This window comes from Pseudomonas sp. NY15354 (assembly GCF_048068075.1).
Lineage (GTDB): Bacteria > Pseudomonadota > Gammaproteobacteria > Pseudomonadales > Pseudomonadaceae > Aquipseudomonas > Aquipseudomonas guariconensis_C.
In genome coordinates this window covers 228,019-341,840 of record NZ_JBLUPV010000002.1, presented here as the reverse complement: position 1 = coordinate 341,840, position 113,822 = coordinate 228,019, and the positions used below count along the sequence as shown (strand labels likewise).

The window sequence follows — 113,822 nt, the reverse complement described above, 5'->3', positions numbered from 1 at the left end:
AGGAGGTGCTAGGATACTGATCCGGTTGCCTGGCGACCATGCCTGTCGCCGTTCTGGCCCGCGGGCCTGACGACAAAATATTGCGCATGAACCAGCCGGATTCAAAATAGTCTGTTCTGCGTTTAGAGAATTCCCGATGCGCCGCTGATGGCCCATCGCTACCCTGAGATAGCCGTCTTCCATGTTTGGTTCCAACGACGACAAAAAAGCGCCGGCAGAGGCTGGTGAAAAGAAAGGCCTGTTCAGCTGGTTTCGCAAGAAGCCGCAGCAACCTGTCGCCGAACAGCCGCAAGCCCCTGAGCCGCAGGCCGCAGAGCCGGTCGCGCCGCCGGCCCCCGTCGAGCAGCCTGAGGCTGCTCCGGTCGAGCCCGTAGCCCCTGTCATCGCAGCACCAGCTCCTGAGCCGGTCGCTTCCGAGCCGTTGCAGGCCCCGCAGCCTGAGCCGGTCGCGTCCATGCCGCTGCAGGCGCCCACCCCGGAGCCTGTCGCGTCCACGCCTGTCCAGGCTGTACCGCCAGTGGTGGCGCCTGTGGCACCGGTGAGCAATCTGGTGCTGCCGGTTGCCGAAGAGCCCGTGGCCTTGGTGCCGGACCTGGAGCCCAAGGCCCCGCCGGTCATTCCTGAGCGCCCGGCGGTCGAACCGGCTCCGGTGCCCGCACCCGAGGCGCCCAACGCGCTCGTCGAGCCAGCACCGGCACCACGTGAGCCCGAGCCTGAGCCGGTCAGCGCGCCCGCCCCGGTTGTCGCTGAAGCCGCCAAACCCGGCTTCTTCGCCCGTCTCAAGCAAGGCCTGTCCAAGACCAGCGCCAGCATTGGCGAAGGCATGGCCAGCCTGTTCCTGGGCAAGAAGGCCATCGATGACGACCTGCTCGACGAGATCGAGACGCGCCTGCTGACCGCCGATGTCGGCGTCGAGGCCACCTCGGTCATCGTCCAGAACCTGACGCAGAAGGTCGCCCGCAAACAGCTGGCCGATGCCGATGCGTTGTACAAGTCGCTGCAGGAAGAACTGGCCGCCCTGCTGCGCCCAGTCGAGCAGCCGCTGCAGATCCAGTCCCAGAACAAGCCGTACGTGATCCTCGTCGTAGGCGTCAACGGCGCCGGCAAGACCACCACCATCGGCAAGCTGGCCAAGAAGCTGCAGCTCGAAGGCAAGAAGGTCATGCTGGCCGCTGGCGACACCTTCCGCGCCGCGGCGGTGGAGCAATTGCAGGTGTGGGGTGAGCGCAACCAGATCCCGGTCATCGCCCAGCACACCGGTGCCGATTCCGCATCGGTGATTTTCGATGCCGTGCAGGCCGCCAAGGCCCGTGGTGTCGATGTGCTGATCGCCGATACCGCCGGTCGCCTGCACACCAAGGACAACCTGATGGAAGAGCTCAAGAAGGTCCGTCGGGTGATCGGCAAGCTCGATGCAGAGGCGCCCCACGAGGTGCTGCTGGTGCTCGATGCCGGTACCGGCCAGAACGCCATCAGCCAGGCCAAGTACTTCAACCAGAGCGTCGAGCTGACAGGCCTTGCCCTGACCAAGCTGGACGGCACCGCCAAGGGTGGGGTGATCTTCGCCCTGGCCAAGCAATTCAACCTGCCGATCCGCTTCATCGGTGTCGGCGAGGGCATCGACGATCTGCGCACCTTCGAGGCCGAGCCGTTCGTCAAAGCCCTGTTCGCCGAGCGGGAGCACCCATGATCCGATTCGAACAGGTTGCCAAGCGCTATCCCAACGGCCATGTGGGCTTGCATGAGCTGAGCTTCCGGGCGCGCCGGGGCGAGTTCCTGTTCGTCACCGGGCACTCGGGCGCAGGCAAGAGCACCTTGCTGCGCCTGCTGCTGGCCATGGAGCGTCCGACCAGCGGTAAGCTGCTGCTGGCCGGGCAGGACCTGGGACAGATCAGCAATGCGCAGATTCCGTTCCTGCGCCGGCAGATCGGCGTGGTGTTCCAGAACCACCAGCTGCTGTTCGATCGCACGGTCTTCAACAACATCGCGTTGCCGCTGCAGATCCTCGGCTTGTCCAAGCCTGAGATCGCCAAGCGCGTGGACTCGGCCCTGGAGCGTGTGTCGCTGAGCGACAAGGGCGATCTGTTCCCAGCTGACCTGTCCACGGGCCAGCAGCAGCGCGTGGGGATCGCCCGCGCCATCGTTCACCAGCCGGCCTTGCTGCTGGCCGACGAACCGACCGGTAACCTGGACCCGCGCCTGGCCGCGGAAATCATGGGCGTGTTCGAGGACATCAACCGCCTGGGGACCACCGTATTGATTGCCAGTCACGACTTGGCGCTGATCGCGCGCATGCGGCACCGCATGCTGACCCTGCAGCGCGGTCGTCTGATCGGCGATGGGGAGGCCGGGCAATGAGCACTACACGTACGCCGAAGGTATCCGAGCGCGTCGCGCCGAAGGCTGCCGATCCACAGCCGTCCAAGCAGCGCGGCGGTCACGACGACGACGGCCCGGACTTTCGCAGCCTGCTGCACGCCTGGCTGGAGAGCCACCGCGCCAGTCTGGTCGACAGCCTGCGCCGCCTGGGCAAGCAGCCGATTGGCAGCTTCTTCACCTGCCTGGTGATGGCCGTGGCCCTGAGCATGCCCATGGGCCTGTCGCTGCTGCTCAAGAATGTCGAGAAGCTTGGAGGCTCCTGGCAGCGCGCCGCGCAGATCTCTCTGTACCTCAAGCTCGATGCCGGCAGCCGTGAAGGCGAAGCCCTGCGCGACGAAATCAAAGGCATGCCGGGCGTGGCCGACGCCCAGTACGTCAGCCGCGAGCAGGCGTTGGAAGAGTTCCAGCAGCAGTCCGGCCTGGGCGAGGCCCTGCGCGAGCTGCCGGACAACCCATTGCCTGGCGTGGTGGTGGTGACCCCGACAGAGGTCGACAAGCCGGCCTTGGAGGCCTTGCGCCAACGTCTGTCGGAATTGCCGCGGGTCGAAGTGGCACAACTGGACCTGGTATGGGTCGAGCGCTTGGCGGCGATCCTCAAGCTGGGTGACCGGTTCGTCTTCGGCTTGGCCGTTCTGCTGATTTCGGCGCTGCTGTTAGTAATCGGTAACACAATTCGTCTACATATCGAGAACCGGCGTATCGAGATCGAAGTGATCAAGCTGGTCGGCGGCACCGACAGCTATGTGCGTCGGCCCTTCCTCTACATGGGCGCGCTCTACGGCCTGGGTGCCGGTGTGCTGGCGTGGGGGATCCTGGCCTTCTCGCTGGACTGGCTCAACGACGCGGTCGTCGACCTTTCCGGGCTGTACGGGAGCGACTTCGCCCTGGCAGGTGTGCCAGGGGCGGATGGACTTTCGCTCTTGATCGGTGCTGTACTGTTGGGGTATATCGGTGCGTGGATCGCGGTCGCTCGTCACCTGAACGAGCTGGCACCACGATAATGTTTTTGCGCCAGCATTGACTTTTTTACCATTCTGGGAACTTGTTTCGTGGTTTCCGGTCAATGTTGGCAGTGCCCACAAGGCGCGAGTTTAGTAAGTCGGAGGTTCTTGAATGACCAATTCGTTGCAACCTGCATATGCCCTGGTTCCTGGTGCAAACCTGGAAGCCTATGTGCACACGGTCAACAGCATTCCCCTGCTGACGGCCGAGCAGGAGCGTGAACTGGCTGAGCGTCTCTACTACGAGCAGGATCTCGAGGCCGCTCGGCAAATGGTGATGGCCCACCTGCGTTTCGTCGTACATATCGCCCGTAGCTATGCAGGCTATGGGTTGGCCCAGGCTGACCTGATTCAGGAAGGCAACGTAGGCCTGATGAAGGCGGTAAAGCGTTTCAACCCGGAAATGGGCGTGCGTCTGGTGTCCTTCGCGGTGCACTGGATCAAGGCCGAAATCCATGAGTTCATCCTGCGCAACTGGCGCATCGTCAAGGTGGCTACCACCAAGGCCCAGCGCAAGCTGTTCTTCAACCTGCGCAGCCAGAAGAAGCGTCTGGCCTGGTTGAACAATGAAGAAGTTCATCGCGTGGCCGAAAGCCTGGGCGTCGAACCCCGTGAAGTACGCGAGATGGAAAGCCGGCTGAGTGGCCAGGACATGGCCTTCGACCCGGCCGCCGAGGCCGATGACGACAGCGCCTTCCAATCGCCTGCGCACTATCTGGAAGACCATCGCTACGACCCGGCGGTGCAACTGGAAGACGCGGACTGGAGTGACAACTCCACCAACAACCTGCATGTTGCCTTGCAGGGGCTCGATGAGCGCAGCCGCGACATTCTCTACCAGCGTTGGCTGGCCGAGGAAAAAGCGACCCTGCACGAGTTGGCGGACAAGTACAGCGTTTCGGCAGAGCGGATTCGCCAGCTGGAAAAGAACGCAATGAACAAGGTCAAGGCGTTGATCACGATCTGATCAAGATCTGGCCGTACTCGAAAAGCCGCTTGCCTTTGGGCAAGCGGCTTTTCTTTTGGCTTTTGTAGAAGTGGGCTCGTCGCGATGGGCCGTCGCGGCCCGCGAAATCAAGGGCGCAGTTGCATCAGGTAGCTCGGCCCACCCAATTGGCTCATCTGCCGGCGAATCCACCCGGCGCGGCTGGCCACATAGGCGCTGGGCCGGCTGGCGCTCCATTTCAACGGGCTGGGCAGTACAGCGGCCAGTTGAGCGGCCTGCTGGCGAGAAAGGCGGCTGGCATCGACACCAAAGTGATAGCGGGCAGCGGCCTGTGCGCCGAACACCCCCTTACCCCATTCGGCGCTGTTCAAATAGACCTCGAGAATCCGTTCCTTCGACCAGAACAGCTCGATCAACCCAGTGAACCAGGCCTCCAGGCCCTTGCGCAGCCAACTGCGACCGGACCAGAGGAACAGGTTCTTGGCGACCTGCTGAGTCAGGGTACTGGCCCCCCGGATCTTGCCTCCGCGTTCGTTGTAGGCCAGGGCAGCCTGTATCGCTGGCAGGTCGAAGCCCCAATGGCTGGCGAACTTCTGGTCTTCGCCGGCGATCACCGCCACTTTGAGATCGTCGGAGATCCGCTCCCAAGGCGTCCATTCACGCTGAAGATCGATCGGCTCGCCGTTGACCCAGGATTGCACCTTGCGCTCGACCATCAGCGCCGTGCCCGGTGGCGGGATCCAGCGCAGGGCCAGCACCACGACGATGCTGCCGGCAGCGAACCAGAGCAGGGCGCGGGCGAGGCGACGGATAAGGGATGACAACATGGTGATGGCTTGGCCGGACCGTTGGAACGGGCCATTATACAGACCCCTTTCGAGGAGTCGTCCCATGCTTCGCAGCTTCCTGATGCTCGCCGCTTTCTTCGGTTTCACCGGCGTCGGTCTGGGCGCCTTCGCCGCCCACGGTCTGAAGAATCGGCTGACGGCCGACTACCTGGCGATCTTCCATACCGGTGTGACCTATCAGCTGGTGCATGCCCTGGCGCTGCTGGGTGTCGCGCTGTTGTCGGTGCACCTGCCAGGTCGGTTGATCGGTTGGGCCGGTGGTCTGTTCGCCGTGGGGATCGTGCTGTTCTCCGGTAGTTTGTACGTGCTGACCCTCAGTGGCCTGGGCAAGCTCGGCATCATCACGCCCATCGGCGGGCTGTGCTTTCTGGCCGGTTGGCTGTGCCTGGGCCTGGCGGCATGGCGCCTGAGCTGACCAAGTGGTCCACAATCGCGACTAATGGCGTCGGCTGGCCTTGGGTTGAAGTGCGGATCAGGGCTAGAATGCCGACCCCCAAAGCACAATGGTGGCCGTGCGCATGCGCATTCAACTGAACGGTGAACCTTACGAATTGCCCGATGGCGAGAGCGTCGCGGCCCTACTGGGTCGGCTGGAGCTCGCTGGTCGCCGGGTGGCGGTGGAACTGAACCTGGATATCGTCCCGCGTAGCCAGCACGAAAGCACGCAGCTCAGTGAAGGCGACCAGGTCGAAGTGGTCCATGCCATCGGTGGCGGCTGATCCGCCCGGTGATTCACCTGCAAGTCCCGCAACCTTTTCCCGAGGATCCACGATGAGCAACGTTCGTAGCGACAAGCCCTTCACCCTGGCCGGGCGCACTTTCCAGTCGCGCCTGCTGGTTGGCACCGGCAAATACCGTGACATGGAAGAGACCCGCCTGGCCATCGAGGCCTCGGGTGCCGAAATCGTCACCGTCGCCGTGCGCCGGACCAACATCGGCCAGAACCCGGGCGAGCCGAACCTGCTCGACGTGCTGCCTCCAGATCGCTACACCATCCTGCCGAACACCGCCGGTTGCTATGACGCGGTCGAAGCCGTGCGCACCTGCCGACTGGCCCGTGAACTGCTCGACGGCCATAACTTGGTCAAGCTGGAAGTCCTGGCTGACCAGAAAACCCTGTTCCCGAACGTGATCGAGACCCTCAAGGCCGCCGAAGTGCTGGTCAAGGACGGTTTCGACGTGATGGTCTACACCAGCGACGACCCGATCATCGCCCGCCAACTGGCCGAAGCCGGCTGCATCGCGGTGATGCCACTGGCAGGTCTGATCGGCACTGGCCTGGGTATCTGCAACCCCTACAACCTGCAGATCATCCTGGAAGAGTCCAAAGTGCCGGTTCTGGTCGATGCAGGCGTGGGTACAGCTTCCGACGCCACCATCGCCATGGAAATGGGGTGCGAGGCGGTGCTGATGAACTCGGCCATCGCCCATGCCCAGCAGCCGGTGCTGATGGCAGAAGCCATGAAGCACGCGATCGTCGCCGGTCGCATGGCCTACCTGGCCGGGCGCATGCCGAAGAAACTCTATGCCAGCGCCTCGTCGCCGCTGGAAGGTCTGATCAAGTAAGAGCCTCTGATGACTGAATCGCAAGAAACGCCGATCACCACCGACGGCGAAGCGCGTCCCCACCGCCGCATCAAGAGCTTCGTGATGCGCGCCGGGCGCATGACCGAAGGCCAGCAACGTGGTCTGGAGCAGGGCGGTCCGCTGTTCATCCTGCCCCTGGCCGACAGCCCGGTGGACTACGACCAGGTGTTCGGGCGCTCGGCGCCGCGCACCCTGGAGATCGGTTTCGGCATGGGCCATTCCCTGCTGGAAATGGCCGCAGCCTCGCCAGAGTTGGACTTCATCGGTGTCGAAGTGCACCGTCCCGGTGTCGGCGCGCTGCTCAATGGCGTGCTGACCCAGGGCCTGAAGAATCTGCGGGTGTATGACTGTGATGCCATTGAAGTGCTCAACCGCTGCGTAGCCGACAACAGCCTCGACCGCCTGATGCTGTTCTTCCCCGATCCATGGCACAAGGCACGCCACCACAAGCGCCGCATCGTCCAGCCGGAGTTCGCTGAGCTGGTGCGTCGCAAGCTCAAGGTAGGCGGCGTGTTCCATATGGCCACCGACTGGGAACCCTATGCCGAGCACATGCTGGAGGTGATGAGCGTCGCCCCGGGCTACCGCAACCAGGCAGCCGACGGCACCTATGTACCGCGCCCAGAGGAACGTCCGATCACCAAGTTCGAACGCCGTGGCGAGCGACTGGGGCATGGGGTGTGGGATTTGAAGTTCGAGAAGGTCGACTGACTCGGGGTTTGAGTCGTGAATGCCTGCAGAACTGCAGGCGCAAAAAAACCGCCTTTAGAAGGGCGGTTTTTTTATTTGCAGGTTCATGGTTGAGAGCCATTGCCCTGCGGTATTTCATTGGATGCTCTCGCGTGCTCAAAAATCTTAGGGGCTGCTTGGGAGTGCGTCAATCCAATGGTCACATTCAGCCTGTCATCCCCGCCGATCAGCCACTACGCCGATCAACACCAGCACCACCAGTAGCACCGGCGCCAGGGCATAGTTGTTGAACTGGGCCAAGCCCTTCACCACCCAAGGCGTTGCGTAGATCAGTGCCGCGCCGCTGCCGATCATCACCAGCAAGGCCATGAAAGGTACGCGCAGGGCGCCGGCGAGACCGCCCAGGCGTTGTTCCACCCAGCCTTTGATGTCGGTGCCGAACAGCACCAGCAGGCAGCCCACCAACGCCAGGGAAATCTCCGACAGGTTGCTGCGGCTCCAGCGGGAGACGGTCGCGAGCAGGTCAAGTACCAAATCCATGGGTCATCCTTAGGTCAAGAAATACTGCAACAGGTCATTGAGGAACAACTGGCCCCGTGGTGTGGCCACCAACCGATCCGGTTCGACCTGCAAAAGGCCTTTTCGTTCTGCCTCGCGCCGGGCCTCTGCCAACTGCAACAGGGGCAAGCCGGTACGCTGGGTGAACAGTTCGGCTTCCACGCCCTGGGTCAGGCGCAGGGCGTTCATCAGGAACTCGAACGGCAGCTCCTGCGCCGGCAGCAGCTTTTCGCCGGCCTTGAACGGCTTGGCGAGGTTCAGGTAGTCCTTTGGCGCGCGGGTCTTCCACGTTCGCAGGATGCGGCCGTCGGCAAAGGTCAGTTTGCCATGGGCCCCGGCGCCGATGCCGATGAAGTCGCCGAAGCGCCAATAGTTGAGGTTGTGGCGGGCGGCGCGCCCCGGCTGCGCATACGCCGAGACTTCATACTGCTGGAAGCCGTTTGCCGCCATCAGGGCCTGGCCAGCCTCCTGGATGTCCCAGAGGATGTCGTCTTCGGGCAGCTCCGGCGGCTGGTTCCAGAACACCGTGTTCGGCTCTACCGTCAGCTGGTACCAGGACAAGTGTGTCGGCGCCAACGCGATGGCCTGGCGCAAGTCGGCCAAGGCATCGTCCAGGGACTGATCAGGCAGGCCGTGCATCAGGTCCATGTTGAAGTTGTCGAAACCGGCGGCGCGTGCCATGTCTGCTGCGCGGATCGCCTCGTCGCCGTTGTGGATGCGTCCCAGGGCCTGGAGTTTCGCAGGCTGGAAGCTCTGTACGCCGATGGACAGGCGATTGATGCCAGTTTGCCGGTACGCCTTGAATTTCTCCTGCTCGAAGGTCCCGGGATTGGCCTCCAGGGTGATCTCGATGTCGGAGGCGAACGGGATGCGCTGTTCCACGCCGCGTAGCAAGCGCCCCAGGGCGTTGGCACTGAACAGGCTTGGGGTGCCGCCGCCGAAGAAGATCGAGCTGATGGGGCGCCCCTGTACCGCGGCCATTTCCTGGTCGAGGTCGGTCAGCAGGGCATCGACGTAGGCGTCTTCCGGCAGTTCAGGGCCGGCAGCGTGGGAGTTGAAGTCGCAATAAGGGCATTTGCGCACGCACCATGGGATATGGATATACAACGCCAGGGGCGGGAGCGTAACGAAACCCGCCGCGTCGGGCTGACGCGGCTGGGTGGACAGCGTTTCGGTCATGCCAGGCCCAGACGTTGGCGCAGCAGGGCCATGGCGCGGGCGCGGTGGCTGAGCTGGTTTTTTTCGACAGGACTGAGGTCGGCGCTGGAGCACTTGCGCTCAGGGACCCAGAACAGTGGGTCATAGCCAAACCCATGTTCACCGCTGGCCTCGAACAGGATGCTGCCATGCCACAGCCCTTCGCACAGGATCGGCAGCGGGTCATCGGCGTGACGCACCAGGGCCAGCACGCAGACGAACTGCGCGCCGCGCTCTTGGGCGGGCACATCCTGAAGCGCTTCGAGCAGCTTGGCGTTATTCGCCGCATCGCCCTTGCCGTCGGCGTAGCGCGCCGAGTAGATGCCCGGTGCGCCGCCGAGGAAGTCCACCGCCAGGCCCGAATCGTCGGCCAGTGCCGGCAGGCCGGAGATGCGTGAGGCGTTACGTGCCTTGAGGATGGCGTTCTCGACGAACGACAGGCCGGTCTCTTCCGGCTCGACCTGGCTGAACTCGCCGATCGAACGCAGTTGCACGGATTCACCGAGCATTGCCTGGAGTTCCTTGAGTTTGCCGGCGTTATGGCTGGCCAATACGAGTTGCTGGAAATTCATCATTCGCCTGGGAACACTTCCTGGTTGAAGCTGAGTTTGTGGCTGACACCGCCGGTCTCGACATTCAGGTCGAAGGTCAGGGTTTCTGCCTGGTCGATCTTGAACTGGGCGATGTAGTACACCGCGCCCTGGTCGTTGATCTGCTTGAACGACAACGGGCTGCTGCGCCCGGTGAGGTCTTTGACGGTGCCACTGACCACGGCCATGCCTGGCTTGCCGGCCTTGAGCACGGCGATGTTGAGCACACCCTGATTCTTGCTGCGGGTCAGGCCCGTGGCTGCGGCCACATCCGGCTGCAGCATGCTCGAGGTGAAGGCGCTGTAGTGGACCGTGACGTCGCCGAAGACTTCCTTGCGCTCCGGCCTGGCGGGGTCTGCAGCCAGTACTGGCAAGGCCAGGCATAGGCTGATCAAAAAAAGTCCAAGGCGACGCATGGTGCGATCCTCCAGTGAGGGGGCTAGAAGTCAGACCGCGACCCGATGTTCCTGCAGGCCCCGGCTGCTGACGCGATAGATACCGATTTCTCCTAGAAGATTAGGCCAAAGCCGGCCTGCCCACCCGTTACGGTGCAGACGGTCTACCGCCAGGCGATCGATCACCTTGGCCCGACGCTCGTGGCACAGGTCCTCGAAGTCGGCGAAGGTGCAGAAGTGGATGTTCGGCGTGTTGTACCAGGTGTACGGCATGAAGTCCGAGACGGGCATATGGCCCTTGGTCGCCAGGTACCAACGGCATCGCCAGTGGCCGAAGTTCGGGAAGGTGATGATGCACTCACGGCCCACGCGCAGCATTTCGTCGAGGATGCGGTCGGGGTACTCCACGGCCTGCAGGGCCTGGGTCATGACCACCACGTCGAAGCTGTTGCTGGCGAAGTTGCCCAGGCCTTTGTCCAGGTCCTGCTCGATGACGTTGACACCCTTGGCCACGCAGGCGGCGATGTTGTCGGCGTCGATCTCCAGCCCGTAGCCGGTGACGTTCTTGCGATCGCGCAACGAGGCCAGCAGCTCGCCGCTGCCGCAGCCCAGGTCGAGTACCCGGCTGCCGGCGGGGATCCAGTCGTGGATGATTTCCAGGTCGGCTCTCATGCTGTCCTCAGATGGCGATGCGGTTCATGTAGTTCGCGAAACCTTGCATGTAGCGAGGCGTGGGGATCAGGAAGGCATCGTGCCCATAAGGAGAGTCGATCTCCAGATAGCAGACGTTCTTGCGCGCCGCCATCAGGGCATCGACGATTTCCCGAGAGCGCGCTGGCGAGAACCGCCAGTCGGTGGTGAACGACATGATGCAGTAGTCCGCCGTGACATGCTCCAGCGTCGCCGCCAGGTCACCTCCGTGAGTGGCGGCCGGATCGAAGTAGTCCAGCGCCTTGGTCATCAGCAGGTAGGTGTTGGCATCGAAGCGCCCGGAGAACTCTTCACCCTGATAGCGCAGGTAGCTCTCGACCTGGAACTCGACGCTGTGGAAGTCGTAGTTGAGCTTGTCGCTCTTGAGCTCGCGGCCGAATTTCTCGCCCATGGAGTCGTCGGACAGGTAGGTGATGTGGCCGACCATGCGTGCCAGCATCAGGCCACGCTTGGGCACCACGCCTTTGTCCTGGAACGAGCCGCCGTGGAACTCGGGGTCGGTGAGGATGGCCTGGCGGGCGACTTCGTTGAACGCGATGTTCTGTGCCGAGAGCTTGGGTGCCGAGGCGACGTCCACACAGTGGCGAACGCGCTCAGGGTAGCTGATGGTCCATTGCAGGGCCTGCATGCCGCCCAGGCTGCCGCCGACCACCGCCGCCCACTGCTGGATGCCGAGGCGGTCGGCGAACCGCGCCTGGCTGTGCACCCAGTCTTCGACGGTCAGTACCGGGAAGTCGGCGCCATAGGGCTTGCCGGTGGCAGGGTTGATGCTGCTCGGGCCCGTGCTGCCGTTGCAGCCGCCGAGGTTGTTCAGGCTGACCACGAAGAAACGATTGGTATCGATCGGCTTACCGGGGCCGATGCAGCTGTCCCACCAGCCGGGTTTTCGATCGGTGGGGGCGTGATAGCCTGCGGCATGATGATGGCCGGACAGCGCATGGCAGATCAGCACGGCATTGCTGGCGGTGCTGTTGAGGGTGCCATAGGTCTCGTAGATCAGCTCGTAGCTGGCCAGCGAACGGCCACAGGCCAACGCCAGCGGTTCATCGAACCGGGCAATTTGCGGTGTTACCAGACCAACGGAATCTTCGGGAAAGACAGTGGACATCGACCCTGCTCACGCTTGACGGAGGCGTAAGTCTAAAGAGCGCTATCCCCAGCGGCAAGCAAAGGCTTGCCGCTGGAAACGCCGGGGTCAGATCATGCGCCAGAGGATCTCGGGCATGTAGACGCGCATGGCCAGTTCAGGCATGGCGTAGGACTGGATCACCTGGATCGCCAGGAAGGCGAAGATCGGCGAAATATCCAGCCCGCCGAGGTTGGGGATGAGCTTGCGAAACGGCGCCAGCACCGGCTCGCTGATCTGGTAGGCCAGCTCTGCGGCGGGGTTGTGGCTGTTGGGCGCGACCCACGAGACGATCACCATGACGATCATCGCCACCCAGAAAATCTTCAGGAACAGCGAGGTCACGCCGATGATCGCCCAGATCACCACCTGCAGCGGGCTGTAGTTTTCGGGGACGAACATCATCACGAAGGCCATCAGCAGCGCCTGGATGGCGACCGACAGCAGCAGGGATGAGGTGTCCAGGCCGCCAATGCTGGGAATGATACGGCGCAGCGGCTTGAGCAGCGGTTGGGTGGCGCGCACCGCGAACTGGCTCAGTGGGTTGTAGAAGTCGGCCTTGACCAGTTGCAGCACGAAGCGCAGCAGGACGATCACCAGGTACAGGCTGACCAGGGTTTGCACCACGAAAATCATGGCGCCGGACAGTGCATTCATCGACAGCTCCTTATTTGCCCAATTGCTCGGCCAGCTCGGCGGAACGTTTTGCCGCGGCCTCCAGAGCCTGTTCGACGATGGCTTCGAAGCCATTGCCCTGGAACGACTTGATCGCCGCTTCCGTGGTGCCGGCCGGCGAGGTCACGCGGCGGCGCAGCTCGGCGGCGTCCACGTCGCTGGAGACGGCCATGCGCGCAGCGCCCAGGGCGGTCTGCAAGGTCAACTGCGAGGCGGTCTCACGTGGCAGACCAAGTTTCTCGCCGGCGGCGGTCATGGCTTCGATCAGCAGGAAGAAGTAGGCCGGGCCACTGCCGGAGACGGCGGTGACGGCATCCAGTTGCTGCTCCTGGTCCAGCCACAGGGCGGTGCCTACGGCGCGCAGCAGTTGCTCGGCCTGTTGGCGTTGCTCGGCCGATACCTCGGCAGTGGCATACAGGCCGCTGGCGCCTTCGCGCAGCAGGGCCGGGGTATTGGGCATGCAGCGAACCACCGGGCGTGGGCCGAGCCAGGCTTGCAGGCTGGCGCAAGTGATGCCGGCGGCGATGGAGACGATCAGTTGACCAGGCGCCAGATTAGGCTGCAGAGCTTGGCACACGGCCTTCATCACCTGCGGCTTGACCGACAGGACGATCACATCCGCACCGGCGATGGCCTGGGCGTTGTCTTCGAAGGCTTCGATGCCGTGCTCGGCCTGGATCTTGGCCCGGGTCTCGGCGCCCGGGTCGCTGGCGCGGATCTGCGCGGCGTCCAGACCCTGGGCACGCAGGCCGCCGATCAGGCTGGCGGCCATGTTGCCGGCGCCGATAAAGGCAATACGTGTCTTGCTCATGTCAGGTCCTTGAAGGAAAGAGTGAGTAAAGCATGGAATCAGGGGCGTCCGTAGTCGCGGGCACCGAACAGGGCGGTACCGATGCGGACCCAGGTCGCTCCCTGTGCAATGGCAGCTTCCAGGTCATGGCTCATGCCCATGGACAAGGTGTCCAGGCCTAGCCCCAGGCCCTCCTGCAACTGGCGCAGGGTGGCGAAGGCCGCTTCCTGGGCGACACGGTCCTCGGTGGGTTCGGGAATCGCCATCAAGCCGCGCAGACGCAGGCCTGGCAGGCCGGCAATGGCGCTGGCCAGGGCTGGCACATCGGCTGGCAGGCAGCCGGACTTGCTGTCCTCGCCGCTGACGTTCACCTGCAGGCAGACATTCAGCGGTGCCAGGCCGGCAGGGCGTTGCTCGGACAGGCGTTGGGCGATCTTCAGACGGTCCACGGAGTGTACCCAGTCGAAATGTTCGGCGATTGCACGGGTCTTGTTCGACTGGATGGGGCCGATGAAGTGCCAGGTCAAGGGCAGGTCGCGTAATTCTTCCTGCTTGGCCAGCGCTTCCTGGAGGTAGTTCTCGCCAACGTGGAGCACGCCGGCGGCGTGGGCTTCGCGCACGGCATTGGCGGGTTTGGTCTTGCTCACAGCCAGCAGCTGGATGCTGGCGGGATCGCGTCCGGCAGCCTTGGCCGCGCTGTCGATGCGAGCGGCGAGGGCGGACAGGTTGTCTGCTATGGTGGACATGGAATCGATGCCGACGGCTCAGTGGTCTGCGGCATTCTACCTGCTTGATGGCCTTTGGGGAGTCTCATGGATGTGACCGACCTGTTGGCCCGGGCCGTGGCTGCGGGCGCTTGCGACCTGCACCTGGCGTCGGGCGAAGTGCCGGTGCTGCGCCTGGATGGCGCGCTGCAGCGGCTGGATCTGCCACCTTTGGCGGCTGCGACCTTGAGCGAAGGGTTTGCGCCCATGCTCGATGAGGCTCAGCGCCGGCAGTGGGCGCTGGGCGATGAGCTGGATATCGCCTTGACGCTGCCAGGCGCCGTGCGCGCCCGGGCAAATCTGTATCGCCAGCACCACGGGCCGGGGGTAAGCCTGCGGTTGCTGCCGTCTCGTGCTCCCAGCCTGGATGAGCTGGACCTGCGGGAAGTGTTTCAAGCTATTGCCCAGTGGCGCGATGGCCTTGTGCTAGTCGGAGGTCCGACCGGCAGCGGCAAGTCATCGACCCTGGCGGCCCTGATCGATCAGCTCAATCGAACGCAGGCGCTGCACATCATCACCCTCGAAGACCCCATCGAAGTTATCCACAGCGGCCAGCGTAGCCTGGTCAACCAGCGCGAGATCGGCCGCGACTGCCGCGATTTTGCCCAGGGTCTGCGCAGTGCATTGCGCCAGGACCCGGATGTGATCGTGATCGGCGAGCTGCGTGATCTGGAAACCATCCGCCTGGCCCTGCGCGCTGCGGAAACCGGACATCTGGTTCTGGCGACGGTGCATACCCGCTCGGCGGTGAACAGCATCGACCGCCTGGTGGAGGTGTTCGCCCCGGAGGAAAAGGCTTTGGTGCGGGGCATGCTGGCGGAGTCGCTGCGCATGGTGGTGGTGCAGACATTGGTCGAGCGAATGGGTGGCGGGCGTGTGGCGGCCAGGGAAGTACTGGTGGCGACGCCTGCCGTGCGTAACCTGATCCGGGAAGGTCGCATGGCGCAGTTGCATTCGGTGATGCAGACCGGTGCGACGGCGGGGATGAAGACGATGGAGATGGCGATGCAGCGGCTGCAGGGGGCAGGGGTGATCGCGTCAGGTTGAGTTTGAATCTGGTGGCCCATTCGCGGGTAAACCCGCTCCCACAGGTTCTGTGCTGCTCAAGCGCTGGCGCGGTCCTTGTGGGGTTTAACCGCGAATGGGCTGCGCAGCAGCCCCGGCGATGTCAGGCGGTTCGCACGGGTTGGACCCCACCGCTGGACAGCTCAGCGCTTGGCCAGGGCCAGGGTCTGCTGCTCTTTGGGCAGCACGCGTTTGGCGACCACGTAATGCTTCTGCCAGTACGGCTTGCTCAGAGTGTCGATGCTCACCCGCTTGCCGGTGCGCGGCGCGTGGATGAAGCGATCATTGCCCAAGTAGATGGCTACATGGTTGACCCGGCGGCTCTTGATGTTGAAGAAGATCAGGTCGCCCGGCTTGAGGTCGCTCTTTGCAACTTTGACACCATGCCCTTGGGCCATGGCGTTGGAGGTGCGCGGCAGGTCGACGTCGGCTACATCGGTGAAGGCATACTTGACCAGGCCGCTGCAGTCGAAGCCCTTGCTCGGGCTGCTGCCGCCCCAGCGATAGGGCGTGCCCAGTACATTCACTGCGCGGCTGAGTACATTACTGCTCTGCTTGGCCGACATGGCCACGACGGGCAGGTTGCTCGAGGCCTTGGCGGCATTGCTCGGGCGGGCGCGCAAGGTGCTGTACTTGACCGGCGCGTGTTTCACCGAGGCGTTGGTGGTATAGCCGGTGAACCCATTGGGAAGACGTTGCTCACGATTGGTGGCGTGGGCGGCCAGGGGCAACAATAGGCAGAGGGTCAGCCATGTCTTGAACAAAGGCGGCATAGTTGAAGCTCTTTTTAGGTATGTGTTGGCTGTGGCGCGCAACTCTATAACAGCTTCGGGTGGTTTTTTGCTCCGTTGGTCGATTGCGCGGGTACCATACGTCGGCTTCCCGCGGAAAAGTCACATTTTCCGTTAGAAAATTTTTTGCTAACCCACGGAGGACAAGCATGAACGGTTATCAACAGGGTGAGCTGCACGACACCCACAGCAAGGTCCTTGGCTACCTCTTGTGGATCTTCGGCTTCACCGGCTCTCACCGCTTCTACTACGGCAAACCCATCACCGGCACGATCTGGTTCTTCACCCTGGGCCTGCTCGGTATCGGCTGGTTGATCGACCTGTTCCTGATTCCGTCGATGGACCGCGAGGCGGACATGCGCTTCCAGTCCGGACGGGTGGACTACAACCTGGCCTGGATCTTCCTGACGTTCCTCGGGATCTTCGGCGTACACCGGCTGTACCTGGGCAAATGGATCAGCGCTTTGATCTACCTGCTCACCGGTGGCCTGTTCCTGATCGGCGTGCTGTACGACTTCTGGACCCTCAACAGCCAGATTTCCCAAGTCAACGCCCAGCGCCGCTGACAGAAAAAAGGCCTTGTCGCATCGAGCGGCAAGGCCTTTTTCGTTACTGGCGGGTCTGGCGCTGTTGGAGCAGCAGGTTGCTGAACCCAGCCCCGGCCAATTGCTTCTGGGCCACCGTCAGTTGCTCACGGTTGCTGAACGGGCCGACCAGGACGCGGTACCAGGTTTCATCTTTCACCGTCCCGGACTCCACCTTGACCGCTTGGCCGAGCAGGATGATCTGCGCGCGAACCTTGTCGGCATCGGCCTGCTTGCGGAACGAGCCCGCCTGGAGGAAGAAGGTGGTGGTCGCCGCGGGCTTGATCACCGGTGGCGCAGGCGGAGGTGTCTGCCCCAGCAGGGCTGCCTGGGCGCGGGCGGTATCGATCTTCGCCGCCTCCGCGGGTGTCACCGGCTTGACCGGCGGCACTGGCTGGGCTGGCACCGGTGGGGTTTTCTCCGGTACGGCCTCCGGTGGCACGATGACTTCCGACTCCGGCAGCAAGGTGTAGAAGTCGTACTTCGGCTTGACCGGCTGCTGCGTTGTCGGGGCAGTGGTCTTGCTGGCTTCGGCGACCTTGGCGGGTTTTTGCTGCTCAGGCTTGGCGCGCTTGATGTCTTCGCTACCCGGCTCGAGCTTCATCAGGAAGACGACGAAAGCGCCTACGGTCAGGCCGACCGCCAGCCAGATCCAACCCGGAATCGGCTGCTTGGCCGGTGCCTGGTTGCGGCTGGCGCCACGCTTGGGGGCGGGTTTTTTCTTGGCAGCCAACTTACATGCGCTCCAGGGTTTCCAGGCCGAGCAGTTCCAGGCCTTGCTTGAGCGTGCGGCCGGTCAGGGCGGCCAGGCGCAGGCGGCTTTGCTGCTGTTCGGCGGTTTCGGCCGCGAGGATCGGGCAGTTCTCGTAGAAGCTGGAGAACAGACCGGCGATGTCGTACAGATAGCTGCACAGCACGTGTGGGGTGCCTTTGTCGGCGACGTTGTTGAGTACTTCGCCGAACTGCGCCAGGCGTGCGGCCAGATCCTGCTCATGGGCCGCCTGCAGGACGATGCTGCCCTCGACTTCGTCGAAGCCCTTGCCCAGCTTGCGGAACACGCTGGCCACGCGGGTGTAGGCATACAGCAGATAGGGCGCGGTGTTGCCGTCGAAGTTGAGCATCAGCTCGAAGTTGAAGCTGTAGTCGCTGGTGCGGTGCTTGGACAGGTCGGCGTACTTCACCGCACCGATGCCGACCACTTCACCAATGTGGCGCAGCTCGTCTTCGGACAGGCTCGGGTTCTTGTCCTTGACCAAGGCATAGGCACGCTCCTTGGCCTCGGTGAGCAGGTCGATCAGTTTGACGGTGCCGCCGTCACGGGTCTTGAACGGACGACCGTCAGCGCCGTTCATGGTGCCGAACCCCATGTGTTCCATCTGCATCGGGTGGCCGACGAAACCTGCGCGGCGCGCCACTTCGAACACTTGGTTGAAGTGCAGAGCCTGGCGCTGGTCGACGAAGTACAGGGCACGGTCGGCCTGGAGCACGTTGCTGCGGTAGCGCACGGCGGCAAGGTCGGTGGTGGCGTAGAGGTAGCCGCCATCGGCCTTCTGTACGATCACCGGCAGCGGCTCGCCTTCGGCGTTCTTGAATTCCTCGAGGAACACGCACTGGGCGCCTTGGTCCTCGACCAGCAGGCCCTTGGCTTTCAGGTCGGCGACCACGTTGGCCAGGTCGCCGTTGTAGGCGCTCTCGCCCATTACGTCGGCCATGGTCAGCTTGACGTTGAGCAGCTCGTAGGTCTTCTGGCAGTGGGACAGTGAGATGTCCTTGAAACGGGTCCACAGCGCCATGCACTCAGGGTCGCCGGCTTGCAGCTTGACCACCAGGCCGCGGGCGCGGGTGGCGAAGTCCTCGGACTCGTCGAAGCGCTTCTTCGCCGCGCGGTAGAAGTTTTCGAGGTCAGACAACTCGTCGCTGGTGATCGGGTTCTCTTCCAGGTAGGCCAGCAGCATGCCGAACTGGGTGCCCCAGTCGCCCACGTGGTTCTGGCGGATCACCTGGTCACCGAGAAACTCCAGCACGCGTGCGACGCTGTCGCCGATGATGGTCGAGCGCAGGTGGCCGACGTGCATCTCCTTGGCGAGGTTCGGTGCCGACATGTCGATCACGACTTTTTCGCGGGGGCCGGACTTGCGCACGCCCAAGTGATCGTCCGCCAGGGCGGCGTCCAGGCGGTTGGCCAGGGCCTGGGTGTTCTGGAAGAAATTCAAAAAGCCTGGGCCTGCGATTTCGACCTTGGTGATGTCGGCGCTGGCCGGCAGGGCATCGATGAGTTTTTCAGCCAGGTCGCGTGGCTTCATGCCGGCTGGCTTGGCCAGCATCATGGCGATGTTGCTGGCGAAGTCGCCGTGGGTCTTGTCCCGGGCGTTTTCCACCTGGATCGCCGGCGTCAGCCCTTCAGGCAGCACGCCGTCGGTGACGAGTTGGGTGAGGGCTTGCTGGATGAGCTGGCGAATGGTGTCTTTCATGGCGTTCTCTTTTCGACCGCAAGCGCGGTGGGGCGCTTCGATGCGCAGGTGGAAAAACTGGGCATTATCCGTTCCCGGGGGCGTATTGCCAACCTTTGAGCGGCAAGCTGAGCGCTTCGAGCTGCAAGAAAGAGCGCGATAGTGCGCGCTCTGCCTTTGCTTGTAGCGTGCAGCTTCGCGCTCAATACAGGTCGACCGGATCCACATCCAGCGACCAGCGCACCTGACGTCCGGATGGCATGTGCTCCAACACTAGCAACCAGGCGCTGATCAGTCGATGCAAGGGCGCCCGGGCATTGGCCTGGAGCAATAATTGCGCGCGGAAACGTCCCGCGCGACGCTCCATGGGCGCAGGTACCGGGCCGAGCAGCTCGATACCCTGCAAATTGTGTTCGGCCAGCAACCGCTCGGCGGCGCTGCAGGCTTCATCCAGAAAACCCTCGGCCTGGCCTGGCTTGTGCGCCTCGGCGCGCAGCAGGGCGAGGTGGGAGAACGGCGGCAGGCCGGCCGCGCGCCGTTCGCTCAGGGCCTGCTCGGCGAAGGCGAAGTAGCCTTGCTCGGTCAGTTGCACCAGCAGCGGATGCTCGGCCAGGTGAGTCTGTATGATCACCTTGCCGGGCTCCTCGGCACGCCCCGCGCGGCCCGCGACCTGAACGATCAGCTGCGCCATGCGTTCGCTGGCGCGGAAGTCGCCGGAGAACAGGCCGCCATCGGCGTCGAGGATGGCCACCAGCGTCACCCGGGGGAAGTGATGACCTTTGGCTAGCATCTGGGTGCCGACCAAAATGCTGGGCTGTCCACGCTGGATGGTGGTGAACAGGTTGTGCATCGCATCCTTGCGCGATGTACTGTCGCGGTCGACCCGCAGGATGGGGTACTCCGGGAACAGTACTTTCAGGCGCTCCTCGGCGCGCTCGGTGCCCGCGCCTACCGGGCGCAGGTCGACATGGGCGCACTGCGGACACTGGTGGGGCAGGCGTTCGTCGTAGCCGCAATGATGACAGCGCAGCACGCCGGAGCGCTGGTGCACTGTCATGCGGGCATCGCAGCGTGGGCATTCGGACAGCCAGCCGCAATCATGGCACAGCAGTGTCGGCGCGAAGCCGCGTCGGTTGAGGAACACCAGTACCTGCTGGCCCGCCTCAAGGGTCTGGCGGATGGCCTGCTGCAACGGGCCGCTGATGCCGCTGTCCAGAGGCAGGCTGCGCACGTCCAGGCGCAGATAGCGTGGCGGGCGGGCGCCGCCGGCGCGTTGATTCATGCGCAGCAGGCCGTAGCGACCGCTGTGGGCGTTGTGCAGGCTTTCCAGCGAGGGCGTGGCCGAGCCCAGCAAGATAGGGATGTTTTCCTGGTGGGCGCGGACCACGGCCAGGTCCCGGGCGTGGTAGCGCAGGCCTTCCTGCTGTTTATAGGAGCCGTCGTGCTCCTCATCGATGATGATCAGCCCAGGATTCTTCATCGGCGTGAACAGTGCCGAGCGGGTGCCGATGATGATGTCGGCCTCGCCGTCGCGGGCGGCGAGCCAGGCGTCCAGGCGTTCGCGATCGCCGACCGCCGAATGCAGCAAGGCGATGCGGGCGTTGAAGCGTTGCTCGAAGCGCGCCAGGGTCTGGGGGCCAAGGTTGATCTCCGGAATCAGGATCAGCGCCTGTTTGCCGGCCTCGAGGGTTTCGCGGATCAACTGCAGGTAGACCTCGGTCTTGCCGCTGCCGGTCACCCCCGCCAGCAAGAACGCATGGAAGGCGCCAAAGCCCGAACGCACGGCGTCGAATGCGGCCAGTTGTTCTTCGTTCAGCGGCAGTTCCGGCTGTGCCAGCCAGTGCTCATGACGTGGCGCGGGCAGATGGCGGCGGACCTCTACCTGAACCAGCTCCTTGGCCAACAGCAGGTCGAGGCTGTCCTTGCTCAGGCCCAACTTGGCCAGCACGCTATGGGCGACGCCGTGAGGATGCTGGGCCAGAGCCTTGAGGGCGTCACGCTGGCGCGGCGCGCGTGCGATGCGCGGATCCTCCAGGCGGGCGCCGGGGGCGACATGCCAAAACCGCTCTTGGCGCATCTCGGCCGGCTCGCCTTGGCGCAGCAGCGTGGGGAGGGCCCAGTTCAAGGTGTCGCCCAGGCTGTGCTGGTAGTACTGCGCGGTCCACAGGCACAGCTTGAACAGTGCTGGCGGCAGCGGTGAAACCGGGTCGAGCAGGGCGCTGGCGGGCTTGAGCTTGTCGGCAGGTACTTCGCTCTTGTCACAGACCTCCACCAGCACGCCGATCATCTCCCGGCGGCCGAACGGCACGCGGATGCGCATGCCGGGCGTCAGGGACTGGCGGGCCATGCTCGCTGGCGCCCTGTAGTCGAACAGGCGACGCAAAGGCGAGGGCAGGGCAAGGCGCAGGATGACGTCGGACACGCGGGAGGTCTCTGGATGGGAGGTTCGCAAATCCCGCGAGACTAGCAGACGACGGTCGGTGCTCGCGACAACTTGCGCTGGCGCCTTGCTCTGGTATTATTCGCCGCCTAATTACGTGCGGTATTCAACAATTGGTGTTGGGTGGCGGCACGCAGCTCGAGGAAGTGACCATGAAAGCAGATATTCATCCGAACTACGAAGTAGTTGCAGTCACCTGCAGCTGCGGCAACAAATTCGAAACCCGTTCGACCCTGGCCAAGCCGCTGGCGATCGACGTGTGCTCCCAGTGCCACCCGTTCTACACTGGTAAGCAGAAAGTTCTGGACACCGGTGGTCGCGTACAGAAGTTCGCCGATCGCTTCGGTATGTTCGGTACCAAGAAGTAATCATGCGCATGGCGAATCCTTCGGGTTTCGCGCTGCTGCAAAAAAAGGCGCCCCTTGTGGGCGCTTTTTTTGTGGGCGCGATCTGGCATTTTCCCGCGCTGGCCTTCTGCCCATTGCCCGACAAGCCACAGCAGGTGGCAGTGCGTCAGGTGGTCGATGGCGACACCTTGCGTCTGAGTGACGGGCGCAGCGTTCGGATGATCGGTATCAATGCGCCGGAAATCGGCCGCAAAGGCCGCACCAGCGAGCCCTATGCCGAAGCCGCCAAGCAGCGTTTGCAGGCGTTGGTCAAAGCCAGCGACGGGCGGGTCGGGCTGGTGCTGGGAGTGGAGGCCAAGGACAAGTACGGTCGCACCTTGGCGCATATCTACGGGCGGGATGGCAACAATCTTGAGGCCACGATGCTCAGCGAGGGCCTGGGATATCGCGTCGCTGTTGCACCCAACGTCAAGCTTTCCCGCTGTCAGCAACAGGCCGAGCAGGTGGCCAGGGCGGCGCGGGCCGGGCTGTGGCGACAGTCGCCGGTCCTGCGTGAGGGGGATGTGCGGCAGTCAGGCTTTGCCGTCATAAGCGGTAAAGTCCAGGCGATCGAGCGCAATCGTGGTGGCGTGTGGCTGGATCTGGGCAATGCGGTGGTACTTCGGATCCCCGCTCGTCTGCAGCGCAACTTCCCCACGAGCTTCTTCGATAACCTCAAGGGACGCCAGGTCGAGGCGCGTGGTTGGGTGCTGGATCGTTCCCGCAAGGGTGGTCTGAAGCCCGGGCAGCGACGCTGGGTGTTGCCATTGACCGATCCAAGCATGCTCGAACGGGTTTCAGGGTAAATAGTTGTAGACATTTCGCTATTGGATTGTACACACTTGATGGCGTATGCCCCCGTGGGTTATAGCGTAAAGTCGTAGGCTAAAGGCCTTGACACAAGTGACCGGGCAGTCTTGTAGCCCCCCGGCTCTTTGCGTATCCTCGGCGGTCCGTCAGAACAGTAAACAAGCGGAATGCCCACCATGTCAGACCTGAAAACCGCCGCTCTCGAATACCACGCTCAGCCTCGTCCGGGGAAACTGAGCGTCGAACTCACCAAGCCGACCGCCACCGCTCGTGACCTGGCCCTGGCCTACAGCCCGGGCGTCGCCGAGCCTGTACGTGAGATCGGCCGTGACCCAGAGCTGGCCTACAAGTACACCGGCAAAGGCAACCTGGTCGCGGTGATTTCCGATGGTACCGCCATCCTTGGCCTGGGTGATCTGGGCCCACTGGCCTCCAAGCCGGTCATGGAAGGCAAGGGTGTTCTGTTCAAGCGTTTCGCTGGCATCGACGTATTCGACATCGAAGTCGACTCCGAAAGCCCGCAAGCCTTCATCGACACCGTCAAGCGTATTTCCATCACCTTCGGTGGTATCAACCTGGAAGACATCAAGGCGCCTGAGTGCTTTGAGATCGAACGCACCCTGATCGAGCAGTGCGACATCCCGGTCTTCCACGATGACCAGCACGGCACCGCGATCGTCACCGCCGCCGGCATGATCAACGCCCTGGAAATCGCCGGTAAGAAACTCGACGAAGCCAAGATCGTCTGCCTGGGCGCTGGCGCTGCCGCCATCTCCTGCATGAAGCTGCTGGTCAGCATGGGTGCCAAGGTCGAGAACATCTTCATGATCGACCGTACCGGCGTGATCCACGCAGGTCGTGATGATCTGAACCAGTACAAGGCCCAGTTCGCGCACGCTACCGACAAGCGCACCCTGGCTGACGCCCTGGAAGGTGCCGACGTGTTCGTGGGTCTGTCCGGCCCGAACCTGCTGAGCCCGGAAGGCCTGAAGTCCATGGCCGCCAATCCGATCGTGTTCGCCTGCTCGAACCCGGACCCGGAAATCTCGCCAGAGCTGGCTCACGCCACCCGCAGCGACGTGATCATGGCCACCGGTCGTTCCGACTACCCGAACCAGGTCAACAACGTGCTGGGCTTCCCGTTCATCTTCCGTGGTGCCCTGGACGTTCGCGCCAAGCGCATCAACGAAGAAATGAAGATCGCCGCCGCCATCGCCCTGAAGGACCTGGCCAAGCTGCCGGTACCGCAGGAAGTCTGCGATGCCTACGGCGTACAGGCGCTGGAATTCGGCCGTGAGTACATCATTCCGAAGCCGATGGACCCACGCCTGATCACCGTCGTCTCCGACGCCGTGGCCAAGGCCGCCATCGAATCCGGCGTCGCTACCCTGCCGTATCCGAAGCACTACCCACTGCAGAACGTGAACGACGTGTTCAACGGTTAATGCAGAACGCAAAAAAGAACCGGCTCATATGAGCCGGTTTTTTTTGCTTCGAGTTTCGAGCGGTAAGCGACAAGGTGTTCGATGTGATCTGTAGGGGCGCGCCAGGGAGAGCTGGCGCGCCCTTTTTGTTGCTTGTCGCTTGTAACGTGCTGCTTAGAACAGATCCATCGGCGCTGCCTCATCGGCCGGCAGCGGGCTGCCTGGTGCTGCGCCATTGCCCAGCTCGTCTACCGAAGGCGGAGAATCCTCGGCCTTGAACAGCTCGAAATAGGCATTCGGCGTGCTTGGCGTTGCAGCGCGGCCGCTGATCGGGTCGACCCTCAGGCTGAGGATGCCTTCCGGTTCGGCCGGGGCGTGCTCGGGTTTGCCCTTGAGCGCTGCGCCCATGAAGTTCATCCAGATCGGCAGCGCCGCGGTGCCGCCATATTCACGTCGGCCCAGGGTTTCCGGCTGGTCGAAGCCAACCCAGACCGTCGTTACATAGTCAGCGTTGTAGCCGGTGAACCAGGCGTCCTTGGATTCGTTGGTGGTGCCGGTCTTGCCCGCCAGGTCGCCACGGCCCAGCGCCAGGGCGCGGCGGCCGGTGCCGCGTTTGATCACATCCTGCAGCATGCTGGTCAGGATGTAGGTGGTGCGGCCATCGACGATGCGTTCGGCCACGACCGGTGCCTGTGGCGCGGGCGCCACCTGACCGAGTGCCGAAGGCGCTTCGCCCGGCAGCGGTTGGGTGCTGATCGGCTGCTCCGGCGCGGCGATGCCGGCCTGGTCCTGCTCGCCTTGAGGTACCTGTGCCGGATTGGCGGTGAACAGGGTCTCGCCATTGCGGCTCTCGATGCGCTCGATCAGGTAGGGGCTGATCTTGTAGCCGCCGTTGGCGAAGGTGCTCCAACCCGTCGCGATCTCCATGGGGGTGAGGGTCGCGGTGCCCAACGCCAAGGAGAGGTTCGGCGGCAGGTCCTGCTTGTTGAAGCCGAACTTGGCGATGTAGTCGATGGTCTTGCCCACGCCCATCGATTGCAGCAGGCGGATCGAGACCAGGTTGCGCGACTTGTACAGCGCCTCGCGCATGCGGATCGGGCCGAGGAACGTGTTGGTGTCGTTCTTCGGACGCCAGACCTTGTCCAGATACTCGTCGACGAACACGATCGGGGCGTCGTTGACCAGGCTGGCGGCGGTATAGCCGCTGTCCAGCGCGGCGCTGTAGACGAAGGGCTTGAAGCTAGAACCTGGCTGGCGCTTGGCCTGCATGGCGCGGTTGTAGTTGCTCTGCTCGAACGAGAAACCGCCGACCAAGGCGCGGATGGCGCCGTTGTAAGGGTCGAGGGTCACCAATGCGCTCTGCGCACCGGGCACCTGGCTGAACTTGAGCTTGCCGTCTTCCAGGCGCTGCACGCGGATCAGGTCACCGACCTGGGCCACGTCGGCCGGCGATTGCGGGGCGCGGCCCTGGGAATTGCTATTGAGGAATGGGCGGGCCCACTTCATGGTGTCCCAGGCCACGTGCTCTTCTTCGCCGCTGCGAGTCAGCACTTTCAGGCCGCTCTTGTCGACCTGGGTGACGATGGCAGGCTCCAGGCCCCCGAGGGTGCGCTGCTTGCTCAGTTCCTGCAGCCAGGCGGCGTGGGTCTTGCCTGGGAAGCGCGACTCCGGACCGCGATAGCCGTGGCGCTCGTCATAATCGGACAACCCATTGAGCACGGCCTTGTTGGCCATTTCCTGCATGTCGCTCGGCACTGTGGTGGTCACGCGGAAGCCTTCGGTATAGGCGTCGCTGCCATAGCGGCCGACCATTTCGGCGCGGGCCATCTCGGCGATATAGGGCGCATTCACCTCTGGTGTCGGAACGTGGTAGCTGGCATTGAGCGGCTCGGCCAGGGCGGCTTCGTAGCTGGCTTGGTCGATCTTGCCCAGCTTGTACATGCGGCCCAGGATCCAGTCACGACGCTCCTTGGCGCGCACCGGGTTGGCCAGCGGGTTGAAGCGCGACGGCGCCTTGGGCAGGCCGGCGATCATGGCCATCTGGGCCAGGCTAATGTCGCGGATCGACTTGCCGTAGTACACCTGCGCGGCGGCCTCGATGCCGTAGGCGCGGTTGCCCAGGTAGATCTTGTTGACGTACAGCTCGAGGATCTCGTCCTTGGTCAGCTCGCGTTCGATCTGCAGCGCCAGGAGGATTTCGTTGGTCTTGCGCGAGAAGCTGCGCTCGCTGGTGAGGAAGAAGTTCTTCGCCACCTGCATGGTGATTGTGCTGCCGCCGGTCTGGATGTGACCAGACTTCACCAGCTGGGTCGCGGCGCGCATCAGGCTGCTCGGGTCGACCCCATAGTGGTTGAGGAAATTGTCATCCTCGGCTGAGAGAAGCGCCTGGATGAACTGTGGGGGAATATCCGCGAAACGGATAGGCGAGCGGCGCATTTCGCCGAATTCCGCAATGAGCTTGCCGTCGCTGCTGTACACCCTCAAGGGGATCTGCAACTGGATGCTTCTGAGGGACTCGACCGAGGGGAGGCTGGGGCTAAGATACAGAAACGCACCGCTCACACCGAGTACGAGCGCGCAGATGACTGCGACGAAAGACCACCAGAAGAACTTCAGCAGACGTATCAAGGCTTTTGGGTGTCCAGGTTGGGAGTGGATTGCACGCGGTCCGGCGGACAGGAAAAAACGCTGGGCATTATAAGCATTTTTCGCTTTGCCGGGGCGACCGGCCGGCCTGGACGGTCGGCTCCTGTAGGGCGGCACTGTGACGATCTTTCAGGGAAGAACCATGCTTGGACGTTTCGGCAGGGATGCCGGTTCACTGCTGGGGGTGGAAATCGCCTCCGGTTCCGTTCGACTCCTTCAATTGCAGCGGCGCCAGGGGCGTCACGCGGTCTCGGCCTGGGCTGTGGAGCCTTTCGAGGCGCCAGCAGGCCATTGGTCGGCACATCCTGCCGTGGTGGCCAAGGCCTTGCAGCGGGCCTGGCAGCGTAGCGGCTGTCGCCAGCGCCAGGCGGCCGTAGCGCTCCCGGGCTCTGAGGTGATCTGCAAAGTGCACCGGCTGCCGGCGGGGTTGTGCGACAGCGAGATGGAGGCGCAGTTGCTGGCTGAGGCCGAGCGCCTGTTTCCGTTTCCATTGCAGGACCTCGCGCTGGACTTTCAGTTGCTCGAGGCGGTCCCTGGTCAGGCCGATGAGGTGAGCGTGCTGGTGGGCGCGTGTCGCCAGCGCCTGTTGGAGCCGCTGGAGCAGGTGTTCGACCGCGCCGGCTTGCAGGTTATGACGGTCGAGGTCGACAGCCTGGCTTTGGCCCGCACTCTTGCGCCCGATCGACTTGGCGCCGTGGCGGTGCTGCAGATCGAGGCCGCCTGCGCCACTGTGCATACCTGGCCAGCGCCTTTCATGCCCCAGCGCTTGGAGCTGCGCTTTGTGCCAGAGCAGAGCCAGGCGCAGCGCCTCGAGCGCATCGGTCATTGGCTGCGCAGCGCGCTGCCGGGGACATCGATCGAGTGCATGCGGGTCGTGTTGAGTGATGGGATGGGTGATGGCTGGATGGAGGGGCTGGCGCAGCAATTGATGATGCCCTGTGAATCACTCTGGCCTTTCGCCGGACTGGAGGTAGCTGGCCTGGCCTCGGGCGACGTGCTGTCGAGCATGGCGTTGGCGTATGGGCTGGCACTGGGAGGGCTCCAGTGATGCTACAACTGAACCTGCTTCCCTGGCGCGAACGGCAGCGCCTCGCGGCTGTTCGACGCTTCAAGCTGGGGGTGCTCGCCAGTGTCCTGTTCGCCTTCTGCGGTGTGATGTTGCTGGATCATCTGGCCCGTCAGCGCCTGCAGAACCAGGCCTTCGCCATCGCGCAAAGCCAGGGCGCGTTGCAAGAGCGGCAGGCGGAGCTGGCGCGTATCGAGGGGTTGCGCGAGCAGCGCGAGGCGATACAGGCGCAATCTTCGGCCCTGGCCCGCTTGAGGGCTGATCAGGGGCTGCCCTTGGAGGTGTTCGCTGAGTTCGAGCGGGCCTTGCCCGAGGGGTTGAACCTGAGCGAGCTGAGCCTGCAGGACAATCGCTTGGAAGTGCTCGGGCTGGCCGCGTCCCCCGCCGTCCTGGCGCAGCTCATGCGCGAACTCGAGCGCTCTGCCGTACTGCAGGGGCTGGAGCTGAAACGGCTTCGCAATCTGCCGGCAGGGGAGGAGTTCCTGTTGGTGGCCAATGTGTCGGTCACGTGGTCATGACGTGGCCCGAGGTGATCGACTGGCGGGAGTGGGGCGTTCGCTCACGGGGTTTTATCGCGCTGATCCTGGTCGGGGTGATCGCGCTGGTGCTGCTTGTCGGGTGGTTCGGGCTGCTTGAGGATCGATTTCGCGTCTATCGGGCGGGCAAGGCCCAGGAGCAATCATTGAGTCAGGCGCTATTGGACCACGCGCAGTCGCTCAGCCTGCACGAGCCTGCCAGGCAGGCGCTGGACGATGCCATGCAGCAGTTGCGCGATGCGCGTTGGCGCCTGGCTGCGGGTGTGAACATGAGTGATCTGCTCGACGAGTTGACCAGCTCAGGCCATGCCCACGGGTTGGTGTTCGAGCAGTTCGATGTGGAGCCCGCGCGGGCCGAGACCGGCTATCAGGTGGTGCCGCTGCGGGTTCAGGTCCTGGGACGCTATGGCGCTCTGCGGTTATGGCTGGAGGAGTGGTTCGGCCAGGTTCGCCTCCTGCGGGCGACGAGCCTGCGGCTTGTTGGCTTGCCTGAGCGGCCAGGTCTGTTGCGCTTGCAGGTCCAGGTCGCCTCGTATCACCCGGGTGAGGATCTGGCGCCGCCGGCTTCGCTTGCCCATGACCCGGCACGTCCGGCGGCGCTTGCACCGAGTGTTGACCTGTTCGCCGCCTGGTCGGCGAACGCGGCCGTCACAGGCTTGGCTGGCGTTCCCCTCGGGCAGTTGGAGATGGTCGGTAGTCTCTCGCAGGCAGGGCGTCATCAGGCTCTGCTGTGGTCGGCAGGGCACTTGTATCGGGTAAGCCCAGGGGATCGCCTGGGGCGCAATGAAGGCGTCGTGGTACGGGTCGAGCGGCACCAGCTCGAGGTGCGCGAGCGGGTGTTCGTCGCGGGGACGTGGCACGAGCGGTCGGCCTATCTAGTCATGAGAAAGCGGGTGAACAACGAGGTCATGGATGACGCTGAACAATCTGAAGATCGGCCTGGTGACGGTGATGCTGTCGAGCCAGGCCGCGACAGCGATGCCCTATCGGGGCGAGCCGCTGTCCCTGAACTTCCAGGACATCGAAGTGCGAGCCGCACTGCAGGTGCTGGCCGATCATGCAGGCATCAACCTGGTGGCCAGCGACACGGTACAAGGCAGCCTTACCTTGCGCCTGGAGGACGTGCCCTGGGACCAGGCCTTGGACCTGGTATTGCGCAGCAAAGGGCTGGCCCGGCGCGAGGAGGGCAACGTGCTTGTGGTCGCGCCGGTAGCGGAGCTGGCGGAGCAGTTTCGCGAAGCGCGTTCTGGCCAGGCGCTGGATGCGCAATTACAACCCATGCGGCGTGAGCTGCTGCCGATCCATCACGCCAAGGCGGCGGACATGGCCGAGTTGCTGTTGGCCGCGCTCGCCGACGAGGGCATTCTCACCGGGCGCGGTAGCCTGAGTGTCGACCCGCGCACCAATACCTTGGTGGCGTACCAGCCGGCTGATCGCCTTGCCGAGTTGCGGCGGCTGGTGGGGCAACTGGACGTGCCGGTACGCCAGGTGTTGATCGAGGCGAGGATCGTCGAGGCCAACGTCGACTACGAAAAAAGCCTGGGCGTGCGCTGGGGTTCGCCGCTGCAGGGCGATACCGCCCGTCTGGGCGAGGACCTGTTCGTCGACCTGGGCGTGGAGCGGGCGACGTCCGGCATCGGGCTCGGCGTGCTGCGTGGTGGGACGCTGCTGGACCTGGAACTCAGTGCCATGGAAAAGAGCGGCAATGGCGAGATCATCTCTCAGCCCAAGGTGGTCACGGCTGACAAGGAGACCGCGCGGATCATCAAGGGAACCGAAGTGCCTTACCAGGAAACCAGCAAAAGTGGCGCGACCTCCATCTCGTTTCGTGAGGCGTCGCTGTCGCTCGAGGTGACGCCGCAGATCACGCCCGATGGCAAGGTCGTGATGGCTGTGAGGGTGACCAAGGACGAGCCTGATTACGTCAATGCACTGAACAACGTCCCGCCCATCCGCAAGAACGAGGTCAATGCCAAGGTGCGGGTGGCGGACGGTGAGACGATCGTCATCGGTGGCGTCTACTCGACCACGCAAAACAATGTGGTCGACAAGGTGCCATTTTTAGGCGATCTGCCGTATGTTGGCAGGCTGTTTCGACGCGATGTATTACAAGAGAAAAAATCCGAGCTGCTGGTCTTCCTGACTCCGCGTATCATGAGTGACCAGGCGATTGCTGTGAGTCGTTGATTCTGTGCGAAATTTGATACTTGTGGGACCCATGGGCGCTGGTAAAAGCACCATCGGACGCCTATTGGCCAAAGAGCTGCGCCTGCTGTTCAAGGATTCCGACAAGGAAATCGAGCTGCGAACCGGCGCCAACATCCCGTGGATCTTCGATAAGGAAGGCGAGCCGGGTTTTCGTGACCGTGAGCAGGCCATGATCGCCGAGCTCAGCGTCCTCGATGGCGTGGTCCTGGCGACCGGCGGCGGCGCGGTGATGCGCGAAGCCAATCGCAGGGCGCTGCGCGAGGGCGGGCGAGTGATCTACCTGCACGCCTCGGTGGAGCAGCAGGTCGGGCGCACCGCGCGCGACCGCAATCGCCCACTGCTGCGCACCGCCAACCCGGAAGCGACCCTGCGCGCCCTGCTGGAAGCCCGCGACCCGCTCTACCGTGAGATCGCAGACCTGGTGGTGGAAACCGACGAACGGCCGCCGCGCATGGTGGTGCTCGACATCCTCGAGCGCTTGCAGAAGTTGCCGCCCCGGTAAGCCGGGACTATTCTCGGCGACCAACGCCGAGGCGGGTTGAACGTTACCGCGCGGGGTCGCCTGGACGATGCCGCGCCCTAGCACATTGTGGGGATACATGCAGACATTAAAGGTCGACCTGGGCGAACGCAGCTACCCGATCTACATTGGCGAAGGCCTGTTGGACCAGCCTGAACTGCTGGCGCCGCACATTGCCGGGCGGCAGGTCGCCATCGTCTCGAACGAAACCGTCGCGCCCCTGTATCTCGAACGTCTGAGTCGCACCCTCGGTGCCTACTCGGTGTTGCCTGTGGTGTTGCCCGATGGCGAGGCCCACAAGAACTGGGAAACCCTGCAACTGATCTTCGATGCGCTGCTCACCGCCCGGCACGACCGCCGGACCACCGTGGTGGCCCTGGGCGGTGGCGTCATCGGCGACATGGCCGGTTTCGCCGCAGCCTGCTATCAGCGCGGCGTCGACTTCATTCAGGTGCCGACCACCTTGTTGTCCCAGGTCGACTCATCGGTGGGCGGCAAGACCGGTATCAATCACCCCTTGGGCAAGAACATGGTCGGTGCGTTCTATCAGCCCAACGCCGTGCTGATCGACACCGCCAGCCTCAAGACCCTGCCTGCACGCGAGCTGTCGGCGGGCCTGGCCGAGGTCATCAAGTACGGCCTGATCTGCGACGAGCCGTTCCTGACCTGGCTCGAAGCCCACATCCATGCCCTGCGCGAACTGGAGCCCGTCGAGCTCACCGAAGCCATCCGCCGCTCCTGCGCGGCCAAAGCCGCGGTGGTCGGGGCCGATGAGCGCGAATCCGGCGTGCGGGCCACCCTGAACCTCGGTCATACCTTCGGCCATGCCATCGAGACCCACATGGGTTATGGCGTCTGGCTGCATGGCGAGGCCGTGGCAGCCGGAACCGTCATGGCGCTGGAAATGTCCATGCGCCTGGGCTGGATCGACCAGCCTGCGCGAGATCGCGGCATCCGTCTGCTGCAGGCGGCCGGTTTGCCGGTGGTGCCTCCTCAGGAGATGACCCCTGAGCATTTCATGGAACACATGGCGGTCGACAAGAAGGTCCTCGACGGTCGCTTGCGCCTGGTGCTGCTGCGCCAGATGGGCGAGGCCGTAGTGACCGACGACTATCCGAAAGAGATTCTTCAGGCCACGTTGGCAGCGGATTACCGCGCAATCGTGGCCCAGCTTTGAGGTTGTGACAGCGCAATGACCAGTTTGCATGCCGATGAGGCGTTTCTCGACCACTACCAGTTGAGCCACGATCCGTTCGCGCCACGCGTGCCCGGTTTCAAGTTCTTTCCCGCCCAGCGCAAACCGGTGCTGGGCCAACTGCATCATCTGGCGCGCTACAGCCAGCTGATGCTGGTGGTCACAGGCCCTGTGGGCAGCGGCAAGACCCTGCTGCGCCAGGCCTTGGTGGCCAGTACCAACAAGCAGTCGGTGCAGAGCGTGGTGGTTTCCGCCCGCGGTGCGGGCGATGCCGCCAGCGTGCTGGCCCAAGTGGCCCAGTCGCTGAATGTGGCCAATGCCGAAGTGCAGACCATCCTCGCCCAGGTCGTGCAGCTGGCGCTGACCGGGCAGGAAGTCTATTTGCTGGTCGACGATGCGGAACAACTCGACGAGTCGGCACTCCAAGCGTTGCTGGAGCTGGCGGCAGGTGTGCCTGAGGGGCGTCCTCACGTGTTCCTGTTCGGCGAGCCGTCACTGATCGCCGCACTGGAAGGGCTCGATGCCGACGGGGAGCGATTCCATGTCATCGAGCTTGCGCCTTACAGCGAGGAAGAGACCCGCGAGTACCTGGAGCAGCGCCTGGATGGCGCCGGCCGGGGCATCGAGGTGTTCACCCGTGAACAGATCGTCGACATCCATGAAAACTCCGACGGCTGGCCTGGGAACATCAACCAGGTCGCCCGCGATACCTTGATCGAAGCCATGATCGCCAGCCGCAGTACGGTGAAGCGACCATCCATGGGGTTCAATATGCCTAAGAAACATGTGCTCGCGCTGTCCGCTGTCGTCGTGGTCGCGGTTGCCGCGGCGGTCCTGATGCCCAAGAAGGGCGGTGACAAGCCTGCCGAAGCGCCTGCCGCCCAGGCCCAACTGCCCTTGGGTGAAGGCCAGCCAGCCAACGCCCAGTCCAACAATGGTGGCCCGGCCATAGAGTTCTCCGGCTCCTCGCAGCCCATGCCGCTGCCGCTGGTTGGCCAGTCGCAGCCGGTGATGCGCGAACCCCTGGCCCAGGCGGCCGGCATGGGTGATGGCGAAGAAGGCGGCCCGGCTGGCAACACTGCGCTGCAGCCGGCCAACCCACCGACCGTGACCACCATCGCGCCGCCGCAAGGTGCCACTGCTGGCCCGGCCCCAACGCCAGCGCAGCCCATTAATACCGCGCCGACCCAGAGCGTCGCCACCGCCCCAGCACAGCCAGTAGCGCCGACGCCTAAACCTGTCGCAACCCAGGCGGCCAAGCCGGTTGCGCCTGCCAAGCCGGCGCCGGCGCCAACCCAGGTCGCCACTGCCAAGCCGGCAGCCAAGCCTGCCGCTGGCGGTGCGGGCAACAGCGGTTGGTACAGCGGCCAGAAACCGGGCAACTACGTGGTACAGATCTTCGGCACCAGCTCCGAGGCCTCGGCCCAGTCCTTCGTCAAGGCCCAGGGTGGCGACTATCGCTACTTCAAGAAGACCCTGCAGGGTAAACCCCTGTACGTGGTGACCTACGGTAACTTCGCCAGCCGCGATGCAGCGGTTGCGGCAATCAAGAACTTGCCAGCCAAGGTCCAGGCTGGTAAACCTTGGCCACGTACCGTCGGCAGCGTCCAACAAGAGCTGGCCACGGCCCGCTGATACCTTCCGGGCGGCATCACCCCGCTGCCCAGTTGCCTGAGTTTCGATAAGCCTGCTGCGCCTGAGCGCGGCAGGCTTTTCTGTCCCGGACTGCCGGCCACAAGCCCTCTCTTGCAGTCATGGCTGAAACGCTTCAGACTCGAGCCAAGCCGTTACCACGGCGCATGGCGCAAAAACATTCAAAAATGCGACATAAGTTTTCAGTGATGCGTCATGAAAATTTGTGGGCGTTGCTGTCCCTGTGCAACAATGGTTTCCCATTGCCCACCGCAAAAAGCTGGCATTCGATCGGCGTGGATGGTAAGTGGTTGTACTAAAAAGAGATTTGCCTTGGTTGAGAGGCGAACCTGGTGAGAAAGTGTCTATGAAAACAGGTCTGTACCATCCCGAAGAATTCAAGGACAACTGTGGTTTCGGCCTGATCGCCCATATGACGGGCGAGCCGAGCCACCATCTTCTGCAAACCGCCATGCAGGCCTTGACCTGCATGACCCACCGCGGCGGGATCAACGCCGACGGCAAGACCGGCGACGGTTGCGGCCTGCTCATGCAGAAGCCCGATCAATTCCTGCGTGCCGTGGCCCAGGAACACTTTGGCGTCGAGCTGCCCAAGCAGTACGCCGTCGGCATGGTGTTCTTCAATCAGGACCCGGTGAAGGCCGAAGCGGCCCGCGCCAACATGGATCGCGAGATCGTCAATGCCGGCCTGAAGCTGGTCGGCTGGCGCAAGGTCCCGATCGACACCAGCGTCCTTGGCCGTCTGGCCTTGGAGCGCCTGCCACAGATCGAGCAGGTGTTCATCGGTGGTGAAGGCCTGAGCGACCAGGAATTCGCGATCAAGCTGTTCAGTGCCCGTCGCCGTTCGTCCGTGGCCAACGCCCACGACGCCGACCACTACATCTGCAGCTTCTCGCACAAGACCATCATCTACAAAGGCCTGATGATGCCGGCGGATCTTTCCGCCTTCTATCCAGACCTGGGTGATGAGCGCCTGAAAACCGCGATCTGCGTGTTCCACCAGCGCTTCTCCACCAATACCCTGCCGAAGTGGCCGCTGGCGCAGCCCTTCCGCTTCCTCGCCCACAACGGCGAGATCAACACCATCACTGGCAACCGCAACTGGGCCATCGCCCGTCGCACCAAGTTCGCCAACGACCTGATCCCCGATCTCGAAGAGCTCGGCCCGCTGGTCAACCGTGTGGGCTCCGACTCCTCGAGCATGGACAACATGCTCGAGCTGATGGTCACCGGCGGCATCGACCTCTTCCGCGGTGTGCGCATGCTGGTGCCGCCGGCCTGGCAGAACGTCGAGACCATGGACGCCGATCTGCGCGCGTTCTACGAGTACAACTCCATGCACATGGAGCCGTGGGACGGCCCGGCCGGTATCGTCATGACCGAAGGTCGCCACGCGGTCTGCCTGCTCGACCGCAACGGCCTGCGTCCGGCGCGCTGGGTGACCACCAAGAACGGCTACATCACCCTGGCATCGGAAATCGGCGTCTGGGACTACAAGCCCGAGGACGTGCTGGCCAAGGGGCGCGTAGGCCCAGGCCAGATCTTCGCCGTGGACACCGAGACCGGCCAGATCCTCGACACCGACGCCATCGACAACCGTCTCAAGTCGCGCCACCCCTACAAGCGCTGGCTGCGTCAGCACGCCCTGCGCATCCAGGCGACCCTGACCGACGACCAAGGCGTGGCCAGCTACGACGCTGACCAGCTCAAGCAATACATGAAGATGTTCCAGGTCACCTTCGAGGAGCGTGACCAGGTGCTGCGTCCGCTCGGTGAGCAGGGCCAGGAAGCGGTCGGCTCGATGGGTGACGACACGCCGATGGCGGTGCTGTCCCAGCGCGTGCGTTCGCCGTACGACTTCTTCCGCCAGCAGTTCGCCCAGGTGACCAACCCGCCGATCGACCCGCTGCGCGAAGCGATCGTCATGTCCCTGGAAATCTGCCTGGGTGCCGAGCGCAACATCTTCCAGGAGTCCCCCGAGCACGCTTCGCGGGTGATCCTCAGCTCCCCGGTCATCTCGCCCGCCAAGTGGCGTTCGCTGATGAACCTGGAGCGCGAAGGCTTCGACCGCCAACTGATCGACCTCAACTATGAAGAGAGCGTCGGCCTGGAAGCGGCCATCCGCAATATCGCCGACCAGGCCGAGGAAGCGGTGCGCAGCGGCAAGACCCAGCTGGTGCTGAGCGATCGCTACATCGCCCCGGGCAAGCTGCCGGTGCATGCCTCCCTGGCCGTCGGCGCGGTACACCACCGCCTGACCGAACAGGGCCTGCGCTGCGACAGCAACATCCTGGTGGAAACCGCCACCGCCCGCGACCCGCACCACTTCGCCGTGCTGCTGGGCTTCGGTGCCTCGGCTGTCTACCCATACCTGTCCTACGAAGTGCTGGCCGACCTGATTCGTACCGGCGAGGTGCTGGGCGACCTGGACGAAGTGTTCAAGTACTACCGCAAAGGCATCTCCAAGGGCCTGCTGAAGATCCTGTCTAAGATGGGCATCTCCACCATCGCCTCCTACCGCGGTGCCCAGCTGTTCGAAGCCGTGGGCCTGGCCGAGGAAGTGGTCGGTCTGAGCTTCAAGGGCGTGGCCAGCCGCATCAAGGGCGCGCGCTTCGTGGACCTTGAGAACGACCAGAAGCTGCTGGCAGCCGAAGCCTGGAGCGCGCGCAAGCCGATCCAGCAAGGTGGCCTGCTCAAGTTCGTCCACGGCGGCGAGTACCACGCCTACAACCCGGATGTGGTCAACACCCTGCAGGCGGCGGTGCAAAAAGGCGACTACGCCAAGTTCAAGGAGTACACCACGCTGGTCGACCAGCGTCCGGTGTCGATGATCCGCGACCTGCTCAAGGTCAAACTGGCCGACCAGCCGTTGGCGCTGGAGCAGATCGAGCCGCTGGAGGACATCCTCAAGCGCTTCGACTCCGCGGGTATCTCCCTCGGCGCCCTGTCGCCGGAAGCCCACGAGGCCCTGGCCGAGGCGATGAACCGCCTGGGCGCGCGCTCCAACTCCGGCGAGGGCGGCGAAGACCCGGCCCGCTACGGCACCATCAAGAGCTCGAAGATCAAGCAGGTGGCCACCGGCCGCTTCGGCGTCACCCCGGAATACCTGGTCAACGCCGAAGTGCTGCAGATCAAAGTCGCCCAGGGCGCCAAGCCCGGTGAGGGCGGCCAGCTGCCGGGCGGCAAGGTCAACGGCTTGATCGCGCGCCTGCGTTATGCAGTGCCGGGCGTGACCCTGATTTCGCCGCCGCCGCACCATGACATCTATTCGATCGAAGACTTGGCCCAGCTGATCTACGACCTCAAGCAGGTCAACCCGCAGGCGCTGGTATCGGTCAAGCTGGTGGCCGAAGCCGGCGTGGGCACCATCGCTGCTGGCGTGGCCAAGGCCTATGCGGACCTGATCACCATCTCCGGCTACGACGGTGGCACCGGCGCCTCGCCGCTGACCTCCATCAAGTACGCGGGCGCACCGTGGGAGCTGGGCCTGGCCGAAACCCACCAGACCCTGCGCGGCAACGACCTGCGTGGCAAGGTGCGGGTGCAGACCGACGGCGGCCTGAAGACCGGCCTGGACGTGATCAAGGCCGCTATCCTCGGCGCCGAGAGTTTCGGCTTCGGCACCGCGCCGATGATCGCCCTGGGTTGCAAGTATCTGCGTATCTGCCACCTGAACAACTGCGCCACCGGCGTTGCCACCCAGAACGACAAGCTGCGCAAGGACCATTACATCGGTACCGTCGACATGGTGGTGAACTTCTTCACCTTCGTCGCCGAGGAAACCCGTGAGTGGCTGGCCAAACTGGGCGTGCGCAGCCTGGGCGAACTGATCGGCCGTACCGATCTGCTCGACATCCTGCCAGGCGACACCGAGCGCCAGCAGTACTTGGACCTGTCACCGCTGCTGGGTAGCTCGCACATCCCGGCCGACAAGCCGCAGTTCTGCGAAGTCGACAAGAACCCGCCGTTCGACAAGGGCGAGCTGGCCGAGAAGATGGTCGAGATGGCCCTGCCAGCGATCCGTGATCTGTCTGGTGGCGAGTTCAGCCTGGACATCTGCAACTGCGACCGTTCCATCGGCGCGCGCATCTCCGGCGAGATCGCCCGCTTGCACGGCAACCAGGGCATGGCCGGTGCGCCGATCACCTTCCGCTTCAAGGGCACTGCGGGCCAGAGCTTCGGCGTGTGGAACGCCGGTGGCTTGAACCTGCACCTGGAAGGTGACGCCAACGACTACGTGGGCAAGGGCATGACCGGTGGCAAGCTGACCATCGTGCCGCCTGCCGGCAGCCCGTTCGAAACCCAGCACAGCGCCATCGTTGGCAACACCTGCCTGTACGGCGCCACTGGCGGCAAGTTGTTCGCCGCCGGCACTGCGGGCGAGCGCTTCGCTGTGCGTAACTCCGGCGCCCACGCTGTGGTCGAGGGTACCGGCGATCACTGCTGTGAATACATGACCGGCGGCTTTGTCTGCGTCCTGGGCAAGACCGGTTACAACTTCGGTTCTGGCATGACTGGCGGCTTCGCCTATGTGCTCGATATGGACAACACTTTCGTCGACAAACTCAACCACGAGCTGGTGGAAATCCAGCGCATCAGTGGCGAGGCGATGGAGGCTTATCGCAGCCACCTGGCGCGGGTCCTTGGCGAGTACGTGGAAGAGACCGGCAGCGAGTGGGGGCGCGAGCTCTCGGAGAACCTGGACGACTACGTGCGTCGCTTCTGGTTGGTCAAGCCCAAGGCTGCCAACCTCAAGCAACTGCTGTCCAGCACCCGTGCCAACCCGCAGTAAAAGCAGCTGCAAGTGGCGAGCCTCGAGTCGCAACGTGAAGCGGTTCGAGGTTTGCCCGGCTTAAGTGATCGTCTTGCGGCTTGCAGCTCGTAGCTTGCAGCTGCTGTTAAGAGGTTTTGAAAAATGGCTGAACGTCTGAACAATGACTTCCAGTTCATCGAAGTGGGCCGCAAGGACCCGAAGAAGAAGCTGCTGCGCCAGCGCAAGAAGGAGTTCGTCGAAATCTACGAACCCTTCAAGCCCCAGCAGTCGGTGGAACAGGCACACCGCTGCCTGGGTTGCGGCAACCCGTATTGCGAGTGGAAGTGCCCGGTGCACAACTTCATCCCCAACTGGCTGAAGCTGGTCTCCGAAGGCAATATTCTGGCGGCGGCAGAACTGTCGCACCAAACCAACACCCTGCCGGAAGTGTGCGGCCGTGTGTGCCCGCAGGATCGCCTGTGCGAGGGTGCCTGCACCCTCAACGACGGTTTTGGCGCGGTGACCATCGGCTCGGTGGAGAAGTACATCACCGACACCGCCTTCGCCATGGGCTGGCGCCCGGACATGTCCAAGGTCAAGCCGACTGGCAAGCGTGTCGCGGTCATCGGTGCAGGCCCCGCGGGCCTGGGCTGCGCCGATGTGCTGGTGCGCGCGGGCGTGACGCCGGTGGTATTCGATCGCAACCCTGAAATCGGTGGCCTGCTGACCTTCGGCATCCCCGAGTTCAAGCTGGAAAAGACCGTGCTGAGCAATCGCCGCGAAGTCTTCACCGGCATGGGCATCGAGTTCCGCCTGAACACCGAGGTGGGCAAGGACATCACCATGGAACAGCTGCTCGCCGAGTACGATGCAGTGTTCATGGGCATGGGCACCTACACCTACATGAAGGGCGGTTTCCCAGGCGAGGACCTGCCGGGCGTACACGATGCGCTGGACTTCCTGATCGCCAACGTCAACCGCAACCTGGGCTTCGAGAAGTCGCCGGAAGACTTCGTCGACATGCAAGGCAAGAAGGTGGTGGTGCTCGGCGGTGGCGACACCGCGATGGACTGCAACCGTACCTCGATCCGCCACGGCGCCAAATCGGTGACCTGCGCCTATCGCCGCGACGAGGCCAACATGCCGGGTTCGCGCCGCGAGGTGAAGAACGCCAAGGAAGAGGGCGTGAAGTTCCTCTACAATCGCCAGCCCATCGCCATCGTCGGCGAGGACAAGGTCGAAGGCGTGAAGGTGGTCGAGACCCGTCTCGGCGAGCCGGATGCCCGTGGCCGTCGCAGCCCCGAGCCGATTCCAGGCTCCGAGGAGATCCTGCCGGCCGATGCCGTGGTGATCGCTTTCGGCTTCCGTCCGAGCCCGGCGCCTTGGTTCGAGCAGTTCGACATCCAGACCGACAGCCAGGGGCGTGTTGTGGCACCGGAGAAGGCCAAGTTCAAGCACCAGACCAGCAACCCGAAGGTGTTCGCCGGTGGCGACATGGTGCGCGGTTCGGACCTGGTGGTGACGGCGATCTTCGAAGGCCGTACCGCCGCTGAAGGCATCTTGGACTACCTGGAAGTCTGATCCTTTATCGGGATCGTTTGCGACTCCTCGCGGCACAAGGCCGCTCCTACAGGGCATACGTCATCCCTTGTAGGAGCGGCCTTGTGCCGCGAGGGGCTGTAAAGCAGCGCCAAAGGCATTTTTGTATACAAAAATGCTTGATCTGCGGCACTCAATAGACAAAACGCATGGCCTTGGCCGTGCCTTTTGTGTCGGCGTCTGAGAAAATGCCCGCACTTTTTTGCTGGATGCCGACATGACTGCCCTGAAGAACGATCGTTTCCTGCGTGCACTGCTCAAGCAACCCGTAGACGTCACCCCGGTCTGGATGATGCGCCAAGCCGGTCGCTACCTCCCGGAGTACCGCGCCAGCCGCGCCAAGGCCGGTGACTTCATGAGCCTGTGCATGAACCCGCAGTTCGCCTGCGAGGTCACCTTGCAGCCGCTGGACCGCTACCCGCTGGACGCTGCGATCCTCTTCTCGGACATCCTCACCATCCCCGATGCCATGGGCCAAGGCCTGTACTTCGAAACCGGCGAAGGCCCACGCTTCAAGAAGGTCATCAGCACCCCGGCCGACATCGAAGCGTTGCCGATCCCCGATCCGCACAAAGACCTTGGCTACGTGATGGATGCCGTCAGCACCATCCGCCGCGAGCTCAACGGCCGCGTGCCGCTGATCGGCTTCTCCGGCAGCCCGTGGACCCTGGCGACCTACATGGTCGAAGGCGGCTCGTCCAAGGACTTCCGCAAGACCAAGGCCATGCTCTATGACAATCCGCAGGTCCTGCACCTGCTGCTGGACAAGCTCGCCCAGTCGGTCACCAGCTACCTCAACGGCCAGATCCAGGCCGGTGCCCAGGCTGTGCAGATCTTCGACACCTGGGGTGGGAATCTGTCGGCGGCCGCCTACCAGGAGTTCTCCCTGGCCTACATGCGCAAGATCGTCAGTGGCCTGATCCGCGAGCACGAAGGGCGCAAGGTGCCAGTGATCCTGTTCACCAAGAACGGCGGCCTGTGGCTCGAAAGCATCGCCGACGCTGGCGCCGACGCCCTGGGCCTGGACTGGACCTGCGAGATCGGCGATGCCCGTCGTCGGGTCGGCGACAAGGTCGCCCTGCAGGGCAACATGGACCCGACCGTGCTGTACGCCAAGCCCGAGGCCATCCGCAAGGAAGTCGCGCGGATTCTCGCAAGCTATGGCCATGGCAGCGGCCATGTCTTCAACCTGGGCCACGGCATCACGCCGGAAGTCGACCCGGAACACGCCGGCGCGTTCATCAACGCTGTGCACGAGCTGTCGGCGCAATACCACGCTTGAGTTAGAGAAACGCCGCTGCATCGGCTGATGCAGATGCGCGATGGGCTGCCTTGCAGCCCATCGTGAGGCCGACCACCTCCAGGCCAGGGCGAATTGGCGCTAGAGCGAACCTGAGCGGTATCAGGCAGGCGTCTTGGACGGCAACCGGCTCAAATGCAGGGCCACCAGCAACGCCACGGCCAGCAGGCTGCCGATGAACAGGCCGATGCCATTCCAACCGGCCTGATGCCAGAACACGCCACCGGCCGTGCCCGCGATGCTCGAGCCTGCGTAGTAGCTGAACAGATACATCGACGAAGCCTGCCCCTTGGCTTTGAGTGCCCGGCGGCCAATCCAGCTGCTGGCCACCGAATGGGCGCCGAAGAAGCCGAAGGTGAACACCAGCATGCCCAGGATCACCATCGCCAGCGGGCTGGTCAGGGTCATCAGCAGCCCGGCGGCCATCACCACGATACTCGCCCAGAACACCTTGCGCCGGCCCAGCCTGTCGGCCAGGGCGCCGACCTGGGCGGAGCTGTAGATCCCTGAGAGGTACACCACCGAGAGCAGGCCGACGAGTGCCTGGTTCATGTGGTAAGGCTCGGCCAGCAGGCGATAGCCGATGTAGTTGAAGAGGGTGACGAACGCGCCCATCAGCAGGAAGGCTTCGAGGAACAGCCAAGGCAGCCCGGCGTCCTTGAAGTGCATGAAGAAGCCGTCCATCAGGCTGCGCGGATTCAGCGCCTGGGGCCGGAAGTTGCGCGACTCGGGCAGCACTTTCCAGAACACCAGCGCCGCCACCAATGCCAGGCCACCGATGGTCAGCATCGCTGTGTGCCAGCTGACGAAGTCGATCAACACGCCGGTGATCAGTCGCCCGCTCATCCCGCCAATGGCATTGCCGCCGATGTACAGCCCCATGGCCAGGCCGATGTGCTGTGGGTGGATCTCTTCGCTCAGGTAGGTCATCGCCACGGCCGCCAGGCCGCTCAGCGCCAGACCGACCAGCGCACGGGTGGCGAGTACCAGCTCCCAGCTTGGCATCACTGCGCTGGCCAGAGTCGCGAGTGCCGCGCACAGCAGGGCGAAGACCATGACCGGCTTACGCCCGATGCGATCCGAGATCGGCCCGGTGATCAGCAAACCGAAGGCCAGCGTGGCAGTAGAGACCGAGAGCACCAGGCTGCTTTGCGCCGCATTGATGGAAAACTCCCGCGACAACAGCGGCATCATCGGCTGCACACAGTACAGCAGGGCGAACGTGGCGAAGCCGCCGCTGAACAAGGCCAGCACGGTCTTCATGAAGGCGGGGGTGCCTTTCTCGATCCAGATGTCGTTGAGGACGGGGTCAGGGTCAAGGGACAGCGGGGCGACGGCGGATTTCACGGCGGGGTACCTCGGGGCGCGGGGGCCGGTGTTGCGATGGAAAAAAGCATATAGCTGGCTAATGATTAGATCCAATATATTGTTCGACCTGTTTGATAGGTTTTACGACTGAATTGGAGGCTTCATGGAACTGCGCCATCTGCGGTATTTCATTGCCGTCGCCGAAGAGCTGCACTTTGGCCGCGCCGCACAGCAGTTGGGGATTTCCCAGCCGCCGTTGAGCCAGCAGATCCAGGCCCTGGAGCAGGAACTCGGCGCCCGCCTGTTCGAACGCACCAATCGTCGGGTGGAGCTGAGCGAGGCCGGGCGCTTGTTTCTGGAAGAGGCCCGTCAAGTCCTGGCCCAGGTGGAGAAGGCTGCCGACGTCGCCCGGCGGGCGCAGTTGGGCGAGCTGGGCGAAATGAAGATCGGCTTCACCTCCTCGGCGCCCTTTACCTCGAAGATCCCCAAGGCATTGCATGCCTTCCGCCAGCGATTCCCCGCAGTGCACCTGAGCCTCAGGGAAATGAGCAGCCGGGAGGTGGCCGAAGCGGTGTTCGACGAGTCCATCGAAGTCGGCCTGATGCGGCCGATGCCCTTGCCGGAAGGGTTGGTGGCCACCGAGTTGTTCTGCGAGCCGCTGGTGGCAGTGATCAACGCTTCTCACCCGCTGGCCCAAGGCAGCGAGCAGGGGCTGTACATGCAGGCCCTGGCCCATGAGCCCTTCGTGTTCTTTCCGCGCAGCTACGGCAGTGGCCTGCATGCGCAGTTGCTGAGCCTGGCGCGCCAGGCAGGATTCAGCCCACATTTTGCCCAGGAGGCCGGGGAAGCGATGACGATCATCGGCTTGGTGTCGGCGGGTTTGGGGGTGTCGGTGCTGCCAGCGTCGTTCCAGCGCATGCGCATCGACGGGGTCGTGTATCGCACGTTGCTGGACGAGGGGGCGATGACCGCGGTGTGGCTTATCCAGCGCCAGGCCGGCGGCTCGGCCATGGCCCGTGCATTTGCCGAGTTGTTGACCCAGCAGGCGCTGGACTGAGGTCAGGCACGCTTCGTGGGTAAAGCCCACACGTACAGCGTTGTTGCCGAGGGCACCGGAGAACCGGATGAGTGCGGGCTCACCCGCGAACGGGCATCAGCGCCAGCGCCGGAAGATCAACGAGGTGTTCACGCCGCCGAAGGCGAAGTTGTTGTTCATCACATGTTCATGGCTCATGGCGCGCATGCCACCGCGCAGGTAGTCCAGCTCGGCGCAGCGAGGGTCGATGTCATCGAGGTTCAGGGTGTGCACGTACTGGTCGCGATTCATCATCTCGATGCTGAACCAGGACTCCAGCGCGCCACAGGCACCCAAGGTGTGGCCGAGGAAGCTCTTTTGCGAGCTGATCGGCATGCGCGGGCCGAACAGCTCGTGGGTGGCCAGGGTCTCGGCGATGTCGCCCTGTTCGGTGGCAGTGCCATGGCCGTTGACGTAGCCAATGGCCTCGGCGGGCAGGCCGGCGTCTTCGAGCGCCAACTCCATTGCCCGGCGCATGGTGAGCTGCTCGGGGCGGGTGATGTGCTGGCCATCGGCGTTGCTGCCAAAGCCGACGATCTCGGCATGGATGTGCGCACCTCGGGCCAGGGCATGTGCCAGTTCTTCCAGCACCAGCATGCCGCCGCCTTCACCGACCACCAGCCCGTCCCGTGCACGGTCATAGGGGCGAGGGGTCAGTGAAGGCGTGTCGTTTTTCAGGCTGGTCGCATACAGGGCGTCGAACACCATCGCCTCGCTGGGGCACAGCTCCTCGGCACCGCCTGCCAGCATCAGCGGCAGGCGCCCGAACTTGATTGCCTCGTAGGCGTAGCCGATACCCTGGCTGCCACTGGTGCAGGCGCTTGAGGTAGGGATCAGGCGCCCGGTCAGGCCGAAGAAAATGCTGATGTTGGCGGCAGTGGTGTGCGGCATCATGCGCACGTAGGAATTGGCGTTGAGCCCGTCGGCCTTGGAGTTGAGCAGCATGTTGCCGAAGGCCTTGATCTCTTCGGTGCTACCGATCGATGACCCGCAGGCCACGCCCATGCGCCCGTCGCGGATGCTCGGGTCGCCCAGCAGCCCGGCATCGGCCAGCGCGCGCTCGGCTGCGGCGACCGCCAGCCGTGACACGCGGCCCATGCTGCGCAGCTGCTTGCGCGTCCAGTGCCCTGGCACCTGGAAATCATCGATAGGGCCGGCCAGGCGAGTGTTGAGCTCTTCGAAACGGTCCCATTCGTCCATGCGTCGGATGCCGCTGCGATTGGCGGCGAATTGCGCGGCAATGCTGGCCCAGTCGCTGCCCAGGGCAGCGATGCCGGCCATGCCGGTGACCACGACGCGACGCATCAGCATAACCCTCCATTGACGGCCAGCACCTGACGGGTGATGTAGGCCGCCTCGTGCGACATGAGGAAATTGACCGCGCCGGCCACTTCCTCCGGGGTCCCCATACGTTGGGCAGGAATCATCTTGAGCAGTTCATCGACCGGCACCTGGTCATCGAGCATGTCGGTATCGATCAGCCCCGGTGCCACGCAGTTGACCGTGATACGGCGTTTGCCCAGCTCGATGGCCAGGGCTTTGGCTGCGCCGATCAGGCCTGCCTTGGAGGCGCTGTAGTTGACCTGGCCGCGATTGCCGATCAGCCCGGACACCGAGGTGATGCACACGATCCGACCCGGCGCGCGGCGGCGGATCATCGGCATCATCAGCGGATGCAGGACGTTGTAGAAGCCGTCCAGGTTGGTCCGCATGACCTGGTCCCAGTCGTCCTCACTCAAGGCCGGGAAGGCACCGTCGCGGGTCAGCCCGGCATTGCACACCACCCCATAGTAAGCCCCGTGAGCCTCGACGTCCTCGCCCAGGATGTGGGCACAGGCGGCCCGGTCGGCGACGTCGAACTGCAGGATCCGCGCCTGACGCCCCAGCCCGCGCACCGCGTCTGCGACCGCCTCGGCCTCGTCGCGGCTGCTGCGGCAATGCAGCACCAGGTCGAAGCCTGCGCGTGCCAGGCGCAGGGCAATGGCGCGGCCGATACCGCGGCTGGAACCGGTGACCAGGATGGTGTCAGTCATGGAGAGTTTCCTTCGGGGGCCGCTTCGGCCAGGTAGCTCGCCGCCTGGGGCGGACGGTAGACGTTCAGGCGTGCGCTGGCGTGGATGCCTTCACCGCGCAGATGACATTCGAACACGCCCATGCCGCTCTCGTCTTCGAGCGAGCGCAGGGCATGGATGCGCAGCTCGGCCCCGGCGGGAAACTGCGCGACATCGCATTCGAAGCGACGGGTGCCCAGCAGGAACCCCATCTCCACTTCACGCCCTTCGCGGCGTGCCTGGTACCCGGCATAGGCGGCTACGCTCTGGGCCATCAGCTCCAGCCCCAGCCAGGCGGGCAGACTGCCGTCGGGGCGGTTGAACTGGCCGCCCGGGCGGACCGTTGCGCGGGTATGGATCTCTTCGTCGTTGCAGCTATCGATGGCGTCGATGAGGATCATATCTGCGGCATGCGGCAGCAGTTCGGCCAGTGGCCAGGTGTTCATGGTGCGTCTCCGAGAATCAGGCTGACATTGTTGCCACCGAAGGCGAACGAGTTGCTCATCAGGCGGCGCAGCCCCTGCGAGCGCAGGCGCTGGCTGCCATCGACCAGGTTCAGCGTCGGCAACCGAGGGTCGCGCTGGCCATCCCAGACATGAGGTGGCAACAGGCCCTGTGGATTGTGCCGGCTCAGGGCGAGCCAGCAGAACGCTGCCTCCAGCGCACCGGCGGCGCCCAAGGTGTGGCCGGTCATGGGTTTGCTGGACGAGCAGGGCACGCGATCGCCGAACAGCCCGTGCACGGCGAGGCTCTCCATGGCGTCGTTGTGGACGGTGGCGGTGCCGTGCAGGTTCAGGTAGTCGATCTGCCCAGGCGTGAGGCCGGCATTGTCCAGTGCTTTGCCCATGGCCTGCAAGGCGCCCTTGCCGGTGGGCTCTGGCGCGGAGATATGAAACGCATCGCTGCTGGCGCCTGCGCCGATCAGGGCGATGCCAGGGCCGTCGCCTGAATGCTCGCGGGTCATGAGGAACAGGGCCGCGCCCTCGCCGATGTTGATGCCGTCGCGGTTGACCGAGAAGGGGTTGCAGCGTTGGGCACTGACGGCCTCCAGGGCGCTGAAGCCATTGAGGGTCAGGCCGCACAGGGTGTCCACGCCCCCGCACAGCACGGCATCGCACAGGCCCAGCTCGAGCAGGCGGCGGGCACTGAGCAGGGCACGGGCGCTGGAGGTGCAGGCGGTCGACAACGCATAGGCCGGACCTGACAGTTGCAGCCAGGCGGCCAGGAACGTCGCCGGTGCGCCCAGCGCTTGTTGGTGGTAGTCGTAGTTGTCCGGGAAGCGGCCGGTCCGCAGGTACTGGGCGACGCCGTCGCTGCCTTCGGCGATACCCGAGGTGCTGGTACCCAGCACCACGCCCACCCGCTGCGGGCCATGGCGTTCGATGGCTTGACGGATGACCGGCTCGATCTGCAGCGCCGCGGCATACAGCAGCTGGTTGTTGCGGCTTTGGTGACCGGGCAACGGCAGCTCGGGCAGAGGGCCTGGCACGGCACCGACGGGCAGAGGGTGTCCGGCTACCCAGCCGTCTTGTGGCTGCATGCCGCTGCAGTCGCCGGCAAAGAGTGCGCGAGCGACTTGGGCCTGGCCATGCCCAAGGGCGCAAACCAGGCCCAGGGCGTCGAGGAAGGCGGTCATGGCGTGTTCTCGCTGGGCAAGGGGCTGACTAGATAGCGCAGGCCCTGGCCGAGGTTCAAGGTGAAATCATCCGGGTCTTGGTAGTCCACCTGCCAACGCGTCGGTAAGGAACGCCGCTGGCCGTGCTGGAAGGCGCCGGGATAGAGGTGCAGCAGCTGCGCATCGGGCGTGAGGGCAAAGAGCACGGCGGCGAACAATTCACGGGCGGCCGGGTTGGGCGGCAGCAGACCGTCGGCCTGCCATCGGCTGCCGTCGAGCAGTTGGCGCGCCTGGGGGATGCCCATTGGATCGAGCAGCGACCAACGCAAGCGGCCCTCTTCGCGTTGGATCACCAGCAGCCAGTCCTGGCGTTGGCCGTCCTGCTCGCGCTGCACGTGCAACTGGCGCGGCAGTTCGAGGTCCGGAAGCCGCTCTGGCAGGGGCGCTCGCCCGGCGCAGGCCGCGAGCAGCACGCAAGCCAGCAGGAGCCATGGATGTTTCATGGTTGCCGATGCCCTCCGTCACGCGTCCCGGCCCAGGGCGCCAGGAGAAAACTGAACACCAGGCCCAGGCTGACGGCCAGGCCGAAGTTGCTTACCGCCGGCGTGCTGGAAAGCGCCAGCAGGCCGAACGACAGCCAGGTGGTGAGCGCGGCCAGCAAGGTCCCCAGCAGGCTGACGGCACTGCCGCCGATGCGTTCATGCATCAGGATCGCATAGTCCACGCCGATGGCGGTCACCAGCAGCAGACCGAACAGGCTGAACAGGGTCAGCGGCTGCCCCAGCCAGCCGAGGCTGGCCAGGCTGCACAACGCCGCGAGCAGAGGCAGGGCGACGATGCGCAAGGCGCTGCGCAGGCCGAACGGCAGCATCAGCACCACCAGTATCAAGGCGCACGACAGCAGCTTGAGTTCGGCGGCACTGACCTGGGTGGCGGTGAACAGTTGGTTGAGTTCGCCGAGGCGATCGACCAATTGCACGCCGGGCAAATCCTGGGCTTGCAGGCGCAGCAGCGAGACATCCCCGTGGCCCTGCAGGCTGACGATCGCCGCCACGCCCTGGCCGTCCTGGCCCAGCCACAGGGGCCGCCAGGGCTCGCCCAACGGCCCCTGCAGCACGTCGTCGATCGACAGCGGGGCCAGCGCCTGCAGTTGCGAAAGCTCCGCCTGCAAGGCGTGTTCGGGCACGCCTAGCGCCAGCAACGGCTGCCAATGTCCCGGCAACTGCAGCAGGGTGTGCTGCACCTGTTGCTGCACTGTGGCGCTGGACACCAACTGGCTGAGGGACAGGTAGCCCTTGAGCTTGCCCAGGTCGACCAGCTCATCGAGCTTGCCGCTGAGCGTCTGCAGGCGGTCGAGCAATTGGCTCTGGTCCTCGGCGCGTACGAGGAAGAACTGGCTGGTCGGCTGGTAGCCGGTGATGCGGGCCACGGCCTGGGCCTGTTCGAGCAGTTGCGGCGGGGCGCTGATCCATTGGCGGATGTCGTTGCGGCTTTGCAGTTGCCACAGCCCGGCCACACAGAACACCAGCAGCAAACCGAGCAGCACGACACTGGGCACTTTGCGCAGCAGGCGCTCTCGCAGGTCGGTCATCCCTTGGGTTACCCGCAGCGGCCAGGGGGAGGGGCGCAGGTCCATGTGCTGCAACAGCGCAGGCAGCAGGCAAACGGCGCTCAGGTAGGCGCCCAGCAAGCCTGCGGCGGAAAACGCCGCGATCTGGGTCAACGCCGGGAAGGGTGTGAAGGCCAGGGCCAGGTAGCCGATGCAACTGGTCGCAAGGCTCAAGCTCATGCCTGGCAGGGTCAGGCGCAGTGCGGTCCAGCTGTGCCAGGGGCGCAGGCTCCAGCCCTTGGACAAGTAGTGCAGCGGGTAGTCCACCGCCACGCCGATCAGGCTTGCCCCGAGCACCAGGGTCATCACGTGCATCTGGCCGAACAGCGCGACGCAGGCCACCGAGCCGAACAGCATGCCGACCGCCACCGGTACGAACGCCAATAGCGCGCGCCAGCGCCGCAGTGCCAGCAACAGCAGCAGGAGGATACCTACGGTAGCTCCCCCACCGACCCAGGTGATCTCCCGGCTGGCCTGGCGCTGGCCGGCGGCGGCGTGCAGCAATCCGCTGGCCGCCAGCAGCTGGGCGCCTGCCTGGTCGGCCTGCTGGCGGCCCTGGGCGAGCAGGTCGGCCACCTGCAAGGGCAGGTTCAGGTCGAAGGCATTGCCCACGGTGCGCGCGCGCAACAGTACCCAGTGCTGGCCATCCGACTCGGCCACCAGCGCGCCGCTGGCGGTGTCGAGCTGGACATTGGCGGGCCTGGGCTGGCTGGCCTGGATGCGTCCGCTCAGGCCCAGCCAGTCGTCCTGGCTGGAGACCAGGCTGAAATCTGCAAAGGGATCGACCAGGCTCTGGATGCGCTGCTCGATGAAGGCGTCGGGCTGTTCGGCCAGTTGCTGGCGATCGGTGGCCGAGAGCATCGCCAGGCGCCCTTGCAGGAGCTGCGTACGCACCGCCTGCAGGTCGGTGTGCAGGTTCCACTGCACCTTCTCGAACAGGCCGCTGGCCTGCCACTGCGTGGCCAGGCGCTCGGCCAGGGCGAGCGCCTGCTGGCGATCGGCATGGCCAACCAGCACCAGCATCTCGCGGTTCAGCGGCTCTTGCATGCGCTGTTCGGCGCGCTGCACCAGCGGATCCTGGGTGGCACCCGGGACCAGGGTCATCAGGTCAGAGGACAAGGGCGCTGCGCGGTGCCATTGCCAAGCCGCGAGCGCGAGCATGGCCAGCAGCATGGCCAGCAGCAGGGCGAGGAACAGGCGCGGCAACAGGCGTTCAGTCGGCAAAGTCACGACGCTCCGACTCGCTCAAGGCGGTGGCTGCGCGGCTGTCTTGCATGCGCAGTACCGTGCTGTCGCCCTGGGTTTCGGCCAGGTCGATGCGTTCGACGAAGCGCCCGCCGGTGATATCGATGCGGGTGAAGATCTGCTTGAGCAGCAACGAGCGCGGCGTCAGGCGCAATTGCCAGTGCTCGGCGTCACCGCTCAGGCTCAGCTCGAAGTCGCGTTGCAGGCCGCTGCTGTCACCTTGCAGGACGGCGAAGAACAGGCGGTTTTGCTGCGCGCCGGCGCTGTGGCTGGGCAGCGTCTGCCAGCCAGCCGGATCACGACGGGCGATGCCGCTTGCGGTGATGCGGTAGTCCTGACGCAGCGGGGTACGCAACAGCCAGAGCAAGCCATGGTCGCGTGCCAGGACGAAGCGGCCCTGGCTGGTCAGCGGTTGCACCAGGGCGCGCAGGTGCTTCTCCTGCACGAAGTTCCCGCTGACCACCGCTGGTGCGCTCAGCTGCTTTTGCAGGTCGGCCAGGTCGAAGGCCATCGCTGGAGGGCATGCGAGCAGCACGAGCACGGCGACGAGCAGGCGGTGCAAGCGGTTCATGGCAGCACCTTCGCCACGGCATCGAGCATGACCTGGGGTGAGGCCAACTGCATTTCGCCGCTTTCGATGTGCACTGCGACCTGCACCGTGCTGGCGCGGGTCATGCGTTCGCCGGTGTCCGCGTCGCTGATCAGATAATGGATCTTCAGGCGGCTTTCCCATTCCACCAGGCTGGCGCGCACCTTCAGGCGCTGGCCAAAGGTGGCGCCGCGGATGTAGCGCAATTGCAGGTCGATCACCGGCCACATGTAGCCGCTGGCCTGCATGCGTCGGTAGTCCTGCCCGAGGCGTTCGAGCAGCGCGCAGCGGGCGATCTCCAAGTATTTGACGTAGTGACCGTGCCAGACGACGTGCATGCTGTCCACGTCGAAGAAGGGCACGACGATTTCGCTGTCGACATGGAACACACCGGGGTTACGCATGCAGCCTCCAGTGGCGTTCGCCGATACGCGTCAGGCACAGGCGCAGCTCGTGTTCCAGGGCGCGGTCTTCGGTGACCGGGGCGAAGTCCGCCAGCAGCGCCTGATGCATCTGTGCAAGCGCAGGCGGCAGCGGGGCGGCCTCGGCTTCGCGACCGCGCAGCCAGACGCCCTGATTGGCGGCCAGCAGGGCAGCGGCGGCGACCTGTTCGGTCAGTTGCAGGACGCGCAATGCATCACGGGCGGCGATGGTGCCCATGCTGACTTTGTCCTGGTTGTGGCATTCGGTGGAGCGCGAGAACACGCTGGCCGGCAGGGTCTGCTTGAGGGCTTCGGCGGTCCAGGCACTGGCGCCGATCTGTACGGCCTTGAAGCCATGGTTGAGCATGGCCCGATCGGCCTGGGCGCCGGACAGGTTGCTGGGCAGGCCATGGTTGTAGCGGGTGTCCACCAGCAGGGCGAGCTGGCGATCGAGCAAGTCGGCGACGTTGGCCACCAGTGTCTTGAGGCTGTCCATGGCGAAGGCGATGTGCCCGCCATAGAAATGCCCGCCATGCAGTACCCGCTCGGCGTCGCCATCGATGATCGGGTTGTCGTTGGCGCTGTTGAGCTCGGTCTCGATGAAGCTGCGCAGCCAACCCAGGCTGTCGGCCAGAACGCCCAGCACGTGCGGTGCGCAACGCAGCGAATAGCGGTCCTGCAAGCGGTGCAGGGGCGCGGCAGGGGCATCGATGGCCAGGTCCTGTCGCAGCCAGGCGGCGACCTGGGTCTGGCCCGGGTGCGGTTTGGCGGCGAACAGTCGCTCATCGAAGTGCTCGGGGTTGCCTTGCAGGGCGATGACGTTCAGCGCGGTGATGCGCGTCGCCAGTTGCAGCAGGTAATCGGCACGGGCGTAGGCCTGGCACGCAAGGCCAGTCATCACGGCGGTGCCGTTCATCAGTGCCAGGGCTTCCTTGGGGCGCAGCACCAGGGGTTGCCAGCCCAATTCGCGGTGCACATCCGCGCTGCTGCGGCGCACGCCTTGGTACATCACGTCACGCTCGCCGGAGAGGGTGGCGGCCACGTAGGACAGCGGCGTCAGGTCGCCACTGGCACCGACCGAGCCTTCTTCGGGAATCAGCGGCAGGATGTCGTGGGCGAGAAAATCGCGCAGGCGCTCCAGCAGTTCCAGGCGCACGCCGGACATGCCATGGCACAGCGAGCGCAGGCGCGCCGCCAGCACCGCGCGGGTGGCCGGGGCATCGAGCAACTGGCCCAGGCCGCAACCATGAAAGGTATACAAGTGGCGCGGCAGCGCCTCGACATGTTCCGGGGGCACGGCCACCACGCAGGAGTCGCCGTAGCCGGTGGTGACGCCGTAGATCACGCCTTCCTTGTCCAGCAGGGTGTCCAGGAAACGTGCGCCGCGGGCGATGCGCTCGCGATACGCGACATCGGCCTGCAGCAGCGGGCGGGCGTGGCGCTGGCTGAGGGCCAGAATGTCCTCGATGGCCAGCGGCGTTTCGCCGAAGGTCACGGACTCATGCGGATGCGTCGTCATCGTCGCTCCAGAAAGGGTAGAAGTTGAACCATTGGTCCGGTGCCTGCTGGCAATAATGGCCCAGGCGAGCGGCATACAGTTCGGCCCATTGGGTGATCACCTGCTGGCGCTGGTCGCGGCGCCAGTGCAGTCGCTCGACAAAGGGCTCCAGGGTGATCCGGTAGTGCCCGTCATGCTTGAGACAGAACAGCAGGTTGACCGGACACTTCAAGAGGCCGGCCAGCAGCCATGGCCCCTGGGGAAAGGCCGCCGGGTGGCCGAGGAAGTCCACCTCGACCGTACGCGCGCCATGCAAGGGAATGCGGTCGCCGGCGATCGCCAGCCATTCGCCGTGCTCCAGTCGTTCGGAGAGCTGCAGCATGATCGCCGGGTCCAGCTCGCTGACCTGGATCAGCCGCAGATGGCTGGCGCCGGCCTCGCCGAGCAGGCGGTTGAAGCGTTCGGCATGGCGGGTGTGCACCAGCACGTTCATGCGCACTCGCTCACCCAGCTCGGCCAGCGCACGGCACACCTCGAGATTGCCCAGGTGCGCGCCCACCAGCAGTTGGCCGCGTGTGCCCCGCAGTTGCTGGCGCAGCTGGCCGGGGTCGTGGATTTCGATGTCCTCCAGGCGCAGCTTGCCATTCCAGGCATCGAGCTTGTCCAGCAGGGCATCGGCAAAGGCCATGAACTGGCGAAACACCCGCCAATGGCTGGGCGGCGGCGTTTGGCTGCCACTCCATTGCGACAAGCGCTGCTGGTACTGCCAGGCACTGCGCCGGGCCTTGCGGCCGAACAGGAAGAAGTACAGCACGATGGCGTGGATCAAAGGGCTCAGCAGACGACGACCGAGCAGGCGCGCCAGCACCGCGGTGAGTTTCATCAACCAGAAACTGCCGCGCTCGCGCTGCGCTGCCCAATGCTGCGACCGGTCGCTCATCGACGCCACCTGCGCCAGAGGATCATCGGTGCGCGCAGGAGCATGCCGACGCACAGCTTGGCGTGCATGCGCGAGATCAGGGCGTTGTCGTGGAACAGACGAAAATGCGAGACGCCATCGCTTGGGTAATGCACCCGGGTGGGCAGCCAGCGCATCGGCTGCCCACGCCAGGAAAGACGCACCAGGATTTCGGTGTCGAAGTCCATGCGCCGGCCCAGGCGCACCGAGTCGATCAGTGCCAGGGTCGGCGGCAGGGGGTAGATTCGAAAACCGCACATGGAGTCCGGGATGGCCAGGGACAAGGTGTTGATCCAGACCCAGACGTGGGTCAGGTAGCGGGCGTAGAGCCGGCCCTTGGGCACGCTGGCGTCGTACTGTGGATAACCACACACCAGCGCCTGGGGCTGGGCGCGCGACAGGGCCAGGAAATCCTCGACCGCCGCCAGGTCGTGCTGGCCATCGGCGTCCACCTGCAGGGCATGGCTGAACCCCAGCCGCGCCGCCTCGCGCAAGCCGGCCATCACCGCGCCGCCTTTGCCCTGGTTGAGGTCCAGGCGCACGAGAAAGGTCTGCGGCTGCTGCGCCAGTTCGCGCAGTACCTGGGCACATGCAGGGTGGCTGGCATCGTCCACCAGGATGCAGGGCAACCCGGCGCGCAACAGCTCGGCCACCACTGCGGGTACGGCGCGCTCATGGTTGTACACCGGGATCACCGCGCAGGGGTTATGCACAGGCACGCTCCAGCAAGATGCGGCCGCTGGAACAGGCCTGTTCACCGTTGGTGTAGGTGAAATAGAGCTTGCTGCGCTCGGCATCGAAACGAAGCGTCAACGCCACCTCATCGCCAGGGCGGACCAACTGCTGGAACTTCAGCACTTCCATGCCGGCGAACCGATGCCCTGTGGGGATCAGCGGCGCGGCGAGGTCCATGGCCCAGTCGATCTGCACCACGCCGGGCAGGATCGGCGTGGTCGGGAAGTGCCCGGTGAAGCAGGCCAGGTCCGCCGGGACCGCCAGTTTCAAGTGCAACTGATGGGTATCTTGCTGGGTTTCGAGGACCTGCGGCGCATTGCTGCGTGGCGCCGCCAGCAAGGCCTGCACATCGGCCTGGGGCAGCTTGCCCTGGGCATTGAGCGGAAGCTGGCGCAGCAGGCGCCAGCGCCGGGGTAGAGCCAAGGCCTCGCAGTGCTGGGCCAGATGATCGCGCAGGCCATCGATCAGCGCGCGCCGGCCATGGTTACGCAACTGGTGCAGGCCCACAGGGCTGAGGACCAGCAAGGCGCCGAGGAAGGCGCGCCCCTGCTCGATCATGCCCAGACGCGCCTCGCTGACCCACGCGTGGGTGCACAGGGCCTGCTCCAACCGGGGCAAGGCGATGCGTTTCTCTTCGAGCTTGACGATCCGGTCCAGGCGTCCGAGCAGGCGCACGCGACCATCGGCCTCGATGTGCGCCGCATCGGCGGTGTGTTCCACATGCCCCTCGGGCAGGTAGGGCGAGCTCACGCACAGCGCGCCCTCGGCGCACTGGCTCAAGACGACGCCGGCGAAGGGCGACCAGAGCTCATCGCCTTGGCGCCAGGCGATGCCGCCGGTCTCGGAGCTGCCAAGGATCTCCACGGGCCATTGTCCCAGGCGTTGTTGCAGGCGCAGCGCGGCGTCGGCGGGCAGCTCACCTCCCGATGAGAACACGCGTCGCACCTGGGCCAGGGCCGGCCAGTTCAGGTTGTCACCCATGCGCTTGAGCAGGGCGGGGCTGGCGACCCAGGCAAAGGCTGGCAGGGCCAGGCTGGCCCGTTGCAGGTCCTCTGGGAACGGCAATGGGCGCCGCAGGAATCCGCGCCCGGCGCACAGTGGCCAGAGCACGCGGAACAACAACCCGTAGATGTGCTGCGAGGCGACGCTGCCGATGATCCAGGCATCGCCCAGTTCGGCGCCCCAGCACTGCTCCAGGGCGCGGACCTCGTTGGCCAGCTGTCGCAGGGTCTTGCCGATGAGCTTGGGCTCGCCGCTCGAGCCCGAGGTGCACAGATCGATGCGGCATTGGTCCGGATCAAGGTCGGCTGGCGCCAGCGGCGACGCCTGCAGTGAGGCCAGGTCGAGGTCGCCGGGCTGGTCACTGAGCCACAGCTCGACCTGGTCGTTCCAGCGTAAACGGGTCTGGGGTTGCAGGTCGGCGGGCAGTAGCACCTGGACGCCCGCGCGCCAGGCGCCGAACAGGGCGATGGCAAGTTCGGCGGCGTCCTCCAGATGTACCGCCAGACGGCGCACGCCTCGCTGCTGCAGGCCGGCTGCCAGGCGCAAGGCGGCGTCGCACAAGCCCTCATGGTCCAGGGCCGGCTCCAGGGTCACGGGGCGAGCGACAGCCCGTGGGCGCAACAGGTGCTCGGGATCGATCCAGTTCATGAGCGTCCTCGCACATGTTGTCGTGTCAGCCATTCCGCGGCGAACAGCACCCCCATCGCCAGGTAGGCGATCAGGCCGTTGTACAGGGTCCACCAGCTCAGTGGCGCCCACAAGGTGAGCCCGGCGGCGATCAAGCCGTTGACCACGAAAAACAGGCTCCAGACCTGGGTCACGCGTCGCGTGTAGGTGATGGCCGCAGGCGGCAGGTCAGGCTCGCGCAGCCGGGCCACGCGTTCGATCACGGGCGGGCCGTATTTCAGGCTCGAAGCGAACAGGGCCAGCATGAAGGCATTGACCAGTACCGGATACCAGCGCAGTAGCTGGGCACTGTCGCTCAACGCCAGCACGGTGCAGAACGCCAGGGCCACGGCGGTCATCCCCAGGTTGCCTGGCTTGCGCGCACTGCCCACGGCGCGGGCCAGCCACAGGGCGGCGAGCAGCAGGGCGAACTGCCAGGGCGCGAACCGGGCCAGGCCGAAGTACACGGCGAAGGGATAAAGCACCCCGGCGATGACCAGGGCGAGGCCGAACAGGCGTTTCATGCTGCGGTGTTGACCAGGCGGAAGACCGCTTCGACCACGTCGTTGACAGTACGCACCGACTTGAAGTCTTCGGCGGTGATCTTCTTGCCGGTCTGGCGCTTGATGTGATCGATCAGGTCGATGGCATCGATGCTGTCGATCTCCAGGTCCTGATACAGGTGGGACTCCAGGCTGATGCTGGCCGGATCGAGTTCGAACAGCTCGACGAGGGCGTTGCGCAGGAGGTTGAAGATGTCTTCGCGGTTTTGCATGGTGCGGTCTCAGGCGGCCTGACGGGCAGTGACGAATGCTGCCAGGGTGGCGATATTGGTGAAATGGGCGCGGGTGTCTTTGGCGTCGGCATCGATCTTGATCCCGAACCGTTTCTGCAAGGCCAGGCCGAGCTCCAGGGCGTCCACCGAGTCCAGGCCCAGGCCTTCGCCGAACAGGGGTTGCTGGTCATCGATGTCCTGAGCGTCGATGTCTTCCAGCCCCAGGGCGTCGATGATCAATTGCTTGATATCACGGTGCAGGTCTTGCTGTGGATCGCTCATCTTCGGCGAGCTCCTTGATGAAATACTGATGCAGGTAATCGTTGAGGCGGCGGGAGGCCACCGGTGCCGGGCCCAGCGTGGCGAACGAGGCGGGGTCGATATCGGCACCGACATGCAGGCGAAAATGCACACGCCGGCGCGGAATGCGGTACCAGGGCTCATGTTTGGTCAGCGTGGTAGGGCTGACGCTGATGGTCACGGGTGTGATGATTTTCGCACCGCGCAAGGCGATCGCGGCGGCACCGCGATGAAAGGCCGGGGCATGGCCGGGGGGCGTGCGGGTGCCCTCGGGGAAGATGATCAGCGGCTGGCCTTGGCGCAGGGTGTCGGAGGCGGTTTCTAGCATTTGCATGCTGCCGTCGTTGCCGATGTAGCCTGCCTCGCGTACCGGGCCGCGAGTGAAGGGGTTGTCGAACAGGCTCTGCTTGACCACGCAATTGGCGTTGCGGGCCAGGCCGATGAGGAACACCACGTCGATCAACGAGGGATGGTTGGCGATGATGAGCTGTCCCGGACGGCCCAGGCGTTCGGTGCCGATGACCTCGTAGGTGAGCACGCCGCTGACCTGCATGAAACGAATGAACCGCCAGAACAGCCAGCCGATGGTGCGGCGGGCACGTTGCTGGTGGCGTTCGACGCCACCGGGCAGGCAGGCGAGCAATGGAAACACCAGCACGCGCAGGCACAGGCTGCCTACACCGAACAGGGCAAAGCTCAGTGCGGTCGCCACCAGGCGCCAGGGGTAGGCATCCCGTGGCTTGTTCACGCGAGCCGCTGCCAGTTCCATGAGCGTTGTTTTCCGGGGTGGGTGAGCCTGGCCTGGTCGACGAGCAGGGCGCGCAGCCAGCTCAAGGCATGGGGCAGGTCGCCGGGCGCGGTTTCGCTGCTGGATGTCAGGTCCAACTGCCATTGCTCGCCAGGGGTCAACACAAGGCCTAGGGCATAGGAGAACGGCACATCGTCGATCCAGGGCGTATAGGCCGCTGCCGGCAGCTCTTCGGCGACGATCAACAGCACGGCTGGCGCGCCTTCATCGAGCAGGCCAGCCGCCTCGACGATGCCATGTTCGAAACCGTCGCCGGCCGCGGCCAGGGCGGTCATTTCGCAGGTCTGCCCGCGCAAAATCGACCACAGACCGATCACCGCATTGTGCACGCAGAGGCTGAACTGAGTGGGCGAGAGTGGCTCGCCTTGGGCGAGGTCGCTGAGGATGGAGAAGGTGCGCGGGGTTTCACCATGGCGCGAAACGTACACCAGCGGCAGCGATTCGTACCCTTCGGCAAGTGGCCAACCGACGGCGAACGCCATGCGGGCCAAGGGGCTCAGACGCCGGCGCTGCATGGCCGGCAGAAAGGACACGTCCGGCACCTGGCTTTCGCCTGGCGACAAGGATTCACCGTCGGCCCACGTACGCCAGTCGGCAGGCGTGTGCAGGCCAGGGGCCCAGGCGCGCCATTGGCTGATGTTGAAAGTGATCACGATGTGGTTGTTCCCGCCCTGGGGGCGTCCTTGGCGTCGGAGTGGCTCGGAGCGGCCTGAGGGATTCACACTCGCCGAGTGGCGCGCATTATCCCGGTGCAGGCGACCGCTAGCAAATACGCCTTGGACAATGACGAATGGCACAACGCTCTGGCTAGTCGGCCAGCTCCGATCGTTTACCCGCGGTTTCCGATGAACGGTTACGAAGGTTATCGGCACCGGGGTAGGAAAGGTTGAGCGGGCGGTACTGGTCATTGTCGCTCGCCGGACACATACTCGGGCATTCGTTGATACACGGAGGTCTTCCATGCGGCGCGTGGTGTTCAATCAGAAAGGTGGCGTGGGCAAGTCGAGCATCGCCTGCAACCTGGCAGCGGTCAGTGCCAGTGAAGGCTATCGGACCCTGTTGATCGACCTGGATGCCCAGGCCAACTCCACCCAGTACCTCACCGGGCTGACCGGCGAGGACATTCCCATGGGCATCGCCGATTTCTTCAAGCAGACCCTCTCCAGCGGGCCGTTCGCCAAGAAGAACAAGGTCGATATCTACGAAACGCCGTTCGACAACCTGCACGTAGTCACCGCGACCCCGGAATTGGCCGACCTTCAGCCCAAGCTCGAGGCCAAGCACAAGATCAACAAGCTGCGCAAACTGCTCGATGAGCTGGACGAGGACTACGAACGGATCTACCTCGATACCCCGCCTGCGCTCAACTTCTATGCTGTTTCTGCGTTGATCGCTGCCGATCGCGTGCTCATTCCCTTCGATTGCGACAGTTTCTCGCGCCAGGCGCTGTATGGCCTGCTTGCCGAGATCGAGGAACTCAAGGACGACCACAATGAAGACCTGTTGGTCGAAGGCATCGTCGTCAATCAGTTCCAGTCACGCGCCAGCTTGCCGCAGCAGATGCTCGACGAACTGCTGGCCGAAGGCCTGCCGGTGTTGCCGGTGTACCTGGCCAGTTCGGTGAAGATGCGTGAATCCCACCATGCCAGCTTGCCGCTGATCCACCTGGAGCCCCGGCACAAGCTGACCCAGCAGTTCGTCGAGCTGCACGCGCTGCTCGAAGAGAACGCCTAGTAGACTCCCTGGCTGCGCAGCCACTCCAGCAAAGACTGGAGTGGGAACGCGCCGGCCTGGCGGGTGACTTCACGACCGTTTTTGAACAGGATCAGGCTGGGGATCGAGCGGATGCCCAACTGGCCGGCGAGGTTGCGGTTGGCCTCGCTGTCCAGCTTGGCCAGGCGGCAGCGCCCGGCGAGCTGGCGGGCCGCTTGTTCGAACACCGGGGCGAAGGATTTGCACGGCCCGCACCAGTGCGCCCAAACGTCCAGCAGCAGGGGCACGTCGCCTTTGATCTGGCTGGCGTAGTTGCGCTCGTCGAGGTCGAACGGCGTGGCCAGCAGGACCTCTTGTTTGCAACGCCCGCACTTGGGGTGGTCGCCCAGGCGTTCGGCGGGCAGGCGGTTGAGGCCGTTGCAGTGGGGGCAGGGGATCAGCATTGGGTCGGACATGGTGTTTCCTCTTCAAGTCTTGCGCGCCCCTTGTAGGAGCAGCCTTGTGCCGCGATGGGGCGCGAAGCGGTCCTGATCCGGTAAACGCGTTTTTCCTGATGCACCGCGTTCGCTGGTCCTAGGGCCGCTGCGCGCCCCATCGCGGCACAAGGCCGCTCCTACAGGAGTAGGTGATCTTCAGGATGAGCAGCTGATTTCCAGGTGCTTGCCCCACTCGGGCGGACGCTCGGCGTAGGCCTGCATCCCGGGTTGTTCTTCGAATGGATTGCTCAGCACCTGATGCAACCGCCGCACTTCGCTGTAGTCCCCGGCTTCGGCCGCTTCGATGGCTTTTTGTGCCAGGTAGTTGCGCAGGATGTACAGCGGGTTGACCGCCTGCATGCGCGCGCGCCGGCCTTCGGCGTTAGCGGGCTCGCGCTGGCAGCGGGCCAGGTAGTCATCGGCCCAGGCGTCGAAACCGGCCAGGTCGATGAAGTCGTCGCGCACCACCTTGAGGGCGTCGGCCACGGGTTGCTCGCCGAGCTTGCGGAAGAACAGGGTGTAGTCCACGCCGCCGCTCTGCATGCGTTGCAGCAGGCGCTCCACCAGGGCCATGTCGCCGTCCTCGGCAGTCGTGAAGCCCAGGCGCCGGCGCATCAGGTCCAGGTAGTGGGCCTGGTACAGCGGCAGGAACAGGCCCAACGCCTCCTTGAGCGGTTCGACCTCGATCACTGTGGTCAGGGCTTGTGCCAGGGCGCTCAGGTTCCAGTGGGCGATGGGCACCTGATTGGCGTAGCTGTAGCGGCCACGGTCATCGGAGTGGTTGCAGATGAAGTTGGCGTCGAAGTCGTCGAGGAAGGCGTAGGGGCCGAAGTCGAAGGTGATGCCCAGGATCGACATGTTGTCGGTGTTCATCACGCCATGGCAGAAGCCATAGGCCTGCCAGCGGGCGATCAGCTCGGCGTTGCGTTCGACGATGGTGCGGAACATGGCCAGGTAGGGCTGCTCGGCGTCCCGACATTCGGGGTAGTGCTGTTCCAGCACGTGGTCGATGAGTTGACGCTGCTGCTCTGGCTGGCGGGTGTAGTAGAAGTATTCGAAGTGACCGAAGCGCACATGGCTCTGGGCCAGGCGCAGGAGCATCGCGGCGCTCTCGCGGGTTTCACGCCACACCGGGGTGCTCGAGCCGATCACGCACAATGCGCGGCTGCTGGGAATGCCCAGGGCCTGAAGTGCCTCGGAAGCGAGGAACTCGCGGATCGAGGAGCGCAGCACGGCACGGCCATCGCCCATGCGCGAGTAGGGGGTCTGCCCGGCGCCCTTGAGGTGCAGGTCCCAGTGCTCGCCGGCGTCGTTGAGCACTTCGCCCAGCAGCAGGCCACGGCCGTCGCCCAGGCGCGGGTTGTAGGAGCCGAACTGGTGCCCGGAGTAGACCATCGCCCGCGGCTCGGCCTCTTCCCACAGCTTGTGGCCACTGAACAGCTCGGCGAACACCGGCAGTTCGGCCTGGGCTGGGTCGAGGTCGAGCAGGGCCATGGCCGATTCGCTGGCGACCACCACGCGTGGCTCGGCGATCGGGTCGGGCAGGACCTCGGTGGAGAAGGCATCGCCCAGGCGGGCGAAGCGGTTATCGAAGGTCAGTTCGTCGAGGGCTTTCACAGGCCGGCTCCTGGGATCGGGGAGTAGGGGCCGCGTTGCGGCCCTTCGCGGGTAACCCCCCACAGGTCCAGCGCTGTGCCTGTAGGAGCGGGTTTACCCGCGAACGAGGGCGTAGCCCTCGCAAGGGTTGTGCACAGAATAAAGTATTCGAGTGCACTCAGGCCGGTGCAGTGCCATCCGGTTTCGGGTTTTCCACCGGAATCAACTGCTGCTTGCCGCCTTGCATGTCCATCAGGAACACCTCGACCTGGCGCACCGAGATCTTGATGTTGTGCGCCTTGAACTCGCGGTTGATGTAGCGGTTGATCTCATCCAGCGTCGGGTTGCGGTCGCCCAGGTCACGGACGTGCATGCGCAGTTCATGGTCCAGCGAGCTTTCGCCGAAGTTGAGGAAGTACACGATCGGCTCGGGGTCCTTGAGCACCCGTGGGTTTTCATGGGCGCCCTTGAGCAGCAGATCACGCACCAGGTCCAGGTCCGAGCCGTAGTCGATGCCCAGCTTGAGGGTGACGCGGGTGACGGTGTCGGTCAGCGACCAGTTGATCAGTTGGCCGGTGATGAAGGTCTTGTTGGGGACGATGATGTCCTTGCGGTCGAAGTCGGTGATGGTGGTGGCGCGAATGCGGATTTTGCTCACCGTGCCGGACAGGTTGCCGATGGTGATGGTGTCGCCGATGCGCACCGGACGTTCGAACAGGATCATGATGCCCGAGATGAAGTTGGCGAAGATCTCCTGCATGCCAAAGCCCAGGCCCACCGACAGGGCCGCCACCAGCCATTGCAGCTTGTCCCAGCTCACCCCGAGGGTCGACAGGGTGCTGACGATGCCGACGCCGACGATGGTGTATGACAGCAGCGTGGTCGTGGCGTAGGCGCTGCCCTGGGCCAGGTTCAGGCGCGACAGCACCAGCACCTCCAACAGGCCTGGCAAGTTGCCGGCCAGGGCGAAGGTGATGCCGACGATCACCAGCGCGCCGAGCAGGTCGCCCAGGCTGATCGGCACCATGCTGGCCGCCGCACCCGTGCCGCTGGTGTACTCGTAGAGGGTGAAGTTGTTGAGGTAGGCGAATACCGAGATCAGGTCCGACCAGACCCAGTACAGGCCGGCAATGAAGCCGCCGAGCAGGGCCAGGCGGATCAGGCGCAAGGACTGCTGGTTGACCTGTTCGATGTCCAGGGTCGGCTCTTCGACGATCACTTCGCCGTCCAGCCCTTCCTTGGCGGCCTGGCGTTTGCTCAGGGCGCGCTGGTAGGCCAGGCGCCGGGCCGCAACCGAGAGCCCACGGACGAAGGCCGCCTCGATCACCAGCCAGAACAACAGCAGGTAGAGGGTGTAGATGAGCCGGTCGGTGAGCTTGAGGGCGGTGTAGTAGTAGCCGAAGCACACGGCTACGAACAGTGCGATGGGCAGGGCCGTGAAGGCCACCCCGACCGCCCTGCGGAACAGCGAGGTGTCCCGGTGCGCGGGGCTGCTCAGCAGCAGGCGGCTGAGCAGCCAGGCCATCAGGGCATAGCAGGTCAGCACCACGCCGATGCCAAGCACGTCATCGGCCAGGGCCGACGGCTGGTGTTCGGCCACCGCCACCACGCCCACCAGGGCCAGCACCACGGTGCCCAGCCGACGGACCCAGCCACGCAGGAACTCGACCTGCGGCTTGTGCCAGCGGAAGTGGATCTCGGCCACCCCGCCCGGCGCGAGGATGCGATAGGCGGTGTAGAACACCAGCCAGGCCTGGGCGATCTGCCACAGGGCGGCGCCCAGGTTGGCGTTCTGGCCGCGGGCGTCGATCTGCAGGGCATAGCTGCCCAGGGCCAAGGCCAGGGCGACCGGCAAGGCCAGGAGAATGTTGATCAGGATCGCCTGGGGCGTGTGCCACTGGCTGTCGCGACGGAAATGGCCGATGTCCTGGTGAACCTTGCCCAGGCGCTGATACAGGTACTTGCGTCGCCACAGCAGTGCGCCGATCACCAGCAACAGTGGCAGGAACAACAGCGGGCGTTGCGCCAGGCCGTCGGTCAGCTCCTTGAGGCCCGAACCCCAGGGCAGGTTGGCGACCTGGTCGGCAAGCCGCTCGGGCACATGGCTCAGCCATTCCCAGTCCAGCGGCTTGTTGCTGGGAATCCAGAACATCTGCTCTTCGAGGGTGGTGCGCAGGCTCTGGGCGGTGCTGAGCAGTTGCTTCTGGTTCAGCTGCAGCGTGATGGACTCGTTGAGCAATGCCGAGAGCTCACGGTTCAAGCGCTCGAGCAGGTCGCTGCGGGTGATCACCACCTCCAGCAAGGCCTTGCGCAGCTGTGGCGTGGCCTCTTCCTCGGGTTGGGCGGCCAGCAGCTTGTCGACGTAGATCGAGGGGCTGCTCATCTGCTCGCGCTGCTGGTTGATCTCGAACTGATAGAGGCGAATGTCGGCGATCTGGTCAGCCAGGTTGCGATCGACCTTCAGGTGCGGCAACGCCTGTTTTTGCTTGTAGAGGATCTTGGACAGCAGCAGGCTGCCCTTGAGCACGTCGATCTGCTCGTCCAGCGCCTGGTCGGCCTGGGTCAGGCTGTCCAGTTGCTGCTTGGTGCGCAGGTTCTGCTGGGTGACCTCGTTGAGCCGGTCGGTGCTCTTGAGCAGGTAGTCGGAAAGCTTGACGTTGGCGGTGCTCTCGGTGGCCAGCAAGGTGCTGCTGCCGGCCTTCTGCGCTTCGAGCGATTGTTGGGTGACGGTCTGCTGGGATTGGGCCAGGCGCTTGTCGTTGATCAGTGTCTGCAGCTCCTGGATTTCCTGTTCCAGGCGCGCGGCGCGCTCGATCAGCAGGTCATGGCGGGCATTGCCCAGATCCTGCAACTGGCTATTGCTGGTCATTTCCTGACGACGCAGGGCCATGCGCGCATTGAGCGAGGCGAGCTCGGCATTGAGCTGGTTGCGCTGGTCGGCGGAGATCGGCTTGCCGCCATCCTTGCCCGACTTGAGGCTGTTGTTGATCTGCTGGACGCGGGTCTGGCTGCTGCTGATCTCGGCCTGGGCCCGCTCAGGGCGGGTCTGGGAGTTGATGATCAGGCTGTTGGCTTCGGACAGCGCTTTTTGCAGTTCGCCTTGCTGGGTGCTGCGCTCGCTGAGCATCTGCTCGAGCTGCGGGACGGCCAGGTTGGCGTAGCGCTCGGCCACTGGCAGGGTCTTGCTTTGCTTGAGCTTGGTCAGTTCGCGTTGACCGTCACGGATCTCGTTGGGCGCGCCGGCCAGTTGTTGCTTGAGTTCGGCGAGTTTCTTCTCGCTGTCTTCTTTGCTGGCGAGCAGGGCCAGGGTCTGCTCGAGCACTTGCTGCAGGGCCTTCTGCTCGGCTTCCGGGAGTTTGCGCTCGGCGATCTTGTCGAGGCTGTGCTGGACGCTGGCGGTGGTCGGGGCCTCGGCCGCCGTGACGGCGAACGAGAGGGACAGACACAGCCCGAGCAGGGCTGCGCGGAGGGACACACGCAGGGACATAGGCAGAATTCTTGCGAAACGAGGCAAATCGGAGTTTAGAGGAACAACCCAGGGCCGGGTCGAGTTCCTTCGGGGAATCTGACGCCCACTTTCTGGATCTTGTTCCCGTCCATGGTCGCCACTGTCCAGATCGTGCTGTTCCATTCGACCTGGTCGCCCACTACTGGAGCGCCTCCGACCTTCTGTCGGATGAACTGCGCCAGCGGCATTTTCGCGTCCAGTCCGTCGAGTTTCAGGCCATACAGGGCGGCCACTGCGCCGAGCTCGGCATCGCCTTCGAGGACGAAATCGCCGAAGAAACGCAAATCCAGCCCGCGTTGCGGCGCCTGGCTGAACAGCTTGCCCAGAGCCGGCAGGTTATGTTCGTGACCGATCACGCACAGCATGTCGCCGACTTCCAGTACGGTGCTGCCGGAGGGGTGCAGCAGTTGCTCGCCACGGAACAGCGCGGCGATCCGGGTGCCTTCAGGCATCTTCAGCTCGCGCAGGGCGGCGCCGATGCACCATTTTTCAGCACCCAGGCGATAGACGAACAGCTCCCACTCGCTGGTGATGTGCACCTCCAGGGCCGAGCGGGAAATCGGGGCCGGGTCCGGCGGTACGGTGACTTTCAGCAGTTTGGCCATCCACGGCAGGCTGGTGCCTTGCACCAGCAGCGACACCAAGACGATGAAGAACGCCAGGTTGAAGAACAGCTGGGCGTCCGGTAGCCCCGCCATCAGCGGGAACACGGCAAGAATGATCGGTACCGCGCCGCGCAGACCGACCCAACTGATGAAGGCTTTCTCGCGGCCATGGAAAGCCTTGAATGGCAGCAGGCTGGCCACTACCGACAGCGGGCGCGCGAACAGGATCATCCACAGCGCCAGGCCCAAGGCGGGCAAGGCGATCGGCAGCAGGTCGTGCGGGGTGACCAACAGGCCCAGCACCAGGAACATGCCGATCTGCGCCAGCCATGCCATGCCGTCGAGCATGTGCAGGATGCCGTGGCGGCTGCGGATCGGCCGGTTGCCCAGCACCAGGCCGCACAGGTAGACCGCCAGGAACCCGCTGCCGTGCAAGGCGTTGGTCAGCGAGAACACCACCAGCCCACCGGCGATGACCAGGATCGGATACAAACCGCCAGCCAGGTTGATGCGATTGACCAGTTGCAGTATCAGCCAGCCGCCGCCCAGGCCCAGCAGGCTGCCGATGCCGAACTCGCGCACCAGGTGGGTCAGCAGGCTCCAGTGCAGGCCGGTCTGGCCGCTGGCGATCATGTCGATGAGGGTGACGGTGAGGAACACCGCCATGGGGTCGTTGCTGCCCGACTCGATCTCGAGCGTCGCGGTGACCCGCTCGTTCAGGCCTTTGCCCCCGAGCAGGGAGAACACCGCCGCAGCGTCGGTGGAGCCGACGATGGCGCCGATCAACAGGCCCTGGATGAGGCTCAGGTCGAACAGCCAAGCGGCGATCATGCCGGTCAGCCCGGTGGTGATCAGCACGCCCACCGTGGCCAGCGACAACGCAGGCCACAGCGCCACGCGAAAGCTCGCCACCCGCGTGCGCAGGCCGCCGTCGAGCAGGATCACGGCCAGGGCCAGGTTGCCCACCAGGTAGGCGGTCGGGTAGTTGTTGAAGATGATGCCGCCACCATCGACCCCGGCGACCATGCCGACGGCGAGGATGATGACCAGGATAGGGATGCCCAGGCGCGATGACAGCGAGCTGACCAAGATACTTGCCCCGACCAGCAGTGCGCCGATCAGGAACAGGCTGTTGATGGTGCTCGCATCCAAAGGCAGTACTCCGGTACATCGCGGGGAAAAAGGACTTGTTAGCGTTGACTAGCAGGTCGCATGCCAATCGATTCTAACCTGATGAATTGGCAGCCTGTAAAGCGTTTCTGAAAATGAAAAAGGCACCCCGGAGGGTGCCTTTTTCGGTGTTGCCAGTACTGGCGCTATCGCGGGGCAAGCCCGCTCCTACAGGACTTCACAGCATTCGAAACTGTGGTGCACCTGTGGGAGCGGGCTTGCCCGCGAAGCGGCCAGTGCAGGTTTCAACCCTGCTTGACCTCACGCATCGCCTTGCCTTTGACCGGTGCGCCATTGGCCACGTAGTACTTGGCGGTGCTGCGCGGCAGCGGCTTGCGGCCACGGATCTTGTCCGAGATTTTCTCGGCGATCATGATCGTGGTGGCGTTGAGGTTGCCGGTAATGATGATCGGCATGATCGACGCGTCGACCACACGCAGGCCCTGCATGCCGTGGACGCGGCCTTCATTGTCGACGACGGCCATGTCGTCGGTGCCCATCTTGCACGAGCAGGATGGGTGGAAGGCGGTTTCGGCGTGCTCGCGGATGAACTTGTCCAGTTCCTCGTCGGTCTGCACGTGCGCGCCCGGGCTGATCTCGCGACCACGGTACGGGTCCAGCGCCGGCTGGGCCATGATTTCGCGGGTCAGGCGGATGCCGTCGCGGAATTCCTGCCAGTCCTGCTCGGTGGCCATGTAGTTGAACAGGATGCTTGGGTGCTGGCGCGGATCCTTGGACTTCAGCTTGATACGGCCGCGGCTTGGCGAGCGCATCGAACCCATGTGGGCCTGGAAGCCGTGTTCCTTCACGCCGTTGGAGCCGTTGTAGTTGATGGCAACCGGCAGGAAGTGGTACTGGATGTTCGGCCACTCGAACTCAGGACGGGTGCGGATGAAACCGCCTGCCTCGAACTGGTTGCTCGCACCGATACCGGTCCCTTTGAACATCCACTCGGCGCCAATGGCCGGCTGGTTCCACCACAGCAGCGATGGGTACAGCGAAACCGGCTGGGTGCACGCGTATTGCAGGTACAGTTCCAGGTGGTCTTGCAGGTTCTCGCCAACGCCCGGCAGGTCGTGGACGACCGGGATGTCCAGGCTTTCGAGCAGCGCGCGCGGGCCGACGCCGGAGCGTTGCAGCAGTTGCGGCGAGGCGATGGCGCCGGAGCTGACGATGACTTCCTTGCGGGCGCGTGCTTCGACGCGCTCTTCGCTGTCACCGACCAGGTAGGTCACACCAACGGCGCGCTTGCCGTCGAACAGCACACGGTCTGTCAGGGCGTGGGTGACGATGGTCAGGTTCGGACGCTTCTTGGCCTGATCCAGGTAGCCGCGGGCGGTGCTGGAGCGGCGACCTTGCTTGGTCACGGTACGGTCCATCGGACCGAAGCCTTCCTGCTGGTAGCCGTTGAGGTCTTCGGTGCGAGGGTAGCCGGCCTGCACGCCGGCTTCGACCATGGCGTGGAACAGCGGGTTGTTGCCGGCTTTAGGCGTGGTCACGCTGACCGGGCCTTCGCCGCCGTGATAGTCGTTCGGGCCGATGTCGCGGGTTTCGGCCTTGCGGAAATACGGCAGGCAGTCCAGATAGGTCCAGTCTTCCAGGCCTGGCAGTTTCGCCCAGCCGTCGAAGTCCATGGCGTTGCCGCGGATGTAGCACATGCCGTTGATCAGCGAAGAGCCGCCCAGGCCCTTGCCACGGCCACATTCCATGCGGCGGCCGTCCATGTGCGGCTCAGGATCGGTCTCGTAGGCCCAGTTGTAGCGGCGACCCTGCAGCGGGAAGGCCAGGGCGGCAGGCATCTGGGTGCGGAAGTCGAAGCGGTAGTCCGGGCCGCCGGCTTCGAGCAGCAGGACGGTGACGCCGGCGTCTTCGGTCAGGCGGGTGGCCAGGGTGTTACCGGCCGAACCGGCACCGACGATGATGTAGTCGAATTCTTGGGACATTGGGAAGTACCCTCGTTTGGCAGTGTCCAGGGAGCGGGAACGCCCGCGCCTTACGGCACGGGCGTGACTACGAGCGGTGCTTAGAACACCGAGTTGTAGCCGCCCAGCTCGACCTGGACCGACTTGATGCGAGTGTACTGGGCCAGCGAGCTGACGCCGTTTTCACGGCCGACGCCCGACTGCTTGTAGCCACCGACCGGCATTTCGGCCGGGGACTCGCCCCAGGCATTGATCCAGCAGATACCGGCTTCGAGCTTGTGGATGATGCGGTGAGCGCGGCTGATGTCGTTGGTGCAGACACCGGCGGCCAGGCCGTATTCGGTGTCGTTGGCACGGCGGATGACTTCTTCTTCGGTTTCGTAGGTCAGGATGCTCATGACCGGGCCGAAGATCTCTTCCTTGACGATGGTCATGTCGTCGGTGCAGTCGGTGAAGACGGTCGGGGCAACGAAGGCGCCCTTGGCGAAGTCACCGGCCATCAGACGCTCGCCGCCGCACAGGACGCGGGCACCTTCTTCCTTGCCCTTGGCGATGTAGCCCAGGACGCTTTCCATGTGCGCGAAGCTGACCAGCGGACCGAAGTTGGTGTTCTCGTCTTCTGGGTTGCCGGCACGGATGCGGGCGACGCGCTCGGCGATCTTGGCTTCGAAGGCTGCTTTCATCGACGACGGGATGAACACGCGGGTGCCGTTGGTGCAGACCTGACCGGAGCTGTAGAAGTTGGCCATCATGGCGATGTCGGCGGCCTTGTCCAGGTCGGCGTCGTCGCAGATGATCAGCGGCGACTTGCCGCCCAGTTCCATGGTGACTTCCTTGAGCGTGGAGCTCGAGGCGCTGGCCATGACCTTCTTGCCGGTGGTGGTACCGCCGGTGAAGGAGACTTTCTCGATGCGCGGGTGCTCGGTCAGCCAGGTGCCGACTTCGCGGCCGCTGCCGGTCAGGACGTTGAACACGCCATCCGGCAGGCCGGCTTCGGTGTAGATCTCGGCCAGCTTCAGGGTGGTCAGCGAGGTGACTTCCGAAGGCTTGAAGATCATGGCGTTGCCAGCGGCCAGGGCCGGGGCGGATTTCCACAGGGCGATCTGGATCGGGTAGTTCCAGGCACCGATACCGGCAGTCACGCCCAGGGGCTCGCGGCGGGTGTAGACGAAGGAGCTTTCACGCAGCGGGATTTGCTCGCCTTCGATGGCCGGCACCAGGCCTGCGTAGTACTCCAGCACGTCGGCGCCGGTGACGATGTCGACGTAGCGGGTTTCGGAGTAGGACTTGCCGGTGTCCAGGGTTTCCAGCATGGCCAGTTCGTCGTTGCGCTCGCGCAGGATATCGACGGCGCGGCGCAGGATGCGCGAACGCTGCATGGCGGTCATCGCGGCCCAGACTTTCTGGCCACGTTCGGCGCTCTCGACGGCGCGCTCGACGTCAGCCTGGGTGGCACGTTGCACGTGGGCGAGGACTTCGCCGGTGGCCGGGTTGATGGCTTCGAAAGTGGCGTCGGTGCTAGCGTCGACGTAACCACCATCAATGTAGAGTTTTTGCGTTCCGAAACGGGCCATAGTGTCCTCGCAAGTGCAGTGTGTGGTTGGCTACCGCGTCACGCTCCTGCCTGGTTGGCAATCGCCGCGCGCGGTTGTTCAGAGGCCTGGTCGGTAGTGTCCAGACTCTGCTGTTTAGCCAGTTGTAGATCCATGTATTCGTATGCAATCCGTATTGCCTGGTCGGTGTCGAATGCATCACCGGACAGCGCGCCACGCAGCCACAGGCCATCGATCAGGGCCGCCAGCCCGCGGGCTGCCTTGCGCGCATGATAGAGCGGCAGGACGCGGCGGAACTGGCAGCACAGGTTGGAATACAAGCGGTGGTCGTTGATCCGCTGCAACCTGTGCAGGTCTGGCTGGTGCATGCTGGAGGCCCAGAAGGCCAACCAGGTTTTCATTGCCGGGCCGTTCACCTGGCTCGCATCGAAGTTGCCCTCGATGATCACTTTCAGGTGGGCGCGCGGGCTGTCGTCCGTCAGCGCCTGGCGACGCGCCGCAACGCCTTCGTTGAGCATGCTCATGATGTAACCCATCGTCGCTGCGATCAGGCCGTTCTTGTCCCGAAAGTAGTGACTGATGATGCCGTTCGACACACCGGCCAAACGGGCAATCAGCGCAATGCTGGCATCTCCCAGTCCCACCTGATCGACTGCCTGTAACGTGGCTTCGATCAACTGCTGGCGGCGGATGGGTTGCATACCGACCTTGGGCATGTTGCATATCTCCTCAGGCCTGCGAGCAGACGACGAGCGGCTGCCTCGGCGAAGGCCAGTCTATTTTGTTTTGATTGAACGTTCAATCAATAAAGAATAAGCTCTGCGACAATTTGTGCCATTGACAGTTTTTCAGCTGATCGAGAAGGCACGGATTGACACCCCAGGAAATCGCGTAACCCCCGGAATACAAGGCGTTGACGGGCAAGAGCGATGCGAAATGCAGATTCCGCCGAGCGGTCATGGGCCGCGAGGGCAGCCACTGGAGCGGGCTTGGATCTGTTTTTTTGCAACGATTCGATTCGGGATCGCGATCTCCTAGGTGCTTTTATAACACCTGATGCTGTGGGGCTATTGCACCATTTGCTCGGGAAGACTGATTAGCCTCCACTCCCGCACTGCCCGGAGCATTCGTGCAATGAGTTCTGCCTCCCTAACCAACCCTCCCGCCGAGCGGGTACGGGTCAACCGCGTTGTGTTCTACACCTCCGCGCTGCTGGTCCTCGTGTTGACCGCCCTGCTTATCGCTGTCCCTGAAACCGCCGGCAAAGTGCTGAGCGTGGCCCAGGCCTGGCTGACCCGTACCTTCGGTTGGTACTACATGCTGGTGATCTGCGGATACCTGCTGTTCGTCGTCTACCTGGCCTTCTCCGACTACGGCAAGCTCAAGCTTGGCGGCAAGGACGACCAGCCCGATTTCAGCTACGGCGCCTGGGCCGGCATGCTGTTCTCCTCCGGTATCGGTATCTCGCTGCTGTACTTCGGTGCCTCCGAGCCGCTGGACCACTATTTCAACCCGCCTGAAGGTGCCGCCGCGAGCCATGAAGCCGCGCGCCAGGCACTGCAGCTGACCTTCCTGCACTGGGGTTTGCATGGCTGGGCGATCTACGCCCTGGTCGGTCTTGCCGTGGGTTACTTCGCCTACCGCCACAACCAGCCGCTGGCCCTGCGTTCGGCCTTGTATCCGTTGGTCGGTGAGCGCTGGGTCAAAGGCGCAGCCGGCAACGCAGTGGACATCTTCGGCATGTTCGTCACCCTGCTGGGCCTGGTGACCAACCTGGGTATCGGTTCGATGCAGGTGGCGTCGGGTCTGGAGTACCTGTTCGGCATCGACCACAGCAAGACCAACCTGCTGGCGGTGATCCTGGTCATGGCTGGCGTTGCGACCGTGGCTGCGGTGTCGGGTGTGGAAAACGGCATCCGTCGTCTGTCCAACCTGAACATCATGCTGTTCAGTGGCCTGTTGATCTTCGTCCTGCTGGGCGGCAACACCCTGCACCTGCTCAATGGCTTCGTGCAGAACATCGGTGACTACCTCAACGGCATCGTGCTCAAGACGTTCGACCTGTACGTCTATGAAGGCGACGGCGCCAAGTCCGAGCGCTGGCTGGGTCTGTGGACCGTGTTCTACTGGGCCTGGTGGATCTCCTGGGGCCCATTCGTAGGTATGTTCATCGCCCGTATCTCCAAGGGGCGTACCGTGCGCCAGCTGGTCAGCGGCGTGCTGCTGATCCCGCTGGGCTTCACCTTGGCCTGGCTGTCGATCTTCGGCAACACCGCGCTGGACCTGGTGGTCAACCAGGGCGCCGTGGAGCTGGGCAAGACCGCGTTGGAACAGCCGTCGATGTCGATCTACCAGCTGCTGGAGTTCTTCCCGGCAGCCAAGATCGTCATTGGTGTGGCGGTGTTCGTTGGCTTCGTGCTGTTCCTCACCCCGGCCGACTCCGGCGCGGTGATGATGGCCAACCTGTCGTGCAAAGGCGGCAAGGTGGACGAAGACGCCCCGCACTGGATGGTGGTGTTCTGGTCCGTCGTCATCACCCTGGTGACCATCGGCCTGCTGTTCGCCGGTAACTTCGAAGCCATGCAGACCATGGTGGTGCTGGCCGGCCTGCCGTTCTCGGTGGTGCTGGTGCTGTTCATGTTCGGCCTGTACAAGGCCATGAAGCAGGATGTCGTGGTCGAGCAGGAGCGTGCCGAACTGGCCGCCCGTGGCCGTCGAGGCTTCAGCGAGCGTCTGAGCCAGATGGACCTGCAGCCGAACCAGGCCGTGGTCCAGCGCTTCATGGACAAGTATGTCAGCCCTGCACTCAAGGAAGCCGCTGCGCAGATGCGTACCCAAGGCTTCGAAGTCGAGGCGCGTGCCGGCCATTCCCGCTCCTTGATGGGCCTGCGCGTGATGATGGAAGAGGGCAATCCCTTCGTCTACGAAGTGAGCCTGGACGGTTACCAGGCCGCGCCGAACGAGGCGGCGGCAGAAGGCGAGACGGAAGTGCGCCAGCGCTTCTACCGCGCTGAGGTCTACCTGCATGATGGCAGCCAGGAGTACGACCTGATGGGCTTCACGCCGGAGCAGATCGTGCGCGACGTGCTGGATCAGTTCGAAAGCCATCGCCAGTTGCTGGGGCGTGTCTATAGCTGATAGCGCCTGAGCTTGTCACGACAAAGGCCCGACTCGCGAGAGTCGGGCCTTTGTCGTTTCAGGGGGCTTGCAGGCGCAGCAGGTCTTCGCGCGGTGCCGAATGGTGCTTGGCGATGTCCTCGGCCTTGGTGCAGAGCTTGAGGGGCAGGTCCTGCCATCGGAACTCATGACTGGCATGGCGAAGCATTTCGTAGCCAGTCGGCGCGTTGCAGTCGAGGGCCTTGGGCGGGCCGTACTTGATGCGGTAGCACTGAAGGTCCGGCGGGGCGATCCGCCAGGTGACCTTCATGTCGCCATTGTCGAGGCGTTCGATGGTCATGTCCGGGTCGGGCACGGGCGCCGGGGAGAGCAGCCGGGCGACCGGCCAGTCCTGCACTCCAGAAGCCGAGCTGGCTGAGGCGGGTGGCGCAAGGCAGGCGAATGCCAGCGTGAGGCAGATCGAATGTCGTTCGAGCATGGTGACCCTCCTTGTTCTATGTCGGAGGGTCACTGTGAGCGCTGAAAGAGGGCGCGGCGCGGTACATCTTTAGTGAAGCCTGGTGCGTTCAGCGGTTGCTGTAGCGGCCATGCTTGCCATGGGCGGGCATGGCCTGATTGCTTCGTTGCGCGATCATCTGGTGAAGGCCGATCAGCTCGATACCCTGCTGCCTGAGGCGGGGAAGCTCGCGCTCCAGCACATCCAGGGTCTGAGGGTAGGGGTGGCCGATGAGCACCGCCGAACCTTGCCTGCGGGCCAGGGTCACGCCCAACTGCAACTGTGCGGTGATGGCTTCGGTGGTGCGGGTATCGTCCAGGAAGACATCCCGCGAGACATGCGCCAGCCCCTGTTCCTGGGCCTTGGCCGCAGCCACGGTGGCGGCACTGGTGCGGCTGTCGACGAAGAACAGGTGGCGCCGTTGCAGTTCCCCCATCAGCCAGGCCATGGGCGCGGCCTGGGAGGTCATGCGGCTGCCCATATGGTTGTTGATGCCGGCGGCGTAGGGCACTTTGGCCAAGGCGGCATCCAGGCGTCGGGCGAGCTCTTCGATAGGGGTGCCTGGGTGCCAGGCGTATGGGCCAGTGGCAGGGTCCATGGGCATGTGCAGGATGACGGTGCGCCCGGCCTTGTGGGCCTGGCGGGCGAAGTCGGTGGCGTGCGGCGTGTCGGGCATGATCGCCATCGTGACCGGGCCTGGCAGGGCGAGGGTGCGGCTGTCGCGTTCGCTGCTCTGGCCCAGGTCGTCGATGATGATGCTCATGTAGGCCTTGGCCGGCGCCGCTTGGGCGGCGCCGGCCAACAGGCAGAACAACGTCAACAGCAGGTAACGCATGAGACGGGTCAGTCGCCCTTGGTGATATTCAGGCCTTTGAGCAGGCTCAGGGCCTGGCTGAGCTGGAAGTCACCATCCTGAGGCCGCTCCTTGCGCTTGCTGCTGCCGGTCGGTCGGTCGGCGCCGCCGTTGCCGTTGCCCAGGTGGCCTTGCAGATCGGCTTCCTTGAAGTTGTCGGTGTCCGCTTCGGCGGTGAGCTTGGCCGGGCGCACCTCGATGTCCGGCACGATGCCCTGGGCCTGGATCGAACGGCCGTTGGGGGTGAAGTACAGCGCGGTGGTGAGCTTGAGCGCGCGGTCGTTGTTCAGCGGCAGCACGGTCTGTACCGAGCCTTTGCCGAAGCTGTCGGTGCCCATCAGCACCGCGCGTTTCTGGTCCTGCAGGGCGCCGGCGACGATCTCCGAGGCCGAGGCACTGCCGCCGTTGATCAGCACGACCAGTGGCACGCCTTCGCTGGCGTCGGCCCGGTCGGCGGAGAAGCGCAGTTCGGAGTTGGCGATGCGGCCCTTGGTGTAGACGATCAGGCCCTTGGTGAGGAAATGGTCGGCCACTTCCACTGCCGATTGCAGCACGCCGCCGGGGTTGTTGCGCAGGTCCAGGACCACGCCGCGCAGCTTCTTGCCGTTGTCCTTGCGCAGCTTGGCCAGTGCCTTGCCGACTTCTTCGCCGGTCTTGACCTGGAACTGGGTGATACGGATGTAGCCGTAATCGTTCTCCAGCAGCTGGCTCTTGACGCTCTTGACCTGGATCACCGCGCGGGCGAGGGTCACGTCGAAGGGCGTGCCGCCGTCGCGGACCAAGGTCAGGGTGATCTTTTCGCCCACTTTGCCGCGCATCTTGTCCACGGCTTCGGTCATGGTCTGGCCGCGGGTCGGGGCGCCGTTGATCTTGACGATCAGGTCGCCCGCCTCGATGCCGGCGCGCGAGGCGGGGGTGTCGTCGATCGGCGAGACCACCTTGACGAAGCCGTCCTCCATGCCCACCTCGATGCCCAGGCCGCCGAACTCGCCGCTGGTGCTTTCCTGCAACTCCTGGAAGTCCTCTGGGCCCAGGTAGGCCGAATGAGGGTCCAGGTTGCTGAGCATGCCCTTGATGGCGTTTTCCAGCAGGGTCTTGTCGTCCACCGGCTCGACGTAGGCGGCCTTGATGCGATCAAGGACCTCGGCGAAGGTGCGCAGCTCATCCAGCGGCAGCGGGGCTTTGGCTGTCACCTCGGTGGCCGGTACCGCGGCACGGCTGGCGGGCGCGGCCGGCTCGGCGGCAGAAACCAGAGGCGCGCCGACCACCAGGGCGATGGTCAGGGCCAGCTGGGTGAGGCGAGACGAGTGCAGCATGTCGAACGAACTCCTGATCCTGTTGGCGCTCCCTCAAGGGAGCATCGGCGCAGCTGTGGCTATGCCGTAAATAAGGTGACTAACCGCGGCACCACTGCGAAGGATCGGTGGGGCGACCCTGTTGGCGAATGGCGAAATACAGGCCCGAGCTGTCCTGGCCACCGCTGTCGCCAACGGTGGAGATGGCTTCGCCGGCCTTGACGATGTCGCCGGCGCGCTTGAGCAGGCTCTGGTTGTGGCCGTACAGGCTCAGGTAACCATTACCATGGTCGAGAATGACCAGAAGTCCAGCGCCACGCAACCAGTCGGCGAACACCACACGCCCGCCGTGTACGGCGCGTACCTGGGTGCCCGGATTGGCGCCGATCATCACGCCATCCCACTTGGCTCGGGCATCGCCACCGCGTGCATCGCCGAAGCGTGCCAGCAATCGACCATTGACCGGCCATGGAAGTTTTCCGCGTGCGGCAGAAAATGCACCGCCATAGTTCGCGCCATCACTGGAAACGATGGGGCCGAGGGTGGTGCGGGCTTTTTTCGGGGCTTCTTCTTCGTTGGCGGCGAGGGCCTGCTGCTGGCGGCGCTTTTCTTCGGCTTGCTGCTGGGCCAGCAGGGCTTTCTTGCGGGCCTCTTCGGCTTCGCGGGCCTGACGGGCCAGGGTTTCCTCGATGGTCTTGAGAACCTTGGTCAGGTCGGCCTGATCCTGCTGGCGAGTCTGCAGTTTCTGGTCGCGGGCCTGCATGTCGGTGTTGAGCTTGGCCAGGACTTGCCGGCGCTCGTTGCGCACGGTCTCGAGCTCTTGGCGGCGGCTGTCGAGGTTGCCGCGCTGGGCCAGCAGCTGTGCCTGCTGGCGGCTGATGTCTTGCTCGACGTTGGCCAGCTGGCGCAGGGTCTCGTTGAAGGCGCGCAGTTGTTCCAGGCGGGCCTTGCTCAGGTAGTCGTAATAGGTGAGGGTGCGGGCGAATTTCTCGGGGTTCTGCTGGTTGAGCAGCAACTTGAGGTATTCCTCACGACCGCTCTGGTAGGCGGAGCGGGCCTGGATGGCGATCAGTCGCTGTTGTTCAACGCGGGCGCTCTGGAGTTTTTTTTTCTCGGTATCAAGGCGCTCCAGCTCGCCCTCGGTCTTTTTTAGTTCCTGTTGCAGAGCCTCCACCTGCTTTTCGAGGTCGCCGATTTCGGTCTCGGTGGACTTGAGGTCCTTCTGCACGCCGGACTTTTCCTCCTGGAGCTTGCCCAGCATCTTCTTCAGCTCGGCGATGTCCTGGCGGGTGGCGTCCAGTTGTTGCTGGGTCTGCGCGCGCTCGTCGGCGAAGGCCGGGGTGAGCAGGCAGGACAGGGCGAGTAGGATCAGGGCGCGAAGCATGGGGTTGGGCGTACCAGGGATGGAGACTGGCCTAGTATGCCCGCCTGGGCCTGCAAAAAAAACGCCTCGCGGCATCTGCGGCGAGGCGTTTGTCTGGAAACTGCGTATTGGGGGCTGGTTTGCCACCCGATCGCGACACAAGGCCGCGCGCAGCTTAGGCGTCGATCAGGATCGAGGTGCCAGTCATCTCGGCAGGTTGCGCCAGGCCCAGCAGCTTGAGCATGGTCGGCGCCACGTCCGCCAGCACGCCGCCTTCGCGGACTTTGACGTTACGCTTGCCGACATAGATGAACGGCACAGGCTCGGTGGTATGGGCGGTGTGCGCCTGGCCGGTGCAGGCGTCTTCCATCTGCTCGACATTGCCGTGGTCGGCGGTGATCAGCGCTTCGCCGCCGACCTTCTCCAGTGCCTGGACGATACGTCCGACGCAGCCGTCCAGCGCCTCGACCGCCTTGACCGCGGCGTCGAATACACCGGTGTGACCGACCATGTCGCCGTTGGCATAGTTGACCACGATCACGTCGTAGCGCTGCTGCTCGATGGCCTCGACGATGCGGTCGGTAACTTCCGGGGCGCTCATTTCCGGCTGCAGGTCGTAGGTGGCGACCTTCGGCGACGGGATCAGGATGCGCTCCTCGCCCTCGAACGGCTCTTCGCGCCCGCCCGAGAAGAAGAAGGTGACGTGGGCGTACTTCTCGGTCTCGGCGATGCGCAGCTGGGTCTTGCCGTTCTTGGCCAGGTACTCGCCGAGCACGTTGTCCAGAGTGGCCGGCGCGAAGGCGGCCGGGGCCGGGATCTTGGCCGAGTACTGGGTCAGGCCGATGTAGGCGGCGAACTTGGGCAGGCGTGCGCGCGCGAACTCGTTGAAGTCGGCCTCGACGAACGCGCGGGACAGCTCGCGGGCGCGGTCGGCACGGAAGTTCATGAAGATGACGGCATCGCCGTCCTCGACCTTGACCGCTTCGCCGATGCGGGTGGCCTTGACGAACTCGTCGCTCTCGTCGCGGGCATAGGCCGCTTCCAGGCCGGCCAGGGCCGACGGCGCGGTGTACTCGGCGACGCTGTCGACGATCAGGTTGTAGGCGGCGCTGACACGGTCCCAGCGGTTGTCGCGGTCCATGGCGTAGTAGCGGCCGATCAGGCTGGCGATGCGGCCCTTGCCCAGCTTGGCGAAGGTGGCATCGAGCAGCTCGATGGACGACTGCGCGCTGCGTGGTGGGGTGTCGCGACCATCGAGGAAGGCGTGCAGGTAGATCTTGTCGGCGCCACGCTGCGCGGCCAGTTCGGCCATCGCAATGAGGTGGTCCTGATGGCTGTGTACGCCACCGTCGGAAAGCAGGCCGAGGATGTGCACGGCCTTGCCGGCGCCCGCGGCTTTGTCCACCGCGCCGGTGAGCACGGGATTGCTGAAGAACTCGCCATCGCGGATGGCCTTGGTGACCCGGGTGAAGTCCTGATACACCACGCGCCCGGCGCCGAGGTTCATGTGACCGACCTCGGAGTTGCCCATCTGTCCATCGGGCAGGCCGACATCCATGCCGGAACCGGAGATCAGCCCGTTGGGCTGGCTGGCGCGCAGGTGATCGTAGACCGGGGTGTTGGCGGCGAAGATGGCGTTGTATTCGGGGCTTTCGCTATGCCCGAAACCATCGAGGATAATCAGGACCAAGGGTTTTGGCGTGTTCGTCATCAATCCTACTCACGGTTGCAAGATGATAAAGACACGCATTTTAGGGCAAATCGGCCAGCGACGGCCAATTTCCTCCAAATGAACGGGCAATGCCCGACAGGCTGTCGATACGGGCGATTTTCCAGCGGGGCCGCCGGGCTTTGGCGGGCCTGGGGGGCTGTGTATACTGGCCGGCATTTTCAATCGCGTGGAACACCCTCAGATGGTTGCTAACCTGATTCAATTTGCGACAAACCACTACATCCTGGTGGCGATCTTCGTTGTTCTGCTGGTCCTGCTGCTCATCAACGAAATCCGCCGTGGCGGTCAAAGCCTGAGCAACGGCCAGTTGACCGCGCTGGTCAACGCCGAGAAAGGCGTGGTGATCGACATCCGCCCGAGCAAGGAATACGCGTCGGGCCACATCGTCGGCGCCCTGAACATTCCGCAGGACAAACTGGTCAACCGCATGGCCGAGCTGGACAAGCACAAGGGCAAGACCCTGATCGTGGTGGACAGCATGGGCCAGCAGTCCGGCACCATCTGCCGCGAGCTGCTCAAGGCTGGTTACACTGCCGCCAAGCTCAGCGGTGGCGTTTCCAGCTGGAAAGCCGATAACCTGCCCCTGGTGAAGTGATCATGAAGCCTGTCATCGTCTATTCCAGCGACTATTGCCCTTACTGCATGCGTGCCAAGTACCTGCTCGAGAGCAAGGGTGTGGCCTTCGAGGAAATCAAGGTCGACGGCAAGCCGCAGGTGCGCGCCGAGATGAGCCAGAAGGCGGGTCGCACCTCGGTACCGCAGATCTGGATCGGCACCACCCACGTTGGCGGATGCGATGACCTCTACGCACTGGAGCGGGCGGGCAAACTCGATGCCCTGCTCGAGGCCTGAATCACAGCTCTTACATAACCATTAGGAAAAGATCTGCCATGACTGACCAGCAGAACAACGGCGCCGCCGACGACAACTCCCCGCAATTCTCCCTGCAGCGCATCTACGTGCGTGACCTGTCCTTCGAAGCGCCGAAGAGCCCGCAGATCTTCCGTCAGCAGTGGGAACCAAGCGTTTCGCTGGACCTGAACACCCGCCAGAAAGCCTTGGAAAGCGATTTCCACGAAGTGGTGCTGACCCTGTCGGTGACCGTCAAGAACGGTGAAGAAGTGGCCTTCATCGCTGAAGTGCAGCAGGCCGGTATCTTCCTGATCAAGAACCTCGACGCGGCGTCCATGAGCCATACCCTCGGTGCGTTCTGCCCGAACATCCTGTTCCCGTATGCTCGCGAGACCCTGGACAGCCTGGTGACCCGTGGTTCGTTCCCGGCGCTGATGCTTTCCCCGGTCAACTTCGACGCGCTGTACGCGCAAGAAATGCAGCGCATGCAGGAAGCCGGCGAAGCGCCGACCATGCAGTGATCGCTGCAAAAAGCAAAAGGGCGACTTCGGTCGCCCTTTTTATTTGCCTGTGTGGCCTCGTTCGTGCGGGCTGGCAAGGCATCAACTGCCGGCAAACCCTTGCTGGCGCCAGGCCTCATAGACCGTCACCGCCACGGTGTTGGACAGGTTCAGGCTGCGGCAGCCTGGTCGCATGGGCAGGCGCAGGCGTTGCTGCGCGGGCAGGCTGTCCAGCACCTCGGCTGGCAGGCCCCGGCTTTCGGGCCCGAACAGGAAGGCGTCGCCCGGCTGGTAGTCGACTTCATGGAAGGCGTGCGAGCCCTTGGTGGTAAAGGCGAACAGGCGCGGTTGGCCGAGACTCTCCAGGCAATCGGCCAGGCTCTGGTAGCGCTTGAGCGTGGCATACTCGTGGTAATCCAGCCCTGCCCGGCGCAAGCGCTTGTCGTCCAGCTCGAAGCCCAATGGCTCGATCAGGTGCAGGTCGCAGCCGCTGTTGGCGCAGAGGCGGATAATGTTGCCGGTATTCGGTGGAATCTCTGGTTGAAAGAGGATGACGTGAAACATGCACGGCTCCAGGCATGAAGATGACGAGCATTCTACCCTCGAACCCGACCTGCGTTCGAAAGCTTGGCCGCGTGTGCTGTTGTCCCTGGCGATCGTCGGCATGATGGTGGGGTTGATGATCGGCCGCCTGACCGCGCCCGAGGAGCGGGTGCTGGAGCAGGTGGAGGTGGTACAGGACGGTCTGGACCTGTGGTTCAACGAGGAGCCCAAACTGCATGGTGAAACGGTGCAGGGCACCGTTGCCGTGGTGTTCCAGGCCGAGGGCAAGGCCCAGCGTGGCCAGTTGCAGGTGCAAGGCAAGCCGGCCGGCTGGCGTCTGCAGAACAGCGAAGAAGGCCTGTTGCTGACCGTGATCGCCGCGCGTCCCTTGCAAGGTGAGTGGAGCGGGGCGCAGGACGCTGGGCGCTGGCGTGTGCAGGTAAGGCTGCACGAATAAAAGAGGGGATGTCCCGGCCTGCCTGTACCGGGGTCCCCGAAACTGGTGATATCTGTCTTATTGCAGATGGCGTGCCAGTTTCTAGACACCCGGAAATACTGGGTTTAGCGCGGTCGGGGTCAGTTCTACGGCTGTCTTGTGCCTTTGGGCGGTGCGCTTGGCACTGGATCGGTGCAAGCCTTGTGAATGCCATCGCGGGACAAGCCCGTTCCTACAGGGTCGGCGTGCTCAATTGCGGTAGGAGCGGGCTTGTCCCGCGATGGCGGCAGTCAGGGCGACGAGGATCAATGATCGTCGCCATCGTCCTCATCCCCGCCATCGACCCTCATCCCCAGCTCCTTGATCTTGCGCGTCAGGGTATTGCGTCCCCAGCCCAGCAGCACGGCGGCATCGCGTCGGCGACCTGCGGTGTGCTTGAGGGCAGTCTCGATCATGATGCGCTCGAAGCTGGGCACGGCGCTGTCGAGCAGGTTCGATTGGCCGCGGGCCAAGGCTTGGTCGGCCCACTGGCGCAGGGCTTGCTCCCAGTTGGTGACCGGTGCCGAGTCCTGCGGCAGGTTGAGCAGTTCCGGTGGCAGGTCGCCGATCAGCACCTCGCGGCTGGAGGCCATCACGGTGATCCAGCGGCAGGTGTTCTCCAACTGACGCACGTTGCCCGGCCACGGCAGATTGCGCATGAACTCTTCGGTTTCCGGCTTTAGCAGCTTGGGCTCGACGGCCAGTTCCTTGGCGGCGCGGCCAAGGAAGTGCCGCGCCAGGGCAGGGATGTCCTCACGGCGATCGGCCAGGCGCGGAATATGGATGCGGATCACGTTCAAGCGGTGGAACAAGTCTTCACGAAACTTGCCGGCCTGCACCAGCGACTCCAGGTTCTGGTGGGTGGCGGCGATGATGCGCACGTCCACCTTGACCGGCACGTGGCCGCCCACCCGGTAGAACTCGCCGTCGGCCAGGACCCGCAGCAGGCGGGTCTGGGTGTCGGCGGGCATGTCGCCGATCTCGTCGAGAAACAGCGTGCCGCCGTCGGCCTGCTCGAAGCGGCCGCGGCGCAGGTTGGCGGCCCCGGTGAAAGCGCCTTTCTCGTGACCGAACAGCTCGGATTCCATCAGGTCCTTGGGAATCGCCGCCATGTTCAGGGCAATGAACGGTGACGCTGCTCGTGGGCTGTGGCGGTGCAGGGCATGGGCCACCAACTCCTTGCCGGTACCGGACTCACCGTTGATCAGCACGGTGATGTTGGAGTGGCTGAGCCGGCCGATCGCGCGGAACACCTCCTGCATCGCTGGCGCCTCGCCGATGATTTCCGGGGTGCGGGCCAGGCTCGCCGGCACGTCGAGCGCTTGTTGCTCCTGGGCGTGCTGATTGGCGCGTTTGACCAGCGACACCGCATCGTCCACGTCGAACGGCTTGGGCAGGTATTCGAAGGCGCCGCCCTGGTAGGAGGCCACGGCACTGTCCAGGTCGGAGTGGGCGGTCATGATGATGACTGGCAGGCGCGGGTGCTGTTCGCGGATTTGCGCCAGCAGGTCCAGGCCGCTGGTGCCGGGCATGCGGATGTCGGAGATGATCACGTCCGGTTGCTGGCGGGCCAGGCGGCCCATGACGCCGTCGGCGCTGTCGAAGCTTTGGGTGGTCATGCCTTCCTGTTGCAGGGCTTTTTCCAGGACCCAGCGGATGGAGCGATCATCATCGACGATCCAGACGGTTTCACTTCGGCTCATGAGGCGGTGGCTCCTTGTTCCAAGGGCAGGTAGATCGAGAAGGTGGTGTGGCCGGGGTGGCTGTCACATTCGATCAGGCCTTGGTGCTGGCTGATGATGTTCTGAGTGATGGCCAGGCCCAGCCCGGTGCCGTCTGGGCGGCCGCTGACCATGGGATAGAAGAGGGTGTCCTGCAGTTGTGCGGGGATACCAGGGCCGTTGTCGGTGATCTCGACCCGGGCCACCAGGCGATGGCGCACATGGCCAATGGTGAACTGGCGCACCGCGCGGCTGCGCAGGGTGATGCGGCCCAGGCGCAGGTCGTTCTGCCCGGCGATCGCCTGCATGGCGTTGCGCACGATGTTGAGGACCGCCTGGATCATCTGCTCGCGATCGATCAGCACGTCCGGCAGGCTCGGGTCGTAGTCGCGCACCAGCGTGACGCCGCCCTGGCTTTCGGCTTCCACCAGGCTGCAGACCCGCTCCAGCACTTCGTGGATATTGGTCATGGCCAGCGATGGCAGCTTGTTCGAACCGAGCATGCGGTCGACGAGGTTTCGCAGGCGGTCGGCCTCCTCGATGATCACATTGGTGTAGTCCCGCAGCTCCTCATGAGGCAGCTCCCGTGCCAGCAGTTGCGCAGCGCCACGGATACCGCCCAAGGGGTTCTTGATTTCGTGGGCCAGGCCGCGCACCAGCAGCTTGGTGGTTTCCTGCTTGCTCAGCTGGGCTTCTTCCTTGGTGATGCGCAGCAGGCGGTCTCGGGGGTGTACCTCCAGCAGCAGCAAGGTTTGGCCTTGGTGCAGGATCGGCGTCACGGCATAGTCCACGGTGATGCTCTGGCCGGTCAGCGAGGTCAACTGCGCTTCGCGTTTGGTGAACGGGTGCGCCTGCTCCACCGCCAGACGCAGGGAATTGAGCGCTTCGGCCGACTCGGTGAACAACTCGCTGATGAACTGCCCGTGGCTGCGCTGACCACTGACCGCCAATAGCATCTCCGCGGCAGGGTTCATGTATTCAAGGCGCAGCTCGGCGTTGAGCAGCAACGTGGCGGTGGTCAGGTTGTCCAGAAGCAGACGGTGCTGTGCGTCGCTGATGGTCATAAGGCGTCGTTGACCTCTTTTGGCACATGGGGCGTCTCAGGGGCTATTGCTGGGCACGCCTGAAACGCTTGATGCTGGAAAAATGCAAGAAACAAACCAAGGCTCCGAAAAGAAGCGGATTTTCCCGAAAAAGGTCTGGAATCGAGCAGATTCCGAATAGAAAACCCTGATTCAGCGGTGCTTGTGACCTTTATTGGTGTGTAAGGTCAGGCGTCGCTCCGCGCGATGCACCAATATAGAGCATAGGTCCTTACAGCCCCGCGCACAGCTGGGTGGTGGCGCGAACCAAGGCCAGGTGGCGCTTGGCATCGGGGGCGCGCTGGGCGAGGGCGTCGGCCAACTGCTGGGAGCACTGCGGGGAGCGCTTGCGATCGAACTGGGCGAGGTCGAGCAGCAGCAGGTTTTGCAGTTGATCCAATTGTGGCCTTATCTGTGTGGCCAGGTCGCGACGTGGCGTATCAGGCGCTTGGCGTTGCCGGTGCCAGTCATTCAAGAAGTGGTATTGCAGCAGCTTGTTGGCCTCGATCTGGTCGGCGAAGAATGCTTCGGCGCGTGCGGCGTCAAGCCCATAGTCGGCCGCGCTCTGGCGAACACGTGTCAGCACCTCGCGCTCGCGCTGGGGTGCCTGTACCGACTGGTGTGTATCCCACTTGTGCAGGGCCACGGCTTCGGCGATGTCGAGCCGCTGTTCGATGCCATCGAGCAGGCGGGTGAGCGGGGATACCGCCGTGTTGGGGGTTGCGCACCCAGCCAGGCATAGGCCCAGGGCGGTGACAAGTGTCAGGGGGTTCAGGCGCATGATCGTCTCCATGAAATGAGACTCGAGTGTGGCCAATGCGAAACGAGCAGACAGGTAGGGCGCGCCTGAAATCACTGTGCGTAAAAACAGAAACGGCCTCATGACGAGGCCGTTTCTATTGATGAGTCCGGCGCTAGGCGCCGATCAGATCAGCAGCTGTAGTACAGCTCGTATTCCAGCGGGTGAACGAAGGTACGGACTTTGATCTCTTCTTCGCTCTTCAGCTCGATGAAGGCATCGATGAAGTCGTCGGAGAACACGCCGCCCTTGGTCAGGAACGCACGGCCTTTGTCCAGCTCTTCCAGGGCTTCCTTCAGGCTACCGCAAACCTGTGGGATGTCCTTGGCCTCTTCAGGCGGCAGGTCGTACAGGTTCTTGTCGGCAGCATCGCCTGGGTGGATCTTGTTCTGGATACCGTCCAGGCCCGCCATCAGCAGGGCTGCGAAGGCCAGGTACGGGTTGGCCGATGGATCCGGGAAGCGTGCTTCGATACGGCGGGCTTTCGGGCTACCGACGTAAGGAATACGGATCGAGGCGGAACGGTTGCGAGCCGAGTAGGCCAGCATGACCGGGGCTTCGAAGCCCGGGACCAGACGCTTGTAGGAGTTGGTCGACGGGTTGGTGAAGCCGTTCAGGGCCTTACCGTGCTTGATGATACCGCCGATGAAGTACAGGGCGGTGTCGGACAGGCCGGCATAGCCTTCGCCGGAGAAGGTGTTCTTGCCGTCTTTCCAGATCGACATGTGCACGTGCATGCCCGAGCCGTTGTCGCCGTACAGTGGCTTCGGCATGAAGGTGGCGGTACGGCCGTAGGCGTCGGCAACGTTGTGCACGACGTATTTCAGGGCCTGTACTTCGTCAGCCTTCTTCACCAGGGTGTTGAACTTGACGCCGATTTCGTTCTGGCCGGCAGTCGCCACTTCGTGGTGGTGAACTTCGACGGTCTGACCCATTTCCTCCAGTGCGTTGCACATGGCGGTACGGATTTCGTGGTCGTGGTCGAACGGCGGAACCGGGAAGTAGCCGCCTTTCACGCCTGGACGGTGGCCTTTGTTGCCGCCTTCCACGTCAGCGTCGGTCATCCACGAGCCTTGCTCGGAGAAGATCTTGAACATCGAGCCGGAGATGTCCGACTTGAACTTCACTTCGTCGAAGATGAAGAACTCTGGCTCAGGGCCAGCGAATACGGTGTCACCGATGCCGGTGCTCTTGAGGTACTCTTCGGCGCGCTTGGCGATCGCACGTGGGTCGCGATCGTAGCCCTGCATGCTCGATGGGTCGACGATGTCGCAGGTGATGATCAGGGTCGGCTCTTCGGTGAACGGGTCCAGGACCGCGGTGTCGTCGACCGGCATCAGGATCATGTCGGAGGCTTCGATACCTTTCCAGCCAGCGATGGAGGAACCGTCGAACATCTTGCCGACTTCGAAGAAGTCGTCTTCCAGCGCATCACGCGACGGCATGGTCACGTGGTGCTGAACGCCTTTGGTGTCCGTGAAACGCAGATCAATCCACTTGACGTCATGATCTTTGATGAGTTGAACCGACTTCGACATAGTGTCCTCCGGATGGTCTAGGGCGCGGTGGGCCGCTGCCCTGGAAAAAGGGTGTCGCTGGGCGCGGATAGTCGGCCAAGCTTGCCTGCCTCACAAGAGAGCAAATTGCATGCCAGTGCCCGAAAATGGCGAGGGCGGGACAAAAGGGGGCGGTTACGTGCAATTCAGGGATGAGGCAAGGCGAAAAATGCACTCTTGAGAGGCATGATTTTAGGTGTGCGCACCAAATTAGTGCGAGGCATGAGTGTCGTGATTTCCTTGAGGCGCTTTTCGTGGATGAGCCCCTCCTGCAGGGATCGCGCAACGCTGAAAATATGTGCTGACCCCTGTGGAAGCGGGTTTACCCGCGAAAGGGCCGGTGCAGGCAGCGCAAAACGCGCCTTCGGCATTTATCTCAAAGCTTCTGATCAAAAGTTGCTCAAAGCTTGAGCAATTTCCGCTATAATTCGCGCCCCTCATTTTCGGCAGGCCCTGTGCGCGCTGTTAAACCAATGAAACTTATCGTCAAAGTCTTCCCAGAGATCACCATCAAGAGCCGGCCGGTGCGCAAGCGTTTCATTCGCCAGCTCGGCAAGAACATCCGCGTCGTGCTCAAGGATCTGGATCCTGAGCTCGCGGTCGATGGCGTCTGGGACAATCTCGAGGTGGTCACCCGCGTCGAGGACGAGAAGATCCAGCGCGAGATGATCGAGCGCCTGACCTGCACGCCGGGTATCACCCATTTCCTGCAGGTCGAGGAGTATCCGCTGGGCGACTTCGACGACATCGTCGCCAAGTGCAAGCACCACTTCGGCCACCTGCTGGCCGGCAAGCGCTTCGCCGTACGTTGCAAGCGCGGCGGCCACCATGACTTCACCTCGATGGACGTCGACCGTTACGTCGGCAGCCAGCTGCGCCAGCAGTGCGGCGCCACCGGTATCGACCTCAAGACCCCGGAAGTCCTGGTGCGCATCGAGATCCGCGACCAGCGCCTGTATGTCATCCATAACCAGCACCAAGGCATCGGCGGTTACCCGCTGGGTGCCCTGGAGCAGACCCTGGTGCTGATGTCCGGTGGCTTCGACTCCACCGTGGCGGCCTACCAGATGATGCGCCGTGGCCTGATGACCCACTTCTGCTTCTTCAACCTCGGCGGCCGTGCCCACGAGCTGGGCGTGATGGAAGTTGCCCACTACCTGTGGAAGAAGTTCGGCAGCAGCCAGCGCGTGCTGTTCATCAGCGTGCCGTTCGAGGAAGTGGTCGGCGAGATCCTGAACAAGGTCGACAACAGCTACATGGGCGTGACCCTCAAGCGCATGATGCTGCGCGCCGCTGCGCGCATGGCCGACCGCCTGGAGATCGAGGCGCTGGTCACCGGCGAGGCGATCTCCCAGGTGTCCAGCCAGACCCTGCCGAACCTGTCGATCATCGATTCGGCCACCGACAAGCTCGTGCTGCGCCCGCTGCTGGCCAGCCACAAGCAGGACATCATCGACACCGCCTATCAGATCGGCACCGCCGAGTTCGCCAAGCACATGCCTGAATACTGCGGCGTGATCTCGGTGAACCCGACCACCCATGCCAAGCGCCACCGCATGGAGCACGAAGAGAAGCAGTTCGACATGGCGGTGCTTGAGCGTGCCCTGGAGCGCGCCAAGTTCATCTCGATCGACCACGTCATCGACGAGCTGGGCAAGGACATCGAAATCGAGGAAGTGGCCCAAGCCCTGCCCGGCCAGATCGTCCTCGACATTCGTCACCCCGATGCCCAGGAAGACGAACCCCTGGTGATCGATGGCGTCGAAGTCCAGGCCATGCCGTTCTACGCGATCAACAGCAAGTTCAAGCATCTGGATGCCAGCCGCCAGTACCTGCTGTATTGCGACAAGGGTGTGATGAGCCGTTTGCACGCACACCACCTGCTCAGTGAGGGACATGCCAATGTGCGTGTTTATCGTCCGACATAAGACGCCAGGGCTGTATGGCGGCAGCATCCGCCATCGCCCTCCCGACCCTCGGGCCCGCTGAGCCGCAAACCGTACATATTCGCCGCCTACACTGGGCGGCAACCGAATCCTCTGATCGAGATACAGTTGTGATCGAAAATCTGCGTAACATCGCCATCATCGCCCACGTTGACCATGGTAAAACCACCCTGGTCGACAAACTCCTGCGCCAGTCCGGCACCCTGGAGCGTAACGAGCTCAACGACGAGCGCGTGATGGACTCCAACGACCAGGAAAAAGAGCGCGGCATTACCATCCTGGCGAAAAACACCGCCATCCGTTGGAACGACTACCGCATCAACATCGTCGACACCCCCGGCCACGCCGACTTCGGTGGCGAGGTTGAGCGCGTGATGTCGATGGTCGACTCCGTGCTGCTGCTGGTCGACGCCCAAGACGGCCCGATGCCGCAAACCCGCTTCGTGACCAAGAAGGCTTTCGAAGCCGGTCTGAAGCCGATCGTCGTGATCAACAAGGTCGACCGTCCGGGCGCGCGTCCTGACTGGGTTCTGGACCAGATCTTCGACCTGTTCGACAACCTGGGCGCCACCGACGACCAGCTGGACTTCCAGGTGGTCTACGCCTCGGCCCTGAACGGCATCGCCGGTCTGGACCACACCGACATGGCCGAAGACATGACCCCGCTGTACCAGGCCATCGTCGACCACGTGCCGGCACCGACCGTTGACGTCGACGGCCCGTTCCAGATGCAGATCTCCGCACTGGACTACAACAGCTTCCTGGGTGTTATCGGCGTTGGTCGTATCGCCCGTGGCCGCGTCAAGCCGAACACCCCGGTCGTCGCCATCGACACCGAAGGCAAGAAGCGCAACGGCCGTATCCTCAAGCTGATGGGTCACCACGGCCTGCACCGCGTTGACGTCGAAGAAGCCACCGCTGGCGATATCGTCTGCATCAGTGGCTTCGACGAGCTGTTCATCTCCGACACCCTGTGCGATATGAACAACGTCGAAGCGATGAAGCCGCTGACCGTCGACGAGCCGACCGTTTCGATGACCTTCCAGGTCAACGACTCGCCGTTCTGCGGCAAGGAAGGCAAGTTCGTCACCAGCCGTAACATCAAAGAGCGTCTGGACAAAGAGCTGCTGTACAACGTTGCCCTGCGCGTTGAAGAAGGCGACTCGGCCGACAAGTTCAAGGTTTCCGGTCGTGGTGAGCTGCACCTGTCGGTTCTGATCGAAACCATGCGTCGTGAAGGCTTCGAAATGGCCGTAGGCCGTCCTGAAGTGATCATCCGCGAAGTCAACGGCGTCAAGCAGGAGCCGTTCGAGAACGTCACCATCGACATCCCTGAAGAATCCCAGGGCAAGGTCATGGAAGAGATGGGTCTGCGTAAGGGCGACCTGACCAACATGGCGCCGGATGGTAAGGGCCGTGTGCGTCTGGAGTACAACGTTCCGGCCCGTGGCCTGATCGGTTTCCGTAACCAGTTCCTGACCCTGACCAACGGCGCGGGCATCCTGACCTCGATCTTCGATCGTTACGACACCATGAAGCCAGGCACCATGTCCGGCCGTCTGAACGGTGTTCTGGTTTCGATCGAGACCGGCAAGGCCCTGACCTACTCGCTGGAAACCCTGCAGGCTCGCGGCAAGCTGTTCATCGAGCACGGCCAGGACATCTACAACGGTCAGATCATCGGCCTGAACAGCCGTGACAACGATCTGGGCGTGAACCCGACCAAAGGCAAGAAGCTCGACAACATGCGTGCTTCGGGCAAGGACGAGGTCATCGCTCTGGTTCCGCCGGTTCGCCACACCCTCGAGCAGGCCCTGGAATTCATCCAGGACGACGAGCTGTGCGAAGTGACGCCGAAGTCGATCCGTCTGCGCAAGAAGATCCTCGACGAAGGCGAGCGTACCCGCGCTGCCAAGAAAGCCAAGGCTTGATGCACTAGCCTGAGCTGAACGAAAACGCCCCCGGTCGAAAGGCCGGGGGCGTTTTTGTTTGTGGAGGTGTTTGGTGAGGGGGTGTAGGGGAGGACGGAATTTAACGTAGGTATTTCCGTTCTGCAGCCCGCACGCCTTGTGGCCTTGGGCGGTGGCTTCTAGGTTTGGAGCATGATCCCAAAGGAGCTGTAGGCATGAAGTTTCGCTTAGCGTTGTTGGTCGCACCGAGCTTGGTGGCTTGCACCGATACCAATGTCTCGCAGGACTGCGCATCGGTGCGTCCACAGGAGGTCGTTGGCTGTCATCTACAGAATGTGCGACAGCAACCTTTGGACTACACCCTACAGGTACGTGAGTCCAAGCCGGGCTATGTGTTCCAGCGATATCGAATGACCTCCCAGGACTGGGCGCCCGCACCTGTCGTGGCGCCACGGCAATGGGAGCACGACTTGGAGTTGTACATTCCGGATGGCGCCTTGCCGAACAATGCCTTGTTGGTCGTGAACAACGGCGTGCGGTACGGAGAACCCCAATCGCCGGATTATTCTCCAGAAGCGCTGCGCGATATTGCCCTACAGACGCGCACTGTGGTTGCCATGATCAGCGACGCGCCCAACCAGGAAATCACCTTCAGCGATGTCGAGAAGCCCTTGAGAGAGGACTATGCCGTTGCCCACACCTGGGCGACCTGGCTCAAGGGTGAAGAGGCCGCCCCGCAATTGCCGTTGCATGTGCCCATGGCGGCTGTGGCCAGTCGGGCGATGGATGTGGTCCAGCAGGAGATGGGGATCGAGCGATTCGTCATTTCCGGTGCGTCGAAGCGAGGATGGAGTGCGTGGCTCACGGCGATGGCCGATGATCGCATCATCGCCATCGTGCCGGCGGTGATCGATGTCGCCGACACCTCTGAAATGCTTGTCGGCCTGCGCAAACGCTATGGGGGTAGCTGGCCATTGGCACTTGTGCCGTACCAGGAGGCCGGGGTGTTGCAGCAACTGGGCAGCGCTGGATTCGACAGGCTGATGGCGATGATGGACCCGATGCAGTACCTGGATGAGCCTGGGCAGCGCCTGGCGATACCCAAGTACCTAATATCGGCGAGCGGAGATGACTTCTTCGCCCCGGACCCAGTGACGGACTCTCTGCAGCGTATGCCTGGGCAGGCGAGTGTCCGGGTTCTGCCAAACTCGAACCATGGAGGCGTGCGCGCCCATGTGGTCAGTACCTTGGTTCCGTTGCTAGCGCGTGTACAAAGCGACCAGGTACTGCCGACCGTGAAGATCTCCTCGGCGGGTCAGCGGGGGTGTGTGGAGGTACGCTTATCGGAAATGCCCGTCGCTGTGAAGCTATGGACGGCGGCTAACCAGGATGACCGCGATTTCCGTTACGCCTGTGGTATTCGCTACCAACCGCAAACCTTGCCCGCCAGCCAGGCGTTCTCACTCGACTGGACGCCGCCGCAGACAGGTTGGCAAGCACGGTTCATTGAGGCTGTGTTTGCCGATGGGTTCACGGCAACCAGCCCTGTCAGCGTCATGCCGGAAACCTTTCCCGCAGGCCCGCCCAAGGATCAGGGCGGTGCATGCAAGAGCTTCCCAAGCTAAGCCGCTGCGTTCGTATCAGCGAACTGCAGCCTTTGGCTTGTAGGCGCAATACCCCGGGCGTGGCCCGATCTTCGGGTGGTTACGGCAGGTGTCCGGGCGCTTGTCGTAGATGGTGCACAGCCGGCTCTTGCGATCCAGGTACAGGCAGTCATCATTGCTCATCCGGGTCAGGGTGAAGATCCCCGACTTCTGGTTGAAGCGTTCGATGATGCCGTCCTTTTGCAGGCGCTTGGCGATGTTCTTCGGGGGTTCGTCCTTTTCGAACTCGTCCACCACGCCGATGCGGATCAGGTCCTTGATCTTGACCTCCACCGGCAAGGTGCAGCAGGTCGAGTGACAGCCCCCGCACATGTGGCTGGCATAGCGTTGCCAGGTTTCCAGGCGGTCGACTTCGGCGGCGGCGATCAGGGTCGGTTTCATCGTTATGGGGCGTATCACGGTTTGGGGCGCGCGATAATACCGGAGTTGTTCAATTTGTGAACAACCTTTTGCCGGAATCGCCGAGCGGGCATGAAATCCGCGAACCCTCGCTGACGCTCTGTGTCGAAGCGTCTAGGCTGAACAACCTGTGCTTTCGTCAACTTGCCCGAGGATGCCGCATGTCCCAGGAACCCAAAGCGCGTGATGCAGAGGTGGCTGAGTTTCGCGCCGCTGTACTGGCCAAGCTGACTTACGCTGTCGGCAAGGACCCGGAGCATGCCTTCGATCATGATTGGTTCGAAGCCATTGCCCTGGCTGCCCGCGATCACATGGTCGATCACTGGATGGATCACACACGCCAGGCGTATCGACGCAGCCAGAAACGGGTCTATTACCTCTCGCTGGAATTTCTCATCGGCCGCCTGCTCTATGACAGCCTGAGCAATCTCGGGCTGCTGGACATCGCCCGTGAGGCGCTCGAGGGTTTGGACGTGGACCTTGAGCGCATCCGCCTGCTCGAACCGGATGCCGCACTGGGCAATGGAGGCCTGGGGCGGCTGGCCGCCTGCTTCATGGAGAGCATGTCGACCCTGGGCATTGCCGCCCATGGCTACGGCATCCGCTATGAACACGGCCTGTTCCGCCAGGCCATGGTCGATGGCTGGCAACAGGAGCAGACTGAAAACTGGCTGGACTTCGGCAACCCCTGGGAGTTCGAGCGGGCCGAGGTGATCTACCCGATCAGTTTCGGCGGCAGTGTCGAGACGGTGCAGGACACCCATGGCCAACCGCGCCAAGTCTGGTGGCCAGGCGAGACGGTCCGGGCGGTGGCCTACGACACGCCGGTGGTCGGCTGGCGCGGGGCCAGTGTCAATACGCTGCGGCTGTGGCGTGCCCGGGCGCTGGAAGAGCTGCACCTGGAGCGCTTCAATGCCGGTGACCATTTGGGCGCGGTGGCCGAAGTGGCGCGGGCCGAGAGTATCTCGCGGGTGCTATACCCGGCCGACAGCACCGAGGCGGGCCAGGAACTGCGCTTGCGCCAGGAGTATTTCTTCGTGTCGGCCTCGCTGCAGGACCTGCTGCGCCGCCACCTGAACATGCACGACAACCTGCTCAACCTGCCGGACGCGGCGGCTATCCAGCTCAACGACACCCATCCGTCGATTGCCGTGGCAGAGCTGATGCGCCTGCTGGTGGACCAGCACGAGATCCCCTGGGATACCGCCTGGGAGCTGACCGTCAACACCCTGGCCTACACCAACCACACACTGTTGCCCGAGGCCCTGGAAACCTGGCCGGTGGCGCTGATGGAACGCATGCTGCCGCGGCACATGCAGATCATCTACCTGATCAATGCCTACCACATCGATGCCTTGCGGGCCAAAGGCCTGCATGATTTCGACGTGCTGCGGGCGGTGTCGCTGATCGAGGAGGATAATGGCCGTCGGGTCCGCATGGGCAACTTGGCCTTCCTCGGTTCGCACAGCGTCAACGGCGTATCGGCCCTGCACAGCCGGCTGATGCGCAGCACGGTGTTCGCCGAGCTGCATAAGCTGTATCCGCAGCGGATCAACAACAAGACCAATGGCATCACCTTCCGCCGCTGGCTGTACCAGGCCAACCCGCAGCTCACCGCAATGCTGGTCGAAGCCTTGGGCTCAGAGGTACTGGACGACCCGGAAGGCAGGCTCAAGGCGTTGGTGCCGTTTGCCGAGAAGGCGACGTTCCGCAAGCAGTTCGCCGCCCAGCGCCTGCACAGCAAGCGGGCGCTGGCCAGCATCATCCAGGACCGGGTCGGGGTCACGGTCGATCCGCAGGCGCTGTTCGACGTGCAGGTCAAGCGCATCCATGAGTACAAGCGCCAGTTGCTGAACCTGCTGCACACCGTGGCCCTGTACCAGGCCATGCGTGCCGAGCCAGGCACCGACTGGGTGCCGCGGGTGAAGATCTTCGCGGGCAAGGCCGCGGCCAGCTATCACCAGGCCAAGCTGATCATCAAGCTGGCCAACGACATCGCCCGGGTGGTCAACAACGACCCGACCGTGCGCGGCCTGCTCAAGGTGGTGTTCCTGCCCAACTACAACGTGAGCCTGGCCGAGAGCATCATTCCGGCGGCCGATCTTTCCGAGCAGATTTCCACGGCCGGCTATGAAGCCTCCGGTACCAGCAACATGAAGTTCGCCCTCAACGGCGCGCTGACCATCGGTACCCTCGACGGCGCCAATGTGGAAATGTGCGAGCAGGTGGGTGGCGAGAACATGTTCATCTTCGGCCTGACCGCCCAGCAGGTGGAGGAGCGGCGGCGTTCGGGTGATTTCGGCGCCGGCGCGGCGGTCGCTGCATCCAGCCGACTGGCCGATGTGCTGCAGGCGATCCGCAGCGGGGTGTTCTCGCCGGATGATCCGGCGCGCTACACCGGGCTCGTGGACTCGCTGGTGGCCTATGACCGTTTCCTGGTGTGCGCGGATTTCGATGCGTACTGGGACGCCCAGCGCCGGGTCGAGGCGCTGTGGCATGCGCCGCAGGACTGGTGGCGCATGGCGGTGCTCAACACCGCGCGCATGGGCTGGTTCTCTTCGGACCGGACCATTCGCGAATATGCCAGCGAGATCTGGAAGGCGTTGGACTGAGGTGACGTCATTCGCGGGTGAACCCATTCCCACAGGTTCGCGCAGGCTTGGACGGCTATGCGGCCCCTTGGGGGAGTGGGTTTGCTTGCGAAAAGGCCCCTGACGCCGACCATCGGCCTGGCGAGGGCTGAACTACCCACCTATTGTGCCGTCTGAGAGCCGTGGCGAGTCTCATCACTCGCTAGCCCGTTACTCTCCCTGTAAACTGCGGGGGTTTTTCTCCCCCTTTCCATTTCGGAGCCATACATGTCCCGCGTTACCCTGAGTCGCTATCTGATTGAGCAGACCCGCAGCAACAATACCCCTGCCGATCTGCGCTTCCTGATCGAAGTGGTGGCGCGTGCGTGCAAGGAAATCAGCCACCACGTTTCCAAGGGCGCCCTGGGCGGTGTCCTGGGCAGCATGGGCACCGAAAACGTGCAGGGCGAAGTGCAGAAGAAGCTGGACGTCATCTCCAACGACATCCTGCTCGAAGCCAACGAATGGGGTGGCCACCTGGCCGGCATGGCTTCCGAAGAAATGGACAACGCCTACCAGATCCCGGGCAAATACCCCAAGGGCGCCTACCTGCTGGTCTTCGACCCGCTCGATGGTTCGTCGAACATCGACGTCAACGTTTCGGTCGGCACCATCTTCTCGGTACTGCGTTGCCCTAACGAATACCTGAGCCAGAACGAAACCCTCAACGAAAAAGCCTTCCTGCAGCCAGGCACCCAGCAGGTCGCCGCCGGTTACGCCATCTACGGCCCGCAGACCATGCTGATCCTGACCCTGGGCAATGGCGTCAAGGGCTTCACCCTGGATCGTGAACTGGGCAGCTTCGTCCTGACCCACGAGAACATCCGCGTACCGGAGAGCACCGCCGAGTTCGCCATCAACATGTCCAACCAGCGTCACTGGGAAGCCCCGGTTCAGCGCTACGTGGGCGAGCTGCTGGCTGGTGAGACCGGTCCGCTGAAGAAGAACTACAACATGCGCTGGATCGCCTCGATGGTGGCCGACGTGCACCGCATCCTGACCCGTGGCGGCCTGTTCATGTACCCCCGTGATGCCCGCGAGCCGAGCAAGCCGGGCAAGCTGCGCCTGATGTACGAAGCCAACCCGATGTCGTTCATCATCGAGCAGGCTGGCGGCGCGTCCACCAACGGTTACGATCGTATCCTCGACATCCAGCCAGAGAGCCTGCACCAGCGCGTGTCGGTGATTCTTGGCTCGAAGGAAGAGGTCGAGCGCGTCACCGCCTACCACAAGGAGTAAGTCATGCTCGCACCTTGGCAGCCGTTACTGGAATGGTGGTTCGGATGGGGCAGCAGCCCCCAGGCCGTGGCTGACGAGAAGAGCTCGCTGTGGTTCGGCAAGCACCATGACGACGAAGCCCGTGAGTACTTCGGCGAACTGGTCGAGCATGCCCTGGCCGGTGGTCTGGACGAGTGGCAGCAGAGCCCCCAGGGCTGGTTGGGGCTGCTCCTGCTGCTCGATCAGTTGCCGCGCATGATCCACCGTGACACGCCGCGCGCCTTCGATGGCGACCGTCGTGCCCAGGTGGTCGCCATGCAGGGCCTGCAGAAGGGCTGGGACTACCAGCTGCTGCCGATCCAACGCGTGTTCGTGCTGCTGGTGCTGGAGCACGCCGAGGTGCTGGACTGGCAAAACCTGTGTGTCGAGCGCTACCAGATGCTGCTCGACGAGCAGCCCGAGGCCAATGCCCGGTTGTTCGAGGGTTTCCTCGACTACGCCGAGCAGCACCAGCGGGTAATCGCCCGCTTCGGTCGCTTCCCGCACCGCAATCTGGTGCTGGGACGGCCGAGCACCAGCGAAGAAATGGACTTTCTGCTGGAGTCGGGCTCGCGCTTCTGAGCGTTTGAATCGATCGCGGGGCAGTATCGCTCCCACGCCTGACGTGGGGGTGAACTGCCCCGCAATCGTTTCCGGGCTGTGATCAGCGTCGCACGCTGCGCACCAGCCGACCAATGGCGTAGGGTGAAAACCAGGGGAGCAGGGAACCGAGGCGGCTTTTTGTCTTCTAAGCTGTCTGCAGGCCACCATGCCTGTGCCTTCATCTCCAGGAGTGTCCCTTCATGTCGTTGCGTTCCCTCGCCCTGTTGTCCTTGTGCGTCGTCCTGACCGCTTGCAGCAAGATCAACCAGGAAAACTATTCCAAGCTCAAGACGGGCATGAGCAAGGCTGAGGTGGAGCAACTGCTCGGCACGCCGGCCGAGTGTTCGGGGGCGCTGGGCATGAGCAGCTGCACCTGGGGGGATGAAAAGAGCTTCATCAGCGTGCAGTACGCGGCCGACAAAGTCCTTATCTATTCCGGGCAGGGTCTCAAATGAAGCGTTTGCACTTGCTGCTGGCGCTCTGCGCGGCGATCGTTCTGGGCGGCTGCGCCACCTCCGCGACCGACCCGCTGGTGCCCAAGACTGCCGGTAACCTCGACCTCAAGCGCTATGAAGGCAAATGGTACGAGTTGGCACGCTTGCCGATGACATTCCAGCGTGACTGCGCCCAGTCCGAGGCGCACTACAACCTGCGGCCCGATGGCACGATGGGTGTACTCAACCGCTGCCGGATGTTCGATGGCGAGTGGCTGCGCGCCGAAGGTTCTGCCTGGCCGCAAGAGCCGGGGCACAACGACCGGCTGTGGGTGGAATTCAACAACTGGTTCACGAACCTGGTGCCGGGCGTGGCCAAGGGCGAGTACTGGGTGCTGTATGTGGATGAGCGCTACCGCACGGCGATCGTCGGCAGCCCGGACCGCAAATACCTGTGGCTGCTTTCGCGGACGCAGACCCTGCCGGCGGTGGAGCGCGAGAGCCTGCTGGCCAAGGCGCGCCAGCAAGGCTATGACACTACCCGCCTGATCTGGCGTGCATCGGACAAGCAGATTGTCGCTTCGCACTGATCATAGAGATTGGGGCGCTTAGCGCCTCTTTCGCGACACATGGATTGTCTTTGAACGCTTGCGGCGAACCTTGTGGGAGATTCTATGGTGCCGGACAAGCTCGAATCGTCTTCGGTTGGTATTCCTTGACACTTTTCAGCCGTGCAAATACCAGCCCAGGCTTCGTCGGCTTCCACCGGAATTGCACTACTCTCAAGGCTTGCGCAATCCCTGTGGGAGCGGGTTTACCCGCGAAGCAGGCAACGCGGTGGATGGCACGGGCTTGGCCCGTGTTCGCGGGTAAACCTGCTCCTACAAGCTGCCAGCGTAAGCCTGCAGATCGAGACAAGGCAGTTGCTTCCACATCTATGGCGCCAAGCCCAAGGGCTGTGCTGTCTCTGAGGAGCGGCCTTGCGTTGTGAAAGGGCTGCGCAGCAGCCCCATACGGCTAGTCGAGCAACTGACGCAGTACCTCGACGAACGCCTGGGCGCTCTCGGCTTCCTGTTCATGTCGCCCCTGGCGCACCACCCACTGCCCATTGACCATCACATCGCGCACCTGGCGATCGCCCCCGGCGAACAGCCAGCGGTTGAGGATGGCATCGCCGCTGGCCGTGGCGAGGTAAGGGTCCTGTCCATCCAGCACCAGCCAATCGGCGCGCTTGCCGACAGCCAGCTCGCCGACCGCCTGGCCCATCGCCTGGGCGCCACCGACCAGTGCCGCGTCGTACAAGGTGCGACCGACCATCGGCTGGTCGCCGCGATACAGCCGGTTGCGTCGCTGGTCGCGCAGGCGCTGGCCATATTCCAGCCAGCGCAGCTCTTCCACCACGCTGAGCGAAACATGGCTGTCCGAGCCGATGCCCATGCGCCCGCCCTGGGCCATGAAGTCCACGGCCGGGAAGATACCGTCGCCCAAGTTGGCCTCGGTGGTCAGGCACAGGCCGGCCACGGCGCGGCTGCGAGCCATGGCGCTGACTTCGTCGGCCTCGGCGTGGGTGGCATGGACCAGGCACCAACGTGCGTCGACGTCGACGTTTTCATAGAGCCATTGCAGGGGGCGGCGACCACTCCAGGCCAGGCAGTCGTCGACTTCCTTCTGCTGCTCGGCGATGTGGATGTGCACCGGGCACGCCTGATCGCCAGCGGCCAGCACTTCGGCGATCTGCCCCGGGGTGACCGCGCGCAGGGAGTGGAAACACAGGCCCAGGCGCTGGGCCGGTTGTGCCGCCAGGTGCGGTGCGAGGCGCTCCTGCAGGCGCAGATACTGGTCGCTGGAGTTGATGAAGCGACGCTGACCCTCGCTCGGTGCCTGGCCGCCGAAGCCCGCGTGGCTGTAGAGCACAGGCAGCAGGGTCAGGCCGATGCCGGTGTCGGCGGCGGCGGCGCTGATGCGCAGCGACAGCTCGGCCGGGTCGGCATAGGCCTGGCCGTTGTGGTCGTGATGAACGTAGTGGAACTCGGCCACCGAGGTGTAGCCGGCCTTGAGCATTTCGATGTACAGCTGGCGGGCGATGACCTGCACTTGCTCGGGGGTGATGCGACCAACCAGGCGATACATCAGGTCACGCCAGGTCCAGAAACTGTCGTTGGGGTTGCCGGCCACTTCCGCCAAGCCCGCCATCGCGCGTTGGAAGGCGTGGGAGTGCAGGTTGGGCATGCCCGGCAGCAGCGGCCCGCCCAGGCGTTCGGCGCCTTCTGCCGAGGCATCCGCCTCGACATGGGTCAGGCGGCCATCCTCGGCAACTTCCAGGCGGACATTGCTGGCCCAGCCAGTGGGCAGCAGGGCGCGTTCGGCGAAAAAGGCAGGCATCGGGTGAAATCCTGTTATTGTTTAACTTGTATATACATATACAGGCGTTTGCCTGCCGGGTAAACTGCGGCAAGCTACCGCTCAATCAATTGCACAAGGATTCAACGCCGTGCCGACACCTCCTGTCTCCGCGCTGGTTGCCCAGATGGGCGAAGGGCCGGCGCCGCTCTACGCCCGGGTCAAGCAGATGATCGTCCAGCAGATCGAAAACGGCAGCTGGCCGCCGCATCACCGGGTGCCGTCCGAGAGCGAACTGGTCAGCGAGCTGGGCTTCAGCCGCATGACCATCAACCGCGCCCTGCGCGAGCTCACCGCCGAAGGGCTGCTGGTGCGCATGCAGGGCGTGGGCACGTTCGTCGCCGAGCCCAAGAGCCGTTCGGCACTGTTCGAGGTCAACAACATTGCCGACGAAATCGCCGGCCGTGGCCACCAGCATAGCTGCCAGGTGATCCGCCTCACTGAAGAGACCGCCGGTTCCGAGCGCGCCTTGGCCCTGGATATGCGTGAGGGCCAGCGGGTGTTCCATTCGCTGATCGTGCATTACGAGAACGGCGTGCCGGTGCAGATCGAGGATCGCTACGTCAACGCCCAGATCGCCCCGGACTACCTCAAGCAGGACTTCACCCAGCAGACGCCCTATGCCTACCTCTCGCAGGTCGCGCCACTGACCGAGGGCGAGCACGTGGTCGAGGCGATCCTCGCCGAGCCCGAGGAATGCCGCCTGCTACAGATCGAGCAGGGCGAGCCTTGCTTGCTGATTCGCCGCCGCACCTGGTCCGGTCGCCAGCCGGTGACCGCGGCGCGGCTGATCCACCCCGGTTCCCGTCATCGCCTCGAAGGACGATTCAGTAAATGACCCAATTGCAGTTGCTGCGCGCCAAAGACTACCCGCGCATGCCTTGGAAGAACGGTGGCGGTTTCACCGAAGAGATCACCCGCGACGCAGGCGAAGGCCTGGATGGCTTCGGCTGGCGCTTGTCGATCGCCGACATCGAGGAGTCCGGCGGGTTCTCCACCTTTGCCGGCTACCAGCGGATCATCAGCGTGCTGCAGGGCGATGGCATGCGCCTGCTGGTCGATGGCCAGGCCAGCCGGCCGTTGCTGCCATTCGACGCCTTTGCCTTCAGTGGCGAAAGCCAGGTCAGTTGCAAGCTGCTCGGTGGTGCGATCCGCGACTTCAACCTGATCTACGCGCCGCAACGTTACCGGGCGCGGTTGCAGTGGTTCGACGGCACCAGCCAGATATTCAGCTCAGCCTCGACAGTATTGCTGTTCGCTGCCAGTGGGCATGTGGACGTGTCGGTATCGGGACAGTCCAAGCAGCAGCTCGGTTTGTATGACTGCCTGCAATTGGAAGGCAACGACGGGTTGCTGGGGCTGGATGTACAAGGGCGGTTCTGCCTGATCGAATTGATGCCGCGCTAAACGGGCATCGTGAAAAAGGGGCTGCTGTGCAGCCCGATCGCGGCACTAGGCCGCTCCTACAGGTTGATCGCAAATCCCTGTAGAAGCGGCCTAGTGCCGCGATCGGGTCGCGCAGCGGCCCTTTTGTCTTTCTGGCTTCCCGAGGAACGGAATGAAATATTTGGTTGTCCGTGCTTGTACATACAAGTAAAGATGTGTTTGTATATTCACATCGACACACCGCCGTCGACCTGACCGCAGAGGACATTCCCGTGACTGACAACAACAAATACCGTGACGTAGAAATCCGCGCCCCGCGTGGCAACAAGCTGACCGCCAAGAGCTGGCTGACCGAAGCGCCGCTGCGCATGCTGATGAACAACCTCGATCCTCAGGTCGCCGAGAACCCGAAGGAGCTGGTGGTCTACGGTGGCATCGGTCGCGCCGCGCGTAACTGGGAGTGCTACGACAAGATCGTCGAGACCCTGACCCGCCTGGAAGACGACGAGACCCTGCTGGTCCAGTCCGGTAAGCCGGTCGGTGTCTTCAAGACCCATTCCAATGCCCCGCGCGTACTGATCGCCAACTCCAACCTGGTGCCGCACTGGGCCAACTGGGAACACTTCAACGAACTGGACGCCAAAGGCCTGGCCATGTACGGCCAGATGACCGCTGGCAGCTGGATCTACATCGGCAGCCAAGGCATCGTCCAGGGCACCTACGAAACCTTCGTCGAGGCAGGTCGCCAGCACTACAACGGCAACCTGACCGGCAAGTGGGTCCTGACCGCTGGTCTGGGCGGCATGGGCGGCGCCCAGCCACTGGCCGCGACCCTGGCCGGCGCCTGCTCGCTGAACATCGAATGCCAGCAGAGCCGCATCGACTTCCGTCTGCAGACCCGCTACGTGGACGAGCAGGCCAAGGACCTGGACGACGCCCTGGCGCGCATCGCCAAGTACACCGCCGAAGGCAAGGCCATCTCCATCGCCCTGCACGGCAACGCCGCTGAAATCCTGCCAGAGCTGGTCAAGCGTGGCGTGCGCCCGGACATGGTCACCGACCAGACCAGCGCCCACGATCCGCTCAACGGCTACCTGCCAGCCGGCTGGACCTGGGAAGAGTACCGCGACCGCGCCCAGACCGACGCCGCCGCTGTGGTCAAGGCCGCCAAGCAGTCCATGGCCGTCCACGTACAAGCCATGCTGGACTTCCAGAAGATGGGCGTGCCGACCTTCGACTATGGCAACAACATCCGCCAGATGGCCAAGGAAGAAGGCGTGGCCAATGCCTTCGACTTCCCAGGCTTCGTACCGGCCTACATCCGTCCGCTGTTCTGCCGCGGTGTCGGTCCGTTCCGCTGGGCTGCGCTGTCCGGTGATGCCGAGGACATCTACAAGACCGACGCCAAGGTCAAGGAACTGATCCCGGACGACGCCCACCTGCACCGCTGGCTGGACATGGCCCGCGAGCGCATCAGCTTCCAGGGTCTGCCGGCACGTATCTGCTGGGTTGGCCTGGGCCTGCGCGCCAAGCTGGGCCTGGCGTTCAACGAAATGGTCCGCAGCGGCGAGCTGTCGGCGCCGATCGTCATCGGTCGCGACCACCTGGACTCCGGCTCGGTCTCCAGCCCGAACCGCGAAACCGAAGCCATGCGTGACGGCTCCGACGCTGTCTCCGACTGGCCGCTGCTCAACGCACTGCTCAACACCGCAGGCGGTGCTACCTGGGTTTCGCTGCACCACGGTGGTGGCGTGGGCATGGGCTTCTCCCAGCACTCGGGCATGGTCATCGTCTGCGACGGTACCGACGAAGCAGCCGCGCGTATCGCTCGCGTGCTGACCAACGACCCAGGGACTGGCGTCATGCGTCACGCCGATGCCGGCTACCAGATCGCCATCGACTGCGCCAAGGAGCAGGGCCTGGACCTGCCGATGATCACGGGCTGATCGACGTTCCTTTGGTAATTGCCGAACAACGTTGATACTGAACAACAAGAAGGGGCCTGCGGGCCCCATGCGAATTGGAGTAGCGAAGTGACCGAACTGACTCTCAAGCCCGGCACCCTGACCCTGGCCCAACTACGTGCCATCCATGCAGCGCCCGTGCGCCTGCAACTGGATGCCAGCGCCGACCAGGCCATCGACGCCAGCGTTGCCTGCGTCGAGCAGATCATTGCCGAAGACCGCACCGCCTACGGCATCAACACCGGTTTCGGCCTGCTGGCTTCGACCCGTATCGCCAGCCATGACCTGGAAAACCTGCAGCGCTCCCTGGTGCTGTCCCACGCCGCCGGCATCGGCGCGCCGCTGGACGACGACCTGGTGCGTCTGATCATGGTCCTGAAGATCAACAGCCTCAGCCGTGGTTTCTCCGGCATCCGCCGCAAGGTCATCAACGCGCTGATCGCCCTGGTCAACGCCGAAGTCTATCCACACATCCCGCTCAAGGGCTCGGTCGGCGCCTCCGGCGACCTGGCACCGCTGGCGCACATGTCGCTGGTACTGCTGGGCGAAGGCAAGGCCCGTTACAAAGGCCAATGGCTGCCTGCCACCGAGGCCCTGGCGGTCGCCGGCCTGGAGCCGCTGACCCTGGCTGCGAAAGAAGGCCTGGCCTTGCTCAACGGCACCCAGGCGTCCACCGCCTATGCCCTGCGCGGCCTGTTCCACGCCGAAGACCTGTACGCCGCGGCCATCGCCTGTGGCGGCCTGACCGTCGAAGCGGCCCTGGGCTCGCGTTCGCCGTTCGATGCACGCATCCACGAAGTCCGTGGCCAGCGCGGCCAGATCGACACCGCAGCCTGCTTCCGTGACTTGCTGGGCGATTCCAGCGAAGTGTCCCGCTCCCACGAAAACTGCGGCAAGGTCCAGGATCCGTACTCCCTGCGTTGCCAGCCGCAAGTCATGGGCGCCTGCCTGACCCAGCTGCGCCAAGCCGCTGAAGTCCTGGCGATCGAGTCCAACGCTGTGTCGGACAACCCGCTGGTCTTCGCCGCCCAAGGCGACGTCATCTCCGGCGGTAACTTCCACGCCGAACCTGTGGCCATGGCTGCCGACAACATTGCCCTGGCCATCGCCGAGATCGGCTCGCTGAGCGAGCGCCGCATCTCGCTGATGATGGACAAGCACATGTCCCAACTGCCTCCATTCCTGGTGGAAAACGGCGGCGTCAACTCCGGCTTCATGATCGCTCAGGTCACTGCCGCCGCCCTGGCCAGTGAGAACAAGGCCTTGTCGCACCCGCACAGCGTCGACAGCCTGCCGACCTCCGCCAACCAGGAAGACCACGTTTCCATGGCACCGGCCGCCGGCAAGCGCCTGTGGGAAATGGCCGAAAACACCCGTGGCGTTCTCGCCATCGAGTGGCTGGGCGCCTGCCAGGGCCTGGACCTGCGCGAAGGCCTGAAGACCTCCGCCAAACTGGAGCAGGCCCGTCAGGCCCTGCGCCGCGAAGTCCCGCACTACGACCGTGACCGCTTCTTCGCACCCGATATCGAAGCGGCCGCCGAGCTGCTGGCCAAAGGTTGCCTGACCGGCCTGCTGCCAGCTGGCGTACTGCCGAGCCTGTAAAACCATTGGGGCCGCTTTGCGGCCCATCGCAGGCTTCTCCGGCTCCCACAAGGCGCTGGCGAAGCCGGCGATGGGAGGCAAAGCGGCCCTTTAGCAGTTACGGCCAGAACAATAATAAGGGTACGAAATGCAAGAAGGTCTCAAGCGCGGGCTGTCGGCCCGGCACATTCGTTTCATGGCGCTCGGTTCCGCGATCGGTACCGGGCTGTTCTACGGCTCGGCCTCGGCCATCCAGATGGCCGGCCCGGCAGTATTGCTGGCCTACCTGATCGGTGGTGCGGCGGTCTTCATGGTCATGCGCGCCCTCGGCGAGATGGCCGTGCACAATCCGGTGGCCGGCTCCTTCGGGCACTATGCCAGTGCCTACCTCGGCCCCATGGCGGGCTTCATCCTCGGCTGGACCTACGCCTTCGAGATGGTCATCGTCGCCATCGCCGATGTCACCGCGTTCGGGATCTACATGGGCTTCTGGTTCCCGGAAGTGGCTCGGTGGATCTGGGTGCTGGGCATCGTCTTCATCATCGGCGGCCTGAACCTGTGCAACGTCAAGGTCTTCGGTGAGATGGAGTTCTGGCTGTCGCTGCTCAAGGTCGGCGCCATCGTGGCGATGATCCTGGCAGGCTTCGGCATCATGATTTTCGGCATGGGCCAGGCCACCCCGGGCGCCACTGTCGGTGTGAGCAATCTGTTCAGCCATGGCGGCTTCATGCCCAACGGCATCAGCGGCTTGATCGCCTGCTTCGCGGTCGTGATGTTCGCCTTCGGCGGTATCGAGATCATCGGCGTCACCGCCGGTGAAGCGAAAGACCCTCAACGCGTCATCCCCAAAGCGATCAACGCGGTGCCGCTGCGTATCCTGCTGTTCTACGTGCTGACCCTGTTCGTCCTGATGAGCCTGTACCCGTGGCCGCAGATCGGCAGCCAAGGCAGCCCGTTCGTGCAGATCTTCAGCAACCTGGGCATTGGCTCGGCGGCTGCGGTACTGAACATCGTGGTGATTTCGGCGGCTGTCTCGGCCATCAACAGCGACATCTTCGGTGCTGGCCGCATGATGTACGGCCTGGCCCAGCAAGGCCATGCGCCTCGCAGCTTCGGCAAGCTGTCCAAGCACGGCGTGCCATGGATGACCGTGCTGGTGATGGGCGCTGCACTGCTGATCGGTGTGGTGCTGAACTACGTGATCCCCGAGAACGTGTTCCTGCTGATCGCCTCGATCGCTACCTTCGCCACTGTGTGGGTATGGCTGATGATCCTGATGAGCCAGGTGGCCATGCGCCGCAGCATGACCCGCGAGCAGATCGCCGCGTTGAAATTCCCGGTACCGTTCTGGCCTTACGGGCCGGCAATGGCCATTGCCTTCATGTTGTTCATCTTTGGTGTGCTCGGCTACTTCCCGGACACTCAGGCCGCGTTGATCGTCGGCGTGATCTGGGTGGTGTTCCTGGTGGCCTCCTACCTGCTGTGGTGCAAGCCGCGGACAGGGCAGGGCCAACCGGTCCGCGAGCCGGCCGAGCTGCACCGCTAGTCACGGAGAACGCTTATGAGAACCCTCTGGCAGCACTGCCATGTGGCGACCATGGCCCAGGGCCTGTACTCGATCATCGAGGACGCCGCGATCGTCACCAACGCCGGGTTGATCGAATGGATCGGCCCGCGTGGCGAGATGCCCGCGGTCAATGCCGAGCGCACGGTGGACCTGGGCGGCGCCTGGGTCACCCCTGGCCTGATCGACTGCCATACCCACGCGGTGTTCGGCGGCAATCGTAGCGGTGAGTTCGAGCAGCGCCTGCAGGGCGTCAGCTATGCCGAGATCGCCGCCAACGGCGGCGGTATCGCCAGCACTGTGCGGGCGACCCGCGCGGCCAGCGAAGACGAACTGCTGGCCAGTGCCCGCCAGCGGGTCAAGGCGTTGATGCGCGATGGCGTGACCACCCTGGAGATCAAGTCCGGCTACGGCCTGGACCTGGCCAACGAGCGCAAGATGCTCAAGGTCGCCCGGCGCCTGGGCGAGGAGCTGCCACTGACCGTGCGCAGTACGTGCCTTGCCGCCCACGCCTTGCCGCCGGAATACGCCGGCAGGGCGGATGACTACATCGCGCACATCTGTGACGACATGCTCCCGGCCTTGGCCGAGGAGGGCCTGGTGGACGCCGTGGATGCCTTCTGCGAACACCTGGCATTCTCGCCGGCCCAGGTCGAGAAGGTCTTCATCAAGGCACGCGAGCTGGGACTGCCGGTCAAGCTGCATGCCGAGCAGTTGTCGTCCTTGCACGGCTCGAGCCTGGCGGCGCGCTACCAGGCGCTGTCGGCCGACCACCTGGAGTTCATGACCGAGGAAGATGCCATCGCCATGGCCGAGGCCGGCACCGTCGCCGTGCTGCTGCCGGGCGCGTTCTACTTCCTGCGTGAAACCCAGTTGCCGCCGATGGATGCCCTGCGTCGTCATGGCGTGAAGATCGCCCTGGCCAGCGACCTCAACCCAGGCACCTCGCCAGGGCTGTCGCTGCGCCTGATGCTGAACATGGGCTGCACGTGCTTCCGCATGACGCCTGAAGAAGCCCTGGCGGGCGTGACCGTGCATGCGGCCACGGCCCTGGGCCTGGGCGAGAGCCACGGTTCGCTGGAGGTGGGCAAGGTCGCGGACTTCATTGCCTGGCAGATCGAGCGTCCGGCGGATCTGAGCTACTGGCTCGGCGGCGACCTGCCCAAGCGCGTGGTGCGCCTGGGCCATGAGATATCCAACTGAGCGAGGGCACATGGACAAGGTATTGAGTTTTCACCAAGGCCAACTGCCGCTGTTGATCAGCATGCCCCATGCCGGCCTGGGCCTGACCGACGCCGTGCGTGATGGCCTGGTCGAACAGGCGCGCAGCCTGCCGGACACCGACTGGCACATCCCACGCCTGTACGATTTCGCACGGGAGCTGGGAGCCAGCGTGGTGGCGGCGCAGTATTCGCGGTTCGTCATCGACCTGAATCGTCCGGATGACGACAAGCCGCTGTACGCCGGCGCCACCACTGGCCTGTACCCGGCGACGCTGTTCGAGGGCGAGCCGTTGTTCAAGGCAGGCCAAGAACCCTCGGCCGACGAGCGCAAGGGCTATCTGGAGCAGATCTGGCGGCCGTACCACGACAGGATTCGTCATGAGCTCGCGCGTCTGCGTGAGATTCACGGCTATGCCCTGTTGTGGGACGCCCACTCGATCCGCTCGGTCATCCCGCACCTGTTCGAGGGCAAGCTGCCAGACTTCAACCTCGGCACCTTCAATGGCGCCAGCTGCGACCCGGTCCTGGCCGAGCGCTTGAAAGGTGTCTGCGCCCAGGCCCAAGGCTACACCTCGGTGCTCAACGGACGTTTCAAGGGCGGGCACATCACCCGTCACTATGGCGACCCGGCGAATCACATCCACGCGGTGCAGCTGGAGTTGGCGCAGAGCACCTACATGGAAGAGGTCGAGCCGTTCGAGTACCGCGAAGACCTGGCGCAGCCCACCCAGGTGGTGCTCAAGCAATTGCTCGAGACTGTCCTGGCTTGGGGCAAGGAACGCTACGGGCGTTGATACTTGGGCTGCCTTGCAGCCCTTTCGCGGCACAAGGCCGCTCCTACAGGGGATCGCGAGGTTCTTGTAGGAGCGGCCTTGTGCCGCGAAAGGGCCGCAAAGCGGCCCCAGTATCCTGATCGACATCCACCTGTTTCACCGCGACACATGCTCAAAGCGCAATTCAGGTTTATGATGCCAGGCGGCAGATTAAATCCTCACACGGAGTGCGCAATGCAGACCCTGTACCCGCAGATCAAACCCTACGCCCGGCACGATCTGGCCGTGGAAGCACCGCATGTGCTGTATGTAGACGAAAGCGGATCGCCAGAAGGTCTGCCGGTGGTGTTCATCCACGGTGGCCCGGGCGCGGGCTGCGATGCCCAGAGCCGTTGCTACTTCGACCCCACCCTGTACCGCATCATCACCTTCGACCAGCGCGGCTGTGGCCGTTCGACCCCGCATGCGAGCCTGGAGAACAACACCACCTGGCATCTGGTCGAGGACCTGGAGCGCATCCGTGAGCACCTGGGCATCGACAAGTGGGTGCTGTTCGGTGGCTCCTGGGGCTCCACCCTGGCGCTGGCCTACGCCCAGACCCACCCCGAGCGTGTCCATGGTCTGATCCTGCGCGGCATCTTCCTGTGCCGCCCGCAGGAGATCCAGTGGTTCTACCAGGAAGGCGCCAGCCGCCTGTTCCCCGATTACTGGCAGGACTACATCGCGCCGATCCCGCCCGAAGAGCGGGGCGACCTGGTCAAGGCCTTCCACAAGCGCCTGACCGGCAACGACCAGATTGCCCAGATGCACGCCGCCAAAGCCTGGTCGACCTGGGAAGGCCGCACCGCGACCCTGCGCCCCAACCCCCTGGTGGTCGATCGCTTCTCCGAGCCGCAGCGCGCGCTGTCCATCGCACGCATCGAATGCCACTACTTCATGAATAACGCGTTCCTGGAGCCGGACCAGTTGATCCGTGACCTGCCGAAGATCGCCCACCTCCCGGCGGTGATCGTGCATGGCCGTTACGACGTGATCTGCCCGCTGGAAAACGCCTGGGCGCTGCACCAGGCCTGGCCCAACAGCGAACTGAAGGTGATCCGCGACGCAGGCCACGCCGCCTCCGAACCGGGGATCACCGATGCCCTGGTGCGCGCCGCCGACCAGATGGCCCGGCGTCTGCTCGACCTGCCCCTGGAAGAAGCATGAAAGGGCTGTTGCAGCGCGTGCGTGGCGCGCGCGTCGAGGTAGAAGGCGAGATCGTCGGCTCGATCGACCGGGGCCTGCTGGTGCTGGTGGCCGTCGAGCCGGGAGATACCCGCGAACATGCCGACAAGCTCCTGCATAAATTGCTCAATTACCGGGTATTCAGCGACCCCCAGGGCAAGATGAACCTGTCGCTCAAGGACATCGGCGGCGGCCTGCTGCTGGTGTCCCAGTTCACGCTGGCCGCCGACACGCGCAACGGCATGCGTCCGAGCTTCTCCACCGCCGCACCGCCAGCACTCGGTGCCGAGATATTCGACTATCTTCTTGAGCAGGCCCGCGCTGCCCATGGCGATGTCGCCAGCGGCCGTTTCGGGGCGGACATGCAGGTGCATCTGGTCAATGATGGCCCCGTAACATTTATGTTACAAATATGAGGTTAAAAAACCCCTTGTTTGAAGGAAAACAAGTGGGTTTGGACGATAAATAGTTGTTTCAGCCTGATGCGTTGTAACGCGCCCTGCTGGATAATCGCGCGCTGCGTGAGCCTACGTTCGTAGGCTCGTTTCACTCTGACTCGAGCACTGTCTGGAACCGTTTGGGGAATCATTACGCCCTTACGGGGTCCGAACAGTGCTCGCCAACCCGGCATTGGTCGCTGGCCGTTGGTTTCATGATCTGTTTTCGGCGAGGGTTGCTCGTGATTGTTAGTCCCTGTATTGCACAAAGAATCCCCGGAAATCGGCTTCGCAAGGCCCTGGCGGCAGGCGTCGCGCTGGTTGGCCTGATGAGCGCTGGCCAGCTTTGGGCATTCAATCTTGACGATGTTGCAGCCAAGGCAAAGGATCTCGCCGGTCAGAAGTACGAAGCACCGAAGAGCAACCTGCCAGCGGTCTTCCGTGACATGAAGTTCGGGGACTACCAGAAGATCCGCTTCCTCCAGGACAAGGCTGAGTGGGCCAAGGACAAGACGCCGTTCAAGCTGTCCTTCTATCATCAGGGCATGCACTTCGACACCCCGGTGAAGATCAATCAGGTCACCGCCACCAAGGTCGAGGAAATCAAGTACGACCCGAGCCGCTTCGAGTTCGGTGACGTCCCCCACGACCCCAAGACCGTCGAAAACCTCGGCTATGCCGGTTTCCGCGTGCTTTACCCCATCAACAAGGCCGACAAGCAGGACGAGATCATGACCCTGCTTGGCGCGAGCTATTTCCGCGTTGTCGGCAAGGGCCACGTGTACGGCCTGTCGGCCCGTGGCCTGGCCATCGACACCGCACTGCCGTCGGGCGAGGAATTCCCGCGTTTCACCGAGTTCTGGGTCGAAAAGCCAAAGCCGACCGACAAGCACCTGGTGATCTACGCCCTGCTGGATTCGCCACGCTCCACCGGCGCCTACAAGCTGACCCTGCGTCCGGGCAGCGATACCCTGCTGGACGTCAAGTCCAAGGTCTTCCTGCGTGACCATGTCAGCCGCCTGGGCGTTGCCCCGCTGACCAGCATGTTCCTGTTCGGTGCCAACCAGCCATCCAAGGTCCTCAACTACCGCCCAGCCCTGCATGACTCCGAAGGTCTGTCGATCCACGCGGGCAACGGCGAATGGCTGTGGCGCCCGCTGAACAACCCCAAGCACCTGGCCGTGAGCAGCTTCAGCGTGGAGAACCCACGTGGTTTCGGCCTGCTGCAGCGCCAGCGTGAGTTCAGCGTTTACGAAGACCTCGATGACAACTACCAGAAGCGTCCAAGCGCCTGGGTAGAACCGCGTGGCGACTGGGGCAAGGGCACCGTCGACCTGGTCGAGATCCCGACCGCCGACGAGACCAACGACAACATCGTCGCCTTCTGGAGCCCGGAGAAGCTGCCTGAACCAGGCAAGCCGATGGACTTCGAGTACCGCCTGCGCTGGACCATCAACGAGTCCCAACTGCACTCGCCTGAGCTGGGCTGGGTCAAGAAGACCATGCGCTCCACTGGCGATGTGAAGCAGTCCAACCTGATCCGCGAAGCCGATGGGAGCGTGGCGTTCCTGGTCGACTTCGAAGGCCCGGCCCTGGCTGCCCTGCCGGAAGACACCGCCCTGCGCAGCCAGGTCAGCGTTGGCGACAACGCCGAGGTGGTCGAGAACAACCTGCGCTATAACCCTGAAACCAAGGGCTGGCGCCTGACCCTGCGACTGAAGGTCAAGGATCCGAGCAAGTCCACCGAGATGCGCGCCGCACTGGTGCGTGACGTTCCGGTGGAACCGGCCAAACCGGCCAAGGAAGGCAAGCAGGACAAGGCCGCAGCCAAGCACGCCAAGGCCGAGAAAGCCGCCAAGGCTGAACAACCTGCCGCCGATGCGGCACCCACCAACGGGGCACCGGCCACCACCGAAAAAGTGATGACCGAGACCTGGAGCTATCAGTTGCCTGCCGATGAGTAACTCAAGCGCACGGCCAGAATCGCTTGGCGAGTACCTGGCCCACCTCCCACTGAGCGATGAGCAGCGCGCGGAACTCGCCAGCTGCCAGTCGTTCAGCGAGCTGCACCAACGCCTGGCGGCCCAACCGGCCGCCAACTCCGCCGAGGCCGTGCAGGCCTCGGTTGGCCCGCGCCTGACCGTGGGCAGCGCCGCCGAGCTCGAAGACGCCGAAATGCTCGGCGTCGACGGCAGCGGTCGGCTGTGCCTGAAGATCGCGCCGCCGATCAAGCGCACCCGTGTGATCCCCGAGCCATGGCGTACCAACATCCTGGTGCGCATGTGGCGTCGGCTCACCGGGCGCACCAATGCCCCGCAACCGCCCAAGCGCGAGCTGCCACCGGCTCGCTGGCGCCGGGTCGGCTCCTTGCGCCGCTATATTCTCCTGGCCTTGATGATCGGGCAGACCCTCGTGGCCGGCTGGTACATGAAGGGCATCCTGCCGTACCAGGGCTGGTCGTTCGTCTCGCTCGACGAAATCATGGCCCAGTCGTTCTGGGAGTCGGTCGTTCAGGTCTGGCCGTATGCCCTGCAGACGACCATCCTCATTCTCTTCGGCATCCTGTTCTGCTGGGTGTCGGCGGGCTTCTGGACCGCGCTGATGGGCTTCCTCGAGCTGCTCACCGGCCGTGACAAGTACCGTATCTCCGGCAGCAGCGCCGGCAACGAGCCGATCGCGCCCCAGGCGCGCACCGCGCTGGTCATGCCGATCTGCAACGAGGACGTGCCACGGGTTTTCGCTGGCCTGCGCGCCACCTTCGAGTCGGTGGCCGCCACCGGTGACCTGGATCGCTTCGATTTCTTCGTGCTCAGCGACACCAACGACACCGATATCGCTGTGGCCGAACAACAGGCCTGGTTGGATGTATGCCGCGAGGCCAAAGGCTTTGGCCATATCTTCTATCGCCGCCGCCGTCGCCGCGTGAAGCGCAAGAGCGGCAACCTGGACGACTTCTGCCGTCGCTGGGGTGGCGAGTACAAGTACATGGTCGTGCTCGACGCCGACAGCGTCATGAGCGGCGAATGCCTGACCAGCCTGGTGCGCCTGATGGAGGCCAACCCGGACGCCGGCATCATCCAGACCGCGCCGAAAGCGTCGGGCATGGACACCCTCTACGCCCGCCTGCAGCAGTTCGCCACCCGCGTCTATGGCCCGCTGTT

Annotated in this window: 100 protein-coding genes and 1 pseudogene (1 of these 101 running past the window's edge); 49 read left to right on the top strand and 52 right to left on the bottom strand. The window is 63.9% G+C overall.

Going from position 1 to position 113,822, the window contains the following annotated elements; all coding sequences use genetic code 11:
* The first annotated feature begins 181 nt into the window (after positions 1-181).
* The 4 genes from ftsY (at position 182) to rpoH (ending at position 4,347) form a co-directional block, all read left to right on the top strand.
* Positions 182-1,690, top strand: coding sequence for a signal recognition particle-docking protein FtsY (gene ftsY / locus ACNFCH_RS03450; RefSeq protein WP_416742236.1), 1,509 nt, complete (start codon positions 182-184; stop codon positions 1,688-1,690).
* Positions 1,687-2,358 (top strand): cell division ATP-binding protein FtsE, encoded by a 672-nt coding sequence (ftsE, locus tag ACNFCH_RS03445; RefSeq protein ID WP_196162395.1) that lies wholly within the window; start codon positions 1,687-1,689, stop codon positions 2,356-2,358. Before ftsY ends, ftsE begins: the two co-directional genes overlap by 4 nt.
* Positions 2,355-3,380 (top strand): permease-like cell division protein FtsX, encoded by a 1,026-nt coding sequence (gene ftsX / locus ACNFCH_RS03440; RefSeq protein WP_337156880.1) that lies wholly within the window; start codon positions 2,355-2,357, stop codon positions 3,378-3,380. Before ftsE ends, ftsX begins: the two co-directional genes overlap by 4 nt.
* Before the next feature lie 112 nt (positions 3,381-3,492).
* Entirely contained in the window at positions 3,493-4,347 is an 855-nt protein-coding gene (gene rpoH / locus ACNFCH_RS03435) for an RNA polymerase sigma factor RpoH (protein ID WP_416742235.1), read from the top strand.
* A 107-nt stretch (positions 4,348-4,454) separates the two neighbouring features.
* Here the strand turns inward: rpoH and mtgA are convergent, their stop codons facing one another.
* The gene (gene mtgA, locus ACNFCH_RS03430; RefSeq protein WP_416742234.1) at positions 4,455-5,153 is read right to left on the bottom strand and encodes a monofunctional biosynthetic peptidoglycan transglycosylase; all 699 of its coding nucleotides are present in this window, start codon (positions 5,151-5,153) and stop codon (positions 4,455-4,457) included.
* Positions 5,154-5,217: 64 nt separating this feature from the next.
* Here mtgA and ACNFCH_RS03425 point away from each other — a divergent pair, with 64 nt between their 5' ends.
* The 4 genes from ACNFCH_RS03425 to trmB all read left to right on the top strand — a co-directional run bounded on the left by ACNFCH_RS03425 (position 5,218) and on the right by trmB (position 7,472).
* Entirely contained in the window at positions 5,218-5,589 is a 372-nt protein-coding gene (locus ACNFCH_RS03425; protein ID WP_337156878.1) for a DUF423 domain-containing protein, read from the top strand.
* A 103-nt stretch (positions 5,590-5,692) separates the two neighbouring features.
* Positions 5,693-5,893, top strand: coding sequence for a sulfur carrier protein ThiS (gene thiS, locus ACNFCH_RS03420; RefSeq protein ID WP_070092029.1), 201 nt, complete (start codon positions 5,693-5,695; stop codon positions 5,891-5,893).
* Positions 5,894-5,945: 52 nt separating this feature from the next.
* A complete protein-coding gene (locus ACNFCH_RS03415; RefSeq protein WP_043208630.1) occupies positions 5,946-6,740 on the top strand; it encodes a thiazole synthase in 795 nt (264 codons plus the stop codon).
* Positions 6,741-6,749: 9 nt separating this feature from the next.
* On the top strand, positions 6,750-7,472 hold the full coding sequence (gene trmB, locus ACNFCH_RS03410; protein ID WP_416742233.1) for a tRNA (guanosine(46)-N7)-methyltransferase TrmB: 723 nt from the start codon (positions 6,750-6,752) through the stop codon (positions 7,470-7,472).
* A 192-nt stretch (positions 7,473-7,664) separates the two neighbouring features.
* Here trmB and ACNFCH_RS03405 read toward each other — a convergent pair whose 3' ends face one another.
* The 9 genes from ACNFCH_RS03405 to ACNFCH_RS03365 form a co-directional block, all read right to left on the bottom strand.
* Positions 7,665-7,991 carry a DUF3392 family protein gene (locus ACNFCH_RS03405; protein ID WP_196162401.1) on the bottom strand — a complete coding sequence of 109 codons (327 nt, stop codon included), beginning with the start codon at positions 7,989-7,991 and terminating at the stop codon, positions 7,665-7,667.
* 9 nt (positions 7,992-8,000) lie between these two features.
* A complete protein-coding gene (gene hemW / locus ACNFCH_RS03400) occupies positions 8,001-9,188 on the bottom strand; it encodes a radical SAM family heme chaperone HemW (RefSeq protein ID WP_416742231.1) in 1,188 nt (395 codons plus the stop codon).
* On the bottom strand, positions 9,185-9,781 hold the full coding sequence (gene rdgB / locus ACNFCH_RS03395) for an RdgB/HAM1 family non-canonical purine NTP pyrophosphatase (protein WP_337156875.1): 597 nt from the start codon (positions 9,779-9,781) through the stop codon (positions 9,185-9,187). The genes hemW and rdgB overlap by 4 nt, the downstream gene beginning before the upstream one ends.
* A complete protein-coding gene (locus tag ACNFCH_RS03390; protein ID WP_337156874.1) occupies positions 9,778-10,212 on the bottom strand; it encodes a DUF4426 domain-containing protein in 435 nt (144 codons plus the stop codon). The genes rdgB and ACNFCH_RS03390 overlap by 4 nt, the downstream gene beginning before the upstream one ends.
* Before the next feature lie 30 nt (positions 10,213-10,242).
* Positions 10,243-10,863 (bottom strand): methionine biosynthesis protein MetW, encoded by a 621-nt coding sequence (gene metW, locus ACNFCH_RS03385; protein WP_070091969.1) that lies wholly within the window; start codon positions 10,861-10,863, stop codon positions 10,243-10,245.
* Positions 10,864-10,870: 7 nt separating this feature from the next.
* Positions 10,871-12,010, bottom strand: coding sequence for a homoserine O-succinyltransferase MetX (gene metX / locus ACNFCH_RS03380; RefSeq protein WP_337156873.1), 1,140 nt, complete (start codon positions 12,008-12,010; stop codon positions 10,871-10,873).
* 87 nt (positions 12,011-12,097) lie between these two features.
* Positions 12,098-12,685: a YggT family protein gene (locus ACNFCH_RS03375; protein ID WP_196162406.1), complete on the bottom strand. Its 588-nt coding sequence runs from the start codon at positions 12,683-12,685 to the stop codon at positions 12,098-12,100.
* 10 nt (positions 12,686-12,695) lie between these two features.
* Entirely contained in the window at positions 12,696-13,514 is an 819-nt protein-coding gene (gene proC, locus ACNFCH_RS03370; RefSeq protein ID WP_337156872.1) for a pyrroline-5-carboxylate reductase, read from the bottom strand.
* Between the two features lie 38 nt (positions 13,515-13,552).
* A complete protein-coding gene (locus ACNFCH_RS03365; protein ID WP_196162407.1) occupies positions 13,553-14,239 on the bottom strand; it encodes a YggS family pyridoxal phosphate-dependent enzyme in 687 nt (228 codons plus the stop codon).
* A gap of 66 nt (positions 14,240-14,305) precedes the next feature.
* On the opposite strand from ACNFCH_RS03365, the gene ACNFCH_RS03360 reads away from it, so the two are divergent.
* A complete protein-coding gene (locus ACNFCH_RS03360) occupies positions 14,306-15,304 on the top strand; it encodes a PilT/PilU family type 4a pilus ATPase (protein ID WP_337156871.1) in 999 nt (332 codons plus the stop codon).
* Between the two features lie 161 nt (positions 15,305-15,465).
* Here the strand turns inward: ACNFCH_RS03360 and ACNFCH_RS03355 are convergent, their stop codons facing one another.
* A complete protein-coding gene (locus tag ACNFCH_RS03355) occupies positions 15,466-16,095 on the bottom strand; it encodes a C40 family peptidase (RefSeq protein WP_070571717.1) in 630 nt (209 codons plus the stop codon).
* Between the two features lie 167 nt (positions 16,096-16,262).
* On the opposite strand from ACNFCH_RS03355, the gene ACNFCH_RS03350 reads away from it, so the two are divergent.
* Positions 16,263-16,679, top strand: a complete 417-nt coding sequence (locus tag ACNFCH_RS03350; protein WP_070091962.1) for an NINE protein — start codon at positions 16,263-16,265, stop codon at positions 16,677-16,679.
* Between the two features lie 43 nt (positions 16,680-16,722).
* Here the strand turns inward: ACNFCH_RS03350 and ACNFCH_RS03345 are convergent, their stop codons facing one another.
* From ACNFCH_RS03345 to ACNFCH_RS03335, 3 genes are all read right to left on the bottom strand, one after another.
* Complete coding sequence (locus tag ACNFCH_RS03345; protein ID WP_337156870.1) at positions 16,723-17,430, bottom strand: SPOR domain-containing protein; 708 nt, start codon at positions 17,428-17,430, stop codon at positions 16,723-16,725.
* A gap of 1 nt (position 17,431) precedes the next feature.
* On the bottom strand, positions 17,432-19,168 hold the full coding sequence (gene argS, locus ACNFCH_RS03340) for an arginine--tRNA ligase (protein ID WP_416742230.1): 1,737 nt from the start codon (positions 19,166-19,168) through the stop codon (positions 17,432-17,434).
* A gap of 181 nt (positions 19,169-19,349) precedes the next feature.
* Complete coding sequence (locus tag ACNFCH_RS03335; RefSeq protein WP_416742229.1) at positions 19,350-21,569, bottom strand: primosomal protein N'; 2,220 nt, start codon at positions 21,567-21,569, stop codon at positions 19,350-19,352.
* A 170-nt stretch (positions 21,570-21,739) separates the two neighbouring features.
* Here ACNFCH_RS03335 and rpmE point away from each other — a divergent pair, with 170 nt between their 5' ends.
* From rpmE to ACNFCH_RS03320, 3 genes are all read left to right on the top strand, one after another.
* Positions 21,740-21,955 (top strand): 50S ribosomal protein L31, encoded by a 216-nt coding sequence (rpmE, locus tag ACNFCH_RS03330; protein ID WP_023378219.1) that lies wholly within the window; start codon positions 21,740-21,742, stop codon positions 21,953-21,955.
* Positions 21,956-21,957: 2 nt separating this feature from the next.
* A complete protein-coding gene (locus ACNFCH_RS03325) occupies positions 21,958-22,779 on the top strand; it encodes a thermonuclease family protein (protein WP_337156867.1) in 822 nt (273 codons plus the stop codon).
* A 180-nt stretch (positions 22,780-22,959) separates the two neighbouring features.
* Positions 22,960-24,228 (top strand): malic enzyme-like NAD(P)-binding protein, encoded by a 1,269-nt coding sequence (locus ACNFCH_RS03320; RefSeq protein WP_196162414.1) that lies wholly within the window; start codon positions 22,960-22,962, stop codon positions 24,226-24,228.
* Between the two features lie 153 nt (positions 24,229-24,381).
* Here ACNFCH_RS03320 and ACNFCH_RS03315 read toward each other — a convergent pair whose 3' ends face one another.
* The gene (locus ACNFCH_RS03315) at positions 24,382-26,832 is read right to left on the bottom strand and encodes a penicillin-binding protein 1A (protein ID WP_416742245.1); all 2,451 of its coding nucleotides are present in this window, start codon (positions 26,830-26,832) and stop codon (positions 24,382-24,384) included.
* 163 nt (positions 26,833-26,995) lie between these two features.
* Here ACNFCH_RS03315 and pilM point away from each other — a divergent pair, with 163 nt between their 5' ends.
* From pilM to hemE, 10 genes and pseudogenes are all read left to right on the top strand, one after another.
* On the top strand, positions 26,996-27,901 hold the full coding sequence (pilM, locus tag ACNFCH_RS03310) for a type IV pilus biogenesis protein PilM (protein WP_416742228.1): 906 nt from the start codon (positions 26,996-26,998) through the stop codon (positions 27,899-27,901).
* Positions 27,901-28,437 (top strand): PilN domain-containing protein, encoded by a 537-nt coding sequence (locus ACNFCH_RS03305; RefSeq protein ID WP_416742227.1) that lies wholly within the window; start codon positions 27,901-27,903, stop codon positions 28,435-28,437. Before pilM ends, ACNFCH_RS03305 begins: the two co-directional genes overlap by 1 nt.
* Positions 28,434-29,276: pseudogene (locus tag ACNFCH_RS03300) on the top strand (pilus assembly protein PilP); the annotation flags it as partial. The gene ACNFCH_RS03305 and the pseudogene ACNFCH_RS03300, both read left to right, overlap by 4 nt.
* Positions 29,277-29,406: 130 nt before the next feature.
* The gene (locus ACNFCH_RS03295; protein WP_337156976.1) at positions 29,407-30,642 is read left to right on the top strand and encodes a type IV pilus secretin PilQ; all 1,236 of its coding nucleotides are present in this window, start codon (positions 29,407-29,409) and stop codon (positions 30,640-30,642) included.
* A gap of 4 nt (positions 30,643-30,646) precedes the next feature.
* The gene (gene aroK / locus ACNFCH_RS03290; RefSeq protein WP_070091952.1) at positions 30,647-31,165 is read left to right on the top strand and encodes a shikimate kinase AroK; all 519 of its coding nucleotides are present in this window, start codon (positions 30,647-30,649) and stop codon (positions 31,163-31,165) included.
* Between the two features lie 97 nt (positions 31,166-31,262).
* Positions 31,263-32,360, top strand: a complete 1,098-nt coding sequence (gene aroB / locus ACNFCH_RS03285) for a 3-dehydroquinate synthase (protein ID WP_416742226.1) — start codon at positions 31,263-31,265, stop codon at positions 32,358-32,360.
* Between the two features lie 15 nt (positions 32,361-32,375).
* Complete coding sequence (locus ACNFCH_RS03280) at positions 32,376-34,013, top strand: AAA family ATPase (protein WP_337156861.1); 1,638 nt, start codon at positions 32,376-32,378, stop codon at positions 34,011-34,013.
* A 364-nt stretch (positions 34,014-34,377) separates the two neighbouring features.
* The gene (gene gltB / locus ACNFCH_RS03275) at positions 34,378-38,823 is read left to right on the top strand and encodes a glutamate synthase large subunit (RefSeq protein ID WP_337156860.1); all 4,446 of its coding nucleotides are present in this window, start codon (positions 34,378-34,380) and stop codon (positions 38,821-38,823) included.
* A 123-nt stretch (positions 38,824-38,946) separates the two neighbouring features.
* Complete coding sequence (locus tag ACNFCH_RS03270; RefSeq protein WP_337156859.1) at positions 38,947-40,365, top strand: FAD-dependent oxidoreductase; 1,419 nt, start codon at positions 38,947-38,949, stop codon at positions 40,363-40,365.
* A 235-nt stretch (positions 40,366-40,600) separates the two neighbouring features.
* Positions 40,601-41,665, top strand: coding sequence for a uroporphyrinogen decarboxylase (gene hemE, locus ACNFCH_RS03265; protein ID WP_416742224.1), 1,065 nt, complete (start codon positions 40,601-40,603; stop codon positions 41,663-41,665).
* 120 nt (positions 41,666-41,785) lie between these two features.
* Here hemE and ACNFCH_RS03260 read toward each other — a convergent pair whose 3' ends face one another.
* On the bottom strand, positions 41,786-43,030 hold the full coding sequence (locus ACNFCH_RS03260; protein WP_337156857.1) for an MFS transporter: 1,245 nt from the start codon (positions 43,028-43,030) through the stop codon (positions 41,786-41,788).
* A gap of 124 nt (positions 43,031-43,154) precedes the next feature.
* Here ACNFCH_RS03260 and ACNFCH_RS03255 point away from each other — a divergent pair, with 124 nt between their 5' ends.
* Positions 43,155-44,048 carry a LysR family transcriptional regulator gene (locus ACNFCH_RS03255; protein ID WP_337156856.1) on the top strand — a complete coding sequence of 298 codons (894 nt, stop codon included), beginning with the start codon at positions 43,155-43,157 and terminating at the stop codon, positions 44,046-44,048.
* A gap of 96 nt (positions 44,049-44,144) precedes the next feature.
* On the opposite strand, the gene ACNFCH_RS03250 is transcribed toward ACNFCH_RS03255, so the two are convergent.
* Genes ACNFCH_RS03250 through ACNFCH_RS03170 form a run of 17 tightly spaced genes read right to left on the bottom strand, consistent with a single transcriptional unit; the run spans position 44,145 to position 58,992 of the window.
* Positions 44,145-45,371: a beta-ketoacyl-ACP synthase gene (locus ACNFCH_RS03250; protein WP_416742222.1), complete on the bottom strand. Its 1,227-nt coding sequence runs from the start codon at positions 45,369-45,371 to the stop codon at positions 44,145-44,147.
* The gene (gene fabG / locus ACNFCH_RS03245) at positions 45,371-46,099 is read right to left on the bottom strand and encodes a 3-oxoacyl-ACP reductase FabG (RefSeq protein WP_416742221.1); all 729 of its coding nucleotides are present in this window, start codon (positions 46,097-46,099) and stop codon (positions 45,371-45,373) included. The genes ACNFCH_RS03250 and fabG overlap by 1 nt, the downstream gene beginning before the upstream one ends.
* On the bottom strand, positions 46,096-46,563 hold the full coding sequence (locus ACNFCH_RS03240; protein ID WP_416742220.1) for a 3-hydroxylacyl-ACP dehydratase: 468 nt from the start codon (positions 46,561-46,563) through the stop codon (positions 46,096-46,098). The genes fabG and ACNFCH_RS03240 overlap by 4 nt, the downstream gene beginning before the upstream one ends.
* Positions 46,560-47,753 carry a beta-ketoacyl-[acyl-carrier-protein] synthase family protein gene (locus tag ACNFCH_RS03235; protein WP_416742219.1) on the bottom strand — a complete coding sequence of 398 codons (1,194 nt, stop codon included), beginning with the start codon at positions 47,751-47,753 and terminating at the stop codon, positions 46,560-46,562. The genes ACNFCH_RS03240 and ACNFCH_RS03235 overlap by 4 nt, the downstream gene beginning before the upstream one ends.
* The gene (locus ACNFCH_RS03230) at positions 47,750-48,235 is read right to left on the bottom strand and encodes a hypothetical protein (RefSeq protein ID WP_416742218.1); all 486 of its coding nucleotides are present in this window, start codon (positions 48,233-48,235) and stop codon (positions 47,750-47,752) included. Before ACNFCH_RS03230 ends, ACNFCH_RS03235 begins: the two co-directional genes overlap by 4 nt.
* On the bottom strand, positions 48,232-50,571 hold the full coding sequence (locus ACNFCH_RS03225; RefSeq protein ID WP_416742217.1) for an MMPL family transporter: 2,340 nt from the start codon (positions 50,569-50,571) through the stop codon (positions 48,232-48,234). The genes ACNFCH_RS03230 and ACNFCH_RS03225 overlap by 4 nt, the downstream gene beginning before the upstream one ends.
* Complete coding sequence (locus ACNFCH_RS03220) at positions 50,555-51,157, bottom strand: outer membrane lipoprotein carrier protein LolA (protein WP_416742216.1); 603 nt, start codon at positions 51,155-51,157, stop codon at positions 50,555-50,557. Before ACNFCH_RS03220 ends, ACNFCH_RS03225 begins: the two co-directional genes overlap by 17 nt.
* Entirely contained in the window at positions 51,154-51,579 is a 426-nt protein-coding gene (locus ACNFCH_RS03215) for an acyl-CoA thioesterase (RefSeq protein ID WP_337156848.1), read from the bottom strand. Before ACNFCH_RS03215 ends, ACNFCH_RS03220 begins: the two co-directional genes overlap by 4 nt.
* Positions 51,572-53,116, bottom strand: coding sequence for an aromatic amino acid ammonia-lyase (locus ACNFCH_RS03210; protein WP_337156847.1), 1,545 nt, complete (start codon positions 53,114-53,116; stop codon positions 51,572-51,574). Before ACNFCH_RS03210 ends, ACNFCH_RS03215 begins: the two co-directional genes overlap by 8 nt.
* Entirely contained in the window at positions 53,097-54,035 is a 939-nt protein-coding gene (locus ACNFCH_RS03205; RefSeq protein ID WP_416742215.1) for a glycosyl transferase, read from the bottom strand. Before ACNFCH_RS03205 ends, ACNFCH_RS03210 begins: the two co-directional genes overlap by 20 nt.
* Positions 54,032-54,766 carry a glycosyltransferase family 2 protein gene (locus tag ACNFCH_RS03200; RefSeq protein WP_337156845.1) on the bottom strand — a complete coding sequence of 245 codons (735 nt, stop codon included), beginning with the start codon at positions 54,764-54,766 and terminating at the stop codon, positions 54,032-54,034. Before ACNFCH_RS03200 ends, ACNFCH_RS03205 begins: the two co-directional genes overlap by 4 nt.
* Positions 54,759-56,438, bottom strand: coding sequence for an AMP-binding protein (locus tag ACNFCH_RS03195; RefSeq protein ID WP_337156843.1), 1,680 nt, complete (start codon positions 56,436-56,438; stop codon positions 54,759-54,761). Before ACNFCH_RS03195 ends, ACNFCH_RS03200 begins: the two co-directional genes overlap by 8 nt.
* A complete protein-coding gene (locus tag ACNFCH_RS03190; protein WP_337156841.1) occupies positions 56,435-56,980 on the bottom strand; it encodes a hypothetical protein in 546 nt (181 codons plus the stop codon). Before ACNFCH_RS03190 ends, ACNFCH_RS03195 begins: the two co-directional genes overlap by 4 nt.
* Positions 56,977-57,231, bottom strand: coding sequence for an acyl carrier protein (locus tag ACNFCH_RS03185; protein ID WP_070091934.1), 255 nt, complete (start codon positions 57,229-57,231; stop codon positions 56,977-56,979). The genes ACNFCH_RS03190 and ACNFCH_RS03185 overlap by 4 nt, the downstream gene beginning before the upstream one ends.
* Before the next feature lie 9 nt (positions 57,232-57,240).
* Positions 57,241-57,513: a phosphopantetheine-binding protein gene (locus ACNFCH_RS03180; protein ID WP_337156837.1), complete on the bottom strand. Its 273-nt coding sequence runs from the start codon at positions 57,511-57,513 to the stop codon at positions 57,241-57,243.
* Positions 57,482-58,300 carry a lysophospholipid acyltransferase family protein gene (locus ACNFCH_RS03175; protein ID WP_337156835.1) on the bottom strand — a complete coding sequence of 273 codons (819 nt, stop codon included), beginning with the start codon at positions 58,298-58,300 and terminating at the stop codon, positions 57,482-57,484. The genes ACNFCH_RS03180 and ACNFCH_RS03175 overlap by 32 nt, the downstream gene beginning before the upstream one ends.
* Positions 58,276-58,992 (bottom strand): beta-ketoacyl synthase chain length factor, encoded by a 717-nt coding sequence (locus ACNFCH_RS03170; RefSeq protein WP_337156833.1) that lies wholly within the window; start codon positions 58,990-58,992, stop codon positions 58,276-58,278. The genes ACNFCH_RS03175 and ACNFCH_RS03170 overlap by 25 nt, the downstream gene beginning before the upstream one ends.
* 307 nt (positions 58,993-59,299) lie before the next feature.
* Here ACNFCH_RS03170 and ACNFCH_RS03165 point away from each other — a divergent pair, with 307 nt between their 5' ends.
* Entirely contained in the window at positions 59,300-60,073 is a 774-nt protein-coding gene (locus ACNFCH_RS03165) for a ParA family protein (protein ID WP_099593922.1), read from the top strand.
* Here ACNFCH_RS03165 and trxC read toward each other — a convergent pair.
* From trxC to betI, 7 genes are all read right to left on the bottom strand, one after another.
* Positions 60,070-60,507: a thioredoxin TrxC gene (gene trxC, locus ACNFCH_RS03160; RefSeq protein WP_337156832.1), complete on the bottom strand. Its 438-nt coding sequence runs from the start codon at positions 60,505-60,507 to the stop codon at positions 60,070-60,072. The genes ACNFCH_RS03165 and trxC overlap by 4 nt on opposite strands.
* A 177-nt stretch (positions 60,508-60,684) precedes the next feature.
* Positions 60,685-62,145 carry a protein adenylyltransferase SelO gene (gene selO, locus ACNFCH_RS03155; protein ID WP_416742214.1) on the bottom strand — a complete coding sequence of 487 codons (1,461 nt, stop codon included), beginning with the start codon at positions 62,143-62,145 and terminating at the stop codon, positions 60,685-60,687.
* 157 nt (positions 62,146-62,302) lie between these two features.
* Positions 62,303-65,611 carry a mechanosensitive channel MscK gene (gene mscK / locus ACNFCH_RS03150; RefSeq protein ID WP_416742213.1) on the bottom strand — a complete coding sequence of 1,103 codons (3,309 nt, stop codon included), beginning with the start codon at positions 65,609-65,611 and terminating at the stop codon, positions 62,303-62,305.
* Between the two features lie 35 nt (positions 65,612-65,646).
* Positions 65,647-67,389: a potassium/proton antiporter gene (locus tag ACNFCH_RS03145; protein WP_416742212.1), complete on the bottom strand. Its 1,743-nt coding sequence runs from the start codon at positions 67,387-67,389 to the stop codon at positions 65,647-65,649.
* 263 nt (positions 67,390-67,652) lie between these two features.
* A complete protein-coding gene (gene betA / locus ACNFCH_RS03140; RefSeq protein WP_337156827.1) occupies positions 67,653-69,350 on the bottom strand; it encodes a choline dehydrogenase in 1,698 nt (565 codons plus the stop codon).
* Between the two features lie 80 nt (positions 69,351-69,430).
* Positions 69,431-70,903 (bottom strand): betaine-aldehyde dehydrogenase, encoded by a 1,473-nt coding sequence (gene betB / locus ACNFCH_RS03135; RefSeq protein ID WP_337156825.1) that lies wholly within the window; start codon positions 70,901-70,903, stop codon positions 69,431-69,433.
* Positions 70,904-70,941: 38 nt separating this feature from the next.
* On the bottom strand, positions 70,942-71,598 hold the full coding sequence (gene betI / locus ACNFCH_RS03130) for a transcriptional regulator BetI (RefSeq protein ID WP_070571690.1): 657 nt from the start codon (positions 71,596-71,598) through the stop codon (positions 70,942-70,944).
* Positions 71,599-72,016: 418 nt separating this feature from the next.
* Between betI and ACNFCH_RS03125 the strand changes: the two genes are divergently transcribed.
* Positions 72,017-74,020: a BCCT family transporter gene (locus tag ACNFCH_RS03125; RefSeq protein ID WP_416742210.1), complete on the top strand. Its 2,004-nt coding sequence runs from the start codon at positions 72,017-72,019 to the stop codon at positions 74,018-74,020.
* A 58-nt stretch (positions 74,021-74,078) separates the two neighbouring features.
* Here the strand turns inward: ACNFCH_RS03125 and ACNFCH_RS03120 are convergent, their stop codons facing one another.
* The 5 genes from ACNFCH_RS03120 to gpmI form a co-directional block, all read right to left on the bottom strand.
* The gene (locus ACNFCH_RS03120) at positions 74,079-74,477 is read right to left on the bottom strand and encodes a hypothetical protein (RefSeq protein WP_337156822.1); all 399 of its coding nucleotides are present in this window, start codon (positions 74,475-74,477) and stop codon (positions 74,079-74,081) included.
* Positions 74,478-74,565: 88 nt separating this feature from the next.
* Complete coding sequence (locus tag ACNFCH_RS03115) at positions 74,566-75,330, bottom strand: divergent polysaccharide deacetylase family protein (RefSeq protein WP_337156821.1); 765 nt, start codon at positions 75,328-75,330, stop codon at positions 74,566-74,568.
* 8 nt (positions 75,331-75,338) lie between these two features.
* Complete coding sequence (locus tag ACNFCH_RS03110) at positions 75,339-76,664, bottom strand: S41 family peptidase (protein WP_196162449.1); 1,326 nt, start codon at positions 76,662-76,664, stop codon at positions 75,339-75,341.
* Positions 76,665-76,743: 79 nt separating this feature from the next.
* Positions 76,744-78,027 (bottom strand): murein hydrolase activator EnvC, encoded by a 1,284-nt coding sequence (locus tag ACNFCH_RS03105; RefSeq protein ID WP_337156820.1) that lies wholly within the window; start codon positions 78,025-78,027, stop codon positions 76,744-76,746.
* Positions 78,028-78,181: 154 nt separating this feature from the next.
* Positions 78,182-79,717 carry a 2,3-bisphosphoglycerate-independent phosphoglycerate mutase gene (gene gpmI / locus ACNFCH_RS03100; protein ID WP_337156818.1) on the bottom strand — a complete coding sequence of 512 codons (1,536 nt, stop codon included), beginning with the start codon at positions 79,715-79,717 and terminating at the stop codon, positions 78,182-78,184.
* A gap of 202 nt (positions 79,718-79,919) precedes the next feature.
* Here gpmI and ACNFCH_RS03095 point away from each other — a divergent pair, with 202 nt between their 5' ends.
* Genes ACNFCH_RS03095 through secB form a run of 3 tightly spaced genes read left to right on the top strand, consistent with a single transcriptional unit; the run spans position 79,920 to position 81,111 of the window.
* The gene (locus ACNFCH_RS03095; protein WP_070091916.1) at positions 79,920-80,333 is read left to right on the top strand and encodes a rhodanese-like domain-containing protein; all 414 of its coding nucleotides are present in this window, start codon (positions 79,920-79,922) and stop codon (positions 80,331-80,333) included.
* 2 nt (positions 80,334-80,335) lie between these two features.
* Positions 80,336-80,590, top strand: a complete 255-nt coding sequence (gene grxC, locus ACNFCH_RS03090) for a glutaredoxin 3 (RefSeq protein ID WP_043212544.1) — start codon at positions 80,336-80,338, stop codon at positions 80,588-80,590.
* 38 nt (positions 80,591-80,628) lie between these two features.
* Positions 80,629-81,111, top strand: coding sequence for a protein-export chaperone SecB (gene secB / locus ACNFCH_RS03085; RefSeq protein WP_043212546.1), 483 nt, complete (start codon positions 80,629-80,631; stop codon positions 81,109-81,111).
* 81 nt (positions 81,112-81,192) lie between these two features.
* Here secB and trmL read toward each other — a convergent pair whose 3' ends face one another.
* On the bottom strand, positions 81,193-81,654 hold the full coding sequence (gene trmL / locus ACNFCH_RS03080; RefSeq protein WP_070090616.1) for a tRNA (uridine(34)/cytosine(34)/5-carboxymethylaminomethyluridine(34)-2'-O)-methyltransferase TrmL: 462 nt from the start codon (positions 81,652-81,654) through the stop codon (positions 81,193-81,195).
* Between trmL and ACNFCH_RS03075 the strand changes: the two genes are divergently transcribed.
* Entirely contained in the window at positions 81,653-82,090 is a 438-nt protein-coding gene (locus ACNFCH_RS03075) for a hypothetical protein (RefSeq protein ID WP_416742209.1), read from the top strand. The genes trmL and ACNFCH_RS03075 overlap by 2 nt on opposite strands.
* A gap of 284 nt (positions 82,091-82,374) precedes the next feature.
* Here ACNFCH_RS03075 and ntrC read toward each other — a convergent pair whose 3' ends face one another.
* The 4 genes from ntrC to glnA all read right to left on the bottom strand — a co-directional run bounded on the left by ntrC (position 82,375) and on the right by glnA (position 87,248).
* Entirely contained in the window at positions 82,375-83,811 is a 1,437-nt protein-coding gene (ntrC, locus tag ACNFCH_RS03070) for a nitrogen regulation protein NR(I) (protein WP_337156816.1), read from the bottom strand.
* Complete coding sequence (gene glnL / locus ACNFCH_RS03065; RefSeq protein ID WP_337156815.1) at positions 83,808-84,893, bottom strand: nitrogen regulation protein NR(II); 1,086 nt, start codon at positions 84,891-84,893, stop codon at positions 83,808-83,810. The genes ntrC and glnL overlap by 4 nt, the downstream gene beginning before the upstream one ends.
* 250 nt (positions 84,894-85,143) lie before the next feature.
* Positions 85,144-85,692, bottom strand: a complete 549-nt coding sequence (locus tag ACNFCH_RS03060) for a chorismate mutase (RefSeq protein WP_416742208.1) — start codon at positions 85,690-85,692, stop codon at positions 85,144-85,146.
* Positions 85,693-85,841: 149 nt separating this feature from the next.
* Positions 85,842-87,248 (bottom strand): type I glutamate--ammonia ligase, encoded by a 1,407-nt coding sequence (gene glnA / locus ACNFCH_RS03055; RefSeq protein WP_196162457.1) that lies wholly within the window; start codon positions 87,246-87,248, stop codon positions 85,842-85,844.
* A gap of 491 nt (positions 87,249-87,739) precedes the next feature.
* On the opposite strand from glnA, the gene thiI reads away from it, so the two are divergent.
* The 3 genes from thiI to ACNFCH_RS03040 all read left to right on the top strand — a co-directional run bounded on the left by thiI (position 87,740) and on the right by ACNFCH_RS03040 (position 92,747).
* The gene (gene thiI, locus ACNFCH_RS03050; RefSeq protein WP_337156813.1) at positions 87,740-89,194 is read left to right on the top strand and encodes a tRNA uracil 4-sulfurtransferase ThiI; all 1,455 of its coding nucleotides are present in this window, start codon (positions 87,740-87,742) and stop codon (positions 89,192-89,194) included.
* A gap of 128 nt (positions 89,195-89,322) precedes the next feature.
* Positions 89,323-91,143, top strand: a complete 1,821-nt coding sequence (typA, locus tag ACNFCH_RS03045; RefSeq protein WP_070090609.1) for a translational GTPase TypA — start codon at positions 89,323-89,325, stop codon at positions 91,141-91,143.
* A gap of 194 nt (positions 91,144-91,337) precedes the next feature.
* Positions 91,338-92,747, top strand: coding sequence for a PhoPQ-activated protein PqaA family protein (locus ACNFCH_RS03040; RefSeq protein WP_416742207.1), 1,410 nt, complete (start codon positions 91,338-91,340; stop codon positions 92,745-92,747).
* A gap of 15 nt (positions 92,748-92,762) precedes the next feature.
* Here ACNFCH_RS03040 and ACNFCH_RS03035 read toward each other — a convergent pair whose 3' ends face one another.
* Positions 92,763-93,167, bottom strand: coding sequence for a YkgJ family cysteine cluster protein (locus tag ACNFCH_RS03035; RefSeq protein WP_337156811.1), 405 nt, complete (start codon positions 93,165-93,167; stop codon positions 92,763-92,765).
* A gap of 179 nt (positions 93,168-93,346) precedes the next feature.
* Between ACNFCH_RS03035 and ACNFCH_RS03030 the strand changes: the two genes are divergently transcribed.
* The 5 genes from ACNFCH_RS03030 to ACNFCH_RS03010 all read left to right on the top strand — a co-directional run bounded on the left by ACNFCH_RS03030 (position 93,347) and on the right by ACNFCH_RS03010 (position 98,699).
* Positions 93,347-95,797: a glycogen/starch/alpha-glucan phosphorylase gene (locus ACNFCH_RS03030; RefSeq protein WP_416742206.1), complete on the top strand. Its 2,451-nt coding sequence runs from the start codon at positions 93,347-93,349 to the stop codon at positions 95,795-95,797.
* A gap of 246 nt (positions 95,798-96,043) precedes the next feature.
* Positions 96,044-97,054, top strand: coding sequence for a class 1 fructose-bisphosphatase (locus ACNFCH_RS03025; protein WP_051099541.1), 1,011 nt, complete (start codon positions 96,044-96,046; stop codon positions 97,052-97,054).
* Positions 97,055-97,057: 3 nt separating this feature from the next.
* A complete protein-coding gene (locus ACNFCH_RS03020) occupies positions 97,058-97,654 on the top strand; it encodes a DUF924 family protein (RefSeq protein WP_416742205.1) in 597 nt (198 codons plus the stop codon).
* Between the two features lie 221 nt (positions 97,655-97,875).
* Positions 97,876-98,130, top strand: a complete 255-nt coding sequence (gene bamE, locus ACNFCH_RS03015; RefSeq protein WP_043212571.1) for an outer membrane protein assembly factor BamE domain-containing protein — start codon at positions 97,876-97,878, stop codon at positions 98,128-98,130.
* Positions 98,127-98,699 (top strand): lipocalin family protein, encoded by a 573-nt coding sequence (locus tag ACNFCH_RS03010; protein WP_196162464.1) that lies wholly within the window; start codon positions 98,127-98,129, stop codon positions 98,697-98,699. Before bamE ends, ACNFCH_RS03010 begins: the two co-directional genes overlap by 4 nt.
* A gap of 427 nt (positions 98,700-99,126) precedes the next feature.
* Here ACNFCH_RS03010 and ACNFCH_RS03005 read toward each other — a convergent pair whose 3' ends face one another.
* Positions 99,127-100,491 carry a formimidoylglutamate deiminase gene (locus tag ACNFCH_RS03005; protein ID WP_337156809.1) on the bottom strand — a complete coding sequence of 455 codons (1,365 nt, stop codon included), beginning with the start codon at positions 100,489-100,491 and terminating at the stop codon, positions 99,127-99,129.
* A gap of 145 nt (positions 100,492-100,636) precedes the next feature.
* Here ACNFCH_RS03005 and hutC point away from each other — a divergent pair, with 145 nt between their 5' ends.
* The 11 genes from hutC to mdoH form a co-directional block, all read left to right on the top strand.
* Positions 100,637-101,347, top strand: a complete 711-nt coding sequence (hutC, locus tag ACNFCH_RS03000; protein ID WP_170831704.1) for a histidine utilization repressor — start codon at positions 100,637-100,639, stop codon at positions 101,345-101,347.
* Positions 101,344-101,916, top strand: a complete 573-nt coding sequence (locus ACNFCH_RS02995; RefSeq protein ID WP_337156808.1) for a HutD family protein — start codon at positions 101,344-101,346, stop codon at positions 101,914-101,916. The genes hutC and ACNFCH_RS02995 overlap by 4 nt, the downstream gene beginning before the upstream one ends.
* A gap of 251 nt (positions 101,917-102,167) precedes the next feature.
* Positions 102,168-103,841, top strand: coding sequence for a urocanate hydratase (gene hutU / locus ACNFCH_RS02990; RefSeq protein ID WP_337156807.1), 1,674 nt, complete (start codon positions 102,168-102,170; stop codon positions 103,839-103,841).
* An 87-nt stretch (positions 103,842-103,928) separates the two neighbouring features.
* Entirely contained in the window at positions 103,929-105,461 is a 1,533-nt protein-coding gene (hutH, locus tag ACNFCH_RS02985; protein ID WP_196162467.1) for a histidine ammonia-lyase, read from the top strand.
* 127 nt (positions 105,462-105,588) lie between these two features.
* Entirely contained in the window at positions 105,589-106,986 is a 1,398-nt protein-coding gene (locus ACNFCH_RS02980) for an amino acid permease (RefSeq protein WP_337156805.1), read from the top strand.
* A 15-nt stretch (positions 106,987-107,001) separates the two neighbouring features.
* Positions 107,002-108,207, top strand: a complete 1,206-nt coding sequence (hutI, locus tag ACNFCH_RS02975) for an imidazolonepropionase (protein ID WP_337156804.1) — start codon at positions 107,002-107,004, stop codon at positions 108,205-108,207.
* 10 nt (positions 108,208-108,217) lie between these two features.
* A complete protein-coding gene (hutG, locus tag ACNFCH_RS02970; RefSeq protein WP_337156803.1) occupies positions 108,218-109,021 on the top strand; it encodes an N-formylglutamate deformylase in 804 nt (267 codons plus the stop codon).
* 213 nt (positions 109,022-109,234) lie between these two features.
* Positions 109,235-110,206: a prolyl aminopeptidase gene (pip, locus tag ACNFCH_RS02965; protein WP_070571063.1), complete on the top strand. Its 972-nt coding sequence runs from the start codon at positions 109,235-109,237 to the stop codon at positions 110,204-110,206.
* Positions 110,203-110,640 carry a D-aminoacyl-tRNA deacylase gene (dtd, locus tag ACNFCH_RS02960; protein WP_337156802.1) on the top strand — a complete coding sequence of 146 codons (438 nt, stop codon included), beginning with the start codon at positions 110,203-110,205 and terminating at the stop codon, positions 110,638-110,640. Before pip ends, dtd begins: the two co-directional genes overlap by 4 nt.
* Before the next feature lie 263 nt (positions 110,641-110,903).
* The gene (locus ACNFCH_RS02955) at positions 110,904-112,625 is read left to right on the top strand and encodes a glucan biosynthesis protein G (RefSeq protein ID WP_337156801.1); all 1,722 of its coding nucleotides are present in this window, start codon (positions 110,904-110,906) and stop codon (positions 112,623-112,625) included.
* Positions 112,618-113,822, top strand: partial view of a glucans biosynthesis glucosyltransferase MdoH gene (gene mdoH / locus ACNFCH_RS02950; RefSeq protein WP_196162473.1) — the start only. The gene runs 1,369 nt beyond the window's last position; the window shows 1,205 of its 2,574 coding nt (coding positions 1-1,205); its start codon is at positions 112,618-112,620; its stop codon lies beyond the right edge, outside the window. The genes ACNFCH_RS02955 and mdoH overlap by 8 nt, the downstream gene beginning before the upstream one ends.

Excerpts from the sequence above, each read along its gene's own strand:
- ftsY (WP_416742236.1), top strand. The coding sequence starts at position 182 with ATGTTTGGTTCCAACGACGACAAAAAAGCGCCGGCAGAGGCTGGTGAA.
- ftsE (WP_196162395.1), top strand. The coding sequence starts at position 1,687 with ATGATCCGATTCGAACAGGTTGCCAAGCGCTATCCCAACGGCCATGTG.
- ftsX (WP_337156880.1), top strand. The coding sequence starts at position 2,355 with ATGAGCACTACACGTACGCCGAAGGTATCCGAGCGCGTCGCGCCGAAG.
- rpoH (WP_416742235.1), top strand. The coding sequence starts at position 3,493 with ATGACCAATTCGTTGCAACCTGCATATGCCCTGGTTCCTGGTGCAAAC.
- mtgA (WP_416742234.1), bottom strand. The coding sequence starts at position 5,153 with ATGTTGTCATCCCTTATCCGTCGCCTCGCCCGCGCCCTGCTCTGGTTC.
- ACNFCH_RS03425 (WP_337156878.1), top strand. The coding sequence starts at position 5,218 with ATGCTTCGCAGCTTCCTGATGCTCGCCGCTTTCTTCGGTTTCACCGGC.
- thiS (WP_070092029.1), top strand. The coding sequence starts at position 5,693 with ATGCGCATTCAACTGAACGGTGAACCTTACGAATTGCCCGATGGCGAG.
- ACNFCH_RS03415 (WP_043208630.1), top strand. The coding sequence starts at position 5,946 with ATGAGCAACGTTCGTAGCGACAAGCCCTTCACCCTGGCCGGGCGCACT.
- trmB (WP_416742233.1), top strand. The coding sequence starts at position 6,750 with ATGACTGAATCGCAAGAAACGCCGATCACCACCGACGGCGAAGCGCGT.
- ACNFCH_RS03405 (WP_196162401.1), bottom strand. The coding sequence starts at position 7,991 with ATGGATTTGGTACTTGACCTGCTCGCGACCGTCTCCCGCTGGAGCCGC.
- hemW (WP_416742231.1), bottom strand. The coding sequence starts at position 9,188 with ATGACCGAAACGCTGTCCACCCAGCCGCGTCAGCCCGACGCGGCGGGT.
- rdgB (WP_337156875.1), bottom strand. The coding sequence starts at position 9,781 with ATGATGAATTTCCAGCAACTCGTATTGGCCAGCCATAACGCCGGCAAA.
- ACNFCH_RS03390 (WP_337156874.1), bottom strand. The coding sequence starts at position 10,212 with ATGCGTCGCCTTGGACTTTTTTTGATCAGCCTATGCCTGGCCTTGCCA.
- metW (WP_070091969.1), bottom strand. The coding sequence starts at position 10,863 with ATGAGAGCCGACCTGGAAATCATCCACGACTGGATCCCCGCCGGCAGC.
- metX (WP_337156873.1), bottom strand. The coding sequence starts at position 12,010 with ATGTCCACTGTCTTTCCCGAAGATTCCGTTGGTCTGGTAACACCGCAA.
- ACNFCH_RS03375 (WP_196162406.1), bottom strand. The coding sequence starts at position 12,685 with ATGAATGCACTGTCCGGCGCCATGATTTTCGTGGTGCAAACCCTGGTC.
- proC (WP_337156872.1), bottom strand. The coding sequence starts at position 13,514 with ATGAGCAAGACACGTATTGCCTTTATCGGCGCCGGCAACATGGCCGCC.
- ACNFCH_RS03365 (WP_196162407.1), bottom strand. The coding sequence starts at position 14,239 with ATGTCCACCATAGCAGACAACCTGTCCGCCCTCGCCGCTCGCATCGAC.
- ACNFCH_RS03360 (WP_337156871.1), top strand. The coding sequence starts at position 14,306 with ATGGATGTGACCGACCTGTTGGCCCGGGCCGTGGCTGCGGGCGCTTGC.
- ACNFCH_RS03355 (WP_070571717.1), bottom strand. The coding sequence starts at position 16,095 with ATGCCGCCTTTGTTCAAGACATGGCTGACCCTCTGCCTATTGTTGCCC.
- ACNFCH_RS03350 (WP_070091962.1), top strand. The coding sequence starts at position 16,263 with ATGAACGGTTATCAACAGGGTGAGCTGCACGACACCCACAGCAAGGTC.
- argS (WP_416742230.1), bottom strand. The coding sequence starts at position 19,168 with ATGAAAGACACCATTCGCCAGCTCATCCAGCAAGCCCTCACCCAACTC.
- rpmE (WP_023378219.1), top strand. The coding sequence starts at position 21,740 with ATGAAAGCAGATATTCATCCGAACTACGAAGTAGTTGCAGTCACCTGC.
- ACNFCH_RS03325 (WP_337156867.1), top strand. The coding sequence starts at position 21,958 with ATGCGCATGGCGAATCCTTCGGGTTTCGCGCTGCTGCAAAAAAAGGCG.
- ACNFCH_RS03320 (WP_196162414.1), top strand. The coding sequence starts at position 22,960 with ATGTCAGACCTGAAAACCGCCGCTCTCGAATACCACGCTCAGCCTCGT.
- pilM (WP_416742228.1), top strand. The coding sequence starts at position 26,996 with ATGCTTGGACGTTTCGGCAGGGATGCCGGTTCACTGCTGGGGGTGGAA.
- ACNFCH_RS03305 (WP_416742227.1), top strand. The coding sequence starts at position 27,901 with ATGCTACAACTGAACCTGCTTCCCTGGCGCGAACGGCAGCGCCTCGCG.
- ACNFCH_RS03295 (WP_337156976.1), top strand. The coding sequence starts at position 29,407 with ATGCTGTCGAGCCAGGCCGCGACAGCGATGCCCTATCGGGGCGAGCCG.
- aroB (WP_416742226.1), top strand. The coding sequence starts at position 31,263 with ATGCAGACATTAAAGGTCGACCTGGGCGAACGCAGCTACCCGATCTAC.
- ACNFCH_RS03280 (WP_337156861.1), top strand. The coding sequence starts at position 32,376 with ATGACCAGTTTGCATGCCGATGAGGCGTTTCTCGACCACTACCAGTTG.
- gltB (WP_337156860.1), top strand. The coding sequence starts at position 34,378 with ATGAAAACAGGTCTGTACCATCCCGAAGAATTCAAGGACAACTGTGGT.
- ACNFCH_RS03270 (WP_337156859.1), top strand. The coding sequence starts at position 38,947 with ATGGCTGAACGTCTGAACAATGACTTCCAGTTCATCGAAGTGGGCCGC.
- hemE (WP_416742224.1), top strand. The coding sequence starts at position 40,601 with ATGACTGCCCTGAAGAACGATCGTTTCCTGCGTGCACTGCTCAAGCAA.
- ACNFCH_RS03255 (WP_337156856.1), top strand. The coding sequence starts at position 43,155 with ATGGAACTGCGCCATCTGCGGTATTTCATTGCCGTCGCCGAAGAGCTG.
- ACNFCH_RS03250 (WP_416742222.1), bottom strand. The coding sequence starts at position 45,371 with ATGCGTCGCGTCGTGGTCACCGGCATGGCCGGCATCGCTGCCCTGGGC.
- fabG (WP_416742221.1), bottom strand. The coding sequence starts at position 46,099 with ATGACTGACACCATCCTGGTCACCGGTTCCAGCCGCGGTATCGGCCGC.
- ACNFCH_RS03240 (WP_416742220.1), bottom strand. The coding sequence starts at position 46,563 with ATGAACACCTGGCCACTGGCCGAACTGCTGCCGCATGCCGCAGATATG.
- ACNFCH_RS03235 (WP_416742219.1), bottom strand. The coding sequence starts at position 47,753 with ATGACCGCCTTCCTCGACGCCCTGGGCCTGGTTTGCGCCCTTGGGCAT.
- ACNFCH_RS03230 (WP_416742218.1), bottom strand. The coding sequence starts at position 48,235 with ATGAAACATCCATGGCTCCTGCTGGCTTGCGTGCTGCTCGCGGCCTGC.
- ACNFCH_RS03220 (WP_416742216.1), bottom strand. The coding sequence starts at position 51,157 with ATGAACCGCTTGCACCGCCTGCTCGTCGCCGTGCTCGTGCTGCTCGCA.
- ACNFCH_RS03215 (WP_337156848.1), bottom strand. The coding sequence starts at position 51,579 with ATGCGTAACCCCGGTGTGTTCCATGTCGACAGCGAAATCGTCGTGCCC.
- ACNFCH_RS03210 (WP_337156847.1), bottom strand. The coding sequence starts at position 53,116 with ATGACGACGCATCCGCATGAGTCCGTGACCTTCGGCGAAACGCCGCTG.
- ACNFCH_RS03205 (WP_416742215.1), bottom strand. The coding sequence starts at position 54,035 with ATGAGCGACCGGTCGCAGCATTGGGCAGCGCAGCGCGAGCGCGGCAGT.
- ACNFCH_RS03195 (WP_337156843.1), bottom strand. The coding sequence starts at position 56,438 with ATGAACTGGATCGATCCCGAGCACCTGTTGCGCCCACGGGCTGTCGCT.
- ACNFCH_RS03190 (WP_337156841.1), bottom strand. The coding sequence starts at position 56,980 with ATGAAACGCCTGTTCGGCCTCGCCCTGGTCATCGCCGGGGTGCTTTAT.
- ACNFCH_RS03185 (WP_070091934.1), bottom strand. The coding sequence starts at position 57,231 with ATGCAAAACCGCGAAGACATCTTCAACCTCCTGCGCAACGCCCTCGTC.
- ACNFCH_RS03180 (WP_337156837.1), bottom strand. The coding sequence starts at position 57,513 with ATGAGCGATCCACAGCAAGACCTGCACCGTGATATCAAGCAATTGATC.
- ACNFCH_RS03175 (WP_337156835.1), bottom strand. The coding sequence starts at position 58,300 with ATGGAACTGGCAGCGGCTCGCGTGAACAAGCCACGGGATGCCTACCCC.
- ACNFCH_RS03165 (WP_099593922.1), top strand. The coding sequence starts at position 59,300 with ATGCGGCGCGTGGTGTTCAATCAGAAAGGTGGCGTGGGCAAGTCGAGC.
- trxC (WP_337156832.1), bottom strand. The coding sequence starts at position 60,507 with ATGTCCGACCCAATGCTGATCCCCTGCCCCCACTGCAACGGCCTCAAC.
- mscK (WP_416742213.1), bottom strand. The coding sequence starts at position 65,611 with ATGTCCCTGCGTGTGTCCCTCCGCGCAGCCCTGCTCGGGCTGTGTCTG.
- betA (WP_337156827.1), bottom strand. The coding sequence starts at position 69,350 with ATGTCCCAAGAATTCGACTACATCATCGTCGGTGCCGGTTCGGCCGGT.
- betB (WP_337156825.1), bottom strand. The coding sequence starts at position 70,903 with ATGGCCCGTTTCGGAACGCAAAAACTCTACATTGATGGTGGTTACGTC.
- betI (WP_070571690.1), bottom strand. The coding sequence starts at position 71,598 with ATGCCCAAGGTCGGTATGCAACCCATCCGCCGCCAGCAGTTGATCGAA.
- ACNFCH_RS03125 (WP_416742210.1), top strand. The coding sequence starts at position 72,017 with ATGAGTTCTGCCTCCCTAACCAACCCTCCCGCCGAGCGGGTACGGGTC.
- ACNFCH_RS03120 (WP_337156822.1), bottom strand. The coding sequence starts at position 74,477 with ATGCTCGAACGACATTCGATCTGCCTCACGCTGGCATTCGCCTGCCTT.
- ACNFCH_RS03115 (WP_337156821.1), bottom strand. The coding sequence starts at position 75,330 with ATGCGTTACCTGCTGTTGACGTTGTTCTGCCTGTTGGCCGGCGCCGCC.
- ACNFCH_RS03110 (WP_196162449.1), bottom strand. The coding sequence starts at position 76,664 with ATGCTGCACTCGTCTCGCCTCACCCAGCTGGCCCTGACCATCGCCCTG.
- ACNFCH_RS03105 (WP_337156820.1), bottom strand. The coding sequence starts at position 78,027 with ATGCTTCGCGCCCTGATCCTACTCGCCCTGTCCTGCCTGCTCACCCCG.
- gpmI (WP_337156818.1), bottom strand. The coding sequence starts at position 79,717 with ATGACGAACACGCCAAAACCCTTGGTCCTGATTATCCTCGATGGTTTC.
- ACNFCH_RS03095 (WP_070091916.1), top strand. The coding sequence starts at position 79,920 with ATGGTTGCTAACCTGATTCAATTTGCGACAAACCACTACATCCTGGTG.
- grxC (WP_043212544.1), top strand. The coding sequence starts at position 80,336 with ATGAAGCCTGTCATCGTCTATTCCAGCGACTATTGCCCTTACTGCATG.
- secB (WP_043212546.1), top strand. The coding sequence starts at position 80,629 with ATGACTGACCAGCAGAACAACGGCGCCGCCGACGACAACTCCCCGCAA.
- ACNFCH_RS03075 (WP_416742209.1), top strand. The coding sequence starts at position 81,653 with ATGCACGGCTCCAGGCATGAAGATGACGAGCATTCTACCCTCGAACCC.
- trmL (WP_070090616.1), bottom strand. The coding sequence starts at position 81,654 with ATGTTTCACGTCATCCTCTTTCAACCAGAGATTCCACCGAATACCGGC.
- ntrC (WP_337156816.1), bottom strand. The coding sequence starts at position 83,811 with ATGAGCCGAAGTGAAACCGTCTGGATCGTCGATGATGATCGCTCCATC.
- glnL (WP_337156815.1), bottom strand. The coding sequence starts at position 84,893 with ATGACCATCAGCGACGCACAGCACCGTCTGCTTCTGGACAACCTGACC.
- ACNFCH_RS03060 (WP_416742208.1), bottom strand. The coding sequence starts at position 85,692 with ATGCGCCTGAACCCCCTGACACTTGTCACCGCCCTGGGCCTATGCCTG.
- glnA (WP_196162457.1), bottom strand. The coding sequence starts at position 87,248 with ATGTCGAAGTCGGTTCAACTCATCAAAGATCATGACGTCAAGTGGATT.
- thiI (WP_337156813.1), top strand. The coding sequence starts at position 87,740 with ATGAAACTTATCGTCAAAGTCTTCCCAGAGATCACCATCAAGAGCCGG.
- ACNFCH_RS03040 (WP_416742207.1), top strand. The coding sequence starts at position 91,338 with ATGAAGTTTCGCTTAGCGTTGTTGGTCGCACCGAGCTTGGTGGCTTGC.
- ACNFCH_RS03035 (WP_337156811.1), bottom strand. The coding sequence starts at position 93,167 with ATGAAACCGACCCTGATCGCCGCCGCCGAAGTCGACCGCCTGGAAACC.
- ACNFCH_RS03030 (WP_416742206.1), top strand. The coding sequence starts at position 93,347 with ATGTCCCAGGAACCCAAAGCGCGTGATGCAGAGGTGGCTGAGTTTCGC.
- ACNFCH_RS03025 (WP_051099541.1), top strand. The coding sequence starts at position 96,044 with ATGTCCCGCGTTACCCTGAGTCGCTATCTGATTGAGCAGACCCGCAGC.
- ACNFCH_RS03020 (WP_416742205.1), top strand. The coding sequence starts at position 97,058 with ATGCTCGCACCTTGGCAGCCGTTACTGGAATGGTGGTTCGGATGGGGC.
- bamE (WP_043212571.1), top strand. The coding sequence starts at position 97,876 with ATGTCGTTGCGTTCCCTCGCCCTGTTGTCCTTGTGCGTCGTCCTGACC.
- ACNFCH_RS03010 (WP_196162464.1), top strand. The coding sequence starts at position 98,127 with ATGAAGCGTTTGCACTTGCTGCTGGCGCTCTGCGCGGCGATCGTTCTG.
- ACNFCH_RS03005 (WP_337156809.1), bottom strand. The coding sequence starts at position 100,491 with ATGCCTGCCTTTTTCGCCGAACGCGCCCTGCTGCCCACTGGCTGGGCC.
- hutC (WP_170831704.1), top strand. The coding sequence starts at position 100,637 with ATGGGCGAAGGGCCGGCGCCGCTCTACGCCCGGGTCAAGCAGATGATC.
- ACNFCH_RS02995 (WP_337156808.1), top strand. The coding sequence starts at position 101,344 with ATGACCCAATTGCAGTTGCTGCGCGCCAAAGACTACCCGCGCATGCCT.
- ACNFCH_RS02980 (WP_337156805.1), top strand. The coding sequence starts at position 105,589 with ATGCAAGAAGGTCTCAAGCGCGGGCTGTCGGCCCGGCACATTCGTTTC.
- hutI (WP_337156804.1), top strand. The coding sequence starts at position 107,002 with ATGAGAACCCTCTGGCAGCACTGCCATGTGGCGACCATGGCCCAGGGC.
- hutG (WP_337156803.1), top strand. The coding sequence starts at position 108,218 with ATGGACAAGGTATTGAGTTTTCACCAAGGCCAACTGCCGCTGTTGATC.
- pip (WP_070571063.1), top strand. The coding sequence starts at position 109,235 with ATGCAGACCCTGTACCCGCAGATCAAACCCTACGCCCGGCACGATCTG.
- dtd (WP_337156802.1), top strand. The coding sequence starts at position 110,203 with ATGAAAGGGCTGTTGCAGCGCGTGCGTGGCGCGCGCGTCGAGGTAGAA.